A 115,343-nucleotide genomic window follows, 5' to 3' on the forward strand; every position below is an offset into this window, starting at 1 on the left:
AGAAGTACTAGCATTTTTTTCAAAAATGCAGTACTTCTTTAAACTTCTTTGACGTCGACGTCGATGTGTTCTACGCGGTTGTATGCGCCGTGATCAACTGGGCCTACAAAGTCATTCATTTTCCAACCATTTTTAATTGCTGATGCCACAAATGCTTTAGCGCTAATAACAGCTTCTTTAGGTGATTTACCATTTGCCAAGTAAGCTGTTGTAGCTGCTGCAAATGTACAACCTGCACCGTGGTTATAACTTTGTTGGAACATATCAGTTGTTAATTGATAATATGTTTGACCATCATAATATAAGTCATAAGATTTATCTTGATCTAATGCTTTACCACCTTTAATAATAATATGTTGAGCACCTTGATCATAAATGATTTTTGCAGCTTTTTTCATATCTTCAATTGACGTTAATTTACCTAATCCAGATAATTGACCAGCTTCAAATAAATTAGGTGTTACGACCGTTGCTTTAGGTAATAAATATTTAATCATTGCATCTGTATTTCCTGGGTTAAGTACTTCGTCTTCCCCTTTACATACCATAACTGGATCTACTACGAAATATTTTGCACCTGATTGTTCAAATGCTTCGCCAGCACGTTTAATGATTTCTTCAGTTCCAAGCATACCTGTTTTAACAGCATCTGGACCAATTGAAATGACTGTTTCTAATTGTTTTTCGAATACATCCATTGGAAGTGGTGTCACATCGTGAGACCAAGTTTCTTTGTCCATTGTTACAACAGCTGTTAAAGCCACCATACCGTAAGTGTTTAGTTCTTGAAATGTTTTAAGGTCGGCTTGCATACCTGCGCCAGCGCTTGTATCAGAGCCGGCAATTGTTAATACTTTTTTTAATGCCATGTATTATCACTCCTGTCAATTATTTACATCTTTATTTATCATATCATGTAACTCAACTATTGTTCTAGCATGAAGATAGTAAGGCGATTTATATCACGTTCCAAAGGGGTCATATGTTAAAATAGAAGTGAGGTGAAAACGATGGAATGGTCAGACATTTTTCATGACATTACAACAAAACATGATTTTAAAGCAATGCATGATTTTTTAGAAAAAGAATATACGACACAAATCGTCTATCCAGATAGAGAAAACATTTATCAAGCTTTTGATTTAACACCATTTGAAGATATTAAAGTTGTTATTTTGGGTCAAGATCCATATCATGGACCTAACCAAGCACATGGGTTAGCATTTTCAGTTCAACCCAATGCTAAATTCCCACCATCTTTAAGAAATATGTATCAAGAATTAGAAGATGATATCGGCTGTCATAGAACTTCTCCACATCTACAGGACTGGGCACGTGAAGGTGTTCTGTTATTAAATACTGTATTAACTGTACGTAAAGGTGAAGCACATTCCCATAAGGACATTGGATGGGAAATATTTACAGATGAAGTCATTAAAGCTATTTCAGATTATCGCGAAGATGTTGTCTTTATCTTATGGGGAAAACCTGCGCAGCAAAAGATAAAATTAATTGATACAGCAAAGCATCATATCATTAAATCTGTTCATCCAAGTCCATTATCTGCTTATCGAGGTTTCTTTGGGTCTAAACCTTATTCTCGTACAAATGATTATTTAGAATCTAAAGGTAAAACGCCAATACAATGGTGTGAAAGTGGGGAATCTTAATTGAACAAAGAACAATTAATTCAACTTATAGAACAAGAATTAGTGCAAGCAGATGAAGCTCAAGATGAACAACAGTTTGAAAAGCATATGTATGCGATTCATACTTTAACATCTCTTTATTCCGATGTTTCAAAACGACCTTCTAAAAAATCAAAACATGATTTTACTAATATTGTAACTTCTGAATCTTCGTTTTCAAATAAGCCTTCAAATCATTCAGCGATTACTGCTGCAGAAATTGAAGCGATGGGTGGTAAAGTTCCACAAACAATGAAGCATCAAACTAAATCGTCTAATATGATGGTGACGGATGATGAAATTGGAAATGGTGAATCAATATTTGATTTTTAATTAAAATTAAGTTAGGAGAACTAAAATATTATGATGAAAGTATTTATAATTTTAGGTGCATTGTGTACGATGATGTCTGTTGGTACGGGCGCATTTGGTGCACATGGACTTGAAGGAAAACTCTCTGATAAATATATGTCAGTATGGGAAAAAGCAGTGAATTATCAAATGTATCATGGTCTAGGATTAATTATGATTGGCATCATTAGTGGTACAACTTCTATTAATGTGAATTGGGCAGGATGGCTTCTGTTCTTTGGTATTGTTCTATTTAGTGGCTCATTATATATTCTTGCATTGACTCAAATTCGTATTTTAGGAGCTATTACACCAATAGGGGGCGTACTCTTTATTGTGGGATGGTTAATGTTAATTATTGCAACATTTAAATTTGCTGGATAATAATATTTTATATTTTGGTTAGTAAACTCACCTTTTTGGGTATGTTAAGTACCTGAGGTGAGTTTATTTTATGAATAATAAAAATCGAGAGATAGATAGAGGAGATTTAAAACAAAATCTCTCTGAAAAATTTGTTTGGGCGATTGCTTATGGCTCGTGTATCGGATGGGGAGCATTTATACTACCCGGTGATTGGATTAAACAATCAGGTCCGATTGCTTCATCTATTGGTATTGTCATTGGTGCTTTATTGATGATATTAATTGCTGTAAGTTATGGCGCATTAGTCGAACGTTTTCCTGTGTCAGGCGGTGCATTCGCGTTTAGTTATTTAAGTTTTGGAAGATATGTGAGTTTCTTTTCATCATGGTTCTTAACATTCGGTTATGTTTGTGTAGTAGCGTTAAATGCGACAGCATTTAGTTTATTAATTAAGTTTTTACTGCCAAACATTTTGAATAATGGAAGGTTATATACGATTGCTGGATGGGATGTTTACATAACAGAAATAGTTATTGCTACGGTATTATTATTAGTATTTATGTTTATTGCAATTCGTGGTGCAAGTGTTTCTGGTACACTCCAATATTATTTTTGTATAGCAATGGTCATTGTTGTTGTGCTTATGTTTGTAGGTTCATTTTTCGGAAATAACTTTTCGTTAAGTAACTTACAACCTTTAGCAAGTAAAGAACTTGGATGGTTTAATTCCATTATTATGATTGTAGCTATTGCACCATGGGCTTATGTGGGATTTGATAATATTCCACAAACAGCAGAAGAGTTTAATTTCTCGCCAAATAAAACGTTCAAACTGATTGTATACAGTTTATTAGCAGCAGCTTTAACTTATGTCATTATGATTTTATACACAGGGTGGTTGGGTACGAATAATGCGAATTTTAACGGAAATTTATGGTTAACAGGCGCTGAAACACAAACTGCTTTTGGTTATATTGGCTTAGGAGTATTAGCGATTGCTATTATTATGGGGATTTTTACTGGATTAAACGGATTCTTAATGAGTTCAAGTCGATTACTATTCTCAATGGGGCGTGCTGGTATCATGCCTAAAGCGTTTAGTAAATTACATCCAAAATATAAAACACCATATGTAGCTATTATCTTTTTAGTAGCTATTACTTTAATTGCGCCATGGTTAGGACGTACCGCATTAACATGGATTGTTGATATGTCTTCAACAGGTGTATCTATTGCTTATTTTATTACTTGTTTATCTGCTGCTAAGCTATTTAGTTACAATAAACAAAGTAACACGTATGGTCCTATTTATAAGACCTTTGCTATTTTGGGTTCTATTGTTTCATTTATCTTTTTACTTTTATTATTAGTTCCAGGATCACCAGCTTCACTTTCAATGCCTTCATATATTGCATTGGGTAGTTGGTTAGTGATTGGTCTTATTTTCTTTGTAGTTCGATACCCTAAATTAAAAAATATGAATAATGACGAATTAAGTCGTCTGATTTTAAATCAATCAGAACGAGAAGTTAAAGAAATGATACAAGATAAAAAATAATATACGTAAACGCGAGAGATGAGGGTTAATTAACAACAATCTCTCGCGTTTTATTGTTATATACGTTTACGTCGTCGAGCGAAACCAGAAACGATGATTTTTGAAATTTGGTCTGCAAATAATAATCCTAATGCAATCGCACCAGCGATAAGTGTGACTTCGAGCATTGTGTTGATTGCTTTACCAAATTGTAATAAGACTAGATTTTTAGTTGCATCAAAAGCAAGTCCACCAGGAACTAATGGAATAATACCAGTAACCATGAAAATGATTGCAGGTTCACGTTTTTTACGAGCCATGTAATGACTGATTAAACCCAATGTAAAGCTACCGAAAAAACTTGAATAAATCGTATGTATATTCAAACCTTGGTAGAATAAAATATATACCATCCATCCACAAGCTCCAACAAAACCACACGATAAATACAGCTTTCTAGGAGCGTCAAAGATTACACAGAAAAAGAGAGAAGCTGTATAACTAAATATAAAATTAAATAACCAAAACATTTATGCGTACTCCTAAACTAATATTAATATCGAACCTACACCGGCACCTATACCAAATGCGGTTACAAGTGCTTCTAAAGACTTAGTGGTAAACATCATCATATGACCACCAAATAAATCTTGTATAGCATTCGTAATCAGTACTCCAGGTACAATAGGCATGACTGCAGCAATAATAATAGTAGCTAAATCACCACTTGGCGCTAACCAATGACCGAATACTGCAATAATACCAATAACTAAGGATCCGACGAATTCTGGAATAAATTGTGCGTGTAATCGGCGATCTAGAATTTCAACAACCAGATATCCAATACTACCTGCAAGTAGAGCAGTAATAACATCGATAAATTGGCCACCTTGCAAATATAGGAAACTAATTGCAATAATGGCAGCAGCAATCCCTTTAAATGTTAAGCTACTATCTCGTTTTGCAATATATATTTTTTCTAATCGCTCTTTTGCATCTTCTAAAGAGATATCCCCTTTTGTGATTAATCGTGATATTTCATTTGCTTGTGAAATTTTAATGAGATTAGTATCACGGGAATTAATTCTAAATATTCGGGGGTAAGATTCATTATGTAAAGTAAATTGAATGACTGTATTTGTAACAAAGCTATTGCTTTCAGGATATCCTAGCTTTCGGGCAATACGGGTCATTGTATCTTCTACACGTGTTCCTTCCGCACCAGATTCAAGTAATATACGTCCAGCCATCATGACGACGTCTTTGATTAAAGTTTCATCTATATGTTCTTGTTTATTTGTATTTTCCATTTCATCACCATTCGTTAAGATGTAATCATTATTATAGTAGAAGTACATGAAAATAACTACCTTACATTATAAAACTTAACAATCATAATATGATGATTATTCATTTATATCTCAATAGTAGGTAAATATATTTTAATGAAAATAAAATTTAATGTTAAAAAACAATTGATTTATAACAATAATGTTTCAGAACATTACAATTCGGTTAAATAATAATGGTTAACAAATCAAAATTGTGCTGGGTAGCGACAGCACTTTTGTGATTTGTTAATGTTCAGAGTAGTAATGAAGTTCTCCCAAACCATACTACTTGAAGTACACTTTGTAAAAAGTGTACTTTATCTCGGAAACTAATTGTCTTATATAGATATATTAATTTATTGAAAAATGGAGCAAAGACTAGCGTTTATTATGCTAGTCTTTGCTCCATTTATATATTAAATTGCAAAAAATTGATCGAAATGATCAGTAGTTAAAATATGGCCGATATAGAAACTACCAAAGTCGCCATAGCGAGCAGTCGTTTCATCAAAACGCATTTCATAAACAATTTTCTTGAATTGTAGAACATCATCTGAGAATAATGTGACGCCCCATTCAAAATCATCAAAACCTACTGAACCAGTAATGAATTGTTTAATTTTACCAGCGAATTTGCGTCCAATCATGCCATGGTTATACATTAATTTTTTACGATCTTCCATTGGTAACATATACCAGTTATATGTTTCATTACGACGTTTATCCATTGGATAGAAACAAATATATTCTGTTCTAGGCAATTCTGGATATAATCTTGCTTTAATATGTGGATTTTCATAAGGATCTTCGTCTGATTTACCGGCTAAATAGTTACCTAACTCAATCACAGATACATATGAATAAGTTTGAATGAAGAAATCAGCAATTCTTAATTTATTTAATTCATTTTCAATTTCATTCAATTCTTTCATTTCTGGACGTAAATACCATAATAAAATATCTGCTTTTTGACCTGTAATATTATATAAAGCATAATCTCCAGCTTGTTTTTCTCTGGCAGTGGCTTTATTTTTGATAAATACTTTAAATTCATTAATCATTGCTTCGCGCTCATCTTCTGGCACCAATCTAAACGTTGCCCAATCGACAGCGTAAAATAAATGAAGGCTATACCAACCATCTAATGTTTCAGCTGCTTCACTCATATCTATCGCTCCTTTAACTATATTTTCTATCAATACAGATTAAATTTTATCATAAAGAGAATTGTCACACATACTTAAAAGATTACAAATTAATGAAATAGAAATATTAAAAGAAATAAAGTATAATTAAGGTGAAAATACTATTATTTAAAAAATTTGAGGAGGGCATTATGTCTAGTTTATTAGATGTATTACAAGAAAAACTTTCAGGAAAAAACGTTAGAATTGTATTACCGGAAGGTGAAGATGAACGAGTATTAACAGCGGCTACAAAGTTACAAGCAACTGACTATGTTACACCTTTAGTATTAGGTAATGAAGAAAAAGTAAATACTTTAGCTCAAGATAAAGGATTAGATATCTCTAATATTCAAATTATCGATCCTTCTAAAAGTGATTTGAAATCTGAATTAGTCAAATCTTTCGTAGAACGTCGTAAAGGTAAAGCTACTGAAGAACAAGCTCAAGAATTATTAAACAATGTTAACTATTTTGGAACAATGTTAGTATACGCTGGTCATGCTGATGGATTAGTAAGTGGTGCTGCACATTCAACTGGAGATACTGTCCGTCCTGCCTTACAAATTATTAAAACAAAACCTGGCGTATCTAGAACATCTGGTATCTTCTTTATGATTAAAGAAGATAAACAATATATATTTGGTGATTGTGCTATCAATCCAACATTAGAATCTTCTGATTTAGCAGAAATTGCCGTAGAAAGTGCAAAATCAGCAAAAAGTTTTGGTATGGATCCACGTGTTGCTATGTTAAGTTTCTCAACTAAAGGTTCAGCTAAATCAGATGATGTAGAAAAAGTCGCTAACGCAGTAAAATTAGCACAAGAAAAAGTGGAATCTGAAGGTTTAGATAATGTAGTGGTTGATGGAGAATTTCAATTTGATGCTGCGATTGTACCTGCAGTTGCAGAGAAAAAAGCACCTGGAGCAAAAATTCAAGGTGACGCAAATGTATTTGTATTCCCAAGTTTAGAAGCAGGTAATATTGGCTACAAAATTGCACAACGTTTAGGTGGATTTGAAGCGATTGGTCCAGTTTTACAAGGTCTTAATTCACCTGTAAATGATTTATCTCGTGGTTGTTCTACTGAAGACGTTTATAACTTATCAATTATTACTGCTGCTCAAACATTACAATAATGGATTTAGCGAGTAAGTATTTTAATGACATTCATTGGCGCTATATAGACCATTCTTCAGGTTTAGCGCCAATGCAGTCATTTGCATTTGATGACACGTTTTCAGAAAGTGTAGGAAAAGATATATCTTGTAACGTTGTAAGAACATGGATTCACCAACACACTGTCATTTTAGGTATACATGATTCACGTTTGCCATTTTTAAAAGACGGTATTCAATACTTAACTGACGAGATCGGTTATAATGCAATCGTTAGAAATTCTGGTGGTCTTGGGGTTGTATTAGACCAAGGTGTTTTAAATATTTCGCTTATTTTTAAAGGACAAACTGAGACAACCATTGATGAAGCATTCACAGTGATGTATTTACTTATTTGTAAAATGTTCGAAAATGAAAATGTAGATATAGATACTAAAGAAATAGAACATTCATATTGTCCTGGAAGATTTGATCTAAGTATTGATGGAAAAAAATTTGCTGGTATTTCACAACGACGGGTACGTGGAGGTATTGCAGTTCAAATTTATTTATGTGTTGAAGGCTCTGGTGAAGAAAGAGCTGAAATGATGCATGAATTTTATCAACGTGCCTTGAAAGGTGAAGTTACAAAATTTAAATATCCGGATATTAAACCAGAATGTATGGCATCTTTGGAGACATTACTTCATCGAGACATTAAAGTTCAAGATGTGATGTTCCAATTACTTTATGCGATTAAAGACTTAGGTGGTCAGCTAAATATGGATCCAATTACAGAGGATGAGTGGCAACGTTATGAAGGATATTTCGATAAAATGATTGAACGTAATGAGAAAATGAATCGTTCCTTAGATTAAAATAAGATAAAAGGGAGTAAGAAAAATTCTAAGTGAATTTTAGCTTACTCCCTTTTTAGCATGCAATCATACAACTAAAGTATATATTTACCTTCAAAAATATAAAAATTGCTACATTCTTATTATTTTTTATAGTAATATAGATGAGGTGGATTCATTTAAGAACGATAATTTAACCATAATTATGTTGATTATAACATTTTTTAGGATATAAATATTTCAAAGTTTTGAACTATTTTTGACAAAGTTTTATACTATTTATTGATGTATTAACACAAATGCAAGATTTGAAGTAAATGAGTATAAACATATGTGTGACATGACATGTACAAATGTATAAATATGTTCAATTTTAAAACAACATTAATGAATGTTGAAATCATTTTAGAAAGAATATTAAAGGTGAGAGATCATGGTACGACGTGGCTATGGAGAATCTAACGGAAAAATTATATTGATTGGTGAGCATGCTGTAACTTTTGGCCAGCCAGCAATCGCCATTCCATTTACTTCAGGAAAAGTAAAAGTGCTTATTGAAAGCTTAGAAAAAGGTAATTATTCAGCAATTCAGAGTGATGTTTATGATGGTCCTTTATACGATGCACCTGATCATTTGAAATCACTTATTACACACTTCGTAGAAAGCAAACATGTTGAAGAACCATTGTTGATTAAAATTCAAGCTAATTTACCACCTTCTCGAGGTTTAGGTTCGAGTGCAGCAGTAGCAGTAGCTTTTATAAGAGCAAGTTATGATTATTTAGAATTGCCGCTATCTGATAAAGAATTACTAGAAAATGCAGACTGGGCTGAACGCATTGCTCATGGTAAACCAAGTGGTATTGATACAAAAACGATTGTAACGAATCAACCCGTTTGGTATCAAAAAGGAGAAGTTGAAATTTTAAAGTCTCTTGATTTAGATGGCTATATGGTTGTTATTGATACAGGAGTTAAAGGCTCTACAAAACAAGCAGTTGAAGATGTACATCGTTTATGTGATAACGATGAGTCATATATGAATGTCATTGAACATATTGGCTCTCTTGTTTATTTAGCTAGTGATGCAATTAACCATCATAGCTTTGATCAACTTGCTAATATATTTAATCAATGTCAAGACGATTTAAGAACATTGACAGTCAGTCACGATAAAATCGAAACTTTACTCGAAATTGGAAGACAACATGGTGCAGTAGCTGGTAAATTAACTGGTGGTGGACGAGGTGGTAGCATGTTAATTCTAACTAAAGAAGAAGTGACTGCTAAAACTATTGTTGCAGCAGCCGAAAAAGCTGGAGCGCAACATACTTGGATTGAAAAGTTAGGAGGATAAATCTTTGAAAAAAAGTGGTAAAGCACGCGCCCATACGAATATTGCTCTAATAAAATATTGGGGAAAAGCAGATGAAAATCTAATTATTCCTATGAATAATAGTTTATCAGTGACATTAGAGCGTTTCTATACAGAAACACGTGTAACGTTTGATGATTCATTAACAGAAGATCAACTTATTTTAAATAAAGAAGCTGTTAATGCTAAAGAAAGTGCTAAAATTCAACGTTATATGGATATGATTCGAAAAGAAGCTGATATTTCAACGTATGCACTAATAGAAAGTGATAATTTTGTGCCTACTGCTGCTGGTTTAGCTTCTTCAGCTAGTGCATATGCAGCTTTAGCTGGTGCTTGCAATGAAGCGCTTGATTTAAACCTATCAGATAAAGATTTATCTCGCCTTGCTCGTCGTGGTTCTGGATCAGCATCAAGAAGTATTTATGGTGGTTTTGCTGAATGGGAAAAAGGTTATGATGATAAAACGTCTTACGCCCATCAAATTGAGTCAGATGGCTTCGAGAATGACTTAGCTATGATTTTTGTAGTTATTAACAATAAATCAAAGAAAGTATCAAGTCGTTCAGGTATGTCTTTAACTCGTGATACCTCACGTTTTTATCAATACTGGTTAGATCATGTAGAGGAAGATTTAAAAGTCACAAAACAAGCGATTGCCCAAAAAGATTTTAAACGAATGGGTGAAGTGATTGAGGCAAACGGTTTGAGAATGCACGCAACAAATTTAGGTGCACAGCCACCATTTACATATCTTGTGCCGGAAAGCTACGAAGCTATGAGAATTGTACATGAATGTAGAGAAGCAGGATTACCTTGTTATTTTACTATGGATGCAGGACCAAATGTAAAAGTTCTAATAGAAAAGAAACATCAACAAGCGATTGTGAATCAATTTTTAGAAGTATTTAATAAAGATCAAATTATAACAAGTGATATTACACACGCAGGAGTCGAAATAATTAAGTAGGGAAGAGATATAATGATTCAGGCAAAAGCGCCAGGAAAACTGTATATAGCGGGCGAATATGCTGTAACCGAGCCGGGATATAAATCAGTGTTAATTGCAGTAGATCGTTTTGTCACGGCTGCTATTGAAGCTTCAAATGAAATCACAGGTACGATTCATTCTAAAACATTACACTATAAACCTGTCACATTTAATCGTAATGAAGATAAAATAGAAATATCAGATGTACATGCAGCCAATCAACTCAAATATGTAGTTACTGCTATTGAAGTGTTTGAGCAGTATGCGAAAAGTTGTAATATAAAATTAAAACATTTTCATCTTACTATTGATAGTAATCTTGCAGATGCATCAGGACAAAAGTATGGTTTAGGTTCTAGTGCTGCAGTTTTAGTATCTGTGATTAAGGTTCTAAATGAATTTTATGAAATGGAGTTATCCAATCTTTATATTTATAAGCTTGCGGTTATTTCAAATATGAGATTACAAAGTTTAAGTTCATGCGGAGATATTGCTGTTAGTGTTTATAGTGGATGGCTTGCCTATAGTACGTTTGATCACGAATGGGTAAAACAACAAATGAAAGAAACCTCTGTAGATGAAGTATTAGAAAAAAACTGGCCAGGTCTTCATATAGAACCTTTACAAGCGCCTGAAAATATGGAAGTTCTCATAGGATGGACCGGTTCTCCTGCTTCGTCACCTCACTTAGTAAGCGAAGTCAAGCGTTTAAAATCTGACCCTATTTTTTATGGTAAGTTTCTTGATCAATCAAATACGTGTGTGGAAAATTTAATCTATGCTTTTAAAACGAATAATATAAAAGGTGTACAAAAAATGATTCGTCAAAATCGTAGTATTATTCAGCAAATGGATAAAGAGGCTACGGTTGATATTGAAACAAAAAAATTAAAATTATTATGTGATATTGGTGAACGTTTTGGTGGTGCAGCAAAAACTTCTGGAGCTGGTGGAGGAGATTGTGGCATTACAATTATCGATAATAGAGTTGATAAGCACTCTATTTATGAAGTATGGGAAAAAGAGGGAATTAAACCTTTGAAATTTAAAATATATCACGGACAATAAGACTACTATTATGATGAAGCGAGACATTTTATTAAGAAAATATATGTCTTGCTTTTTATTTATAGCAAATCTTTTTTAGTGCTTGAATTTTTAATTAAAAAGAGTAAAATAATTAGAGTTGTAATAAATGAATGGAAGTCAATATGAGAGAAAATAATGTAAAGGTGGGTAGCGAAGTGAAGAATAAATTTTTGATTTGTGACGAATGTCAGGCAGTTAACTTAAAATCATTAAAGAAAAAATTAGAAAAATTAGATCCTGATGCTGAAATTGAAATAGGCTGTCAGTCATACTGTGGTCCAGGTCGTCGTAAGACATTTGCTTTTGTTAATAATCGCCCACTTGCTGCATTGACTGAAGATGAACTTATGGAAAAAGTGACTGCACAATTAAAAAAACCACGTGATCCTGAAGAAGAAGAACGTTTGAGAAAACGTAATGAAGAACGTAAGCGTCGTAAAGAAGAACAAGATAGAAAATTAAAAGAAAAATTAGCAAAGCGTAAAGCAAATAAATAATAAATATCGATGATAAAGAAGCTCGTAAACTCATTTAAAAATGGGTTTACGAGCTTTTTTATTAAATATTAAATAAGTCATTAAATGATTCAGCTATTGTTGGATGAGTATAAATATTATCGCGTAATACTTGATAAGGAATATGTTGATCGATAGCAAGTTTAATTAAATTAATAATTTCTTCAGAACCTTTACCATATAAAGTAGCACCTAATATTTCATTATTATCTTTATTGATTACAACTTTGAAAAGACCGCGACCATCGTTATTAATTTTGTGTTTTGGTAAAGTATTAATAAATAAAGTGTTTTCAACGTAATTATAATTTAATTTTTGTGCTTCTAAAGCGGTCATACCAACACGAGAAAGCGGTGGATCGATAAATACTGTATAAGGGATAGTACCACGATTTTCAGTGTGTCGTGAACGGTCACCGAATAATTCAGATTTCAAAATTCTAAAGTCATCTAAAGAAATATAAGTGAATTGTAATCCACCTTTTACATCTCCAGCAGCATAAATATGTGATACAGAGGTTTGTAGATGGTTGTTTACTTTTATTTCTCCGTGAGTGCCTAACTCAATATCTGTATTGTCTAAAGCTAAATCTGTATTTGGTACACGTCCTGTAGCAAGTAAGATTGCATCACCAGTAAAGTTTCCTTGTGAGGTTTCAACTGTTGTCAAATCACCTTCATTTTTTAATGCTTTTGTTTCAACATTAGTAATTAAACGTACGCCTTTATCTTTAAAATCATTAATCATGTGTGTGACTATTTCTTGATCTTCTCTGGCCATAAATTGTTTATTATATTCTAGTACAGTTACGTTTGTACCAAAGCTTTGAAACATTGAGGCAAATTCTAATGCAATATATCCTCCACCAATAATCACTAATTCTTTAGGTTGATAAGAAATATTTAATAGTCCTTTTGAATCATATACATTTTGTGCTGAGTCTATACCTTCAATATTTGGAATATTAGATTTTGCACCTGTATTAATTAAAATTTTATCTGCTGTCAGTGTTTGAACTAACTTACCATTTTCATCAATTAATTCTACTTCTGTATTAGATTTAAATTGTGCTTTAAAGTTTAACAAGGTAATATTTTCATCATTTTCTAAGTTTAAATAGTTTTTTTGATTTAATGCTTTGACTACTTCTTTTTTTCTTGAAAAGGCAGTTGAAAAATCGACATGTTTAATACCATCATTAACAAGCACTTTAGATGGAATACAGCCATGGTTTATGCATGTACCGCCATAGCTTTCTGTAAACTGTTCAATTAAAGCAACCTGTTGTCCTTGTGATGATGCATATTTGGCAAGTGTTTTTCCGGCTTTACCAAAACCAATAACGATTAAATTATAATGTGTCATATGTTGTATCCTCCTGAAGTGTATCATTAATTACATCATTAATTGTGAGGGTATCATAAAAATTTAAAATAACACGATGTTCCTTTTGATTATAGTGTGACATGGTCTTTGCTATGTTTCTTGATATTTCACAATCGCTCTGCTCATGACCTGTGAAAATACGCTGTTGGCTATCTTTTTCAAGCACAAATATACGATATAGTACTGATAGTTTAATGCTAGCAGTTGAATGATTTGCACTATATCCACCATTTTTACCACGGGAAGTATTAATAAACTGGTATTGATTTAAAACAGTAGTCACTCTACGTAATTGAACTGGATTGAGGCAAGTTAATTTTGCTAAAGATTGACTACTGAATTGTTGGTTGTCGTGCTTTACTAAAAAACTAAGTACGTGAACGGCAATGTTAAATTCTAAATTCAAATGATGCACCTCCTAAATGTAACTTTATTAGTTACATTTAAATATAAAATAAAACATATGTCAAATTTAATGTTTTAAACACTACTGAATGAATTTATCATTACTAATCGGGTAAACTATAAATAGAAACTACATTTTTAAGGAGTGGTGAATATCATGGCAGAATTTGTACAATTAGGAAAATCTGATGTTCATGTATTTCCAGTTGCATTAGGTGCAAATGCAGTCGGAGGACATAATTTATATCCCAATTTAGATGAAGAGCAAGGAAAAGATGTCGTTAGAAAAGCTATTGATAATGGTATTACTTTAATTGATACTGCGTTTATTTATGGACCTAAACGCTCAGAAGAACTTGTAGGAGAAGTTGTAAAGGAATATCCTCGTGAAAAAGTTCAAATTGCAACTAAAGGATCACATGTTATTAAAGATAATGGCGATGTTGTTCAAAATAACCAACCTGATTATTTAAAACAACAAGTTGAAGAGAGCTTAGAACGCTTGCAAGTGGATTATATTGACTTGTATTACATTCATTTTCCTGATGAGTATACACCAAAAGATGAAGCTGTGGCAGCATTACAAGAACTTAAAAAAGAAGGAAAAATTAAAGCAATAGGTGTTTCAAACTTTACGTTAGATCAACTTAAAGAGGCGAATAAAGACGGATATGTGGATGTTGTTCAATTAGAATATAATTTACTACATCGTGAAAATGAAGAAGTAATGAAATACGCAGCTGAAAATGATATTACTTTTGTACCATATTTCCCATTAGCTTCTGGCATTTTAGCTGGTAAGTATGAAGAAAATCAAACTTTCGATGATCATCGTGCAACTCGTCGTGATTTCCAACCAGAAGTGTTCAATGATAACGTACGTCGAGTAAAAGAATTATCAAGTATTGCTGAAACTCATAATACAAGTATTGCTAATATTGTATTAGCATTCTACTTAACACGTCCATCACTTGATGTTGTTATTCCTGGTGCGAAACGTGCTGATCAAGTTGTAGAAAACATTGAAGCAGCAAATATTGAACTGACTGAAGAAGAAATTAAGAAAATAGATGATTTATTCCCAGTTGAATAAAGTACGTTAAATAAAAGTAATAATGGCTCCTACACCGTTTATATAGGTGTAGGAGTTTTTATTATAAATAAAAGTAAAAAGATGGGGTACATAATAAGTAAATAGAAAAAACACATTAATAATATAAATTAAAAAAGAGGTAAGATACATGATTACTGTATTATTTGGTGGAAGTCGTCCACAAGGAAATACTGCTCAATTAACACAATATGCTCTAGAAGGAAAACAATATAATTGGATTGATTTAACACAATATCATTTTAAACCTGTAAGAGATTATAGACATGAATCAAAGCAAATTGAGTCATACATAGATGATTATCAATTGATTATTGACCAAGTGCTTGAAAGTGATACAGTTATTTTTGCATCACCTGTGTATTGGTATAGTGTGTCAGCATCTGTAAAAGCATTTATCGATCATTGGTCAGAATCATTAATCGATCCTAAATATCAGGATTTTAAAACTAAAATGTCTAACATTGATTTTAGATTAATCTTAGTTGGGGGAGATTGTCCGAAAGTAAAAGCGAAACCTTGCATTAAACAGTTAGAATATAGTTTAGATTTTCTCGGAGCAAACCTAAATGGTTATATTATTGGTACAGCAGAAAGACCTGGAGATGTTATGAAAGATGTATATGCTCTAGAAAGAGCACAGGAATGGAATGCAGTACTGTCTTAATAAGATGCATCTTAAAGTTGAGTGAAAGCGTTTATTAATATACTATGATATAATTTTGTTATTAAATTACAATAAAATGTCAGGAGAATGAAGCATGTATACAGTTAGAAAAGCGACAACTAATGACGTTATAGCAATAAGAGATGTAGCTACAAAAGCTTGGTATAATACGTATTTAAATATTTATGCAGTATCAACAATTAATGAATTATTAGCAGCTTCGTATAATGAACACCATTTAAAAAAGCGATTAGAAGATCAACTTTTTTTAGTTGTTGAAGAAAATAATGAAATTGTAGGATTTGCTAACTTTATCTATGGTAAAGAATTATACTTAGCCGCACATTATGTTCACCCAGGTGTACAACATAAAGGTTATGGAACAAGTTTACTTGAAGAAGGATTACATGAATTTGAAAATGAATATGATACGGTCTTTTTAGAAGTTGATAATAAGAACAAAGAAGCTATTCATTATTATCAACATCATGGTTTTGAAATAGTTCGTTCATATCAACCAGAAATGTATGGTGAACAATTAGATTTAGCATTAATGAAGAAAGTATTATAAGAATTAATCAACTTAAATTCATATTACTACTGATGAAAGCAAGTATGAAAGAGGAGGATGAACTTGACACAATCATCTTATGTAACTAAAAAATTAGCTGAAGAAAAAGTATTTAAAGATCCAATTCATAAGTATGTTCATGTTAAAGATCAACTAATATGGGATTTAATTAAAACTAAAGAATTTCAGCGCTTGCGTCGTATTAAGCAATTAGGTACATTATACCTTGCCTTTCATACTGCAGAACACAGTCGTTTTGGACACTCTTTAGGAGTCTATGAAATTGTAAGACGTATGATTGATGAATCATTTGTTGGGCGTGAAGCATGGAATAATAAAGATCGCCCCCTTGCTTTATGTGCAGCTTTATTACATGATTTGGGTCATGGGCCGTTTTCACATAGTTTTGAGAAGATATTTAATACGGATCACGAAGCGTTTACCCAAGAAATTATTACTGGAAACACTGAGGTTAACGAAGTATTAAGTAGAGTGTCTGAGACCTTTCCTCAGGAAGTAGCCGATGTTATTAATAAAACGCATAAAAATAAATTAGTCATTTCCATGATTTCATCTCAAATTGATGCTGATCGTATGGACTATTTGCAACGTGATGCTTATTTCACCGGTGTATCATATGGTACATTTGATATGGAGCGTATACTTCGATTAATGAGACCATCAAAAGATGAAGTACTTATTAAAGAAAGTGGTATGCATGCTGTAGAAAATTTTATTATGAGTCGTTACCAAATGTATTGGCAAATCTATTTTCATCCCGTAAGTCGTGGTGGAGAAGTACTATTAAATAATTGTCTTAAGAGAGTCAAACAGCTTTATAAAGAAGATTATCAATTTAAAATGTATCCAAAAGAATTTATTCCATTTTTTGAAGGCACAATTACAATTGATCAGTATGTAGAATTAGATGAAGTAACTGTATTATTTTATTTGAAGAAATGGATACATGAAGAAGATGAGATCTTAAGTGATTTAGCGCGTCGATTTATTAATCGTGATCTCTTTAAGTATATTCCATTTGATGGTTCGATTATTACAATTACTGAATTACAGGATTTATTTATTGAAGGTGGCATTGATCCGGAATATTATTTTGTTAGTGAAGCTTTTTCGGATTTACCATATGATTATGATCGACCTGGTTCTAATCGACAACCTATCCATTTGTTAAGACGAAATGGTAGTATTAAAGAAATTAGTAGCCAATCGTTAGTCATTTCAAGTATTACTGGGATTAATCGAGAAGACTATAAATTATACTATCCTAAAGAAATGATTCTTAATATTAAAGATCCAGAAGTGAAAGGTTCAATTATTAATTTATTGAATGAATTAAATTAAATATTTGTTGATAATATACGCTATGATTTAATGGCAAGTGTGAAAAGGTAAAGAAGTATTGGAGGAATCATCGTGGCAGAAAATAAAGGGTTTAAATTTAATATTATAAAAAATGATCCTCTAGATGGTCATAAAGGTACAAATATAGGAGCAATTAGTTTAGATAATATTGCACCTGTATTTATCGATGTTGCAAATAAAGAAGCATTTGTTGATATCGGCGGTATGCATGCACGTGCGGAAGTAGAAAAAGGCGTAAAGTGGATTACTGATAAAGAATCAGTGGAAGGTCCAGAAGCTAAGGAATATTGGTTATGTTGGGTAACTACTGAACGTGGTGAAAATGGTCCTTATTACGCGGGCGTCACTGCATGTTATTTACTTGTAAATAAAAGTATTCGTCGAGGTTATAAGAGTATGCCAGAACATGTCAATATGATGGATAAGTCTATGAAACATCAATTTATTATTGAACAAATTGGTGAAGAAAATAAAAAAGTATTAAAAGATTTTTTAATATCCCATAATGAAACGATGTGGAATAACTCAAACGAAACGTTATTCAAGGCATTTGATTAGAAAAAACTCGAGACACTCAGCAGTGCATATTCAATGACTGAGTATCTCGAGTTTTTATTTTTTTAAAGTATCTCCAACATTATAAAACTGATAAACTGATTTCATTACATGATGATAAATCTGTTGAAAAGATTGTTCAGTTTGTTTACTAATAACTCTTAAATCTTCATATTCAGGTTTTATTTTAAAAATTTTTCCATTTTTTAAAGAAAGTTTAATTGAAACATTTCCATATGGCGTTTGAATATCACGAAATGTTCTATCTAAAATTCGACGATTCACTTTATAACTACGTACGCCAAGTGATGAGGTATGTTTTAATATCAACTCTTCAATACGTAATTTATCTTCAACTTTACAAATAATAGTTAACTGAGTAGCTGGTCGATTCTTTTTCATAATAATAGGAGAATAGTATATGTCTAATACATCGTTTTGTAATGCAGTATCCATAAAATGGCCTAACGTTTCTGGTGTCATATCATCCATTTGACATTCTAACACTTGTACTTGATCATAACTTGTCTCATTATTTGTAAATTGAATCGCTCTAATTACATTTGGAAAATCAAAATTTTTAGTCCCTGCGCCGTATCCGATATGATGTATTGTAGCAGCTGGAAAAGGGCCGAATTCTGTCACTAAACTTTTAGCAATTGCTGCACCTGTCGGTGTAGTCAGTTCGCTGTGAACGTCAAAGTTTGTTAATGGTATACCTTTTAAAATTTCTGCTGTGGCAGGTGCCGGTACTGGATATATACCATGAGCTATTTTAATTTTCCCATTTCCAGTAGGAATGGGTGAACAGTACAAATGATCGATATTAAGTAATTCTAAAGCGATACACCCTCCAACGATGTCAATGATAGAATCCATGGCACCGACTTCATGAAAATGAACGTCTTTAATAGACATGCCATGAATTTTTGCCTCTGCATGACCAATCATTTCAAAAATAGACTTACTTCTCATTTTTACTCTGTCATCTAAATCACTTTCATCAATCATTTTAAATATATCAGATGCTGTTCGATGGTGATGTGACTCATGAAAATCAATGGATAAAGTCATTGCATGAATACCTTGTTTCATTTCTTTTTTAAAATTTAACTTAAAATTATCAATAGGTAATTTTTTAAGTTCATGTTCTATTTCGTTTGGTGAAGCACCTAAGTCTACCAACGCAGATAGGAGCATGTCTCCAGCAATACCTGCATGACAATCTAAGTATAATGCATTACTCATATATTTCTCTCATCCTCATTTTTTTCTAACATATTCATAATCATTGCGGCATTGTACCCTGCGCCAAATCCATTATCAATATTTAAGACACTGGTACCTGGTGCACAGCTATTTACCATAGATAAAAGAGTAGTGACACCATTAAAGTTAGCGCCATAACCTACACTGGTAGGAACAGCGTAAACGGGATGGTCTACGAGTCCGCCTACCACGCTTGCAAGTGCACCTTCCATTCCAGCAATGACTATACTTACTTTACCTTGTCGAATTTCATGAATATGTTCAAACAAACGATGTATCCCCGAAACACCAACATCATAGTAACGTTTCACATTAATGCCCATAAGTTCCGCAGTAATAGCTGCTTCTTCAGAAACCGGTAAGTCTGAAGTTCCGGCACAAAGCACAGAAATATAATGTTTTGATTTTTGAACCGATGCAATCGGAGTACAAACAATGCGAGCTTCAGGATGATATTCTAAATGCGGATGTTTTTCTAATACATAATTTGCTTTTTCTTCATTAATTCGTGTAACAAGAATTACATGGTGATGACGAGATAAACTAGTTATAATAGTATCAATTTGTTCTTTTGTTTTACCTTGTCCAAAGATAACTTCTGGAAAACCTTGACGCTTTGCTCTATGTAAATCAATTTTAGCAAAGCCCAATTCGTCGTAATGACTAAGTTGGGCTTTAGCTTCATCAATTGATATTTGGTTTGATTTTACACCTTCGAGCAGATTTTCAATAAAATGTTGATTATTACTCATAAGTGTACGTCCTTATACTAATTTAGTATTTTTTGTATCAATGACTTCGTTCATACTACCTGTGCGGTAACCTTCTAAGTCTACAGTTACATAATCAAAACCTAATTCTTTTAAACGTAACGTAATATTATCTTTATTTTTAATTACTGTAGCTAAATCTTCTTCTGAAACTTCAATACGTGCAATATTTTGGTGATAACGTACACGAACATTGTTGACACCTAAGTTTAAGATATGTTTTTCAGCTTCGTTTACTTTATTTACTTTAGTGAAACTTAATGCTTCGCCATAAGGGATTCGAGAAGCTAAGCTACACAATGCTGGTTTATTCCAAACAGGTAAATCATATTTTTTACTAAGTTCACGAACTTCAGTTTTATATAATTTAGCTTCTTGAAGTACACTACGTACCTTGAATTCATCTCTTGCTTTTAAACCAGGACGGAAATCTTCTAAATCATCCATAATCATACCATCTAATACATAGTTGAAACCAAGTGTCTCTTTAATGTCTGTTAATTTGCTATACATTAATCGTTTACTATAGTACCAACTTTCAGGTGTATTTCTAACAATATTTTCATCTTGTAATTCCGCCATTTCAGTTTCTACAACGTCAATACCTAGTTCATGCCCCAATTCAATAGCTTTATTAAATTCTTCATTTCTGAAAAGTTCTGATTTTACAACGACGGGTTTAACATTTTCTTTACCTAATACATTGATGGCTTTTTTTAATACTAAACTACTATCTACGCCACCAGAAAATGCAATAACAACACTTTCCATTTCTTTTAATAATGTATCTAAAGTATTTTCTTTATTTAATAATTCAGTCATATTTATCAATCCTTTCAATTAGTCTTCATCTTCTACATAAGGAATTGTCAAGGGTCCTTGTGGCATTACACCAATACTCAATTTACGACCATACTGTTCTTCTAAATCAGCAATTGTTTTTTCAATATTTGAAGTAGGATTTAACATTGAATCTTTTAATTGTTGGTCAGTAAGTTCTGAGTAAACATACACATTTGCGAAGGTTTGAATGCTTGCCTGTTTTTGTACTTGCCATTGGTCAACCTCTGAAAAGTTTGGATCATGAATTAAATCTAAGATACCTTGCGGTGTATCAGCCATTTTGAAAATTTCAGCAAATTTACCATGGTCTGGAAAACCATCTGCACATTCTGAAACCATAATAATATTCCCATCTTTTTTAACAACTTTACTTGCCGCACTCATACCTTTAACGGTTTGATATAAATTTTGATCGAGTGGATAACCAGAATTTGAAGCAATGACAACATCAAAGCGATCATCACATTTAAACATGGCATGTTCTTTAACATATGCACACCCTTCTTTATGAGCTTCAAATACATCACCACCAAAAGCTGCAGTGATTTGTTTATCTTTATTTAAAGCGACATTTAACATAAAGTTTGGTTTACACATTTTATTAACTTCACGTGCCATATCTTGAACAGGATTATCTTCTAGGTTTCCCCAAGTCGATCTTGGATCACCAATCATTTTTGCATTATGAAATGTTTGAATGGTTTCAAGACCAGCGATGCCAGGCATGATTCCTTTAGGTCCACCAGAAAAACCTGCAAAGAAGTGAGGTTCGATAAAGCCAGTAACAATTTTAAAATCAGATGCTACATAGTCTTTATTTAAGTAAGCATTGCAACCATATTTACTGTGTCCAACTTTAGTAAGATTTTCTTTTTCATTGCAGTGATTCTGAACGATTTTAACAGAATCAACGATATCTTCTCCTAACATTTGAATTAATTCATCACGTGTTTGATCACGATGTGTTCCTGTGCCATTAATAATGACGAAATTTTCACGAGGAACGTGATTTAATTCTTCAATGAGTAGGGGGACCAGTATATGGTTAGGTGTTGGACGTGTAATATCGCTTATGACTATTGAAACAATATCATCCTTATTTACTAATTCTTTTAATGGCTTTGAGCCAGTAGGATGTCTTAAGACATTTTGAATTGCTGAAGTATAATCTTCAAGGGCCTCGATATTTTGTGGTTCTATGACTGTACTATCATCCGGCACTTCGACTTCAACTTCGGATTTCCCATATAAAACATGTGTTTTCACAGTTTTCCCCTCCAATAAGTCATGATGATAAATAGTAAATTATATGTTTATTACAATTAAAAGTATAGCATATTTAATGCTCGTTTTTTAATTAAAGGAAATTAATAGAAATATAAGTAATTAAATAATTAATCATAAAAAGTAAAATATTTCCATTTTTGTAAGCATTTACATATAATGAAGTTAGGTTGTAATTATATTGAATAAGGAGTGATTTGCCATGAAAGCAGCAGTAGTAACGCATAATCATAAAGTAAATGTGGAAAACAAAGAATTACGTAACTTAGAACCAGGTGAGGCTTTAGTTCAAACAGAGTATTGTGGTGTATGTCACACAGATTTACACATTAAAAATGCAGATTTCGGAGATGTAACAGGTCGAACTTTAGGACATGAGGGTATTGGACGTGTAATCAAAATAGCAGATGATGTGACATCTTTAAAAGTAGGTGATCGCGTTTCTATTGCTTGGTTATTTGAAAGCTGTGGTCATTGTGAATATTGCACAACAGGCCGTGAAACTTTATGTCGTAATGTGAAAAATGCAGGTTATACAGTTGATGGTGCGATGGCGGAACAAGTAATTGTTACAGCAGACTATGCAGTTAAAGTACCTGAAACTTTAGATCCAGCAGCAGCGTCTTCAATTACATGTGCAGGCGTAACCACATATAAAGCAGTTAAAGTAAGTCAAATTCAACCAGGTCAATGGATTGGGATATTCGGTATTGGTGGTTTAGGTAACTTAGCATTACAATATGCGAAAAATGTATTCAACGCTAAAGTGGTTGCTTTTGATATTAGTGACGATAAATTAAATTTTGCGAAAGAACTAGGTGCAGATGCAGTTGTTAACACAAAAAATCAAGATGCTGTTGAAGAAGTTAATAAATTAACTGATGAAAAAGGACTTGATGCAACAGTAATTACAGCTGTAGCTAAAACGCCATTTAATCAAGCAGTAGATGTTGTTAAAGCTGGCGCGCGTGTTGTAGCGGTTGGTTTACCTGTTGAAAAAATGGATTTAGAAATTCCTCGTTTAGTTCTCGATGGTATCGAAGTGGTAGGTTCTTTAGTGGGAACACGACAAGACTTAAAAGAAGCATTTCAATTTGCTGCTGAAGGTAAGGTTATACCTAAAGTTCAAACACGTGAATTAGAAGAAATAAATGATATTTTTGAAGAAATGGAAAAAGGAACTATTACAGGTCGAATGGTAATTAAATTCTAATATATTAATAAAAAATATATAAAGGTTTTATTTCATAGATGCGGAGAAGATAGTGAAGCAAAAGTATTTATTTCTGGGAAATAAGGTACAGTTAATCTAATTTAGTTATTAAGAAATGTTATTTAATGATATAATTATTTAAAAGATTATATCTAATTTATGGAGTAAAGAGGACAACAAATGAAAAATATCTTATTATTTGTATCATCAATCGGTTTCGGCATCATTTTCTTCTATAAATATAGAACACTTTTAGAAAAGTATCATTATGATATTGTTGAACTTGAATCAAAAGCAGACATATTAGAAAGAAAAAAGTAATACCATGATACTAATGGTGACATTCAAAACATAATAGCTTGGAAAAATAGAGTCTGAGACTTAAAAAATAAGCGTCTTAGACTCTTTTTCATTACATAGAAGTAGATAATTAAATTAAAAACACAGGATATCAAGATTTTTTAATTGTAGCAGGGCCCCAACACAAAGACTTTCAAAGAGAAAGTCAACGGGTAACGTAAGTTGGGGAAAGGACTTAAATGGGACAATGAACGCAAAATGACTTTTGTTTTACTGACGTTGTTATGATAACTATTTAACTAATGTTGATAGAATTTTGTTAACTTCAAGCACTATAGGATTTATGCTATAATGTGGTGTAATATTTTAAAGATTAAGGTGAGTCACACGTTGGATAAGAATATACACATTCAAACGAAACAAGTCTTAAAACAAAATGGAGAAAAACAAACATTTGAGTTTTCTTCTCAAGGATCATGGCAACAAAAACATGCCGATTATATTCGATATCAAGAACAAATTGAAAGTGCAATTGTTAATGTAACAATTAAAATTGAAGACAATGGCGTGAAGTTGATACGTAAAGGTGATATCAATATGAACTTACACTTCGTTGAAGGTAAGGACACTACAACACTTTACACTATACCAGCAGGACGCATTCCATTAATAGTAAGAACTAAGAATATTTTACATTTTGTAAATGAAAATGGTGGGAAATTAAAAATACAATACGAATTACATCAAAATGACGAAAAAATGGGCTCATATCAATATGAAATTAAGTATAAGGAGATAGGCGAATGAATATTATTGAAAAAGTAAAGAAAACTTTAATACAAGAAATTGAAGCAAGTATAAAAAAAGCAAATCTAGCAGAAGATATTCCTGAAATTAAAGTTGAAATCCCTAAAGATACTAAAAATGGAGACTATTCTACTAATATTGCAATGGTCTTAACTAAAATTGCTAAACGTAATCCACGCGATATTGCTCAAGCTATTGTAGACAATTTAGATACAAGTAAAGCAAATGTAAAACAAGTAGATATCGCTGGGCCAGGATTTATCAATTTTTATTTAGATAATCAATATTTAACAGCTGTCATCTCAGAAGCAATTCAAAAAGGTGATAAATTTGGTTATGCAGAAGAACCAAAAAACAAAAAAATATTATTAGAATATGTATCAGCAAATCCAACTGGTGACTTACATATTGGACATGCTCGAAATGCTGCTGTAGGTGATTCACTAGCAAATATTTTAATTGCAGCAGGTTACGATGTAACACGTGAATATTATATTAATGATGCTGGTAATCAAATTACAAATTTAGCACGTTCAATTGAAACACGCTTCTTTGAGGCATTAGGGGATACAAGTCATGAAATGCCAGCTGATGGGTATAATGGTAAAGACATAGTCGAAATTGGTAAAGACTTAGCCAAAAAACATCCAGAAATGAAAGATTACTCTGATGAAGAACGCTTAAAAACATTTAGACAACTGGGTGTTGATTATGAAATGGATAAATTGAAAAAAGATTTATCAGATTTTAATGTTCATTTTGATAATTGGTTTAGTGAAACATCACTATACGAAAATGGTGCGATTGATAATACATTAGAAAAAATGCATGAGTTAGGCTATACGTATGAAGCAGATGGTGCCACTTGGTTACGTACGTCAGACTTTAAGGATGATAAAGATAGAGTACTAATCAAAAAAGATGGTAACTATACGTACTTTACACCTGATACAGCGTATCACTACAATAAAATTAATCGTGGCAATGATATTTTAATTGATTTAATGGGTGCAGATCATCATGGTTATATTAATCGTTTAAAAGCAAGTTTAGAAACATTTGGTGTAGATAGCGATCGTTTAGAAATTCAAATTATGCAAATGGTTCGTTTAATGCAAAATGGCGAAGAAGTTAAAATGAGTAAACGTACAGGTAATGCAATTACGTTACGTGAAATTATGGATGAAGTAGGCATTGATGCGGCGCGCTATTTCTTAACAATGCGTAGTCCTGATTCGCACTTTGATTTTGATTTGGAACTTGCAAAAGAGCAATCGCAAGATAATCCAATTTATTATGCACAATATGCACATGCACGTATTTGTTCAATTTTAAAACAAGCTAAAGAAAAAGGTATTGAAATAGACAAAAACGCTGATTTTAGTACCATTACAAATGAAAAAGCGATTGATTTGTTGAAGAAAGTAGCAGAGTTTGAGCCTACAATTGAAAGTGCTGCTGAAAGTCGTGCACCACATCGATTAACTAATTATATTCAAGACCTAGCTTCAGCATTCCATAAATTCTATAATGCTGAAAAGGTATTATCTGATGATATTGAAAAAACAAAAGCACATGTTGCTCTTATTGAAGCTGTTAAAATTACATTACACAATGCATTAGCATTAGTGGGTGTATCAGCACCAGAATCAATGTAATATAGATACTTTTAAGTTAAAAAGCACCTTTACGAATACTTATTTGTGAAGGTGTTTATTTTCTATAGAAAGGTAAAAAGATGTCAATGATGACTACAGAACAACTTTACAAAGCATTATTAAAACATATGGGGCCTCAAGGATGGTGGCCAGCAGATACACGTGAAGAGATGATATTAGGTGCTATATTAGTTCAAAATACAAACTGGAATAATGCTGCACTTTCTCTTAGACGGCTGAAAGAAGCAACCCATTTTGAACCGCAAAACATATTAAATCTGCCGATAGAAGAACTAAAAATATTAATCCGCTCTAGTGGTTTCTATAACAATAAATCAAAAGCAATTTCTACATTATTCAACTGGTTAAATCAATATCAGTTTGATTATTGCAAGATTAATGAAGTATATGGAGAACATTTAAGAAATGAATTACTTAAGCTACACGGTATTGGAAGTGAAACAGCAGATGTATTGCTAGTTTATATTTTTGAGAGGGTCGAATTTATTCCTGATCATTATACACGTCGATTATATAAAAAACTCGGTTATGCCAATACTGAGAATTACGATAAATTAAAAAGATATGTAGAATTACCTTCAAACTTTACAAATCAAGATGCAAATGAATTTCATGCTTTACTAGATAACTTTGGAAAAAATTATTTTAATGGTTCCATTGAACAAAGATATCATTTCTTAGATCAATATTTTACAAAAATGGATTGACCTTGACGTGACGTCATAGCTTAGTCTCTTTTATAGAGAGATGAAAAGAGTAGTGAATCAAATAGATTAAGAAAAAGGCAGGATGTCAGAATGGAAAATCAGGCATATTTTACACCCAATGACGTGAGTCAAATTACCGAAGTAACTAAACGCACACTTCATTATTACCATGAAATCGAGTTGCTTGTGCCCACTTATATTGCATCTAATGGTTATCGTTATTATTCTTCTAAGGACATCTCTAAATTACAGACCATTCAATTTCTAAGGGAACTGAATTTATCATTAGCAGATATTCAACTTTATTTTAGTAACAGTATAGAAGAGAAAAATATAATATTAGAAAATAATTATCAGCGTATTGTTGCACAAAGAGATCAATTAAACAAAATGATTCATTTTCTTAATCATCATCTCGTTAATCATAGAAAAGAGGAGATTAATATGAGTAAATGGAATAATGATAATATACAGAATCAATATGAGAAAGAAGCTGAAATGAAATATAGTCATACTCCTTATTATCAAGCTTTTAAAGAGAATCAAAAACGATTGAATTCTACAGAAAAACAACAAAAAAATAAGAAAACAATGGAGAGGTTACATTCATTCTTTGATAAAATGAATGAATTATTTATTGCAAACTATAAAATAAATCATGTACAGGTTAAACAAGCAATTTCTGAACTAAAAGATATTCTTCGAACACAAGTACCTAACGTAGATGAACAATTTTTAGAATATATTGCCTCGATTTATGAGAATGATGAGCGATTTGCTAAAACAATTAATAACAAACGACACGATAATTTAAATCAGTATATTGCTGATGCGATTCGAAATGATATTTAATAAAAGATGTTTTTAAGTTCTATAATATGTGATGATATATATATATATAATATATCTGATGAATAAAAGGAGCTTAAACATGATAGAAGCGTTCAAATTATTTTGGCAAAATTATTTTAATATAAAAAGTCGAACTAGAAGACGCCATTATTGGTTTGCTATTTTAGCTAATTGTATTATTTTAGTGATTATGAGTTTACTTTTTAATATCATTACTTTGGGGTTAAATGGAGGGCATACATTTTTTGATATTGTGTATGAAATCATTGATATCATTATTTTTATAGGAACGTTTACGATGACGGTACGTCGTTTACATGATACAGGGCACACAATGGTTCTACCTCTTATTATTTTAATTTTTACATCAATCAGAAAAATTTCAAGTATTGTAGATAGAACATACGGTATTTCAATTGATGGTTTTTTCAACGGAATGATTGCGCTTGAATTAGGAATTATGGTGGCAGCGATGTCTTTAGTCTTACTTATTATTCTTGTGATTACTTTTGCATTTACAATAAAAGATAGTGATGAGGGGACAAATAAGTATGGCCCAAATCCTAAAATAGCTACTGTATAGTATGAAAACAGGAAGGATACAGAATGTATTTTGAAATCTGTTTCCTTCTTTTTTTATTTTGAAATAGAATTAAATCATTAAGTTTAACCAATAATATAAAATTACACAATAAAAATTTATAGAATTAAATTAATGATATAAATAATTTGGTATGATAAATATATGAAATAAACAAAATTGTGAAAGGAAGGTATTGTTTATAAATGAACAATAAGAAGCTGTGGATTATTTTATTTACATTAGTATTAGTTTTAGCAGCATGTGGACAAAATCAATCGAGTGAAAAAGGACATCATTCTACGCATTCAACTGAGCAAAAAACAACGGATCACAATAATAATACTCATACATATCATCGTATTATATCTTTGATTCCAAGTAATACTGAAATATTATATAGACTTGGTCTTGGAAAAAATATTATAGGTGTATCAACAGTTGATGATTATCCAAAAAACGTGAAAAAAGGCAAGCAACAATTTGATGCAATGAATTTAAATAAGGAAGCACTCTTAAAAGCTAAACCTGATTTGATTTTAGCTCATGAATCTCAAAAATCATCTGCTAAAAAAACACTTGATAGTTTAGCTGATAGTGGTGTGAAGGTAGTATATGTTAAAGACGCTCAGTCTTTAAATCAAGTCTACGATTCATTTGAGCAAGTAGGTAAAGTGACGCATCGTGAAAAAGAGGCGAAACAGTTAGTCAAAGAAACAAAAGATAATGTTCAAAAAGTAATTGAATCCATTCCAGCACATCATAAAAAACAGAGTGTTTTTATAGAAGTGTCTTCAAAACCCGAAATATATACAGCAGGAAAAGAAACCTTTTTCAATGATATGATAGAAAAACTAGATACAAAAAATGTATTTTCAAATGTTAGTGGATGGAAAGCAGTAGATAAAGAAAGTATTATTAGAAAAAATCCTGATATTTTAATTTCAACTGAAGGTATTTCAAAAGAAGAATATTATGAAGTGATTAAAGAACGTGATGGTTTCTCTGAAGTCAACGCAGTAAAAAATGAACGTGTGGAAACAGTCAATGGTGACGAAATTTCACGACCAGGACCTCGTATTGATGAGGGTATGAAAGAATTACGTGATGCAATTTATAAACGTTAAAACGTTAAGATGAGAGACTTTTCAAAAGCCTACAACGATATTGACAATGTTGTAGGCTTTTTATACAACATATATTCTTGTAAGTTTAGCAAAGCAGAGAAAGAATCATTTTGTAATCTTATTTTAATTAGTAGTAAGGATATATTCATTGTAATATAAGAAATAAATAATAATTGAAATGTGAGTGGAAATGAAACGACATCTATATTTAACATTTTCAGTTTGGACACTTTGCTTATGTATTATAATAGCTATAAGTCTTTTTTGGGGTTTAGGGTCATTACATCAAGCATTTAATCAAATGATTTTTTTTAAGGTTAGAGTTCCTAGAACATTTGAGGCACTTATGGTAGGAGCCATATTAACGTTGACGGGTCAATTATTTCAAACGGTATTAAATAATCCTTTAGCAGATAGCTTTACACTTGGTTTAGCGAGTGGAGCGACTTTTGGATCAAGTTTAGCTATATTTTTAGGTGTATCTTTTCTATTTATTCCAATTTTTTCTATCATTTTTAGTATCACGACACTTTTACTTGTTGTTATAATGACAATCGTATTGTCTAGAAATTTTCCAATTAGAGTACTCATCATATCTGGACTTATGGTAGGCGCTTTTTTTAATGCATTAATATATATACTTACACTCATTAAACCAGAACGTACGAATCGTATGTTAGCCTATTATTTCGGAGGATTTGCGAATGCCGAAATGAATGAGCTCGTTTATATTACAATGGTTTCTTTGCCAATCATTATTGTGATATATAGTTTAGTTACACCAATTAAGCTCTTGCAATTAGGAGAAGCTAAAAGTAAGTCTCTAGGGTTAAATGTGCAATGGATAACATTTATTGTACTTTTGTTAACATCTATTATGACAGCTATAGCAGTAGCGTTTATAGGTGTTATAGGTTTTATTGGCATCATTGTACCTCAATTAATTAGACGATATTATTTTCAATATAGTCTTGCTATACAAATGACATTAAACATATTGATAGGTGCATTAACGATGCTATTCGCTGATGTTGTAGGGAAGATTGTTATTAATCCAGTGCAAATTCCAGCAAGTATTATTTTGTCACTTGTTGGGATACCCATATTATTTTATATTTTAGTCACTCAATCTAATACAACACGTTAGTGAAGTGAACAAAAATTATTAAAATAAGAATAATTATAGTGATAAGAGGTAAATAAAAATGGACTTAAGCCAAATCAAAGCAGTTGTGTTCGATTTAGAAGGCACATTATTGGATAGAACTAAGTCTCGAGATAAATTTATAGAAGAACAATATGAACGTTTTCATGATTATTTTGTACATGTACAACTTGCTGACTTTAAACATAAATTTATAGAATTAGATGATGATGAAGATAACGATAAACCTTATGTATATAAGGAGATAATAAAACAATTTCACATCGATAGATTGAAATGGAAAGATTTATTTCATGATTTCGAAATGCATTTCTATCGATATGTATTTCCATACTACGATACATTATACACACTTGAAAAGTTGTCAGAGCATGATTATTTACTCGGTGTAATTGCAAACGGGAAATCAAAGATTAAACAATTTCGGATTTATTCATTAGGAATAGAACACGTGATTAATTATTTATCAACTTCTGAAACAGTAGGTTATCGCAAACCTCACCCACGTATTTTTGAAGATATGATTGATCAACTCGGCGTTTTACCAGAAGAAATTATGTATGTTGGAGATGATGCCTTAAATGATGTTGCTCCTGCACGTGCTATGGGAATGGTAAGCGTTTGGTATAAACAAGAAAATGCTGAATTAGAACCTTTAGAAGAAGAAGTAGATTATATCATTACAACAATAGAAGAGCTCTTAACGATTTTATCCATAAATAAACAAAAAAAAGGAGATAATTAAATGGAATTATTTACAAGAAAAGGTGGATTTACATTAAATTACAATACTATGGGACAAGGATACCCAGTAGTGCTTGTACATACTGCGTTTGAAAATGCTTCAATTTTTCAAAATTTAGCTCATGCACTTTCAAAAACATTTCAAGTCGTATTATTGGATTTACGTGGTCATGGATATTCAGATAAACCACGACATATTAAATTCAATGAATTTGCAGATGATATTATTTTATTATTAGATTATCTCTACATAGATCAAGCGGCTTTTATTGGCCATGAAATGGGTGCTACAATTATTGCGCATTTATCAAAGCAATATCCAGAGTATGTCTCTTCGTTAACAATGATCAATCCGACATCTATTGAAGGAGAGTTACCAGAAGAACGATTGTTTAGAAAATACGCACATAAAATCCGTAACTGGAATGAAGATAAACAAGAGAAGTTTTTAGATAAACATCGCTATTATAAACATCGTAAAGTGAATAAGTTCTTAAAAAATGTCGAAGATACTAATTCAATTTCTACTAAAGAAGAGACAGAAGCAGTAGATGAAGTATTTAAACAAAGAGGAATTGCAGAAGTATTTGAGTACATCACTAAACCCACATTTATAGTTGCAAGTGCGTATGGAGAAAGAATAACATCTCTTGAATCTAAAGAAGTAGCAGATTTAATAGGAAATGTACATTTTGAAGTGTATTCGAAGTCAAGCATGTATCCTTTTGAAGAAGAACAAGAGAAGTTTATCCATGATGTGACACCTTTTATAAAAAAACATATGCCTCAACACTAAATAATATTATTTACCAAAATGAATGGATTATAAAAAAGAAATATTTTGTAATGTTTTTGTAATATTTCTGTTATTTTTGTAATGGATAGGGTATACTGTAATTAAGCATAAAAGAAAAAGGAGTGAGTGCTTATGAAAAAGTTAGCAACAGCCCTATTAGTTTCAGGACTAGTAATGACAGGAGTAGGCTATAATCATGCTGAAGCAGCTAGTGGTAATTCGATTCAGACTGTACAACAATTAACTCAAGGTCAAAAAACATTAGAAAATGTGACAATAGGTGAATCAATTAAAAATGTTATTAATCACTATGGCACACCTATTTATTCATATAATCCAAATAATCAAGAAAAATATTATGAATTCCATACAAATAAAGGCGTATTAGTTGTTACTGCCATCGGTAAAAAAAATACTGGTTATGTGACTAGAGTATCAATGACTTATAATCAAGCCAATGGTCCAACTTATCAAAAAGTAGCACAAAGCGTAGGTAAAAGAGCCATTAAACGTGTTCAATATAATAGTGTAAGTGGCAATTTTGCTTATATTCAAAACGGTAAAACAAGCTATCAATTTGGTTCAAGCTCACCTAAAGACAAAGTATTAAAATTATATCGTATTGATATTAATAAATAATGTAATGAAGTAGTTAGTTAAAGTGACGTATAATCCATTTCATTTAAAAGGTAATGAAATATATAGAAGTAGGATAACGAATTCAATCTGGGATTCGTTATCCTACTTCTTTTTATGAAAAGAAATCAATTGAAATCTATGATAAAATGTTGAAATGAATAAATTGAATGTATTTTAAAACTTACATTTGATAAAGGAGCAACATATGCGATCAAACGATAAAGTATTACTTGAAAATGTGAATGATTATTTTACTCATAAAGGCATGCCCCCTAAACTTATCGATGACATTAAAGAAAATATACGTAATGACTTTAAAAAATCTGAAGAAAAAAAGCAAGATTATCTTGATTTTAGAGGGAAATCAACGGCTCAAATTATCCTAATTATTCAACGAAATTTATTTGGTTTACAATTGAATCCTATTATATTTTTTATTATCAATTTTATTTTAATTTCATATTTATATGATAAGCAATACGTTCCATTCCAAGCTGCAACTATATTATCTTTGTTTTATTGTATTGTTATTTTCCCGATTACTATTTTTATTCATATACAAATTGCTCGAAAAAAATATTTATATAGTAATCGCACAGAGATAATCATAGGCTATATGATTGCAATTATTGCTTTAATTCTTATTATTATGCGTGCATTTAATCTCACTATAGGCATTGTTCCTATTACTATGTATAGTCATCAATTTATTTTCTTTATGGGACTTATAATGAGTTTATGCGGGGTTATTTTTAAAAGATTAGAATATACAGCAGTAGGTTTATTATTCTCTCAAAAGACAATTGATGCTGTTATTGTAAATTCAAATGTCGCTCAAACTGTTTCACTTATCATTTGGATTATTATCGTCGTACTAATTGTTACATATACTATACGATTATCATCTAGAAGAAGTATTTAATAAAATATATGATTTTAACTCAACCTTGATTAATAGGGTTGAGTTTTTTTTATTTAAATTATATAAAAATTTTTAAATAAAAAAATAATTAATTGTATGCATGTTTATAGCGTTAAATATGTTTTAGTGGGTATAGTAAATACTAAGGGAGGTGCCGATATGAAAAAAATTGAAACGTCTAATCAAATAAAGATAGCTTATCAAGATGCAGGTACAGGCATTCCCGTTATTTTAATTCATGGTTTAGATGGTAATTTAGCTGGGTTTTACTCATTAAAAAAAGAGTTGAAAAAACACTATAGAGTCATTGTTTACGATGTGAGAGGTCATGGGAAATCTACACATCCTACGAGTTATAACTTAAATGATCACATTAAAGATTTAACTATGTTAATGCAACAATTAGGTATTAAAAGCGCACATTTATTAGGACATGATATGGGTGGAATTATTGCACAAGCTTTTACCGAAAAATATAAAGAGAAAGTGCGATCTTTAACAATTATATCTTCTAAATCTGAAGATATTGTCCATGGTTTTACAAAATTAATGATTGAGCACCAAGATAAAGTAGCGGGGTTTAATAAATCTGAAGCGTTACTTATATTATTTCCATATATTTACAAAAAAAGTGACGTTGCAATGAAGTGGTTTCAACGTCAACGTTTATATAGTAAACAAGACGATGAAGATAGTGCAGTAGCATCAAGAGCCTTATTAGATACAGAGAATCAATCAAATACAGTCACACATGAAATCAATGTTCCAACTATGATAGTAGAAGGACGTTATGACCCAATTATTATCAATAAAGAGAATCAACAATTTGAAAATCAATTTAAAAATATAAATTATGTTTTATTTAATGACTCAGGGCATGCACCTCATATAGAAGAAGAAGAGAAATTTTTAACATTATATTTAAATTTTGTAGAAAAAAATGATGCATCTCATACTACAAATTTATTGATATAAAATTATAAGCATAGAGTCAAAATGATCTACAATAGAATATCTAAGGAAACAGAACAACCTAAAGGGTGGGGTTCTAGATATAAAAAAATTATTAAACAATGTTTATAAATATTAGAATGAAGTTATTTTACAGAAAACAACATCATATAATATGAATTATGGCTATAAAAGAGGCCCGTAGACGAATGTTATCTACGGGCTATTATTCTAGGTTTTTTTAAGTTCTAGTCTCTTTAGGGTTTACTATTATAATTCTGTTTCTTTATTAGCTTCTTCGATTCGTTTGTTAACTCTATTAAGTAATTCATCAATTTTTGTACGTTGCGTTGCATTTACAAGAATCAATACTGTTCTTTCATCATGCTCATTACGTTTTTTATCGAAGTAATCTTCTTGAGATAAATTTTTCACTGCTTTTACTACTTGAGGTTGCTTGTAGTTTAAGTGATTAATAATATCTTTTAAATAATACTCTTCTTCTTTACTTTGACTAATATAAGTTAAAACAGCAAATTCTTCAAAGCTAATTGAAAATTCTTTTTTAATAATGCTTTTTAATTTATCTGCATAAGTAATCATTGCTAATAATTCAAAGCAGTCATTAATTTTTGAAATAGCCATTTTAAGACCTCCCCAACTAATATTCTTTCTATTTTTTATGCATCCGTTAAATTTATCTATATATAACGTCAACTATTAGTTTAAAAAAGCTATTAATAATTTAGATTAAATAAATTAATTTAATTCTATTTTATTTAGTTAATTATAACTAAATAAAATTAGAAAGTAAACGAAAATGCACTTAATAAAACAATATTTTGATTAATTAATACTTTGTTTATAAAAATAAGCAAATTTTATAAAAGATTTAATTAAGAACAATTATTATGATACTCCATATTATAAAATTAAAGTTTAATATACTAAAATAAAAGATTATTCGGTGCTTTCTAATAAAGATGTAGAAGGATGCGTAATAATTTTATCACCAATATTTAATCCATTGGATACCATAATATACCCACTTTTTTTACTTTTAATATATTTAATGTTTCTTTTTATAATTTTTTTATTATGTATAACTAGAACATAATTTTTATTGTAAATGACTTTATTGGGTAATTCATATTCTGTTGTTCCTAAGTGAAGATCAAAATGGTATCCAATAGGGTAGGAAGGATCTGTAGAAATATCTACGTTATAAAAAGAGAAAGATGACTCAGTTTTATAAGGAATAGAAGAAATAGATAAAATTTTTCCTTCAAATTGCCTAGTATCTTTAATAGAAACTTGAACAAGTTGATTATTTTTAAGCTGTTTGAGTTGAGATTCATTGATTTTAGCACGAATGATTCGTTCATCACTATTAATTTGCATAATTTCAGTATGAGATTTTGAAGGGAAAGGGTGAAGTACAGTGACTCGACCTTTAATAGGAGCATAAATACGTGTTTGAAGTTGTTGCTGTAAGTTGAGTATATCATTAGATAATTGAACTTGTTGGTTGAAGTTATCGGAGGATATTTTATTTGAGTGTTGTATTGAAGATAAAAGATTCTTTTTTGCAAGAATATGTTTTTCAATGTGTGGATTATAATATTTAAATATGGGGGTATCTTTAGATATAGTTTCATTATTTTTTACTAGAATATCTGAACTAATACCTAATGAGGGCTCATAATAAAGTGTATAACTTTGTTTAGCTTGCTGAACGCCTTGAAAAGAAAGAGAGTAATGTGGTTTTACAGTCATCGTTTCTATTTTGCTTAAATGAGTAGTTTTAGGAATCTTATAATAAATATAAAATCCAAACGAAATAATAAGGAGAAGGAGGAGGGTTACCATTATTGGTAAAGGGGATAAAAACTTTTTCAAATATAATCACCTCTAAACATTAATATGCATTTATTATACAAGTTTAGAGCTAAATACAACATAATTAAATGATGACATCAAAAAAGTCTTCTCAATTATTTCATTAAGAAGACGAAGATTTAGATAAAAGTTTAATTTTATTAGCCATTAAAATAAACGTAATAAAACAATACCAATTGCTATAGCGATTAATCCTATAAATTTACGGAAAGTCATTTCATTTTTAGGTACACCAATGCCAAAGTGATCAATAATGACGCCCATTATCATTTGACCAAGCATTGCGACAATAGTTGTAAGAGCAGCACCTAAATAGGGCATTAATATAATATTAGATGTAACGAATACGACACCTAAAATTCCACCAATAAAATAGAGCGGTTTAATACGACCGAAATGATGTTGTGATAGTTTCATTTTTAAACTTCTATTAAATATGATTGTTAGAATAAATAACGCAATAGTTCCAACAGTAAAAGAAACTAGTGCAGCGAATAAAGAAGAATGCATTTGATTTGAAAGTCCGCTATTGATTGTAGTTTGTAGTGGAGGCGCAAATCCGAAAATAAAGCCAATGAACAACCAAATATAAAGTGAGATATTTCTTTTATCTTTAAGTTTATTTTTAGGTATATGATTCATAAGAAGAATTCCGAATAATAAAACAATAATTCCCACACCTTTTAAAAAAGTAAAAGATGTTTGATTGGCTCCAAGTAATCCCAATGTATCAATAATAACACCCATTATGATTTGACCAGCAACTGTCATCACAACCGTAAGTGCTGCACCTAATCTTGGAAGAAGTAATAAGTTACCTGTTAAGAAACATACACCAAGCAAGCCACCAACCCACCAATGATAATCAATAGAGTGACCAGCATAAAATGAGCTTGAGAACATTTGGATATTAAAAATGATATTAAGTATTAATAAAAATAGAGTGCCTACAAAAAAAGAAATCGTAGAGGCATAAAAAGATGATTCTGTAAATCGACCTAATCTAGAATTAATCGATGTTTGAATAGGCACCATCATACCAGCAATAATTCCAAGTACAAATAGAAAAAGCAAACTTAATTCCTCCATTATTTTTACTATCAAATATGATTATTATACGTAAATTTATAAAAAAATTCTATACTAAAAAAGAGAACGGATAGAATTCTGTTAGAACTCTTCATCCATTCTCAATCTACTGTTTAGAAGACGTGAAGTAAAATTTGATATTGTAACTTACGTCTACTATGTCAATTAATTTAATTCAAATAAAACAGTTGTTGTTTTATCTACAATCTGAGCTGAAGCGACTTTACTTGGAGCGCCACTGGTAAATCTTAAAACATCTAACTTAATGATATTTTCCATTGCTGATTGTACATTAGCTTCTGTTATTGTTGCTGAAATTTGTGGTAATTGTAACTTAGCTGTTTTGTTTAGATTTGTCTTAAATATAAGTTCTAACGTTTTTGACATTGTTCATACCTCCTTTTTAATAAAATCATTCATTAAACTAATCCTTGAGTTTTTACAACTTCAACTTTATCGAAAGATTCTTCAATCAAATTTGAAATTGTTGTTACAAATGATTTGATGTCTGCTTCAGAAGCACGTGTATTAATGTTATTAAATCGACGTTTAATTTCTTTAGCTTTTCCATTTGTATCATGTGTAACGTGAGTACAAATAACAGATAACTGAGTAATTTCGTTCATCTTACTTTCACCTCCTTACACTTTATATATCGAAAATATTTTTAAAAAAAGTAACTTGAAGTCAAAAATAATTGAGCGAAATATTTTAATGTTACTAAAATATGATATATCATTAAATAAGAAACTTTTTTGAGGTGGATAAATGAATTATGTAGAACCTATTAAGAAAAAGAATGATATTAAGAAGATGTATCACGTGTTACAAATGAAATCAGACAGAGATTATCTTTTATTTAAACTGGCTATACATACAGGTATGCGACTTACTGACTTATTACATCTTAAAGTTGAAGATATAAAGAATAAAGAAAATAAAGAAATAAAGACAGCTTGGATTCAACAAAGTGCCCCATTTATCAAAATTATGCTTCCTTCTGATTTAAGAAATGAAATTGATACATATATCTATGAAAATCAGTTGAAAGATGATCATCTTTTATTTCAGTCTCTTCGTACACATAAAGAACTTTCACGTCAGCAAGCTTATCGAATTATTCACCACGCAGCTAAAGAATTAGGCCTTTTACATATTGGTTTAACTACTCTACGTAAAACTTTTGCATATCATGCTTATAAATCGGGTATTTCTATTGCGATTATTCAAAAATATTTAGGACACCAGACTACGCATGAAACTTTGAAATTTATTGGTTTGTCACCTAAAGAAGATCATCATACAATTATTGCTTTGAATTTATAAAAAGGAGGGTTTTGATGAGTTTAATTTATTTACTAGGGGCACTTTTACTAATCATAGGTATGGTTCTAATCACTTTATTTATTAGACCTCTAAGACGCTATGCGGGATATATTTCCCTATTTGCTCCAGTAATTGCTTCTGTTTATTTCTTATCTCAAATTCCTAGTGTACTTCATCAGAAAGTGATTTCTTTTAAACTAGCTTGGATGCCAGCTATCGATTTGAATTTAGATTTAAGACTAGATGGACTTGGATTAATGTTTGCTTTAATTATTTCTATTATAGGGATAGCTGTTTTCTTTTACGCTACTCAATATTTAACGCCTAATGGTGATAACTTACCTAGATTTTTCATATACTTACTTTTATTTATGTTTAGTATGTTAGGTATAGTAATATCTAATAATACCATTCTTATGTATATCTTCTGGGAACTCACAAGTGTTTCATCTTTCTTACTTATTTCGTATTGGTATAGTAATGCAAATAGTCAGCTAGGTGCAATACAGTCATTTATGATTACGGTATTTGGCGGCTTAGCATTATTAACAGGTTTTATTATGTTGTACATAATGACAGGTACGAATACAATTACTGAAATTTTATCGCAAAGTCATCATATTAGTGAGCAACCTTTATTTATTCCAATGATCATTATGATGCTTATTGGAGCTTTCACAAAATCAGCTCAATTTCCATTTCATATTTGGTTACCTAAAGCTATGGCTGCGCCAACCCCTGTAAGTGCCTATCTACATTCAGCAACAATGGTTAAAGCAGGTATATTTTTACTATTTAGATTCACACCTGTATTAGGCTTAAGTAATAGTTATATTTATATTGTTACTTTTGTAGGATTAATCACAATGATGTTTGGATCTCTTACAGCTTTAAGACAATATGATTTGAAAGGAATTCTTGCCTATTCTACAGTTAGTCAACTTGGGATGATTATGACAATGGTTGGTTTAGGTGGAGGTATTGCGCAGCATCCAAGTGGACCAATGGCTAAAATTTACACATTAGTTTTATTTGCAGGGTTGTTCCATGTCATGAATCATGCGTTATTTAAATGTACGTTATTTATGGGCGTAGGTATTATTGATCATGAAGCGGGCACAAGAGATATTAAAAAATTAAATGGTATGAGAAAATTCTTTCCTAAAATGCACGTGAGTATGACGCTTGCAGCATTATCAATGGCGGGAGTACCATTTTTAAATGGTTTTTTAAGTAAAGAAATGTTTTTTGATTCTTTAGTTAAATCTATTGAATTAGAGCAATTTAGTTTAACTTTAACCATCATAATTGTGGCATTAGGCGTGATTGCAAGTATATTCACGTTTGTCTATGCAGTTTACATGCTAAAAGAAACATATTGGGGAGAATTTAATGAAAAAGAAGTTCCTAAAAAGCATATTCATGAGCCGTGGTTGTTCAGTTTACCAGCAATGATCTTTGCTGTGATGCTACCTGTTATCTTCTTTATCCCAAATACCTTTACGCATCCGATTGTTTTACCTGCATTAAGAAATGTCACAAACTTAGGTATCCAAGTTGATAAGATGGCACCACATGTATCCCAGTGGCATGGTATTAATTTACCGCTTATTTTTAGTATCATTGTTATTATTTTAGGAATTATTTTAGCAACAAAAGTAAATTGGAAAGTGTTAACGCACCGCTTAATCAAAACAGCATCGATTACAAATTCCTATCGTAAAGCTTATAGCATATTTGAACATTATGCTGGTTGTAGTATTCGTGGTGTAATGACGAACCGATTAAATTACTACAATGTGATTACGCTTTTAGTGTTTTCACTATTTGTAGCGTATGGCTTTTTAAGAGTAGGGTTTCCTAAACTACATCTAATGCATGTTACTGACTTTGGGCCTTTAGAAGTGCTGCTTGCGATTTCAATCAGTGTTGTTGGTATAGCACTTGTCTTTATAAGACAACGTTTAACGATGGTAATATTAAATGGAATTATTGGCTATTCAGTTGCATTATTTTATTTAATCATGAGGGCACCTGATTTAGCTTTAACCCAACTTGTAGTAGAGACGATGACTACAATATTATTCATTGTTAGTTTTTCACGCTTACCAAATATTTCTCGTAAGAAAGCAGATAAGAAAAAAGAAATGATGAAAATTGTTGTAGCATTCATTTTTGCAGGCGCAGTGGTAACACTTGTATTTATGGCACAACAAGGTGATGGTTTAGAAACTATTTCTAAATATTATATGAATGCAAAAGAACTCACAGGTGGTAAAAATATTGTGAATGCCATTTTAGGTGATTTTAGAGCACTTGATACTATGTTTGAAGGCTTGGTATTAATTATTGCTGGTTTAGGTATTTATACATTATTAAATTACAAAGATCGGAGGGGTCAAGATGAAAGAAAATGACGTAGTCTTAAAAACAGTAACTAAAATTGTTGTATTCATTTTACTTACTTTTGGTTTCTACATTTATTTAGCGGGTCATAATAATCCAGGAGGAGGATTTATTGGTGGTCTCGTCTTTAGCTCAGCTTTTATCTTGATGTTTTTAGCTTTCGACGTAAAAAAAGTATTGGATAGTTTACCTATCGACTTTAGAAAATTAATGATTATTGGAGCGCTTATTTCTTTAATCACAGCTATTGCGCCTACCTTTTTTGGCAAATCATTTTTATATCAAAGTGAATTTACACTTCATTTACCAATATTTAATGAAATGCATATTACTACAGTGACGATTTTCGAATTAGGCATAGTACTTTCAGTAGTGGGTGTGATTGTCACAATTATGTTGGCATTGAGTGGAGGTAAATCATGAATCTTATTTTATTACTAATTATAGGATTTCTCGTATTCTTAGCGACATACATGATATTATCTTTAAATTTAATTCGTATTATTGTAGGGATTTCGATTTATACGCATGCGGGTAATTTGATTATTATGAGTATGGGTCACTATAGTGACCACGTAACAGAACCGCTTATTCGTGGTTCAAATACCAACTATGTCGATCCATTATTGCAAGCACTTGTTTTAACTGCAATTGTTATTGGATTTGGTATGACAGCTTTCTTACTTGTATTAGTTTATCGAACATATCGTGTTACAAAAGAATCAGAAATTGATGTGCTTAGGGAGGATGAAGATGATGAACAGTAACTTATTAATCCTTCCGATTCTCTTACCACTTCTTTGTGCATTATTACTTGTATTTACGAAGAATAAAAATAGAGTTTCGAAGATTTTATATATTGGAACAATGACGGTTAATACGCTTATTTCGCTAGCTTTATTGATTTATGTGATGAATCATAAACCAATCACTTTAGATTTTGGTGGTTGGAAAGCACCTTTTGGTATTCAATTTTTAGGTGATACTTTAAGTTTACTCATGGTAACAGTCGCTTCTTTTGTAGTGACTTTAATTATGGCGTATGGATTTGGATCTGCTGAAAAACGTGTGAATCGCTATTATTTACCAACATTTATTTTATTTTTAACTACCGGTGTGATTGGTGCTTTTTTAACTTCTGATTTATTTAACCTCTATGTGATGTTCGAAATTATGTTACTTGCATCATTTGTGCTTGTAACATTAGGACAATCAATAGAACAATTAAGAGCAGCCATTGTCTATGTTGTTTTAAATATTATTGGGTCTTGGTTATTTTTATTAGGTATTGGCTTACTTTACAAATTAGTAGGAACATTAAACTTTTCTCAAGTTGCCTTACGCTTAGATGATATTCACAATAATGAAATGGTGGTTGTCATTGCAATTGTATTTATGATTGCATTTGGTTCAAAAGCATCGTTAGTGTTATTTATGTGGTTACCTAAAGCTTATGCAGTATTAAATACTGAGCTCGCAGCTTTATTTGCAGCTTTAATGACGAAAGTGGGAGCATATGCTTTAATTCGTTTCTTCACTTTATTATTTGATCAACATCCAAATATTACACACCCAATACTTGTATTTATGTCTTGTATTACAATGATTATTGGTGCTTTTGGAGTCATTGCATTTAAAGACATAAAGAAAATTGCAGCATATCAAGTTATTTTATCAATTGGTTTTATTATTTTAGGCTTAGGATCAAATACATTTGCTGGAATTCATGGTGCTATTTTTTATCTAACAAACGATATTGTAGTAAAAACATTATTATTCTTTATTATTGGTAGTTTAGTTTATATGTCTGGTTATAGAGAATATAAGTATTTATATGGTTTGGCAAAGAGAGAGCCTTTCTTTGGCGTAGCATTTATCGTTATGATTTTCGCGATTGGCGGGGTTCCTCCATTTAGTGGATTCCCTGGTAAAGTGCTTATTTTCCAAGGTGCGGTTCAAAATGGTAATTATATCGGATTAGCACTCATGATTTTAACAAGTCTTTTAGCAATGTATAGTCTATTTAGAATACTATTTATCATGTACTTTGGAGATGCAGATGGCGAGCAAGTTGATTACAACCCATTACCTGCTCATCGAAAAGGTATGATTGGCATACTAACTGTAGTTGTACTAGTTATGGGTCTTGCGGCACCAATTGTTATGAATGTTACTAAAAATGCAACAGAGTTAAATACAAATGATGCTTACTTCCATCACTTAGTTAATCCGCATTTAAAGGAGGAGAATAAATGAGACAAATTGTATTGAATATCTTAATTGCTTTTCTATGGGTACTCTTTCAAGACCAAGGTTCTTTTTTATTCTCTACCTTTGTATCTGGCTATCTTATAGGATTAATTATCATTTATATACTGCATCGATTCTTTGGTCAAGAATATTATTTAGTAAAAATATGGATAGCTATTAAGTTTTTAGGTATATATTTGTATCAGTTAATTACTTCAAGTCTTAGTATCATTAAATATATTTTATTTAAAACAAAAGATATGAATCCTGGTCTTCTCACATATGAAACAGAGTTAAAAAGTGATTGGGCCATTACATTTTTAACCATTTTAATTATTATTACGCCTGGATCGACAGTGATTAGAATTTCAAAATTAACCAATAAATTTTTTATTCATAGTATAGACATTTCTGAAAATGAAAAAGCTAATTTGTTAAAAAGTATTAAACAATATGAACGTTTAATTATGGAGGTGTCACGATGATCCAAGCGATGACTAACTTTTTTAGTACAGGAGCTTTAATATTATTTGGTATTGCATTTATTATTGGATTGTTTCGTTTGATTAAAGGTCCTACAACAGCAGACAGAGTTGTAGCATTTGATGCAGCCAGTGCCGTCATTATGTGCATTGTTGGGGTGGTTAGCGTGATTTATGATACTGATGCGTACTTAGATTCAATTATGTTGATTGCGATCATTTCATTTGTAAGCTCTGTATCTATTTCTAGATTTATTGGAGGAGGTCGGGTATTCAATGGAACTCATAAAAAGCGTCACTGAGTTGATTGCGTCTATCCTTATTTTTCTAGGAAGTATTATTGCAGTGATTAGTGCAATAGGCATTGTAAAATTTCAAGATGTTTTTTTACGTAGTCATGCTTCCACGAAAAGTTCAACGCTTTCTGTATTACTTACTTTAATCGGGGCATTAATATACTTTACAACGGTGCAAGGTTTCTTTAGTGTTCGTTTGTTATTATCCATTGTCTTTATTAATTTAACATCTCCTGTTGGTATGCACCTTGTTGCTAGAGCAGCTTATCGAACTGGAGCATACATGTATAGAAAAGATGATGCACCAAGACAATCTTCCATTTTATTAAGTTCAAAAGAATTTAATACAACAGATGAGTTAAAAAGTCGTGCTAAAAAAAGAGAAGAACAACGAGAAAAACTGTATTATGATATTAAAAAACATAGAGCTGAAGAAAGAAAACAACATGGTGATAAAAATATTGAAGATTTAGAAGAATAATTGCATATCTTAATAATTTTTAAGTGAATTATTTTGAAAGTGCAAGTTAGTTAATCTGAATATAGTTTAATGATAAAATTGATATTAAATTGAGAGCATAAGAACGGTAGATAATAACTACATACGTTTAGAATAAATAAGATGATAATGTATCTTATATCTCAAATTAAATATGAAATAATGGGGTGAAAGTTTGGAAATATTTGAAACGATTCTCATATTTCTAGCTGTTGTTATTGTAAGCTCCTTTGTTCATACTTTTATTCCTAAAGTACCTCTTGCATTTATTCAAATCATATTAGGAATGATCCTCTTTATATTGCCTGTACCAGTTGAATTCAATTTTGATTCTGAACTCTTTATGCTAGCTACCATTGCACCTTTATTATTTGTTGAAGGTGTTAATGTATCTAGGGTACATTTACGAAGATATATTAAACCTGTCATGTTAATGGCATTAGGCTTAGTAATTACTACCGTCATAGGTGTAGGGTTATTTATTCACTTAGTATGGCCAGATTTACCAATTGGTGCAGCGTTTGCGATTGCCGCAATTCTCTGTCCTACCGATGCTCCGGCAGTGCAAGCTATTACTCAAGGTAAAGTATTACCAAAAGGTGCAATGACGATTTTAGAAGGTGAGTCTTTATTAAATGATGCTGCAGGTATCATTTCATTTAAAATAGCAGTAGGGGTACTTGTTACTGGCGCTTTCTCATTATTTGAAGCGATTCAACAATTCTTAATTGCTTCAATAGGAGGGGCCATTGTAGGATTGTTAATCGGTATATTACTTGTTCGATTCCGTCTAACATTAACACGACGTGGTATTGAAAATATTAATATGTTTGTATTTCTTCAATTATTAACACCTTTTGTAACCTATCTTGTGGCAGAACTATTCCATGCTTCAGGTATTATTGCTGCTGTAGTAGCCGGACTTGTTCATGGTTTTGAACGTGACCGTATTGCTCAAACACGTACACGCCTTCAACTAAGTTATAACCATACGTGGAATATTTTAGGCTATGCGTTAAATGGTTTTGTATTCTCAATACTTGGCTTCTTAGTGCCGGAAGTCATTGTAAAAATTATTAAAAGTGAACCACATAACTTACTTTTCTTAATAGGAATTACTTTATTAGTAGCATTGGCTGTATATGTATTTAGATTTATTTGGGTTTATGTACTATATCCTTTATTTTATCTATCAGTCAGTCCATTCCAAAAATTAATGAATGATGATGGAACAAATACGAAAGAGAAACCCCCTAAACGAAGTATGTATGCGTTAATTATGACTTTTTGTGGTGTTCATGGAACAATTTCACTCGCAATCGCATTAACGTTACCTTACTATTTAGAAAATCATGAGTCATTTAAGTATCGTAATGACTTACTCTTTATTTCTTCAGGTATGGTTATTTTAAGCTTAGTGATTGCACAAATCATTTTACCTTTTGTTACGAAAAATGCGCCTCCACCTAAAATAGGAAGTATGAATTTTAAAGAAGCAAGAATTTATATTTTAGAACACGTGATTGATTATTTAAACAAACGTTCCTCATTTGAAACAAGCTATCGATATGGAAATGTTATTAAAGAATATCATGATAAATTAACTTTCCTAAAATCAGTAGAAAAAGATGACGAGAATTCAAAAGAGCTGGAACGTTTACAACGAATTGCTTTTAACGTAGAAACAAAAACGCTTGAAAAATTAGCAGACGAAGGGGAAATTACGGAAAGCATGTTAGAAAACTATATGCGATTTGCTGAACGTACACAAGTTTATAGACAAGCTTCACTCATTCGTCGTATTATTGTTGGAATTAGAGGATTACTTTTGAAACGTCATATTCGTACACGTACAAATGCAGCTTCATCATTAAGTGTTACTGAAAACTTAATGGAACTTTCTAAAATCAATAAAAGAGTTCATTATAATGTTGTAAGCCGACTTGTTAAAGAGGCAAATGAAGATAATAAATTAGAAGTGGGTATGATATGTGATGGATATTTAATGAGAATAGACAACTTATCACCATCTAACTTCTTTAACACACGTTCTGAAGATTCAATTACTAAAATTAAGTTGAATGCTTTAAGAGAGCAACGTCGTATTTTAACTGAACTTATTAGTGATGAAGAGATTACAGAAGCAACAGCTTTAAAATTACGTGAGGCAATTAACTATGATGAAATGGTTATTGTAGACAGTTTAACTGATTAATTCAATAATGATTAATACTAAACCTAAGACAACTCGCTATGTCTTAGGTTTTTTAAGTATAAATGGAAGGTTTAACATTGAAATTTAAGATGTATTCCCCATATTGTAAGATAATAGAAGACAATCACATTACTCAACCATTCGTGATACAATAAGATGAAACTGTTTATGAGGTGAAATCATGTTAACTGAAGAAAAAGAGGATTATCTCAAAGCAATTCTAACTAATGGTGGTGATAGCTCTTTTGTTTCAAATAAAATACTATCTCAATATTTAGATATAAAACCACCTTCTGTAAGTGAAATGGTAAGTCGTTTAGAAAAAGCTGGATTTGTTGAAACTAAACATTATAAAGGGGTAAAACTCTCTGAAGAAGGTCTCTCTCATACACTCGATATTATAAAAAGACATCGTTTATTAGAACAATTTTTAATTGAAGTGTTAAATTATAATTGGGAAGAAGTACATCAAGAAGCGGAAATTTTAGAGCATAAAATTTCTGACTTATTTTTAGAAAGGATAGATAAACTGTTAAATTATCCTGAAACTTGTCCGCATGGGGGAGTTATTCCAAGGAATCATGTTTATAAAGAAAAGTATAATGATTCATTACTTGAATATGATGAAGGAGACATGGTAAACATTAAACGTGTTCGCGATAAAACAGATTTACTTGTTTATCTATCAAGTAAGCATATTTCAATTGGAGATAACATTGAAATAGTATCCAAAGATAAAACCAACAAAGTCATTATTATAAACAATGATACAACTATGACGATTCTAAGTTATGATAATGCAATGAATATATTTGTAGAGAAAAATTAAAAAAACGGTCATCTATTCATTTTGAATATGATGAGCCGTTTTTAAACCATAAATTTGTATATTAAATATAAAGAGAAACCGTTAATCATAATCCAAAATAGACTATAAAATAATGTTGGTAAATGTGTCAATTCAGCTAAAGTATTACCATCCCAATGTGTTTTTACTCTTCGGAAAGTCAATAATATAATTGTCCAACTAGATTGCAAAACTTCTCCTAATAGGACACCTAAGATAAGATGACATAGGAAGACTACGATATAAAAAATCATAAATTGATTATTGGCTTGCAATAAAAAGTACAATAATGAAATTAAAATGATTAAAACGATAATGGGAGACAATTTTCGAGATGTTAAAATAAGGTAATACATAAATATCAAACTATATAAGATTAAAAATAAGCTTGGATAGTTAAAATGAATGGTCCAAAAACCTATCATTAACATGATTGGTGGCATGACATATCCACCTAATGTCGTAATACATTGTCCAGTAACTGATTTAGATTGTGTTATTGCATAGCCTTGTTGTAACGTTTCTTTACGTTCACTAGGGCGTACAACAATGACAAGATCTTTAGCATGCCCCCCACTTAACTTATTAAATAGAATGTGACCCATTTCATGAGTCAGTACTGGAATATAATTTAAGTAAATATCTAAATATTGACTAAAAGAACAATGTCGATTTTGATGAATAATTATATAAAATATTGCTATAATAATGACTAAATAAATATTTAAGATAACAGTCGTAGTTAAAAATTGTTGCAAATAATCCATAATCAACCTCACGTTAATAGTGTGACTTCTATTATAAATCATTAAGATAAACTGGTCCTTTAGACTTTAGACGTATTTTTGAATACAATGGCAAAAATAATATATGATGAATAAGTTGAGGTTATTATAAATTCATTACAACATATAAAGAGAGTAAGAAAGCAGGGAGTTAACGTAAATGTATAGTTCAAAAAAGAAAAAAAACGATAAAGTAGATATATTAGGCGTACAATTCGATAATGTGACAATGTTGGATATGGTTGAAAATATTAAACATTTTTTTGAAAATAATACAAATGATAACTTGTTTATTGTAACTGCTAATCCTGAAATCGTAGTGTATGCTTCTGAACATGTAACCTATCGAAAGCTTATAAATAGTGCAAGTTATATCATTGCGGATGGTACAGGTGTAGTTAAAGCTTCTAATAGATTAAAACAACCATTAAAGCGACGTGTACCAGGTATTGAACTTATGGAAGAATGTATTAAAGTTGCACACGAGCAAAGTCAAAAGGTATATTTGTTAGGATCAAAAAATGAAATTGTTGCGCAAGCACAACACAAATTACAACAGAAATATCCTAATGTTACTTTTGAGTATCATCATGGGTATATTGACCTGTCAGATGAAACTGTAGTGAAAAGAATTCAACGTTTCAATCCTGACTATTTGTTTGTTGGAATGGGTGTTCCAAAACAAGAAGAATGGATTCAAAAAAATGAAAGTAATTTTAAGCATACAGTAATGATGGGCGTAGGTGGCTCATTAGAAGTGTTTAGTGGTACTAAAAAAAGAGCGCCTCGTCTTTTTAGAAATTTAAATATGGAATGGGTCTACCGATTACTTATTGATTGGAAGCGAATAGGTCGTATAAAAAGTATTCCTAAATTTATGTTTAAAGTTTGGAAATTGCAGAATAAGAAGAAAAAATAAAAGAGGATGAGACTTAAGCCTATGAATCACTTAGGTCTCTACCTCTTTTACTTTACAACAAAACGTTTTTCATCAAGTTGTTGTCTAAATGCTTTTTGATCTTTTTTAGATTTTTTCTTAAAATCTTTTAAAAATTGCTCATATTTAGGTAACACTGTATCTAATTCACCAAATTCTTTTAGCTTTCCACCTTCAATCCAAGCGATTTTAGTACAGAATTCACGCACTTGTCTGATATTATGACTTACAAAGAAAATCGTTTTATTTGCTTCTTTAAACTCATATATTTTATCTAAACATTTTTGAGTAAATGTTTGATCGCCAACAGATAGTGCTTCATCGATAACTAAAATGTCAGGATTAATCGTTACATTGATAGAGAAACCGAGTTTCGCACGCATACCGCTTGAATAGTTTTTAACAGGTTGATAAATGAATTCGCCAAGCTCACTAAATTCAATAACTTGAGGCATAAGTCTTTTAATTTCTTTCTTTTTAAACCCCATACAAAGCATTTTAAATTCAATATTTTCAATGCCCGTCAGTCTCCCATTTAAACCGGCATTAATGGCGATGACACTTACTTCACCATGACGATCTATATTTCCAGAACTTGGAGATAATGAACCACCAATCATATTGCTTAACGTGGATTTTCCTGAACCATTTATACCTACTAAACCAATCACATCACCTTCATAAGCAGTAATAGACACATCATTTAAAGCAAAGAAGGTTTTGTTTTTATTTTTAGGAATTAACGCATCTTTGATACGTTCTTTATTATTGCGATATATTCGATATTCTTTTGTCACATGATTTATGTTAACAGATACGCTCATGATTTTTCCTTTCTTATGATTTATTATATAGATTATAATACATCACTCAATAGTTGTTAAATTTATTAACCTAGTGTAAAGTGTATATGAGATTTTGTATCTTTTTTGTAAACAATATATTAATTTTACTTTCTTTTCTGAATTAAGTCTATCCTAATAAAATTTTCGACGAATAAGTTGCGTAAATATATAATGGATTTATATGAATCATTTTAAACGTTGATTTAGAAATTTTATAATAAAACGATTTTAATCAGTAGTTAAAGAAATTAAAAGCCATTATGAATTTACAATTGAAAGTGTGGTTTATTTCAATGTCGGCAGTAGGAACTGTTTTTAAAGAACATATAAAAAACTTTTATTTAGTGCAACGACTTGCACAATTTCAAATTAAAATAACAAATACAAATAATTACTTAGGTATGGCTTGGGAATTACTTAACCCAGCACTTCAAATTATGGTGTATTGGTTTGTCTTCGGTATGGGAATTCGTAGTAATCAACCGATACATGGCATTCCATTTATTTTATGGTTACTAGTAGGAATTAGCATGTGGTTCTTTGTTAACCAAGGTATTCTTGAAGGTACGAAATCAGTATCTATGAAGTTTAACCAAGTAGCGAAAATGAATTTTCCTTTATCAATTATTCCAACTTATATCGTAACAAGTAAATTTTATGGCCATATTGGCTTATTAGCACTTATTATTGCAATTTGTATGGGAAATGGTATTATGCCGTCTATCCATATTGTACAATTGTTAATTTACGTACCACTAACATTTTTCTTTGTGGCTTCTGTAGCACTTTTTACTTCAACACTTGGAATCATTGTTCGTGACACACAGATGATTATGCAAGCATTACTAAGAATTTTATTCTATATGTCTCCTATTTTATGGATACCAAAAGATACTGGAATTAGTAGCGTAATTAATGACATTATGAAATTTAACCCTGTATACTTTTTAGCTGAGTCTTACCGTGCAGCAATTTTATTCCATCAATGGTACTTTATTGAACATTGGAGATTACTTCTTTATAATATTATTATTATTTTAGTATTCTTTGTATTAGGGTCTATATTACATCGTAGATATCGAGATCATTTTGCAGATTTCTTATAAAATGTGTGCTAGATAAATCAATACTTACATTTATTAGTAGAGAGCCTGAAATGTATTAGATTGCATTTCAAGCTCTTTAGTATATATATCATGAATAAATATAAAATATCGACGATGTCGATAGAGATGTATGTGAAAAGGATAAGGAGTAGAGACAAAATCAATGTATTTCTGTCCTACTCTTTCTTTATAAATTATTTTATTAACGAGTAAGGGGATTAAATGATGACAAGAGTAGTGATAAAAAATATTTATATGACACTTATTACTATCGTAAACCAAATTTTTAGATTTAAACGACTAAAATCGAATCATATTGCGATTTTAATGACATTTCCCGAAGACGTTATGCCAATAATTGAGCAATTAAATCAGAAAGGTTATGAATTAACAGTCATTGCTAAAGAAAAAGAATGGGCTAAGCTAAAGCAATTTAAAAATGTATCTTTTGTTCCTGCAGGAAATAATCATATAGTGAGACATATCAAGACGATAAGTACAGCAAAAGTGATTGTGATTGATACATATTATCTTATGCTCGGAGGGTATCATAAGAAAAAAGGACAGACCATCATCCAAACATGGCATGCTTCAGGTGCTTTAAAAAATTTTGGTTTAACGGATCATCAAGTAGATTTAAATAATAAAAAAATGGTTCAACAATATAAAAGCGTTTATAAGGCTACTGATTATTATTTAGTCGGTGGAGAAGAGATGAGTAAATGTTTTGAAAGTGCTTTTGACGCTAAGCGCACTCAAATGCTTAAGTTGGGTCTACCTCGATTAACCAAATATTTTAAACTAGACCTTAAGACGGAGCAAAAAAAGTTAAAAAAATATTATAATATTCCTAATAAATTAGCATTATATGTGCCTACTTATCGTGAAAATCAAATGGATAATCGTCAAATTGATAAAGTATATTTTGAAAAGCAATTACCCAACTATACTCTCATTAATCAACTTCATCCATCAATCCCTAATAGTGAGCATATTGCGCCAACATCAGAACTAATAATGATGGCTGATATTATTATTAGTGATTATAGCTCTCTACCAATAGAAGCTAGTTTACTCAATAAGCCTACATTATTTTATGTATTTGACGAAGAAGAGTATGAAGAGGTACGTGGATTGAATCAATTTTATCGCGATATTCCAACATTTTATAAAGTGAAACATATAGATGAATTAGTGACTAAGATTAAATATAATGAAAAAGAAATAAAACCATTATTTAAAAATTGGCATAAATATAATAGTGAAAAAAGCTTAGAAAACGTATTGAAATTTATTGAAAAGTTGGTGAAAGAATGAAATTAGCGGTTATTATTCCAGTATACAATGCTGAAAATACAATTCGAAAAGCAGTTAAATCGATTGATACAACACATGACGTAGAAATTATTTGTATTAACGATGGATCAACAGATCGTACAAAACAAGTGTTAACTGAATTGCAAAAAGAAGTTAAACATCTCATTGTTTATCATCAAGACAATCAAGGAGCGGCAAAAAGTAGAAATATGGGTCTTTCTGCAATGTCAGATGATATCGATGCGTTTATGTTCTTAGATGCAGATGATCAATTTTTACCTGGAAAAATGGATCAAATGATTCAATATTATGAAAAAAATGAGCATCTAGATATTGTGATTGGGCAAATCGGTAGAGGATTGAATGGCGACTGGAAAGTTATTCCAACACACGAAGACATTCATCGTGAAGCAATAGTTTCTTTAGCAGAAGCGCCAGAAATACTTCAATCTATTGGACCAGGTGGCAAGTTATTCAAAGCTAAATTTAATACACTAAGATTCGATGAAGATGTAGTATTTTGTGAAGAACATACATTTGTCACTCGTGCTTATTTAATGGCAAGGGATATCCAACTAGTTCCTTTTATAGTATATGGATACAATGAGCGAGAAGGTTCTATTACAGATCAACGTGCAGATACGTTTATATCTTACTTAGAAGATGCTAGAAAAGTTCGATGTGAAGTCATGGATATGTTATTACTTGTCAACGAAAAAGCATATTATAGTTATCGAATGGATGACTTAATTGTCAGCTATCTCATTCAAGCATATTTAATAAAATACAGTAAAGTGACACTTCAAATTATAGACAAAATCACTCAATATATCAGAGATATGCAACATACAAATTATTCTGGAGAAGCGTTGTTTAGAATAGTACAAGCCGTAGAGCAAAGTGCGACTCATTGGACACGTGAGACATATGAGTTATGGAGACATACACTTATTGATGTAGGAATTGGGAGACCTGGTTTTTTACGTTTTCAAGCACAGGTAATGCCTAAAAAATTAGCATTCAGTGGAAAGCAATCATTGAAACGTATAATGAATAAGTAAATGAGAAAGGGTCTGGTCAATATAAAATTAATGGTATGTTAAATATATTTATGCTAAATTAAGATTATTAATTAATGTTAAATATTTGTAAAGGAGAAAGGAAATATGAGAAGAGTCATTACATATGGTACATATGATTTATTACATTATGGTCATATAGAATTACTAAGAAGAGCTCGTGAAATGGGTGATTATTTAATTGTAGCTTTATCTACAGATGAATTTAACCAAATTAAAAATAAAAAATCTTATTATGATTTTGAACAACGTAAAATGATGTTAGAATCTATTCGTTACGTTGATTTAGTGATTCCAGAAGATGGATGGGGTCAAAAAGAAACAGACGTTGATCGTTATGATGTTGATGTGTTTGTTATGGGCCATGACTGGGAAGGTCAATTTGACTTCCTAAAAGACAAATGTGAAGTTGTATACCTAAAACGCACGGAGGGTATTTCAACAACTAAAATTAAACAAGAGCTATACGGAAAAGATGCAAAATAATAATGTATTGAAGGCATATATAAACGCCTTAGAAGTTTAGCTATGTCTCAATCTTTGATTAAATCAAGTAGATAACAATAATTTGTTTGATTTGACTCATCCTTTTGGGAGTGAACAGTGAATTCAAAACGAATTCTAGGGCACTCCTATTTTTATGTAATAAAACATTTTAAATAAAATGCTATACTAAGAACAATCAATCAAATTACCAGTTAAAATACATTTTAATGTACATTTAAATTAGGATAAACACTAAATATAATATCAAAAATACAAATACAAATTGATGATTAAAGAGGTTTATTTATGAAACAACACAATCCATTATTTTTTCTATTTAAACGATTGTCTTGGCCTTATGGTTTAATAATAACTGCTGTTATCATTTCTTCGTTAGGAAGTCTTAGCGGATTATTGATTCCACTGTTTACAGGTCGCTTAGTAGATAAATTTTCTACTAATAATATTAATTGGAATATTGTCGTTCTATTTGCAAGTATATTTATCATTAATGCATTACTTAGCGGTTTAGGTATTTACCTCTTAAGTAAAATTGGAGAAAAAATGATTTATGGTATTCGTTCATTATTGTGGGAGCACATGATTAAACTGAAAATGCCATTTTTTGACAAAAATGAAAGTGGTCAGTTGATGAGTCGTTTAACTGATGATACTAAGGTCATTAACGATTTTATCTCTCAAAAATTACCACAATTACTACCAGCTATTATCACATTGATTGGTTCTATTATTATGCTGTTTATTATGGACTGGCAAATGACTTTACTGACTTTCATAGCTATTCCAATATTTATGGGTATTATGATTCCACTTGGAAGACGTATGCAAAAAATTTCAAAACATACCCAAGCAGAAATTGCCAATTTTAGTGGGTTATTAGGTCGTGTATTGACAGAAATGCGTTTAGTAAAAATTTCTAATACTGAACAAAAAGAATTAAATAATGCACATTATAACTTAAATGAAATATATAAATTAGGTTTAAGACAAGCAAAAATAGTAGCGATTATTCAACCTATTTCAAGTGTAATTATGTTATTAATGATAGCCATTATTTTAGGATTTGGTGCCATTAGAATTGCTACAGGTGCTATTACAGCAGGTGCTTTAATAGCTATGATTTTTTATGTGATGCAGTTATCTATGCCGCTTATGAACTTATCTACACTCGTTACTGATTACAAAAAAGCTGTAGGTGCAAGTCAACGTATTTATGAAATTATGCAAGAACCCGTTGAACCGATGGAACAGTTAAAACCCATTGCTAATATCAACATTGAGAATGGAGCACTTGAATTTAATAACGTAGAATTTAAATATGATGTAAAAACGATTCTTGATCATGTATCATTTCGTATACCTCAGGGTGACATTAGTGCTTTTGTTGGTCCTTCAGGTTCTGGGAAAAGTACTATTTTTAATTTAATTGAACGTATGTATGATATCGATAATGGTGATATTACATATGGCAATGAAAGTATTTATGATATTCCAATTACAAATTGGCGTAGCAAAATTGGATATGTCATGCAGTCAAACTCTATGATGACAGGAACAATTCGAGATAATATCTTATATGGTATTAACCGTAATGTCTCTGATGAAGAACTAATTAAATATGCAAAACTAGCAAACTGTCATGACTTTATTATGCAATTTGATGAAGGATACGATACATTAGTGGGCGAACGTGGATTAAAACTGTCCGGGGGGCAACGACAACGTATTGATATCGCTAGAAGTTTTGTGAAAAATCCAGACATATTGTTACTTGATGAAGCTACTGCAAATCTTGATAGTGAAAGTGAACAAAAAATTCAAGAAGCTTTAGAAGTATTGATGAAAGGTAGAACAACAATAGTGATTGCACACCGTCTGTCTACGATTAAAAAGGCAGGTCAAATTATTTTTATTGATCAAGGACGTGTGACAGGTGAAGGTACACATGACGAATTAATGAAATATCATGAGAAATATCATCAATTTGTGACTACACAAAATTTAAATAAATAATGGATGTCGAACATCCAAATATCACGATGATAAAGTAATCTATAATTTTACAGTGTAGATGAAAAAATCTTAGACTGATAAGATATAGTTAGTACACAAACACATTGCTTAAAAATTAATTGAATAAACATAAATAAAATTGGAGAGAATGATATTGAATAAACTATCAATAATTATTACATATTTTAATAGTGAAGAATATATTGAAGATTGTATTAATAGCTTAAAAACTCAAAGGAATCAAGATTTTGAGATCATTATTGTAGATGATGGTTCTACGGATCATTCAACACAAATCTTAAATAAAACGTTAGCATCTTATGATAAAGATGTGACGTTTATTCAACTTGAAACAAATACTGGTCATGCACATGCTAGAAATATCGCTTTAGACTTAGCAAAAGGTCAATACGTGATGTTTTTAGATGCGGATGATCAATTAGCCTCATATGCTATTGAATATTATTTAAATCATATTAATGGTTTAGATACATTAATTGCACCGGTACACAAATTTACAATGCAACGTCCTCAATATGTAGATAAAGATAAGATACGTTTGCAGTATCGATCACATCATTCATATCCTAATTCAATTTTACGAAAAGAAACTGCATGTAATATTTTATTTAGAAATGCAATTATTAAAGCACATGACATTAAATTTAATGAAGATTTAAGCATTTTTATTGATAATTCATTTGTATTAGATTATCTGAAATATGCTGAACATTTTGTTAGAATTGTTAATTTTCCGTTTTATTATCGTGGTGAAGTATATGATCCATTTAATGGTAATACATTAAGTGATCAAGATTTTATTGATAAATTTGAAGACTATACAAATAGTTTCTTTGATGCTATACAAAGAACTACAAATAAAGAAGTTAAGAAATTTTTAGTCCAAAGAATGAAAAATGAAATTAAAAAAGGTTTTGATCCTTCGCTTAGAGATATTAAAGCAAGATATATTGCTTTAGAACACACTCTAGTTAAAGTAGTAAAAGCACTAAAATGGAATATCATTAAAGATGGTAAGTTGTTATATAATCTTGAAATCATGTTTTTATCTATGGACGACATTGAGAATGCAAGATATGTGAATGAATTACGTAAAAAAACACGTTTATTTAAAAGTATTCTTACAAACAGTAAGATGAAAGAACGTGCTAAATATCAACTTACTGATAATGAAAATATGGTAGATCCACATACGATTGTATTTGAGTCATTTGGTGGTAAAAATTACAGTGATAGTCCAAAGTATATATATGAATATATGCAACAACACTATCCACAATATAAATATATTTGGGTCTTTTCTAAGCCTAATAACAATATTATTCCTGGAAATGCAACTAAAGTGAAAAAAGGATCCAAAGAATATTATGAGGCTTATGCTAAAGCGAAATACTGGATTTCGAATGCTCGATTACCATTGTATTTAAATAAAAAAGAGAATCAAATGTATATTCAAACTTGGCACGGTACACCGTTAAAACGTTTAGCAAATGATATGAAAGTGGTAAGAATGCCAGGAACAACAACAGCAAATTATAAAAAGAATTTTTATACAGAAGCATCTCGTTGGAATTATTTAGTATCTCCAAACCGTTATTCTACGGATATCTTTAAGTCTGCTTTTTGGATGAATGAAGAAAGAATTTGGGAAATTGGCTATCCAAGAAATGATGTATTAGTTACAAGACAAAATGATACTGAGTATATAGAACAAATTAAAAAAGATTTAAATTTACCAAAAGATAAAAAAGTCATTATGTATGCGCCAACTTGGAGAGATGATGAATTCGTTAAAAAAGGTCAATATTTATTTGATTTGAAAATAAATTTAGCTAATTTAAAAGAGCAAATTGGAGATGACTATGTCATTTTACTAAGAATGCATTATCTTATTGCAAATGCATTAGATCTAACTGGATACGATGACTTTGCTATTGATGTTTCAAATTATAATGATATTTCAGAATTATATTTAATATCTGATGCGCTTATTACTGACTACTCGTCAGTGATGTTTGATTATGGTATTTTAAAACGTCCTCAATTTTTCTTTGCTTATGATATCGAAAAATACGATAAAGGTCTTCGTGGCTTCTATATGAATTATATGGAAGATTTACCAGGAGAAATTATTACAGATGAATTTAAACTTGCTGAAGAATTAAAACATTTAGATACACATAAAGAAAAATATAAAGATAAAATTGAAGCGTTCTATAATGATTTTTGTTCAATTGAAAAAGGTCAATCTTCTAAATTTATAGCAGACTATATTCATAATGATATTCATGAAAATGAATCATAAAATCAAATGACATAAAGAATGGGAAAAATTTACTTTGAATTCGTTTTCCCATTCTTTTTCTATATAACCGTATTAAGTTTAAATGGTATTTATGATAAATAACATCAAAAAAGAAAAATAGACAATTATTTTATTAAATATGTTATTTTAACGAACATTTTCTCGTGGTATAATGTTAAATGTATTTTTTACAGAACATTAGTTGTTATTTTATGAAAATAGTACGGTTCTATTTAAGGGTAATGTGATACATATTAATTTTAAAATGTGGGTAGGTGTCTTATGTTTTTACTAATAAATATCATTGGATTACTTGTGTTTTTAGGAATAGCAGTTTTATTTTCTAGAGATCGCAAACATATTCAATGGAAGTCTATATTAATCTTAGTTCTTTTAAATGTATTCTTAGCATGGTTCTTTGTATATTTCCAAATTGGAAGATCGATTGTTGAAGGTTTAGCAGCTGCCATTGCTTGGATTATTCAATCAGCTCATACTGGAACAGGTTTTGCATTCAGTAGTTTTACAAGTGGTAAACAAATGGATATGGCAGTGAGTGCATTATTTCCAATTTTATTAGTTGTTCCACTATTTGATATTCTTATGTATTTTAATATTCTTCCTAAAATTATTGGAGGAATTGGTTTTGTACTTGCGAAAATTACACGTCAACCTAAATTTGAATCATTCTTTGGTATCGAAATGATGTTTTTAGGAAATACAGAGGCGCTTGCAGTCTCTAATGAACAACTTAAGCGTATGAACGAAATGCGTGTATTAACAGTTGCAATGATGTCAATGAGTTCTATTTCTGGAGCTATTGTAGGTGCCTATGTTCAAATGATTCCTGGTGAATTAGTGTTAACGGCGATTCCTTTAAATATTATTAATGCAATTATTGTCGCTTCTATTTTAAATCCTGTTACTGTTGAAGAAAAAGAAGATATTATCTATAGCATTAATAATGATGAAAAAATTGAACGTCAACCTTTCTTCTCATTTTTAGGAGATTCAGTATTAAATGCAGGTAAATTAGTATTAATTATTATCGCTTTTGTTATTAGTTTTGTCGCGTTGGCTGATTTTTTAGATCGTTTTATTAATTTGATTACTGGATTAGTAGGCAGTTGGATGGGTATGAAAGGTAGTTTTGGTTTAAACCAAATCTTAGGCGTCTTTATGTATCCATTTGCTTTATTGCTTGGCTTACCATGGGGTGAGGCATGGATAGTGGCACAACAGATGTCCAAAAAAATCGTTACAAACGAATTTGTAGTTATGGGTGAAATTACAAAAGTAATTGACACATATAGCGCACATCGTCGTGCAGTGATATCAACATTCTTAGTTTCATTTGCAAACTTCTCTACAATTGGGATGATTGTTGGTACATTAAAGGGTATAGTTGATAAGAAAACATCAGATTTTGTTTCAAAATATGTACCGATGATGTTATTATCAGGTATTTTAGTTTCACTACTTACTGCAGCATTTGTTGGTTTATTTGCATGGTAAGGTATTAAAATTTAAATCATTTTATAGTCAACCATTAGGAGTGAACATTGAATTCGAAAAGAATTCTATGTCACTCCTATTTTTATTATTCATTTTATTGCATGATAAAAACCAAGCATGCAAAGTGAGGAGACACTTTATATACTTGGTTTTTATGGGAAATGAATATTAATGTACTTGTAACGGTAAGGACTAGGTACTGTCACAGTACTTCGAGCAAAATTTGTTTTGTTACTATAAACAACACAAAGGAGATAACTTCTTGTAATTAAGAAGTTATACATAGTATAGCAAACTAATATTTATAAGTAAACGAAAAATTCAGAAAATTTCCACGTATTTTTTATTAGTACATTAGATTTAAAGATGAATATGTATCTTATTTAAATTAAATCTTTATATTTTAAGATATTTAAAATTTATTAATACATTTATTTTTAAAAAGCATATTGTAGGGAATGATGAGACTATGCTAACATTTTAATCGTTATAGTCGTAAAAGGAGTGAGTGTTTTTGAACAAAAATATAAAAAATATACTTTTAGTTATACTAGGCTCTTTTATCTTTTCAGCAGGAGTCAATGCATTTATTATATCAGGTAATTTAGGTGAAGGTGGCGTCACAGGTATTGCTATTGTATTATATTACGCTTTTCATATTTCACCAGCGCTCACTAACTTCGTTGCTAATGCAATATTGATTGTTATTGGGTATAAATTTTTAAGTAAAAAAAGTACGATATTAACAATTATTGCTACTGTACTTATTTCTGTTTTCTTAAGTCTTACAGAATCATGGCACGTAGAAACAGGTAATGTCATCATCAATGCAGTATTTGGCGGCACAAGTGTTGGACTAGGTATTGGAATAATCGTTTTAGCAGGTGGCACTACAGCTGGAACAACAATATTAGCAAGAATAGCTAATAAATACTTAGATGTTAGTACAGCATACGCATTATTATTTTTTGATTTAATCGTAGTAGCCATTTCTTTAACAGTACTACCGTTAAGTAAAGCATTGGTAACTGTGATTTCACTTTATATAGGCACGAAAGTAATGGATTATGTTATAGAAGGACTTAATACAAAAAAAGCAATGACAATTATTTCTAGCAAACCTGAAGAGGTAGCTAAGGCTATTGATGAACAAGTTGGTAGAGGCCTTACTATATTGAATGGACATGGTTATTATAGTAGAGAAGAAAAAGACGTTTTGTATGTTGTTGTAGCTAAAACTCAAGTAACTCGTGCCAAACGAATTATAAAAAAAATAGATAAGAATGCTTTCTTGGTTATTCATGACGTGCGTGATGTTTATGGAAATGGTTTTTTAATCGATGAATAAAAAAGGGCCCTAAAAATTTGAGGCGTTTTATGTATATCTCAGATTTTTAGGGTTATTTTTTATAATCGTCTCATAGTAAAAAGAATAGTCAAAAATGTGTATAAATGGTATAATAGCAATAATTAATTGAGAACGATTATCAATAGATGTCGTAAATATTTTTTGTACAAAGGTAGGGCCTATATATGAATCGTTTAAATGCATCTCAAGTAGATATAGGATATAGAAATACGACAATTATAAAAGAATTAGATGTTCAAATACGTGATGGTAAAGTCACATCAATTATTGGACCGAATGGTTGTGGGAAATCTACATTATTGAAAGCACTCTCAAGACTGATTGAAGTGAAAAAAGGAGAAGTATTACTTGATAATCAAAACATTCAACATCAATCTACAAAAGAAGTAGCTAAAAAAATTGCAATTTTACCTCAAACTCCAACAGTGACTGACAGTATAACAGTTGAAGAACTCGTTTCATATGGACGTTTTCCTCATCAAAAAGGATTTGGACGATTATCTAAAAAAGATAAAGATGAAATTGAATGGTCATTAAACGTAACAGGCATTACAGAATTTCGTCATCAATCGATTAATGATTTAAGTGGGGGACAAAGACAACGTGTATGGATAGCAATGGCTTTAGCACAAAAAACAGATATTATTTTTCTTGATGAACCTACAACGTACTTAGATATTTCTCATCAGTTAGAAATTTTAGAATTGGTGCAACATTTGAATAAAGAATTAGGGTGTACGATCGTTATGGTCTTACATGATATCAATCAGGCAATTCGATTTTCGGATTATTTGTTAATCATGAAAGAAGGACACATTATAGATAATGGACCTACTGACCAAGTATTATCTAAAGAGATATTAGAAAGTGTGTTTAATATAGATGCAGTATTAGGAAAAGATCCTAGAACAGGGAAACCACTTTTAGTCACTTACAATTTACTTGAAAAAAGATAAGATTGATTATAACTTCAGCAATATAGCTACAATTATTATGATGTTGGATACCTATCTCAGTCATTTTTAATGTATAGGCAGTCAATGACTAATATTTTGTCTAATACACAAATATTCGCGCTTTCAGATAAGTTATTTTATAATGAAAACACACGTTGATTAAGGTTCACTTTAATAAAAAATCAAATTCGTTATTTAATTGATTGACTGGAGTTGAAATGATGACAACTATAGTTATTATTAGTCATAGTGAAGAAATAGCTAAGGGAACTAAAAATTTATTAAATAAAATGACAAATGACATAAATGTGATTGCTTATGGTGGAGTAAATGGTGAAATTGGAACTTCATATGATGATATTGAACAATTGATTAATCAGTTAGATGATGATGCATTATGTTTTTATGATTTAGGATCATCAGAAATGAATATCGATTTAGCAATTGATATGTATAAAGGTAAGTATCATATTTACAAAGTAAATGCACCCATTGTAGAAGGAAGTTTTACAGCAGCAATGTCTTTAAGTGTTGGTAAAACTGCTAATGAAGCGATTCAAGAAGTGAATCGTTCTTCATTTAAGTCTACAGCATTTAAATAAGTAATGATAAATTTTGATGTTTTTTTTATATAAAAAAAAGGTTATAAAATGATTATCCAAAATGAATATGGTAAAATAAATAGCATGATATTGATGATGAAAGTAGGTGGACATTATGCTACAAGAAGATATTAAATTTTACGTTCTGAACGGTAAATTTGAAGAAATTAAAAATATAATGTCCAATATTGATTTTATGGAATTCGAAGAAGTATATATATCCTGTGCTCATGAACAAGAAAACATTATGTTTTATACTTGTATATTAGATATGATGAAGGCTAATGAAACAGCAGAATTACATGATTTAGCATTTTTATTATTAGTCTATCCTTTGAGTGAAGTGGAAGGTGCTTTAGAAGCGGCATATTATCATGCAGATGCTTCTATTCAGTTAACAAATGGTAAAGAAATAAAAAGTTTGCTTCAAATGCTATTATTATATGCTATACCTGATCCAATTATTTCAGATTCTGAAGCGTTTAAAGTAGCTAAACAAATTTTAAAATTAGATCCTAATAATCATGTAGCAAGAAATGTGTTAAAAGATTCAGCTAAACGCATGGATAATGTTATAGTAAATTTTGATGAATTAAAGAAATTTGGAAGTTCAAAATAATATAGTGAAATAAGAGAGTTAGATAATGAATAACCATAGTTATTCATTTTATCTAACTCTTTTTTAATAATATTTTACTTAGTAACTCAAATATAATTTTTTGTGACAAATTATTAAAAATATTAAATTTTTTAAATTGTTTGTAAGGGTATTAACACTAGTATTTAGAAGCGATAAGCGTTGTCTCGCAACGTTTATGCACTGTTGCATAATATTATTAGTACGTTATAATTTTGAATGTGTCAAAAATAAGGAGGTTAATTAATACATGGGGTTGAATAAAGAATCTATAAAAATAGGTTTTGCTTATGTGGGGATTGTAGTAGGCGCAGGATTCTCTACAGGGCAAGAAGTAATGCAATTCTTCACGCCTTATGGTTTATGGTCATATATTGGCGTGTTAATATCAGGATTAATTTTAGGATTTATAGGACGACAAGTCGCTAAAATTGGAACGGCTTTTGAAGCAACAAACCATGAATCAACATTACAATATTTATTTGGTGAAAAATTCAGTAAAATTTTTGATTATATTCTAGTCTTTTTCTTATTTGGGATTGCTGTAACAATGATTGCAGGTTCAGGCGCAACGTTCGAAGAGAGCTTTGGTATACCTACATGGCTTGGCGCGTTAATTATGACGGTCGTTATTTATTTAACACTATTATTAGACTTTAATAAGATCGTAAGAGCGTTAGGTTTCGTTACACCATTCTTGATTGTCATGGTAGTTCTTATTGCTATATATTATCTATTCGCTGGAAGTATCCCTATCAGTAAAGTTAATAGTACAGTAGATCATCCAAGTTTATTCTTAGGTATTATTAGAGGGTTAATGTACGGTGGATTAGCTTTTGCTGTAGGATTTAGTACGGTTGTGGCGATTGGTGGAGATGCATCTAAACGTCAAGTATCTGGTGCCGGTGCTTTATTTGGTGGTGTAGTGTATACTGTTTTACTTGCACTGATTAACTTTGCACTACAATCAGAATATCCACAAATTAAAAATGAACAAATTCCAACTTTAAAATTGGCGAACGAAATTCATCCATGGCTTGGATTAGTTTTAACAGTGATTATGTTAGCAGTAATGTATAATACTATTTTAGGATTGACTTATTCGTTTGCTGCACGTTTCACTGAGCCATACAGTAAAAAATATCATATATTTATTGTTATTATGATGATTGCAGCCTTTATTTTAAGTTTCGTTGGTTTTGCAGATTTAATCAACTTCTTATATAACATTATGGGCGTAGTTGGATTATTTATTGTGGTAGCAGTGCTTATTAAATATTATTTACGTAAAAGTGATAACAAAGACCACATTGCTTAAAATTAATAAAATAAATAATCCATAAAAAAACTGCCTACAAAGTTAAATAACTCATAGACAGTCTAAAGCAATTCGTGTAATTAACACGAATTGCTTTTTTGCATTTTGAACGTAGCGTATAATACATATTGTAATTAAAGTAGTAATTTAGCCATAATATATTTATTAAAATATTGATTGTTGATCAGTAATTTATTTTTAAGTTCGCCTTCAATATTAAATCCAGCGCCTTTAAGTAGCATGAGTGCGTGTGTATTTTCAGGAACGACTGAAGCTTGAAGACGTTTAATATTATGGTTAAGAGCCCAAGCTTCAACAGCATTAATTAAAGCAAGTCCAATACCTTTTTTTTGATAAAATTTAGTAACACCAAGTGTAATGATTGCTTCGTGTTGTGTACGTTCGTATTTTTCAGTAGTGACGAATATACATCCAACGAGTTGATCATCTTCTTCAGCTACATATATGGTATTTCTCGGAGAAGTGATAACACGCTCTAGAAGATTACTAATAGAAGAAACACTAGGGTTAAATTCTCCAGGATTATAAAGTGTATAATCAGATTCATCATATATTTTAGTTAATAATGTTGTCAAAGCTTCAGTATCTTTTATACTAATTTCACGAATAATATGAGCCATTCGGCTTCCTCCTGAGATAGTAATATAACATATATTATACCAATTATTTAAAAAATATACATATTTAGAATTTTAAAAAGGAGTAACAGAATAATGAAACCTAATGTATTATTAGCGGGTGGTAGTGGTTATATAGGTAAGAATATTAGCAGTGCGATAGAAAATGATGCAAATTTGTTTGCTTTATCTAAATATCCAAATACAAAAAAAGAGTTTAATCATAATATAAAATGGCTAAAAAAAGATATTTATAATTATGAAGATGTTAAATCAGCAATGTCAGGTATGAATATTGCAGTATTTTATTTAGATCCTAATAAAAATTCTGCCAAGCTTACTCAAGCAACTGCACGTGATTTAAATCTCATTGCAGCCGATAATTTTGCAAGGGCAGCAGCACAACAAGGAATAAATAAAATTTTGTACGTAAGCGGTAGTCGCTTTGATAGTGAGACAATACAGTGTTTAAAAAACTATGGTGTTCCTGTTGAAACGACTGAGACCTATATCAAGCGCTCTCATATTAATGTTGAGTTACAAGCGTCTAAGTATAATGATATACGGTCAGCATTAAGAATGATATTACCTAGGAAATGGTCTTTAGAACAATTAGTCGCTTATTTTTTTAAATGGCTGAATGATACACATGGTACATTTTTACACACGAAATATATAGAAAATCGATATATAATATATGCTCGTAACGAATGTAAGCCTCTATTAGTAATGAAAAAAGAAGTAAATGATAATCGTTTAATTACATTTAATTTAGTAGGCGGTTCAATTATAAAAAAACGTTCTAAAAAACAAGGGAAATTGGAATTTCGTCAAATTAAAGGAACGCGTTTAGTAATTGTTCAACTATATGATTATATTCCTAAATTGTTATGGCCACTCTATTATTTTTTTCAAGCTCCCGTACAAAGTTTAATTATGAGAGGGTTTGAAATTGATTGTCGTATTAGGCATTTCAATGGACGTGTGCAATCAGGAGAAAAAATGAAATATACAAAGTGATAGGATGAAAACATATGCAAATATTATTAGTAGAAGATGATCAGACGCTTTTTCAACAACTAAAGAAAGAATTAGAAAATTGGGATTTTTTTGTTTATGGTGTCAATGATTTTAGTAACGTAATGGAAACATATCATAATGTTCAGCCAGAAATCGTTATAATGGATGTGCAATTACCTAAATATGACGGATTCTATTGGTGTCGTCAAATTAGACAAGTGTCTAATGTGCCTATTTTATTTTTATCGTCACGTGATAATCCTATGGATCAAGTGATGAGTATGGAATTAGGTGCAGATGATTATATGCAAAAGCCTTTTCATACCAACGTACTAATTGCGAAGTTACAAGCAATTTATCGACGCGTATATCAATTTGGCGTAGAAGAAAGACGTACATTAAATTGGCAAGATGCACTAGTCGATCTTTCAAAAGATAGTATTCAAAAAGGCGATAAAATCATTTATTTATCTAAAACTGAAATGATTATTTTAGAAATGTTAATTCAAAAACAAAATCAAATTGTGACTAGAGATACATTAATTACAGCGTTATGGGATGACGAAGCGTTTGTTAGTGATAACACATTAACAGTCAATGTAAATCGATTACGAAAAAAATTATCTGAGATCGGTATGGAAACAGAAATTGAAACAAAAGTAGGTAAAGGATATATGGCACATGAGTAATGTGAAATGGTTTTGGCTATTTCTTAAAACACGAAGTAATTGGATATTTTGGATTATATTTTTACAGTTTGTATTTTTAGGGATGGCATATATAGACTATGATATGGCAATTGAAAGTGTAGCGTACATTGTCCTATTAAATATAGGTTTAACTTGTATATTTCTTGTTTTTACTTTTTTAAGAGAAGTAAAATTATATCAACATTTTTATAATAATAAGGAAATCGAAGAAATTAAACACAAAGAATTAGCTGAGAATCCGTTTCAACAGGAAATGGTGGACTATTTATATCGTAAATTATTGTTTCACAAAGAAAGAGCTACTGAACAACAAATTCATATACAAGCGTCGGAACAATCGTTAACTGAATTTGTTCACGATATTAAAACACCTGTTACAGCAATGAAATTATTAATTGATCAAGCTGAAGATATGGAACGTAAGAAAGCCTTACTTTATGAATGGTCAAGAGTGAATGAATTATTAGATAAGCAACTTTATTTAACACGTCTTGAATCTAAAAATAGAGATATGTATTTCGAAAAAGTACCATTAAAACGTTTAGTGATAGAAGAAATTCAACTTACTCGTCATATCAGTCAAGTTAAAGGTATTGGCTATGAATTAGAATTTGATACGAATCCAGAAGTATTTACAGATGTAAAATGGTGTCGCATGATGATTAGACAGATTTTATCTAATTCTTTGAAATATTCTCAAGGAAAAGATATTGTTATTCGATCGTTAGCTAAAAAAGACCATATCGCTTTAGAAATTACTGATTATGGACGTGGGATTAGCGCTAAAGATTTACCACGTATCTTTGAAAGAGGCTATACTTCTACCGCAAATCGTAATGAAACAACTTCTTCTGGAATTGGTTTATACTTAGTAGAAAGTGTAAGACATCCATTAGGTATTGAAGTAGAGGTCGAGTCGACGGTGGGAGAAGGAACAACATTTATTTTAACGTTCCCTATTCAAAACGAAGTCATAGAAAGAATGTCACAAGAGAAATTAAGTCTATCATAATGGTGTTGTTAAAATAGAGTATAAGTATAATTGTTCGCTTTATAGAAAGAAGATATTGGACTTTACTATAAAAAGTTTGAACTAAAACTTATATAATATTTAAAGTAAATACATAAATTAAGCGTATGGAAATATCATTTTAGTGTCATAAGTGAGTAGAACATTGGGTGAAGCCTGAGACTTTATAATGACGTCTCAGGTTCATCTATAGCACTCAATAGTTAAAATATATGATAGTGAGGGACATTCTAAATTGACAATATTACAAGCAAAGCAAATTGTTAAAACATATGGGATAAAACAAACGATACAAGAAGTGTTAAGAGGTATTGATTTAAACATTGAAACAGGAGAGTTTGTTTCAATTATGGGACCTTCTGGCTCTGGTAAAACAACATTACTTAATGTTTTAAGTTCAATAGATTATTTATCACAAGGATCTGTCATACTAAATGGAAAACAATTGGAAAAGTTATCAAATAGGGAACTATCAGAAATTAGAAAAAAAGATATTGGATTTATTTTTCAAGAATATAATTTATTACACACACTTACTGTAAAAGAAAATATTATGTTGCCTTTATCAGTACTTAAATTAAATAAGGAAGAAATGAATAAACGTTATAGACAAATTACTGAAGCGCTTAATATATATGATATTAGTGATAAATATCCGTCTGAAATCTCAGGAGGACAACGTCAACGAACATCTGCAGCGCGTGCATTTATTACATATCCTAAAATTATTTTTGCGGATGAACCAACAGGGGCTTTAGACTCTAAGAACACTAGAGATTTACTCATACGTTTTGAAAAAATAAATAAAATCTATGATGTAACTATTATTATGGTTACACACGATCCACTTGCAGCAAGTTTTTCTAATCGTGTTGTAATGTTGAAAGATGGCTTAATATTTACTGAAATTTATCAAGGACAAGATAATAAACAATTATTTTATGAAGAAATATTAAGAGCCCAAAGTATATTAGGTGGCAAGGTTTATGAGTTTTAGCTATATTATTTGGAGAAATTTCCTAAGAAATATTAAGCACTATGCTATTTATATGTTTTCATTAGTCATTAGTACTGTTTTATATTTTAGTTTTATTAAGATTAAATATGTTCATCATCTCCATATACATGAGTCTTTATCTATTATTAGAGAGGGTTCTAAAATAGGAAGTTATTTTCTATTTATAATCATCGTTGTCTTTATTATGTATACCAATATTCTTTTTATTAAAAGACGAAGTTACGAATTGGGACTATTACAGATTATGGGGTTAAATAAAGTAAGTATTATTTATATGTTTATGTTAGAACAATTGTTTATTTTCTTGATCACTGCAGTTTTAGGTATGATTATAGGGATTGTTGGGTCTAAAATTTTACTTATGATTATATTGAAATTATTAGGTATACATACTTCGGTATCGCTTATTTTTAGTGTAGACGCTATAATTCAAACCTTATTTATTTTAATCGTTGCATATATTTTAATTATTCTTCAAGCTATCATTTTCTTAAATAAATATTCTATTACACAATTAATGGAGTCTGAAGAATATATAGATGAAACAGGTAAACATATTACATTTGGAGAAATTATTCTAGGAATTTTAGGTATTGTTTTCATTTTGGCAGGATATTATTTATCCACACGATTTGTTGAATTATTAGATGATATCGTATTACCTTTTATTATTTTATTTTTAACTGTGATCGGAGCCTATTTCTTTTTTAGAAGTTCAGTGTCTCTAATATTAAAAATAATTAAATCATTTAAAAGTGGAAATGTAACTGTAAATGATGTTATTTTCACTTCTGCATTAATGTTTAGGATTAGAAAGAATGCTTTTTCTTTAACAATCATTTCTATTATTTCTGCTATTACTGTATCTGTCCTATGTTTTGCAGCAATTAGTCGAGGATCTTTAAGTAAAGAAATTTTATTAGAATCACCGTATGAAGTAACAACGAACAACGACACCTTGTCCGAAAAGTTAAAATATCAATTAGAGCAACAGCATATTGCATATAACTATAATTATAAGCAAGTAGTGTACACGCATTTATATAAAGATCATCTATTTGATGTAAATGCAGCTAGACCTTATTCGGTGACTATAACAAGTGAAGATTACTTTTCAAATATTTCTTTGAAAAAAGGACAAGCAGATTTAATTATCCCAGAAGATGTTATTCCTGAATTAACTAAACATCGGCCACACGGAACAACACTGATTGGTACGAAGCGACATCATACTAAAGTTCAACTTCAAAAAGTGATTCATAAAGTTTATTTTAAAGAGAGTATAGATTTAGGTGGACCGACACTCGTGCTTAATAACGGGGATTATCAATTTATAAAACAACATGTTAAAAATAAGGACATCATTTCTCAACATGGTTTTGATTTAAAACATACAAAAGATATACCTAAATTAGAAAAGACTATCAATCACATGAATCAGAATTTAAAAACTAGAAGTCAGATAGCAAGCGAAATTTCAAGTTTAACAGGAATTTTATTATTTGTAAGTTCTTTTTTAGGTATTGCATTTCTTATAGCAACTGGATGTATTATCTATATTAAACAAATTGATGAAACTGAAGATGAATTAGAAAATTATTCAATATTACGTAAATTAGGTTTTACTCAAAAAGACATGGCTAGAGGTCTAAAATTGAAAGTGGCGTTTAACTTTGGACTACCTTTGGCTATTGCTTTACTTCATGCATATTTTGCAGCACTTGTATTTATGAAATTTATAGGATTTACAAATCAAATGTCCATTTTTATAGTTATGATTATTTATACAATAGTATATAGTATGTTTGCATTTATTGCTTATAATCATTCTAAGCGAACGATCAATCACTCAATTTAAGAGAGAATATTTCGAGTTTGTAAAGAATTTGTAAATTTATTGTAGAGATGAAAAAATTATGATATTTTCAATTAGAGACAAATTAGGTGTTAAGTAGAAGTGTATCGTAATTGGTATAACATTATATTTACATAAACTTTACAAAAGCTTTCTAAATAATGTTTTAAAATAAGCTATTGTAAATGTAGCTCATTTTTAAATTGTCTTAAATTAAATAATAAACGTGTGATTGATAGCAATCGCTAAAATGGAGGCATTATAATGTTCACTAAGAAAAAGGATAAGTTTATGGTTCAATTAGAAGAAATGGTATTTAATCTGGACCGTGCAGCTGTAGAATTCGGGAAAATGGATTTTAATACCCATTTAGATTTAAAAGCTTATTCTGATAACATTAAAACGTACGAGTCACATGGTGACGAACTTATGCACAAGGTCATTAGCGACTTAAATCAAACATTTATCACTCCTATTGAACGAGAAGACATTCTATCATTGTGTAATGCAATCGATGATGTACTTGATGCAATGGAAGAAACATCTGGAATGTTTGAAATGTATTCAATTGAATATACTGATGAATATATGGCTGAATTTGTTGACAATATTCAAAAAGCTGTCGCTGAAATGAAATTAGCAGTTGGTTTACTTGTTGATAAAAAATTATCTCACATGAGAATTCACTCAATTAATATTAAAGAATTTGAAACAAATTGTGATGGTATATTAAGACAATCAATTAAACATATCTTTAATAGTGAAACAGATCCAATCACTCTAATTAAAATTAAAGATATTTACGAAAGCTTAGAAAATATCGCTGATAAATGTCAAGCTGTTGCTAACAACTTTGAAACAATTATCATGAAAAATAGCTAAGGGAGTTTTAAATTATGGAATATGTATTAGTCATCACTATAGCTATCGTTGTATTTTCTCTAATCTTTGACTTTATCAATGGCTTTCATGATACAGCAAATGCAATTGCTACTGCGGTTTCTACGCGTGCATTGACACCAAGAACAGCTATTTTTCTAGCTGCAGTTATGAACTTTATAGGTGCACTTACTTTTACAGGGGTAGCTGGAACAATTACTAAAGATATCGTAGATCCATTTAAATTACAAAATGGTCTAGTAGTAGTATTAGCGGCTATTATCGCTGCTATTGTTTGGAATTTGGTTACTTGGTTATATGGTATACCAAGTTCTTCATCGCATGCCTTAATCGGTGCTATTGCTGGAGCTGCAATAGCTGCACAGGGATTTACAGTATTACATTATCAAGGTTTTACTAAGATTATCATTGTATTAATTATTTCACCAATTATTGCATTTTGTGTTGGTTTTATCATGTATACAATTGTTAAAATTGTTTTTAAAAATGCGAATCTTACGAGAGCAAATCGTAATTTCCGCTTTTTCCAAATGTTTACTGCAGCGCTTCAATCGTTTTCACATGGTACAAATGATGCTCAAAAATCAATGGGTATTATTACTCTTGCCTTGATTGTAGCGAATTTACAAGATCCAACGAATGTGGAACCGGCATTATGGGTTAAAATTGCTTGTGCCACAGCAATGGGTCTAGGAACTGCAATTGGTGGTTGGAAAATTATTAAAACAGTAGGCGGAAATATAATGAAAATACGACCTGCTAATGGAGCAGCTGCTGATTTATCTTCAGCATTAACGATTTTCGTTGCTTCATCATTACACTTCCCATTATCTACAACACACGTTGTATCGTCATCAATTTTAGGTGTAGGTGCATCAAATCGTGCAAAAGGTGTAAAGTGGAATACAGCTCAACGTATGATTATTACATGGATTATTACGTTGCCAATTTCTGCTATTTTAGCAGCAATTATATTTTGGATTTTAAATATTTTTCTTTAAGGTAAATTAACCACAAAATAAGCTTGAGACATAAACATGTCTCAAGCTTATTTTGTGGTTTGAATCATATTAATGAATATAGTTATAGCTAGAAACTAATGAAGCAGGAATCACACGAGTATCTGTATTATAAGGCCCATATGTATAATTCATTTCTGAAATTAGAATACTACCATCTGGATTCACACGCTCCACATATGCTACATGGCCATAATACCCAGCAGTCGATTGCATAATTGATCCAACAGTAGGGGTATGATTAACAATATAACCATCTGAAGCAGCATTATAAGTCCAATACTTAGCATCAGACCAATATGTACTAATGGGTGATCCAGCTTGAGCGCGACGATTAAATACATACCACGTACATTGACCAGCAGTGTATAAATTTTGATGGTTAAAGGTTGGTGAAGAATAACCAGTGCTTTGGGAAGCAGTAGTAGACGATGAGTTTGTAGTACTCGAACTACTTGGAATTTTTAATACTTGACCAGGGTAAATTAAATAATTTGAAAAATTATTTGCATTCATTAAGTCAGTAACTGAAGTTCCATATTTATTAGCGATACGAGAAAGTGAATCACCAGATTGAACAGTATAAGTAGTAGAAGCCTTACTTGATAAACTACTTGATGTAGTAGTAGATGATCCATTAATAGTTAGTACTTGTCCTGGAAAAATTAAATTATCATTTAAGTGATTATTTCGTTTAAGCTCATCAACAGGCATATTATATTTGTTTGCAATACTCCATAAGGAATCTCCAGGTTGAACAGTATATTGTGTTGATGCTTCAGCATGATGAGAGAAAAATGCTACAGCGCCTGACACAATAGACAACGTAAAAGCTAACTTTTTCAAACTACGTATCCTCCTTGAATTTTAAAATTTATTTTTAGAATTTAATATTGTTAAATTTGTATAATTCATCTTTTTATATCACACGCATATACTATCAAAAAAATATAAGAATATGTGGGTTGTTATTATCTTGTAATATTATTAAAAGTAATACTATTTTTTGTAAATAGATAAAAACCTTGATACAGTAGTCTTTAACAGTTTTATTTAGATAAAATTAAATTTTTTTAAAAAGAAATTTGTAATATTTCTTATAGTAAAATTGAAGCAAGTACGTATCATGTAAGAAGTAGGTTGAATTGTGTTTAGTGATTTAAACTTGTAATAATTTTTATATTTTCTTGATAGGATGCTTACTTAAAAGTAAATAAATTATACTATTTTTGTATTCCCAACAAATATTGTACAATATTTGTAAGACACTATTTAAAAGAGGAGTATAAGATGTCAAGTTCTTCAAATTTAGTAAATCATCAACATCAGAATGTACGTTCAAAAGATAATACTCAACAAAATCATGCATATCGTAAAGTTTGGCTATTTTTTACATATTATTGGCTTATTTTTGGAATTGGCTGTTATTTAGGTCAATATTTGCCAGTAGAATGGCGACGTCCTTTATCAATTACATTATTTGTCATTGTATTAGCGACGTTATTTATTAAAAGAGCACGTAAATATGGTCTTATTATTTCGCATATCTATGCTATTATTATTGGTTTATTATCGTATGCAACATTTTCAATGTATATGCAAAATTTAGGAGCAGAGGTTTTTTATAAAAATATATTGTTAGCCATTATAGCATTCATTGTATTTGGAATATTGGGGTATTTTGTTATTCATGATGCTTCTAGCTTAGGTAAATATTTATTTGTAACGTTAATTGCCCTTATTATTGCTAGTCTAGTTGGCTTATTTATTCATAATTCAATATTCCATATCGTTATTACAATGGTTAGTTTAGTCTTGTTTTTACTATATACATTATTTGATTTTAATCGCATGAAACATGGTAGATTTACGCCAAGAGAAATGGGGTTTAATTTATTTCTTAATTTATTAAACATCATTAAAGATATATTGAATTTAGCAAACCGTTTTAAAAACTAGACATTCATATTTATAATAAGTTGAATATTTAGAAAAGATGTTCTCACATTGTTTTCAAAACATTTTAAATAAAGAGTAGTCTAAAGCTGTTTATTTTATTAAAGTAAGAAGGCAATTATAGAGCATCTTTTTTAGATAATTATGAAATGTATTTAATATAAAATCAAACTTAATTTAATTTTATACGTATTTTTGATTTAGTATTAATGTTGTGATAGATTTACATTTAAACACTTATAAATTAGCATTTTTATATAAACACATTAAAAGAAGGACTACCAAGATTAGAAAGAGGTTAGTATATGTCTAATGGGTATTTTCACGTACTTACTAAGCATGAATATCAAATGACACGTTGTCAAGATGGTATCATATTGCTGTTCCCAATAGAAGGTTCATTAGAAATTCAACATTTTGCCAAAAAAGTGACGATTAATAATGATCTCTACGTTATAAACAATAAAGATATTTTTTCAATTAATAAGAATGAGAAAACATTAATGATTTATATTGCAAGTGATTGGTTTAAAGAAGAAGGATTTAATTTCTTTGATTATAAATATTCAATTAATTTAGTTAAATCTATTAATGCAATAAAAAAAGCATTATTACAGATAACAATGAATCATATTAATCATAAATCTGTTTCAGAAGATAACAAATACATAGTTGACATTGTTCAAATTATTGGAAGACAAGGTAGTGTTGAAATAGATATTGCTAATGATCAATATAATTATGCTTATTATGGGGAGTTAAGTGAAGTATTAGACTATATTAACGAAAATATTGAAAAGAAATTAACATTAAAAGATGTTTCATCTAATCTATTTACATCTAAATCTAATTTATCATCACAATTTACACAGTTGTTAAATATTAGTTTTAAAACTTATGTAGACACTTTGAAGATTGCAAATTCATTTGAATTATTATTGAAAACAGACGATACGATTAGTTTAATTAGTGAAAAAGTAGGGTTTAGTAATGCTTCAAGTTATTCTAAAACGTTCAAAAGTTATATGGGAATGACACCAAATGAATATAGATCATGTAATAAATATGAAAAAATGATTTTTATGGATTATGAAACTCATATTGATGATAGTCTACAAAATATAAGAGATATGATTCTGTCACAACAATATTATTATCAAAAGAAAACAGAACATAAAATATATATCGATTCAAAATTAGATACGTTTATTAAACCTTATCAATGTGTAGTACAAATCAATACGATTGAAGAAATAAAACTGTTATTTTTAGAGAAATATATCGATTATCTTGACGAGAATCCATCATTAATGATTTATGTAAGAGTAGATATGAAGGAAATAAAAGAACACTTCACTGTTAAAGAACTTCAGCGAATATTTGAATATATTATTAGAAAAAATCTAAATATAAGTTTTAAACTTGAAGATTTAAATCTAATTAATTTTCTTGAAATAACATATGAAAATGTATTAGATTATCTTGAAATACACCAAGTTGAAGTAAATGTAAATCACGAATTAGGTATTGTTTTTGATTTAGAAAAGATTGATTTAAAAGCCATTTATCGTATGATATTAAAAATACAACATAAAACAAATCGGTTTTCTTTTGGATTAGAAATTAGCAATTTGCTAAATAATCCAGTTTTATTTAAAACTTTAGAATCGCAAATTAAAAGAGTGAATTTCCAATTTCTGTTTATTGATAATTCAAAACTAAATCAACCCTATTTAATAGAAGGTAATAATCGTTTATTAGTAAAGAATATATTACATTATCAAAATATACGTGAAATTTTAAATCACATCGATTTAGAAAATCAAAGAATCATATTTTTAAACGTTGAAAATCATGTGTTTTTAAATAGTGAATATAATGACTTAAATAGTAGTGCTCCGTTAATTGTAGAAACAAATATTAAATCAGCTCAACACTTTGACGGTATTGGTTTCAATTTTAGACAGGATAGTCATCAATTTAATGCTTTACATCTTTTTGATGAAAAAGGTTTTAAAACAATATTAGGAACAATGATGACCCATATCATGACGCTTAGTCAGGAACCAAAATACATTAAAGATCATTATATAGTGATTGAAAAAGAAAATAAATTCATACTATTTATATATGATTGGCGTGTTCTAGAAAGTGAATCACGAAATGCTAATTATGAAAAAACGGATATATATGTAGATTTTAAACATAAGACAAATAAAAATCATCTTATAAAAATTCAAAAGATTGATGATTATAATGGCAATATTAATCATATTATTACTGAAGACATACGTAATCGTTATCAATGGTCTAAAACATTCTTGAAGAAAGTAAATCATTTATTACATCCTTCTTTTAAAATTAGAGAACACAACTTTAATAAAGAGGCATTACAAATTAAACTTGATTATAACGGACTTTATATAATTGAGATATATAAATAATAAATTTCATCTCAAAAAAGTTTTGCACAACAATATTTGAGTTTGTTGGTAAATTTAACAAAAAATTCAAAACAAATGCAAAAGACAGAACTCCAAAATTAAAGGATAATATATGTTGAATTGTTCGCTTTTATTGGAGGTGCAAATGCTTGAGTAACGATGAATTAAATCGCTTGCTGAAAATCTATAAACAATATAAAGCGTTGTCTGAATATATAGAGAAAGAATACAAACTAACCTTAAATGATTTAGCTTTATTAAAATTAGCTTATGAATACACAGCAGACGATCAAATTTTAATGCAAACATTCTTAAAAGTTGCAATTGAAGAACTAGAATTAAGTAGAACAAAATTACTTGTTTCTATACGCAGATTAATAGAAAAAGAGAAATTAAGTAAAGTTCGATCAACAGAAGATGAACGTAAAATTTTTATCTATATGAACAAATCTAATATTGATCAATTTAATGCTTTATTTAATGATGTAGAAAGATTTTTAGATAATTAACTAAATGAATTGGGAGAGTACTGACAAGGGGATGCTTTGTCAGTATTTTATTTTTTATAAGGAAGTAACGTTTTTTTCAATTTAGACAATAAATTATTAATACTATATAATAAGTATTATTGAGTAAGAAAGCGAGATGACAATATGGGACGTAAATGGAATAATATTAAAGAAAAAAAAGCCCAAAAAGATAAAAATACTAGTAGAATATATGCAAAATTTGGTAAAGAAATTTATGTAGCAGCTAAATCAGGAGAGCCAGATCCTGAATCAAATCAAGCATTAAGACTTGTGCTAGAAAGAGCAAAAACATATTCTGTTCCAAATCATATTATAGATAGAGCCATTGATAAGGCTAAAGGCGGTGGAGATGAAAATTATGACCATCTACGTTATGAAGGATTTGGTCCAAGTGGCTCCATGCTTATTGTAGATGCCTTAACTAATAATGTGAATCGTACAGCATCAGATGTTAGAGCAGCATTTGGAAAAAATGGTGGTAATATGGGTGTATCTGGTTCAGTGGCTTATATGTTTGACCATACTGCAACGTTTGGTGTTGAAGGAAAATCTGCTGATGACGTCCTAGAAACATTGATGGAACAAGATGTAGATGTAAGAGACATGATTGAAGAAGATGGCTTGACGATTGTGTATGCAGAACCTGATCAATTTGCACAAGTACAAGAGGCACTACGTCAATCAGGTGTAGAAGACTTTAAAATTGCAGAGTTTGAAATGTTACCTCAGACTGATATTGAACTTTCAGCAGATGATCAAGCAACACTTGAAAAACTTATTGATGCACTTGAAGATTTAGAAGATGTTCAAAATGTTTTCCATAATGTGGACTTAAAATAGTGAAACACACGGCTTCGTTTTGGATACAATCGTTAGACTTGGAATCTCATCCAGAAGGTGGATATTATAAAGAAACTATTCGACCAGAGGGTATAAAGAAAGAAGAAAGGGCATCTTTTAGTAGTATACTTTTCTTATTAAAAGCAGATGATATTTCGCATTTTCATCGTATAGATGCTGATGAAGTATGGTATTATCATGCTGGTGTATCACTAGAGATACATATGTTAACTGAAGATGGCCAATATCGTAGTGTCTTGTTAGGTCCAAATGTAGACCATGGAGAAGTACTACAATATGTTGTTCCCAAAGGAACCATTTTTGCTTCGAGTGTACCTCATTCAGAAGGTTATAGTTTAGTAGGCTGTATGTGTCAACCTGCATTTGAATTTAAGTATTTTGAATTATTCACACAAGATGAGTTGACAGAAGCATATCCACAATATCGCAGAATGATTCAAAAATATGCATTGAAAAACATTGAGTATTAATAATTAGACACTTCATTAATCGAGTTAAGTATAACTACATTAATGAAGTGTCTTTTTTAAAAAGATTTATTTTAAAAAGAGATAGAGGACAACATTTCTGACCATTTTCTATTCAGCAGTGCCAAAAAGTTCATTAGCTAATTCTACAACATAGGCTAATTTGTTCCATTGTTCTTGTTCAGTTAGAGCGTTGCCTTCTTCTGTAGAAGCAAAACCACATTGTGGACTAATACAGATATGGTCAATATTTACATATTGTTCTGCTTCTTTAATTCTTTTTTTAATTGTTTCTTTATTTTCCAATTCACCTGTTTTAGAGGTTATAAGTCCTAGAACTGCATAAGCATTGTCATTAAAGAAACGAAGCGGTTCGAAATCACCTGAACGTTCATCATCATACTCTAAAAAGAAACCATTTAAATTTTCCTTAAATAGGTAAGGGGCGATGGCTTCATATCCTCCAGAAATTGCCCAAGTTGATTTATAGTTACCACGACAAATATGAGTAGTCAGAATTAAATCATTTGGTAGTCCTTCGATCGCTTTATTAATCACTTTATAGGCTAAATCACGTGCTTTTAGTTTTTCATCTTCAGAGCGTTGACGACCTCTTACTTTTTGAGTACCGTCAGTTAAACCAGCCCAGTATACGTCATCTAATTGAATATAGCGTGCTCCTAAGTCATAAAATGCTTGTAACGTCTCATGATAAACTTTTGCAATATCATTTGCAAAATCTTCTATATTAGGGTAAATCGTTTCATTTAAAATATTAGGGTGGAATAATTGATTTGGACTAGGTATTGATACTTTAGCAGTTGCGCGACCAGCCACTTTTTTATATAAAAACTTAAAGTGTTCAAAGTGTGGATGATTTGAATTAAATGATACTTTGTCCACAATTCTCACATTATGTGCACGTGTTTCTACACCTTCAAATTCTAATCCGTGGTCAGGAGTATATCCTTATACGCCATTAATATTCTCTAGAAAATCAAAGTGCCACCAACTTCTACGAAATTCTCCATCTGTAATGCTATGTAAACCAATCTCAATTTGTTTTTCAATAATACGTTCGATTTCTTCATCTTCAATACGTGTTAATTCTTCTAAAGATAATTCGTTATTATTAAACTTAAATCTCGCTTCTTTTAGGCGTTTAGGACGTAATAAACTTCCCACGTGATCTGCTCGAAAAGGTCTAACTGTCATATATAAAACGCTCCTTTTATTTAGAATTTTCAGATAATATAGAATAAAACTATCAAATCTTAGTGTTTTTGTCAATTTTACCTAAAAATTTAATAGTTGTAGTAAAATGAAATTGAAAAATTAATAAATTTATATGCTAAAAGTAATAAAGCATGGCATAAGATGACATGGTTTACTTAGTTTAATATAATAATGACAAGGAGTTGGTGGCTTTATGAAAATTAAATACATAGATAAACGTCACTGGCGTCGCCTAATTGAACGTGATTACATAGAAGTTAAGGTAAATAATAATAGGTTTAAAGGTATTATTGGCTTGGTCACGATGAAAAAGGTGCGTGAGCCTTTAGAGGTGACGGTGGTCGATCAAAATGTAGTTGTAGTAGATAATAACTATAAATGGCTACAAATTTTGCCAGAAAAAAAACGCTATAGTATTACTGCAATGTTTGATGATAAGGGGAATCCATTAGAGTACTATTTTGATATTAACATTAAAAATATTACTCAAAAAGGGAACGCGAGAACATTAGATTTATTTTTAGATGTGTTGGTTTTACCATCCACTGGTGAATATGAGTTAGTAGATGAACATGATTTAGAACTAGCTTTGAAAAATGGACAAATTACGAAGAAACAATACCATGAAGCCTATATTATCGCTCATCAATTGATGATTGAGATTGAGGACAATTTTGCAGAGATACATCATCGAATTATGCATTGTTATAAAAAGATGATAGGTAAATTAAATAAGCATAAGAAAGCGTAATTATATTTCTTTAATACTAAAACAATAATGAAATAGTATCAATTTTATTTACCATCATAGCCGTATTCGTGGATAAACATAAGGGGGAAGCTATGAAAATTGAAGATTATCAATTACTAATTACATTAGATGAGACGAAAACGTTAAGAAAAGCTGCTGAAATTTTATATATATCACAACCAGCAGTCACGCAACGCTTAAAAGCAATTGAACATGCGTTTGGAGTAGAAATATTTATTCGTACTAAAAAACAATTAATTACTACTACAGAAGGTGCAATGATTATCGAACATGCACGTGATATGTTGAATCGAGAAAAAATGTTTTTCGATAAAATACAAGCACATATAGGGGAAGTAAATGGAACCATATCTATAGGATGTTCATCTTTAATTGGACAAACAATATTGCCCCGTGTATTGAGTTTGTATAATACACAATTTCCTAATGTAGAAATACAAGTTCAAGTGGGTTCAACAGAGCAAATTAGATCTAATCATAGAGATTATCACCTTTTAATTACCAGAGGGAATAAAGTAATGAATTTAAAAAATATCCATTTATTTGATGATGAACATTATTTTATTTATCCAAAAGAACGTCATGAAGATGTGTCAAAGTTACCATTTATTGAATTTCAAGCAGATCCAATATATATCAATCAAATTAATCATTGGTATAGTGAAAAATTTGGACAAGATTATCATGCTACCATTACAGTAGATCAAGTGGCAACATGTAAAGAAATGCTAATAAGTGGTGTAGGAGTAACTATTCTTCCAGAAATAATGATGAAGAATATTGATCATCACGTATTTGAATTTGAAAAAGTCAACATTGATGGTCTTCCGTTAATCCGCTCAACGTATATGAGTTATGATAGTAGTATATTGCAACTACCACAAGTTGATGCTTTTGTTTCTTTAATGCTTAATTTTACTAAATAATAGTTAATCAATATTGCAATTTAAAAGAAGAATAGAGGTATAATATATGTTTTCAGCACTATTGCATATTAAAAACTATAAATTATTTCTTATTAATATGATGCTCTTAGGAATGGGTATTGCCATTACAGTGCCATACTTTGTTTTATTCGCAACAAATGAACTAGGAATGTCGACAAATCAGTTTGGTGTTCTTTTAGCTTTGGCTGCAGTCAGTCAATTTACTGTAAATGCGATTGTTGCTAGATTTTCAGATACACATCATCTTAATCGGAAAATACTTATTATTTGTGCACTATTTATGGGAGCACTTAGTTTTTCTATATATTTTTACATCCATCATATATGGCTATTTATTATAGTATATGCGATATTTCAAGGATTATTCGCACCTGCAATGCCCCAATTATATGCATCCGCTAGAGAATCTATTAATGCGTCTTCATCCAGAAATAATGCAAAATTTGCTAATACTGTCTTAAGATCAATGTTCTCTTTTGGCTTTTTATTTGGTCCACTCATTGGTGCATATCTCATTCAATTTATGGGCTACGCAGGGCTATTTGGCGGCACAGTTATCATTTTATTATTTACACTGTTGTTACAAATATTCTTTTATAAAGATTTAAATCTGACTATAAACGAACAAGTTAAAGATACTGCTAGTATTGAAATAACTGCACCTAATATGTTAAAAGATAAAGCTTTATTTATTCCATTTATTGCTTTTATACTTCTACATATTGGTCAGTGGATGTATACAATGAATATGCCATTATTCGTTACAGAATATTTGAAAGAACGAGAAGGTTATGTAGGTACTTTAGCAAGTTTATGTGCTGGCTTAGAGGTGCCTTTTATGGTTATATTAGGGATTTTAGCATCCAAATTATCTACACGCACTTTGCTTATACTAGGAGCCATAAGTGGTGGTCTATTTTATTTTAGTATTGGTATATTTGAAAATATATATATGATGATGATAGGACAAGTATTTTTAGCATTTTATTTAGCGATTTTATTAGGACTGGGTATTAGTTATTTCCAAGATATACTACCTGACTTTCCTGGTTATGCGTCGACTTTATTTGCTAATGCAATGGTAATAGGACAATTATGTGGAAATTTATTAGGTGGCGTAATGAGTCATTGGGTTGGATTAGAAAACGTTTTTTATGTTTCTGCCTTATCTATTTTTATTGGTATGATTTTAATATTGTTCACTAAAGATCAAAAGTTTACATCCTCAACTATGAATATACAATAATTAAAAGAAATGATTATGTATGAAAATAAAAGTCTGGGACTTTAAATCCTTCGACAAATGAAAAAGACCACTTTTTCTATTGAAATAATAGAAAAAGGGTCTTTTTTATAATTATTTAATTTATATGTAGCTCAAAGAGTTGTTATGTTTTTGAGAATAATGTTCTAGGCTCTTATTTCATATTTTTATAACACAGTATTTGAATCTTCATCAACAAAATGATGTTCTATATAGAAAGCAATAGGTGTAATAATTATAGAAATGATAATAAATGCCCAATTATTAATTTGAATACTAGGTCCATATGCTAAAAATGACTGTGGAATAAAAAATACATAAAATAGTGCTACTACTAGTAATGCAATAATACAGTAATTAAACCACCAAATCCAATGCGAATTATTAAAACACTGTAATTGAACAGTTTTAAAAACGACTAAAATAAAGAGAAATATAATAGTTAAACCAATGATGAGCGTAATAGGAAAGGTATATAAATATACTTCATTATGATTATCAGGAACAAAAAAACCGATAAACCCCTTAAAGAAAAAGAATATACCCATTAAAAAGATAAAATTTCTAAAAATAGATTTAACAATATTTTTAAATGTTTCATTTGGTAGGGATTTAAGTTGTTTTTTAGCGTGTGCTTTTGGGTCATGATCGAAAAATTCAAGAGCTAAAGTTCCATCATTTTCTGCGGCAAGTAACTCCTTCAAAATACGATTGAGCATGAGTTCACTATCATGCGGATTTACACGTAAATCTGATCTAATATAAGTCATATAGTTTTCAAAGATTTCTCGATCCGTATTATTTAAACGCATGGATTTCACGTTGTTTTCGCGGGCTAATGTTGCAGTCGATTTCATTTATTATCCCCTTAAAAATAAAAATGTTTAAAAGTTTTAAAAGTTGATTATTATATATTAAATATGAATAATCATATCATAGTTATGTAAAGAATATAATGTATAAATAGGGAGAATATAAAATGAGAAGTCTTTCAATTACTGATGATCAATTAATTGAGAATATTGCAAGTATTCATGAATATTACTTAGAAAAAAGTGGATTAAATTATCATGCTACAACGCTCTCTATAGCTTTAAGACAAGAAATGATTGAGAGAAGATTAAACATGAACCAAGATATTATTTATGTTATTGAGTCAAAACATGATTTTAGAGAACCTTCTGCTTTCATTTGGGGTCATTTTGAAACGAGTACGAAAGTGGTAACGATTGAAATGTTATATACACACCCTCATTGTCGAAACAGTGGGATAGCTACTAATTTAAAATTGGCATTAGAACAATGGGCGATAGAAAAAGATGCACATTCTATCGAAAGCACAGTGGATGCGAATAATGAACAAATGATTCATATCAATCGTGAACAAGGATATGATATAACTCATGTTAAAATGCGAAAAGACTTAAAATAATAAAATGAATCATGCCACATTTCATGTTAAAATAAGTGTTATTGATATATATTTAAAGGAGAAATATATGAAGAAGTGGATTGTACTTTTACTATTAGCGACTTTAATATTGTCAGCATGTGGTAAAAGTGAAGAAAAAGTATCTTTAGAAAATGATATTAAACAGCTAGAAAAAGAAAATAAAGATTTAAAAAATGAAAAAAATAATCTAGAGAAACAAAAAGAAAAGCTCAATGCGCAACGAGAAAAGTTACAAAAAGAAGTAGATAGTTCTGTTGCCAAAGAATCAGTTAAACAAGAAACTGAAAAATCCAAAAAGGATAACTCAAGTCAAACGAATTTATCAAATGAAAGTTCTAGTAGTACTGAAGAACAAAGTAGTGACTCAAATAGTGAACAATCAAGTAATAATACAAGCTCTAGTTCGTCTACAGAGAACAACTAATATCGGTTTTAAAAGGCTGCAGGTTTGGCGATAGAATAAGAAGGGTAATAGTATTTAAATACATTTTGAATATAATATCCATATATTTGAAAATAAAGTTTAAAAATATAATAATAAAATTCAGCACATAATTTATAGTATTGGAGAGATAACTATGCATGAACATGATTTTCAAATTCTAGAGGGACGTGACATTACACTTCCAGAATTAGGTAAAGAGATTGAAAATATTACTGGACGTACAGTAACTCATTCAACTGGAGACATTAAACGTGTTGTAGCACACTTGCCAAATTTTGAATCAGAAAGTGATACTTTTGTAGCTACTTTTAAACTTAATCATCGTAATGATTATATCGATGCAACATTTGTAGCACCTAAAAATCAACGTGATAAGTTAAAAGAAATTCCAGTACATATCGAATTAATAAGTTATATTTCAAAAAATTAATAATTTTTTAATCAAAATGAACGAAACGAAGTGTGTTATGGTTATATACTCCATGTCACACTTTTTTCATAATTGTATTTGGGTAATGGAGTGTGGATAAATGGTTGTTTATATAGAAACAGAAAGATTGAGATTGCGTGATTGGGAAGAAAAAGATTTATTATCTTTTCAAAAAATGAATGCAAATCCTCAGGTAAGACGCTATTTTCCAAGTCTATTAAGTTATAGACGTTCAGAATTAGATATGCAACGAATGGATGATATTTTAAAAGAAAAAGGAATTGGGCTGTTTGCTGTTGAGCTTAAAGAGACAGGAGCATGGCTAGGATATATAGGGTTAAACTACTTACCAAAAGATAGTAAATATCCTTTTGAAAATTTACCTATATATGAAATTGGATGGCGACTTATCCCTGAAGTATGGGGGAATGGTATTGCTACTGAAGGTGCTATGGCTGTTTTAGAGTATGCAAAAGAAAAAGGCATAGAAGAAGTATTTAGTCTTACTGCTGAGGGGAATTTGGCCTCTCGAAAAGTAATGGAAAAAATTGGGATGTCATTATTTGATTATTTTGAACTACCTGACCTAAGTAAATATCATCCACTTAAAAGACATGTAAGATATCAAAAAAAGTTAAACATATAAATATTAATAAATAAATACTAGAAGATAAATAGAAACCCTAGAGGCTTTTAGCATATTAAAAGTTATGGACTACATTAAAAATGTGACGATAAAAAACAAATTTATTTCTAGTCCTAGACGCAAATATAGAAACACTTAACACGAAAGTCTCTATATTTGATGCCGAAACTAGGATGGGCCAACAAATTCAGAAAGAATTCGTTGGCCCATCTTTTTTATAATATTAATCAATCATAGGTTCTAACACCAAGAGGTTTATAATTAAGTAATCCATCAATTAGAGCCTCTTTAGTGTCATATAAAGGTGCTAACTCTTTATATTTTTTATCGATAAAACCTTCTTCAATCATATGATCAATCAAAATTTGAAGCGGATTAAAGAATCCATTTAAATTAAAGATGCCGATTGGTTTTTGATGTATACCAATTTGTGCCCAGCTATACATTTCGAAAAATTCTTCAAGAGAACCAGCTCCTCCTGGTGCCATAACAAAAGCATCTGCTAATTCAGTCATTTTTTCTTTGCGTTCGTGCATTGAGTCTACAAGAATGAGCTCACTTACTTTTTGACTTGTAATTTCACGTTCATCTAACATTTTAGGCATCACTCCAATTGCACGGCCTCCGTAATCTAGTACGCCATCTTGAATAGCGCCCATGATACCTACTGAACCCGCTCCAAAAATGAGTTCATAACCTTGTTCAGCCATATATTTTCCTAATTGATATGCTTCTTTAACATAAATAGGATTATTCCCTTTACTTGCTCCACAATATACTGCTATACGTTTCATTTTGTATCCTCCATTAATTGATTAAGTAAGGTTTGAAAAACATCACAAAAATGCTGTCGGTCTGCTTTTGAAAAAGGGGAGGGTCCTTTATGACGTCCACCTTGTTTTCTAATTTGTGCATTATTATAACGCTGTTGAAGTAATATATCTATATTATTTTCGTTATAGATAAATCCTTTATGATGCATTATAATTCTAGCTTTCTTTAGTAACAAACTAGCTAATCCATAATCTTGAGTAATCACAATATCGCTAGTTGTTACAAGTTGTATAATTTTGTAATCCACTGCATCTGGTCCATCATCAACGTATAATATATTTACATGACTTGGATAATGAGAATGAGAAAAATGACTAAAGCTCCGTAAAATCGTAACAAAAAAGCCTGTCTCAGCTGTTAAATCAATAATTTCATTAACGACTGGACAAGCATCACCATCAACAAATATGGTTGTCATTATTTATTTGTAGCCTTTTCTGAATGTAAAACTTTATCTTGAGTGATAATACTGTCGGCATTATAGTTATCATATTTCTTCATTTCTTTAATTCGCTGTTTTTCATTATGTTTTTGAATTTTTTCTTCTTCTTTATGACGTTTATCAATATTTTTTTGAAGTTTTTTCTCTAATTTAGAAGATTGTTTATGGTTCTTTTTAGCTAATTTTGATCCTTTTTTCTTAATATATTTAGGATCATTTTCTTTAGCAATTTTTTTGAGTTCACGCTTATTATCGAACTCTTGTTTTTTATCACCAAAGTAATCTTTAACACTAGATGCCTTATTTGCTACCGTATGTGTAGCATGTGAAGTTGCATGCGAAGCTTTTTGAACATCTGGATGAGACTTAATTTTTTTACGTTCTACAACTAGTGGTACGATAAATATCGGTAACACGTTAATTGCTGTTTTAATAACTTGTTTTTTGTCCATACTCGTTGCCCCCATAAAATTTTCTTTCTCTTTCATTACCCTATGATACAGGAATTCAAACGATTGCACTAGATTAAAATAGTTATCTAAAATTTTTATAAAAAAACACTAAAATTCAAAAAGAATTTTAGTGTGATATCATTAAATACCTTTACCAATACCGAATCCGAAATAAAGAATAGCAATGAAAATAACTAGTACGATTCGATAAATCGCAAATGGTACTAACTTCACTTTATTAATTAAATGTAAGAACGTTTTAATTGCAATTAAACCGACAATAAATGCTGCTAAGAATCCAATAATATAAAATGGGACATGTGCAAGATCAATATATTGATAATTTTTAAGTAATGATAATGCACTTGCAGCTAACATAATTGGGACTGCCATAATAAACGTGAAATCAGAAGCAGATTTATGATTGAGTTTCATTAATACCCCAGTAGAAATTGTTGATCCAGATCTACTGAAACCAGGCCACATTGCAACTGCTTGAGAAATACCAATGACAAATGCTTGGAAATAATTAATTTGATCGACTGTTTGCGGGTGCTTTACTTTAGTACTGTATTTATCAGCAATAATCATATAAATAGCACCAATGAATAAACCAATCATTACAGTGGGTACACTAAATAAATGCGCTTCAATAAAGTCATCAAAAAGAACACCTAAAATTCCAGCTGGAATCATACCTACTAATACATGGAGTAAGTTCAATCGGTGAGGTTTAGAACGCATTCCCTCACTATGAGCAACATGTTTGTATTTTCCGATATGTAACATTTCGAAGTAACGTTCACGGAACACCCATGCAGCAGCAAACACAGAACCGAGTTGAATGACAATTTTAAAAGTAAAAGCTGAATGAGAACCTAAAAATTGAGACGATTGTAACCACATATCATCTACAAGAATCATATGTCCTGTAGATGAAACAGGAGCAAATTCAGTAAGACCTTCTACAATACCTAAAATTAACGCCTTAATAAATTCAATAATTATCATAAGTAACCTCTTTCTTTTATGTAAAAAATGAACTTTCATTTATGCTAAATGTTTTATTTTAAAAAATTCACTTTATTATCATAGCATATTGAAATAATAATTTACTAATAATTACCGGTGGATATGATAATAATGTCATGTTGTTTTGAAATAAAAAAACTATTTTGTTGTATTGTGTGAAAGATGATGAATTCAAAGAAATGACATAATATTGTCACTTAACTTTGAAATCAATTAAATGATTATTTGTGATCAAGCTTCTATAATAAAGCATTAGGTGAAGAAAGTTGAAAAATTTAATGAGTTTAGTCTTTAAATATAAATTATTTCCAATTTTTATGGGAATGACTAGTGTATTGTTAGCCATATGTGTAGTGATTCAAAATATTGGAATTGCTAGGTTTTTGAATCAAGTCTTGTACCACAAGGTTTCAGCTATTTATCCATTGTTATTTACTATTTTAATCGTATTAATTTTGAGAGTAACGTTTAATATGTTGAATCAACGATTAGGGGATATTTTAGCTTACAAAGTTAAACATGACCTTCGTCAAAAAATAATAACAAGTAAGTCTAAAGCTTCAATTGGCGTACAAACAAACATTTTAACTGAAGTTATAGATGGAATTACACCCTTTTTTAATAATTACTTGCCGCAAGTGTTTAAATCTATGTTCATACCACTCGTCATTATTAGTGTAATGTGTTTTATACATCTTAATACTGCTATTATTATGGCGGTTACTGCACCATTTATTCCATTGTTTTATATTATTTTTGGCTTGAAAACACGAGACGAATCTAAAGAACAAATGATGTATTTAAATCAATTCAGCCAACGCTTTTTAAATATAGCTAAAGGTTTGATTACTTTAAGACTATTTAGACGAACAACGGAGACGGAAAATCGTATTTATAGAGAGAGCACACACTTTAGGGATTTAACGATGAAAATTTTGAAAAGTGCATTTCTATCTGGTCTTATGCTTGAGTTTATAAGTATGTTAGGTATTGGTTTAATTGCACTAGAAGCGACGTTAAGTTTAGTCGTGTTTCACCATATCAATTTTAAAATTGCTGTAATTGCGATTATTTTAGCACCAGAATTTTACAATGCAATTAAAGATTTAGGTCAAGCCTTCCATACTGGTAAACAAAGTGAAGGAGCAAGTGATATTATTTTTGATTTTTTAAATAATATTGAAGAATCAAATATTAACACGCCTACCATAAATCAGAATCAGCAAAATCAAATTTACTTCGATAAAGTAAGTTATCAATACCCTAATACGACCCTATATGCATTAAAAGATATAACTTTTTCAATCAATCAAGGAGAAAACATTGCAATTGTTGGTCCCAGTGGTGCTGGAAAATCCACACTAGCGAATCTGATTAAGCAAATGATAACACCTACAAAAGGTCGTATTATATTTAATTCTGAAGTTACAGATATAGGTATGTTAAACCAACATCCATATATTTTTTCGGCGTCTGTTAAAGATAATATTACAATGTTTAATGAGGTTTCAGATGAAAAAATTTTACAAACTTTAGAAACAGTAGGACTTAAAGAAAAGATTTTAAGCTTAAATAAAGGAATTCACACTGTAATTGGTGAAGGTGGGGAAATGTTATCTGGAGGTCAAATGAGAAGAATAGAACTTTGTAGAGTACTATTACTACGTCCAAGTATTCTAATATTTGACGAGCCTACTACAGGTTTAGATATTGAAACTGAACGTATTGTTCAACAAACATTAGAGCATAACTTTAAGCATGCTACTACAATTACAATCGCGCATCGTAATTCGACTATACGTCGTGCAACACGACGTTTATATGTAAAAGAAGGTCATCTTATTAAAGATGATAATCAAATTTCTACGCAATTAAATAAGGTGGTGAATAAAGATGAAACCACATATTAAATTTCATTTAGATAAAGATTTATTTTTAGCTATATTAGTCAGCATTACTGGAAGCCTAATAGCACTTACAATGTTCTTCCTAAGTGGATATATGGTAACTCAAAGTGCACTAGGCATGCCTATTTACGCATTGATGATACTTGTCGTTTCTGTAAAATTATTTGGATTTTTACGTGCTATTACGCGATATGTTGAAAGATTATTATCCCATCGAACTACATTTACAATGTTAAGGAATATAAGAGTACAGTTTGTAAAGCAACTTTTTCCAAGAGTGCCTAATATTTATCGTAAATTTAGATCGAGCGATTTAATCTCAAGAATGGTTAATAAGGTGGAGTCACTGCAAAATATATATTTACGTGTATATTATCCCCCTTTTGTAATAGGTTTAACTGCGCTAATTGCTGCTGTTGCATTAATTTATTTTAGTATTGCTCATGCTATATTAATTGTCATAAGTATGCTATTTTATTTATGGATTATACCATGGTTAAGTGCTAAGCGTGTACGTATACTTAAACAACAAGTTACTACTCATGAACAAAAAATGTTGGCTGAGTTTTATGATTATAAAGCGGGTTATCAAGAGTTAATTACTTTTAATCAACAAGATGCATATAAAAAGAAAGTCGTTAAATCATTAGAATATTATGATAGGTTACAAGCTAAAGAAAATCGATTTTTAACATTTTATGATTATATATTGAATCTCATTTCTATTGTAACGATTTTTTTAAGTTTAGCTTTAGTCGTGATACAAATTGAACATGGATATTTAGATGTTATATATGTAACGAGTATGATATTAATGATTTTAACTTTGTTCGAACAGGCTATTCCAATGAGTAATTTTGCTTATTATAAGGCAGATACAGATCAAGCATTAACGGATATTAATGAGGTGTTTAATTCTTCGATAACTACACCTAAGTTAAATGTACAGACAAAACAAGAACCTGTATTTAGTATTTCTAATCTAAACTTTAAATATTTTAATCAAGAAACATTAGTATTAAACGATATTAATTTAACCATCCATAAAGGTGAAAAAGTAGCTATCATTGGACCTTCTGGTTCAGGAAAAAGTACGTTAATGCAACTGCTATGTGGTTTATATGAAACAGAAGAAGGTAGTGTTGAGTTGTATGGTCAACCTATTACTCAAATTAATGAAAACGATAGATATAATGAAATCAATGCGTTATTACAATCTCAACAAATATTTGATGGTACTGTCAGAGAAAATTTATTATCTAATCAAAAAGATGAAAACTTAATCGATGTCTTAAATATGTTGAATTTAAGTTACTTAAATTTGAACACTCAATTGACTTTAGATGGAACTTCTTTATCTGGCGGTGAAATTCAACGTTTATCTTTAGCACGTTTATTTTTAAAATCGTCTAACATTTGGCTATTAGATGAGCCAACTACAGCGCTTGATGAAGATAATACGAACAATGTAATGAAAGAAATTAACAAGCGAGCAGAAACATTAGTTGTTGCTACACATGATTTAGACTTACTTCCATATTTCGATACCATTATCGTAATGGTTGAAGGTGAGGTTGTTGAGTACGGAGATTATGTATCATTAAGTCAAAATAAGGGGTATTTAAATCGCATGATTCATATTAATACATTATAAAATAAAAAACCTGAGATAGCTTTAAAGAATGATCTCAGGTTTTTCACTATTGATAAATATATAAATTACATTTTGAAATGAATAACTTTAATTAGTTTAGTACTAGCATGTCACATTATTTGTTTTCGGTAAAAGCAGTAATAATTTTACCTAATAGACGATTAAGTTCATGGACTTCATCGTTACTCAAAGAAGAAGCAATGGCAACTTTTTGAGATGCATCACTTAGTTCAGGTTTAATATTTTCACTTTTTTCAGTAAGATGAATAAATACTTCACGTTGGTCAATTTCAGAACGTTCCCGTTTAATTAAATCAACGTTTTCCATTCTTTTTAGTAAGGGTGATACTGTACCTGTATCTAAAGCTAATTCAGTGACTACTTTCTTAACATTTACAGGCGATTCTTCCCATAAAATGCTTAAAACTAAGAATTGTGGGTAGGTAAGATTGTACTTTTTAAAGACTTTGTTTGAATAGTAGCGATTTACTTGTCTTTGTGCATTGTACAAACTAAAACAAAGTTGCTCTTTTAAATTGTGTTGTTCAGACATTAAAGTTCTCCTCCAGACATTTATCCGTTTCTCTTTATTTCGGATTAAAGTTCGTCTATGTTGTGTAAAATATAAATTATCACACACTTCATTTCAATGCCATGCTAAAATTAAAGTATGCTTAAATTTTAGAAGAAAACGATATTTTAATCAAGTGTAATCTAACGTACATTTTTATAATATTAATTTCAAATACATTTTATATAGAAATGAGTTTTTAAAATGATAAATAATAAAAATAAAAAAATATCTATTACAATTATTAATGGCTTTTTAGGAAGTGGTAAAACTACATTTTTGAATAATTATATACACCAATTATTAAAAAAAGATAAGAAAATAACAATTATTATGAATGAATTCGGTTCTTTTGACGTTGATAGTTTACTTATCGAAGAAGATATTACTGTAAAATCATTAATCAATGGATGCGTATGTTGTGACTTAAATAATGATTTAGTATTACAGTTACAATCACTGATTAAAGAAGGTGTAAGTCAACACATTCTTATTGAATCGACTGGAATTGCACATCCTTTAGAAGTCTTTGCAGCGTGTCAAGATCCAACAATAGTTAATGACGTGGAAATTCCTAAAATAATAGGCCTTGTTGATGCGTTAAGATTTAATAATAGAATGAAATATACGGCAGAAACGAATGAGTTAATGGAAGAACAAATTAAATATAGTGATGTAATTATTCTTAATAAAATGGATTTAGTGACACAAGTAGAATTAGAAAATATAAAAAAACAATTGGCTTCTATTAATAATAAAGCAACGATTTACGTGACTACATATAGTAAATTAGATGACGTAGTAGTGAAAAATAAATCTACTGATATTAATAGGCATGTTCATGTCCACCATCATAATGTACAATCTATGAAATATACGTTTAGCGCTCCTATTGATCGACAATTATTTTACCAATTTATAATGCGTTTGCCAGATGAAGTATTCAGATTAAAAGGATTTGTAAAATTTAAAGATCAATTGGATGCAATATACGAATTCCAATTTTCAATGGGATTACCTACTTATGGAATAACTGATAGAGAAGTGCCATTAACGATTGTTATTATTGGTGAAATGCTTGATACAACACGTTTGAAAAACCAATTAGAAATGATTCAATTTACTTAAAATGACTCCTTAATTTTTATGTGAGTGGTTATGAGTATTCTAAATTTCTAATAAATATGTCACAGTCTTGTCATGAGAATAAAAAAATAAATCATTTATAATAGAATAAGGAGGATATATTAATGAATCATAATGAAGATAAACGTACTAAACAAATTCGCTTTGAGTTTAAGTGGATTACAATCCCATATTTAATTTTTGCAATTATTATTCTATTGTTAAATATCTTTTTTACAAATATAAAAATCACAATGACACTATTTGGATTGTTCTTTGCTTATAATTTAGGAATATTATTTATCGCATTTATTAATAAGTACAAACGTACACTCATATTAACGCTAATTTTAACTATTTTAAGTGCAGCAACTTTCTTTACTTTATTATACGTTTTTGGACTTAATCGAGAAATATTTGGTTAATAAAAGTATGAATCACCTCATATAAATCAAGTAAAAGGAGTCACTTTAGAATTTGTATTGAATTCTGTAGTCACTCCTTTTAATTTTAAGATAAATAGGGTAGTTAAATTATTAACAAATCCTCAGGCTAGGAGTGAAAGTATGAATATTGGCGTCATTCTCAATAGAGTATTTAGAATAAATAATAATCCATTATTCGAATATATTAATCAACAAAAAGATGACATTGATAAATGTTATCTTATAATTCCTAAGGAAACATTTGAAGAGGAAGGTACAGATAAAAAAGCAAACTATTATTATGGCACTTTAGAAAAATTTTTATATCAGTTGAAAGAACATCATATAGAGCCATATGTCATCAATTACAGTGAACTAGGTATGTTTTGTACTGAACATGATATTAAAGAAATAGTTATGGCGGGCGATATCATGAGTTATCATCAAGAAAGATATGATATTCGACACTTAAAACAAGCGTTTAAAAAGCACGATATATCCGTAATAACTATTAACGTTAATCATTATTTTAAGCCAAGTAACACGATGAATCAGCAAGGACAACCATATAAAGTATTTACAAGTTTTTATAAAGCACACCGTTCAAAACTTAGACAGCATTCTTCGTATCAATATCATTTAAGTGATATCGCTAATAAATGTAGCCAATCACAACAAACTATAACTAATGATTATCATCATGATGGACAATCAGAAGATCAAGCGTTAAACAATTGGCAGGATTATTTAAATCATAGTATTCAAAACTATAAAAAGGATAGAGAGTATCTTCCAGAAGTACTCACTAGTCAATTGAGTATTGCTCTAGCATATGGTCTGATAGATATTAAACAAATTATTACAGATTTATTAGAACGATATGAGGAAAATGAAAATAATTACGAAAGTTTTATTAGAGAAGTAATGTTTCGTGAGTTTTATTATGTTCTTATGGCTCAATATCCTCATAGTGCACATGAAGCATTTAATGAAAAATACCGTACTATACAATGGTCTTATAACAAAGAAGAGTTTAATCGCTGGTGTGAAGGTAAAACTGGTTTTCCTATTATTGATGCTGCTATGAATGAATTAAATGAGACAGGATTTATGCATAATCGCATGCGGATGGTAGTCTCTCAATTTTTAACTAAAGATTTGTTTATTGATTGGGCTTGGGGCGAAGATTATTTTAGAAAAAAATTAATCGATTATGATGCAGCTTCAAATGTACATGGTTGGCAATGGTCAGCTTCAACTGGGACAGATGCTGTGCCGTATTTTAGGATGTTTAATCCTACTAGACAAAGTGAACGTTTTGATAAAGACGCTTTATATATCAAAAAATATATTCCTATATTCGATAATGTGCCCGCAAAATTCTTACATCACCCATTTCAATATCAAACACAATTAGTAAAAAAAGGAATACAATTAGGTGAAGATTATCCTAAACCAATTGTAGATCATAAAGTTGCGCGCGAATATGTGATGACAATATTTAAAAATATATAAAAAAAGAGCTAGGGGAAGGAAACAGAGTTCACATTGAGTTCATGTTTCAACCCCTAGCTTTTTTAAATACATAACTAAACGTCTTATAAAATTTTTCTACATGAATAAACTGTATTAAATAGAAATATATCAATGTGCCATTCTTATCCCTTTAATGAATAATAAAATGACAAATTGAAGTAGCATCATTAATGAAATAAATATTAAACTACTACCATTTAAGGCACGAATGACTTCTGTGATAATAGTAAAGGGACGGGTAATTAAATGAACAGTATGAAATCTCAAAAATCTACCCATAAATATTCCTAAACCATTTAAAAACATAAGTGTTATTAATAAACATCGATTTAACCATAGCTTTGAAGTGAAATGAGATAAATGAACAAATATGAGAGCCATGCAATAAATCGCAAAAAATACACTTAACAGTAAGAAAGTAAAGTATAACCATTCTGTTAAATTAAGTTGAACGTAAAAATCAAATGTAAACTGATTAAGATGAATAAGATCAGTAACCATATAAAATGTATTGGGTACTAATAAAATAAAAATAAGAGCAAAAATAATAAATATAGGCCATTCAAATTTTTTTCTAGGTTTAAATAAATCTAATAAGAAACATAATTCAAGTGGAATGTAAGCTAAAAATAAATTCAAGCTTACAAAGTTAAATACACGTGTTTCAAATAAAGATATTACAAAAAGAATAATAAAATAGATTCTTGCAATATAACGTGAAGTCATAATATGCACTACTTTCTAACGATTTAGTTGAATTATTATAGTAAAGGTTAAAGGCGAAGTAATCAAGAAAAAAGAAGGTAGAATAATTAAAGTTAGAGAAGCATTAATAATTGTAAAATGGATGTGTAATCTGTAAGAAAAGAATCTCAATAATTTTAAATACGTGATGTCATATGTATCATTAAGATAATTTGATTATACATAACATAAATGTAAAATACTTTGAATAACTATTAAGTAAGTAAGATGGTATATTTTAAAATAAAAAATAATATATAATAGTATCTAAATGAAAAATTTAGAATTTTTAACTTTTCTCAGAATATGAATTAGATGAATTTCATTAAGAGTATTTAATTATAGATAAAAGAGAGGTGGTCTTATATGAAAAAGCAATTATTTACATTATATTTTAATATATTTTTAATATTCGTTGGAATTGGCCTTGTTATTCCTGTTCTTCCAGTATATTTGAAAGATTTAGGATTAAAAGGAAGCGATTTAGGAATTTTAGTAGCCATTTTCTCATTGTCCCAAATGATTATTTCTCCTTTTGGAGGAAGTTTAGCTGATAAATTGGGTAAAAAATTAATTATTTGTTTAGGATTAGTATTTTTTACGATCTCTGAGTTCTTATTTGCTATGAGTCATTCTTTTATACTTCTAATAGTATCAAGAATACTTGGAGGTTTTAGTGCAGGGATGGTAATGCCTGGTGTAACAGGAATGATTGCAGATATTTCTAAAGCTAAAGATAAAGCAAAAAATTTTGGTTATATGTCTGCAATTATTAACTCTGGTTTTATTTTAGGACCAGGAATTGGTGGTTTTTTAGCAGAAGTATCACATCGTCTTCCATTTTATTTTGCAGGTGCACTAGGTGTTATGGCGTTTGTTATATCTGTAATATTGATTCGACAACCACAAAATACAGTGGAAAGTCATCATATTCACTTTGAAACAAAAGAACTTTCTAAAATTCAATGGGGTGTTTTTATTACTCCAATTATCTTAACGTTTGTACTTGCTTTTGGTTTGTCTTCTTTTGAGACGTTATTTTCTCTATATACTTCAGCGAAAGCAAACTACGCACCTGGCGATATTTCAATTGCTATTGTAGGTGGTGGTGTTGCAGGAGCAGTATTCCAAATTTTCTTTTTTGATAAATTTATGAGATATACCACTGAACTTACATTTATTACTTGGGCATTATTATATTCTGTCATTGTTATATTTAGTCTTATAATCGCTCATAGTTACTGGTCAATTATGTTAATTAGTTTTATTGTCTTTATTGGATTTGATTTAATTCGACCAGCGCTAACTAATTATTATTCAAATATAGCGGGTAATCGACAAGGTTTTGCTGGAGGACTTAATTCTACATTTACAAGTATGGGTAATTTTGTAGGCCCATTGGTAGCAGGTTCATTATTTGATGTTAATATTGAATTTCCTTTATATATGTCTATTATTGTAATGTTATTTGGGATAGTAATTATTTTCATAGAGAAAAATTTAAAGTTAAATCGTAGCGGATGTGATTAAATAAGTTTTATATATTTTATATAATAGAAATGTAACAATAAAAAGTCGTTAGGTAATATAACTGTTACAAAGATTACAATTATTTTAAATTGCCTTCTACTGAATTATTTTATCTATATTTGTATGTTAAGATATAAAAAAATTCAAAGAGAAGTGTGGGTAAGGAGATGAATTTAAAAAATATATTGTTAAGTGTGGTAGCTATCATTTTATCAATTTGTTTGGCATTTCTATTATTTATCGCAACGAATCAAAATGCCTTAGCTAAGGTACATCGAACAATTTCTACTTTTTCAAAAGTCGGAAGTATTGTCGAAACTAAAAATATATTAAATATAAACAGCAATCACACTGCCGAAGCTTCTGAGAAAAATCAAACGCAACACAAAGCAGATATTCGTCAAAATCAAAACGTTAATTATAGGTTAAATGAGAAAGCTCAAGAAAAATATTTATACTCAACAGAGGAATGTAAAATGATAATTGAAAATTATATGCAACAAAATTATAAACAGCCTGTAAAGTTAGAGCGTTTGAATGAAACTAATCAAGCCATCACTTTTGAAGCGTACCCAGAAAACAAAAAAGCAGAAGATATAACAATTAATAAAGTGGGTAAAGTTGAGATAATTTCTGCAAATTAAGTTAAATAAACATGTAATATAAAATCAGAGTAAGAAAGTGAAATCTAAAGATTTCTATCTTACTCTATTTTTTATTAGTCAAAAAGAGTAGTAAAATGGGATATATAAAGAAGATAAATGAGGTGTTACATTGAAACATAAGAAAACTAATGCAATGAGAATGCTTGATAGAGCCAAGATTAATTATTCAGTAAATACATTTGAAATAGGTGAAGAACATTTAGATGGAGAAACAATTGCGGAATTAGTGCATGCGAATGTGAAAGACGTTTATAAAACATTAGTATTAGAAAATGCTAATCATGATCATTTTGTATGTGTTATACCAGTCAGTGAAACATTAGACTTAAAAGAAGCGGCACATGTCATAGGTGAAAAGAAACTTAATTTGATGCCGATGGATGATTTAAAAAAAGTTACTGGTTATATAAGAGGAGGGTGTTCTCCAATAGGAATGAAACATTCGTTTCCAACGATTATTGATGAGTCAGCTTTATCACGAGACAAAATCAATGTGAGTGGTGGTCAACGAGGCATGCAAATTATACTTGAACCTAATGATTTAATTGCAGTTACACAGGCACAAACAGCGCGTATTACTCAACATTAAATGTATTAGCAGAGTGAGCAATGATATACATTGTGAACACTCTGTTAATTTTTCGATTTTTTGAACGTTTTTGAACGTTTTTGATAATTTTTGATTGAAATATGTAAGCGCGAACACTATAATAAAAGTTGTAAAGGAGTGTTAAAGATGATCTCTGAAAAACGACAAAGTTTAATTTTACAAGAACTTAAGAAAAAAGATTTTTTATCACTCCAAGAGTTAATTGAACGAACAGGTTGTAGTGCTTCAACTATAAGAAGAGATTTATCAAAGTTACAACAACTTGGACGTCTTCAACGTGTTCATGGTGGTGCGACACTTAATAGTCATAGAAATCAAGAACCCATTTTATCTGAAAAACTGTCTACAAATCTAAAAGAAAAAAAAGAAATTGGAAGAAAGGCAGCTTTGCTCATTGAAGATAATGATTGTATTTTTATGGATGCAGGTTCTTCTACAATTGAGATGATTCCATTTATAAAAGCACAAGATATCGTAGTGGTTACAAACGGATTGTCTCACGTTGAAAGATTACTTCAGCGAGGTATTAAAACTTTGATGATTGGTGGAGAAGTAAAAGCTACCACTTTTGCTACTGTAGGAGCAAGTGCCCTTGAAGTTTTAAGACGTTATTGTTTTGATAAAGCTTTCATAGGTATGAATGGCTTAGATTTGAATCATGGATTAACCACACCGGATGAAAAAGAAGCATTAATTAAAGAAAGAGCAATACATCAAGCAACCACATCTTATGTTTTATTAGACCATTCAAAATTAGATGAAATATATTTTGCGCATGTCTCAACCAAATCTTGCCATGTTGAGTACATCGTATCTGAGCAATTACGTCATCATAATCGCTACAACGAATACAAAGAGAAATACCATTTTTAGGAGGTTAATTATGATATATACAGTGACATTTAATCCCTCTATTGATTACATCATGTTTACTGATGGATTTGAGCTAAAAGGACTTAATAGAGCTAGAGAAACATACAAATTTGCTGGAGGAAAAGGTATTAATGTTTCTCGCGTGTTGAAAACCTTAGATGTTTCGTCTACGGCATTAGGATTTGCTGGAGGTTTTCCTGGGGAATTTATTTCTAGTATCTTGGAACAAAGCGATATTAATACGGAGTTTATTAAAGTAAATGAAGATACTCGTATTAATGTTAAATTAAAATCTGGCGATGAAACTGAAATTAATGCACCTGGTCCGAATGTGACTTCTGATCAGTTTGAAGCATTATTAAATCAGATTAGACATACTTCTAAAGAGGACACTGTCATTGTAGCAGGAAGTGTTCCAAAAAGTATTCCGAGTGATGCTTATGCTCAAATTGCAAAAATCACTCAAGAAACAGGTGCAAAATTAGTAGTGGATGCTGAAAGAGATTTAGTTAATACAGTGTTAGAATATCATCCTTTATTTATTAAACCGAATAAAGATGAATTAGAAGAAATGTTTGATGTCACAATTAAATCTGATCAAGATGTCGTTAAGTATGGTAGAGAAATAGTAAAAAATGGATCTCAATCTGTCATTATTTCTTTAGGTGGAGATGGTGCCATATATGTTGATGAGACAAGAAGTATTAAAGCCCAAAATCCTAAAGGTGAAGTTGTAAATACAGTAGGATCTGGTGACAGTACAGTTGCAGGTATGGTAGCGGGTCTTGAGTCGGGACTCTCACTTGAAGAAGCATTTCGCCAAGCAGTAGCTTCAGGTACGGCTACAGCATTTAATGATGACTTAGCATTAAAAGAAGATATAGAAAAAATCAAGTCACAAGTTACAATTTCTGTACTTGATGGGGAGTGATAGAGATGAGAATAACAGAATTACTTACTAAAGAAACAATTGCTATGGATTTATCAGCTAGTGATAAAAATGGCGTCATTGATGAATTAGTTAATCAATTAGATTCAGCTGGTAAATTAAGTGATATAGCTCAATTTAAGGAAGCGATTCATAATCGTGAGTCACAAAGCACAACGGGAATTGGTGAAGGAATAGCCATTCCACATGCTAAAGTAGCAGCAGTGAAATCACCTGCGATTGCTTTTGGTAAATCAAAAGAAGGTGTGGACTATCAAAGTTTAGATGGCCAACCTGCACATTTATTCTTTATGATTGCAGCGCCAGAGGGTGGTGCACAAACACATTTAGATGCATTAGCTAAATTGTCAGGTATTTTAATGGACGATAAAGTAAGAGAAAATTTATTACAGGCTAATTCAGAAGAAGAAATACTTCGTATTATTGATAATGCTGATGACGAAGCGACTAAAGAAGAAGAAAAAGAAGCTCAAGAGCAAGAGGCTGAAGCACAAGCAACAACTGGTGCATCAGCGAATGATAATGCTAACGAATCTTACGTTTTAGCTGTAACAGCGTGTCCAACAGGTATTGCACATACGTATATGGCCCGTGATGCTTTGAAAAAACAAGCAGAAAAAATGGGAGTTAAAATAAAAGTTGAAACAAATGGTTCAAGTGGTATTAAAAACCATTTAACTCAACAAGATATTGAACGTGCAACTGGGATTATTGTAGCTGCCGATGTTCATGTAGAAACAGATCGTTTCGATGGTAAAAATGTAGTTGAGGTTCCAGTAGCAGACGGGATTAAACGTCCTGAAGAGTTAATCAATACAGCACTTGATACAAGTAGAAAACCATTTAAAGCACATGGTGGACAAAGAAATACAGATAAAGATAGTAATGATGAAAAATTAAGTCCAGGTAAAGCATTTTATAAACACTTAATGAATGGTGTTTCTAATATGTTACCACTTGTTATTGCTGGTGGTATCTTAATGGCGATTGTATTCTTATTTGGTGCCAACTCATTTGATCCAAAAAGCCCTGAACATAATGCGTTTGCAGAACAATTGTGGAATATTGGTAATAAGAGTGCCTTTGCATTAATTATTCCAATCTTAGCTGGTTTCATTTCTCGTAGTATTGCAGATAAACCAGGTTTTGCAGCTGGCCTAGTTGGCGGTATGTTAGCAATTTCTGGTGGCTCTGGATTTATCGGTGGTATTATTGCTGGTTTCTTAGCGGGTTATTTAACACAAGGTATCAAATATATTACTCGTAATTTACCTCAAGCAGTTGAAGGTTTAAAACCAACATTAATTTATCCACTATTAAGTGTGACGATTACTGGATTATTAATGATTTATGTATTTAATCCACCTGCAGCATGGTTAAACAACCTATTATTAAATGGTTTAAATAGTTTATCTGGTTCTAACATTATGCTATTAGGACTAGTTATTGGAGCTATGATGGCAATTGATATGGGAGGTCCATTCAATAAAGCGGCCTATGTATTTGCGACAGCAGCTTTAACTGAAGGTAATGCTGCACCAATAACAGCAGCAATGGTTGGTGGTATGATTCCACCATTGGCAATTGCCACAGCAATGTTTATCTTTAAACGTAAATTTACAAAAGAGCAACGTGGCTCAATCGTACCTAACTATGTTATGGGTCTATCATTTATTACAGAAGGTGCTATACCTTTTGCAGCTGCTGACCCATTACGTGTGATTCCATCAATGATGGTCGGTTCAGGTGTTGCTGGAGCGATTGCATTAGGACTTGGTTCAAGAATTAATGCACCACATGGTGGTATCATCGTTATAGCAGCAACAGACTTTAGTCATATCATCCAAACTATCATTGCTTTAATTATAGGTACACTTGTTTCAGCAGTACTTTATGGTTTACTGAAACCAAAATTAACAGAACAAGAAATTAAAGCTTCAGAATCTATGGATGAATAATCAACATTGGTTTAATGAGCCTGAGACATAATGAGTTGTCTCAGGCATTTTTTATATATTAATATTTGTTAATTGAATCGAAAACGTGTTGCCTCAAAGCTATTTTAAGGAATACTAGCATCGAGATCTTTGTAAAAAAGGCAATATTCAAAGAAATTTGGATTGGAGCCTCAGCAAAAAGGGTTTCCTGAGAAACCCAACGTTCAACGAAAGCTGGGGTTACATTATCGAGGAGATTAACGAATTCTGTCCAATCTTTTATTATATAGTTAATATGTAATTAAAAAGATATAGCGATATATATACTTGACTATTACTATAGATTAGTTTTAAATGGGAATTTGAGTTTAAGAAACAAATAACCATCTTGGACTATTATTGCACTTTTATAGTGCTTAATTAAAAAATCCCTCATATATCGTTTTTCTGATTTTCTTAAAAATTTATTACAAGGACCATTGAAGTATATATGAAATAGTAGGAAGAAAATCAGTATATAATGCTTTTTAAATGATTTTAAATGTTAAAAGCTTTCTTATTCTTATTTAACCATTTAGTATAGAAATATGGTAAAATTAAAGTAATACATTTTTTTGGGGGTGTCTTGATGGGAAGGTCTTAACATGCTTTTATAACGGTGATAAGTATGACGTATTAAATTCGTGTTACTCATTAGAGACACATAATATTTGGAGGTGAATCCCTAGAAATAGGGAACTAATTGGAAACAGTGACCATAATTAATTTAGTAATATTTTTTCTATTAATCGCTTTAACAACTGTATTCGTTGGATCTGAATTTGCATTAGTAAAAGTACGTTCAACACGAATTGAACAACTTGCTGATGAAGGTAATGGAAGCGCAAAAATTGTTAAAAAGATGATTGCTAATCTTGATTATTATTTATCAGCTTGTCAACTTGGTATTACAGTTACATCTTTAGGTTTAGGTTGGTTAGGTGAACCGACATTCGAAAAACTATTACATCCACTTTTTAATATATTACATTTGCCAAGTGCAGTAACTACAACCATTTCATTTGTGATTTCGTTTATTGTTGTAACTTATTTACATGTAGTGTTAGGTGAGTTAGCACCTAAATCAATAGCAATACAACATACTGAAAAATTAGCATTAACTTATGCTAGACCATTATATTATTTTGGTAATGTCATGAAACCATTAATATGGTTAATGAATGGTTCGGCACGAGTAATTATTAGAATGCTTGGTGTTAATCCTGATGCGCAAGCAGATGCAATGTCTGAGGAAGAAATTAAAATTATTATTAATAATAGTTATAATGGTGGAGAAATTAATCAAACAGAACTGAATTACATGCAAAATATCTTTTCATTTGACGAAAGACATGCGAAAGATATCATGGTTCCACGTACACAAATGGTAACGTTAAACGAACCATTTAATGTTGACGAATTACTTGAAACGATTAAAGAACATCAATTTACACGTTATCCAATTACTGAAGATGGGGATAAAGACCATATAAAAGGTTTTATTAATGTAAAAGAATTTTTAACAGAATATGCTTCAGGTAAAACAATTAAAATCTCTAATTATATTCATGAATTACCTATGATTTCAGAAACAACTCGTATTAGCGATGCATTAGTTTCAATGCAACGTGAACATGTTCATATTAGTCTTATTATTGACGAATATGGTGGTACTGCTGGTATTCTAACAATGGAAGATATTCTTGAAGAGATTGTCGGTGAAATCAGAGATGAATTTGATGACGATGAAATAAATGATATTGTTAAATTAGAGGAAGATATGTATCAAATTAACGGACGTGTCTTACTTGATGATTTACATGAAAAATTTGATATCACTTTTGAAGATTCTGAAGATATCGATACAATTGGTGGATGGTTACAAGCACACAATACTAATCTTCAAGTTGAAGATTATATAGATACAAAATACGATCGATGGATTGTTTCTGAAATGGATAATCATCAATTGGTATGGGTTGTACTTAAATACCAATTTAATGAAACAAGACCTGTGATTAGTGATGAAGAGGAAGAAGAAAATCACGATCACAAACATGAATCGGATGAATAAAAATAAAGGCACTTGGGTATGTAAACCTAAGTGTCTTTATTTGTATGCGTAAAAGAAATTAAGTTATGCTATTTTTTAGTTGAGAAATTATATTGAATAGGATGTGGCACAAATGATAAATGATACACAAGTGTTAAATAATGGTTACCCAATGCCTAAAGTAGGACTAGGTGTTTATAAAATGGAAGATGATGAGATGGAAACCGCAGTACAAACAGCATTAGAAGCGGGATATCGTGCATTTGATACTGCTTATTTTTACGGTAATGAACAAGCACTAGGTAAAGCTTTAAACAACAGTGATATTGCAAGAGAAGACGTATTTATTACTTCTAAATTATGGAATGATTATCAAGGATATGATAATACATTAGAATATTTTAATAAATCTTTAGAAAACTTAGGATTGGATTACTTAGATTTATATTTAATTCATTGGCCATGTGAAAAAGATGGCTTATATATTGAATCTTATAAAGCATTAGAAAAATTATATAATGAAGGTAAAATTAAAGCGATTGGTGTATGTAACTTTAAACCCCATCACTTAGAAACTTTGATGAAAGAGACAACTATTGTACCTCAAATTAATCAAATAGAAGTTCATCCTTATTTTAATCAACAAGATGTACAAGATTATTGTGATAAACATGATATTACTGTTACAGCTTGGATGCCACTTATGAGAAATCGAGGATTATTAGATGATCCAGTAATTACAAAATTAGCAGAACAATATGACAAAACACCAGCACAAATTGTATTACGTTGGCATCTAGCCCATGACAGAATTATTATTCCTAAATCAAAAACGCCATCTCGTATTCGTGAAAATTATGATATTTTTGACTTTAATTTAGAACTTACTGAGATTGCGGAAATTGATAGTTTAAATAGAAATGCACGTCAAGGTAAAGATCCAGATGATGTAGCAATAGGTGATTTAAAATAATATAGTTTAAATTATTACAAAAGCTGGAATTAATGTTAATTATTTGTTAATTACATGGTTATTAGTAGAATGTTTATTGATTTTATTGATACAATATTGGAAAGAATGTAGAAAAGGATGTAATTAGATGAAAATCAGAGTCATTATACCTTGCTTCAATGAAGGTAAAGTCGTAAAAAAAACTTACGATAGATTGACTGAAATTTTGACGGAGAATAGTAAAACTCGTCGTTATTATTATGACTTGTTATTTATTGATGACGGTAGTAAAGATAATACGATTGAGCATATACAACATTTAGCGGAATACGATGAACATGTTAAATATATTTCTTTCAGTCGAAATTTTGGTAAAGAAGCAGCAATGATTGCTGGTTTTCAACACAGTGTGAATTTTGATGCAGTCGTAATGATTGATGGAGATTTACAACATCCTCCGGAATTTATACCTAAAATGGTTGAAATGTATCAACAAGGGTTTGATCAAGTTGTCGCTAAACGAGATCGTAGTGGTGAAAATGTTGCACGTAAAACAATGTCAAAGTTGTACTATAAGCTCATTAATAGCTTTGTCGAAGATATTAAATTTAGTGATGGTGTAGGAGATTTTCGATTATTAAGTCAACGTGCAGTTAAATCGATTGTTTCATTAAATGAATATAATCGATTTTCTAAAGGGTTATTTGAATGGATAGGATATAATACAAAGATTTTTACTTATAAAAATGTAGAACGAGAAGCTGGAGAATCTAAATGGACTTTTACCAAGTTATTAAATTATGGGATTGATGGATTAATATCATTTAATAATAAACCACTGAGAGCAATGATATATCTTGGAATGTTTATCTTTGGATTAAGCATCATTTATATTATTTATTTGTTAATAGGCATTTTAATGAATGGAATTAATCATCCGGGTTACTTTACAACAATAGCAGCTGTATTGTTATTAGGTGGCATTCAGTTAATGTCTATTGGTGTAGTTGGCGAATATATTGGGCGAATTTATTACGAAGTAAAACAAAGACCAAAATATATTGTAGAAGCTTCCAATTTAAAAGCACCTATTGAAAAAGTAGTTGCAGAAAAAGAAAAAATTTATCAATAAAAAATAAACATGTAAAAGCTCTTACATCATAGCTTCTTACATGTTTATTTTTTTAAGTCATTTTCAATATAATTATGTTTGAGTTGCCACAATAAATATATATCAAATAAAGCATAAATAATTATGAAGATATACCAAAATGACGTTAATAAGGTCAAAAGTATAATTGAAATAATAATAATTGTATGACCAATCATAATAGGATGTTGTAGCTTACTCAAAAATTTAAGATGATTCATTTCATTTTTTGAAAAAGTACTTATGAAATCAATGCTTAAGCCTATGATAAATATAGCTGGAGCTAAATAAGGAATAGACATATAGACTGATTGGTCGCTAGATTCAAAAGTGATAAATAATGAGCAACTAATCATAATTGCAAAAATGAATGCAAGAGATTTATACTCTGAAATCATTAAGTATATATGTTTACGATTTAAATAATATTGTAAGATTGTCCAACTTAAGAAAAATATAATTGAAGCAAATGTTATAAAATTGAACTTTTCAATCACAACACTATTAATAATAGCATTGATAACAATGGATAATAGAACGGAGTTAAACGTTAGTTGTTTGAAATGATGCCGATATAAATCAAAGCCCAGAACACATATGGTAATGGCTATATTAATAAATACATATATAATCATGTTGTACTCCTATCACGTGTGTGTAGTTCATTAAAATATTATAGCAATTAAAATAAACTTAATCATTTCAAAACACTTAATAAATATTATCCTATTATAATTTACTAATTATACACCTTTCTTATTACTCCATAACAATGTATGTAACTGAGGTAAAACATACACATGATTCATATCACTGCTATTCATTACTGTGTCTACAAGAGTTTCATAGCGACCAAGTAACTTTTCGGTATGATATTCAACATCATCATCTAAATAGGGATTTCCTACTTGCAAATAAAATGGAATATTAGGATAACGATGATGAATCATTTTAGCAAATTGATAATCTTCTTTATCAAAAACAACTACTTTCAAGTTCAATGTTGATGGTATACATTGTTCTATGACACTATCTAATATTTCTAAATTAGGCACCATATTAGAGCTTGGCGGTTTAGGACTAATTGTTAAATCGTTAATTTGTCGCATCCAAGGTTGAAATTTACTGCCTTGGGTTTCTAATGCCGTAAAAATATTTTTTTCTTCAAATAAATCTACTAAATCTTGAATCCCTTTGATTAATGCAGGGTTACCTCCAGAAATAGTGACATGATCAAATTGATTACCGCCAATTTCTTTTAAACGATCATAAATGTCTTGAGCAGTTAATAACTCTATATCATCTTTAGCGCTACCATCCCACGTAAAGGCGGAATCGCACCAACTACAACGATAATCGCATCCTGCTGTGCGGACAAACATTGTTTTTCGTCCTATAACTCGTCCTTCTCCTTGAATAGTAGGTCCGAAAATTTCTAAAACTGGTATTTTTGAAGGCATTATTTAATCTCCTTTGGACGATAGACAACATAACTTGATGGTGTTTCACGTAAATAAACTTGTACGCATTTAGGTTTATTGTCATACTCGTTAAGATGAGCTTGTACGATTTCAAAAATTGTCTGTGCCACAATTTCAGTAGAAGGACTTTTATCTTTAAATTGAGGTAACTCATTTAATAAATAGTGATCAAATTGGTCATGGACCAATCGTTTTAATTCACTAAAATTAATTAAAAATCCATTATGGTCGAGTGCATCTCCAACAATAGTTAAGTTAACAAAATAAGTATGTCCATGTGTTCTCATGCATTTTCCAGCATCTTCACTAGGAATAAAATGTGCTGCTGAAAAATTGAAATCTTTATTTAATTCAAATGTATAAGGGTGATTCACTGTAGGATAAACTTGTTGTATCATAATGACGCATCTCCTTTTTGTTCTAAATATTGATGAAGTCCACGTTGCCTTAATTTACAAGCTGGACATTTTCCGCATCCATCTCCAATAATACCGTTGTAGCATGTAAGCGTATTGTGACGCACATAATTGAGAACACCTAATTCATCACTGAGTTCCCAAGTTTGCGCTTTATCTAACCACATTAAGGGTGTATGAATAACAAAATCTCTATCCATAGATAAACTAAGTGTGACATTCATAGATTTAATAAAACTATCTCGGCAATCTGGGTAACCAGAGAAGTCTGTTTCACATACACCAGTAATGATGTGTTTCGCATTCACTTGATAGGCAAGAGCCCCAGCAAATGACAAGAATAATAAATTACGAGCAGGTACAAAAGTATTTGGTATACCATCTTCTCCTGTCTCAATTTTCATGTCATGTTTTGTTAATGCATTTGGAGTAAGTTGAGATAGTAAAGACATGTCTAAAATATGGTGTTTCAACCCTTGATCTTTTGCTATTTTAGAAGCTACTTCGATTTCTGTATTATGTCTTTGCCCATAATTGAATGTGACAAGTTCAACCTCTTTAAAATGTCTTTTGGCGTAGAAAAGACAGGTTGTACTATCTTGACCACCACTAAACACAACAATTGCTTTTTCAGAATTCAAAACACTGTTTGGCATAACGTTTCTCCTTTAAAAGTTAATATTTTTAATTTATGATGAAATAGAATGAAAACATTGGATATAAAATATAAAAAAAGCCTATCTCTATAAAAAGATAGACTTAAAAGATGTAGAACATATGTACATTAAAAAGCTTATATAAATATTTCTACAAAGGTCTAGTTTTTTATAGAGGGTTTCAGCTAGGAACCTCTTTATATTCGAATTATACGATAGATAGCTTAATATATTCATATCTTAAAATCAAGTGCTAGTTTATAGAATATTAAAAAAAGCGCTTATATAAAAATTGTATTTTAATATATTATTTTGAAGGTTGGAAATAATTATGATTATAGTCATAGATAATAATGATTCATTTACATATAACTTGATTGATTACATAAAAACAAAAACTTCTCATTGTGTAAAGGTAATAAAGGTAACAGAAGTGACTGTAGCATTACTTGAAGAATTAACAATTGAAGCTATTGTCATATCTCCAGGTCCGGGAAAACCAAGTGACTATCCAATTTTGAAAAGCGTTTTAGATAGATACGCCTCATCGGTGCCTATATTAGGTATCTGTTTAGGGTTTCAACTCATCTATGAATATTATGGAGGGGAAATTATGCATGGGCCAAAGCCCGTTCATGGTCATACAACACCTATAATGCATACAGGTAAAGGACTTTTCAAACAGTTACCTCAAAATTTTAATGTCATGCGTTATCATTCTTTAATTGCTAATAGGCAACAATTACCTTCTCAATTAAATATTACAGCTACAAATAATGAAGGTATTATGATGGCATTTGAACATGATACACTACCTATTTTTGCAGTACAGTATCATCCTGAATCTATATTAAGTGAATATGGTCATCAGCAGATTCAATACTTTATAGAGAGAGTAGGAAAAACACATGAATATTACGTTTAATTACCGTTATTATACTAATGAAGATGACTACATCAATTATCAATTGCGATTTGATCAATATATTTCAAAATCAATTGCCTATTCTTTAGAAGAAGTAGGTGAAGTTATTCAATTTGCTGAAGAACAACAGAAAAAGGGGCATTATGTAGCGTTATATTTAACTTATGAATCAGCGCCATTTTTTAATAATCAATTAGAAACGTATCACTTAATAGAAAAAGAAGTATACGCTGCTGCATACGCTTTTAATCAACCCTTAAACTCTGATAATAATAAGGATAATATACAATATCATTCAGTACATCATTTTCAATTTCAAGAAAGTGAAGAACAAATGAGAAGAAAAATTATTAAAATACAAGAAGCTATTACAGAAGGAGATACTTATCAAGTTAATTATACTACTCGTTTATCCAGTAAAGTACATTATCCTATTTCAACGTTATATACCTATTTAACTCACAACAATAACGGTGGCTATACAGCTTTATTAGATACCGAAGAAGTAAAAGTTGCGTCAATTTCTCCAGAGTTATTTTTTCAAAAAGGTACGTTTAACAATAAAGCAAACATTATTGTTAGTAAGCCGATGAAAGGAACAATGCCACGTGGGAAAAATAGTGTAGAAGATCAGTTGAATTATGAAGCATTAATGTATTCTCATAAAGATAGAGCAGAAAATGTAATGATTGTTGATTTATTACGTAATGATATGTCAAGAATTTCAAAAACTGGAACCATCGAGGTTTATAAATTGTTTTTTATTGAAACGTATCAAACCGTATACCAAATGACAAGTATGATAACAGGGCAACTCGAAGATGCTATATCGCTTCATTCAATTTTAACAGCAATGTTTCCATGTGGATCTATCACTGGTGCGCCTAAACAAAGTACAATGACTTATATCAAACATTTAGAAACCAGTCCAAGACATATTTATTGCGGCACAATAGGTTTATTGTTACCAGATGATAAAATGATTTTTAACATTCCAATTAGAACAATAGAATATCGAAATAATCTGGCTCTTTACGGGGTAGGTGCGGGAATTACCATTGATTCTGTTCCATTAAATGAAATTCAAGAATTTCGAGACAAAACCAAAATATTGGAGGAGTTATGATTGAAATTATTTGAAACAATGCGACTTAATCATGGTCATATACCAAGGTTAAACTATCATACGCGTCGTCTACGTCAATCTTGTTCACAATTAGGTTTTCAGTTTTCAGAGATTGCTTGGTATAGTTATATTGAAAATTTAAAACAAAATTATAATGACCACTTATATCGTTTGAAAATAGAAATTGATAAAGACGGACAATTTACCCACGTTATTCAGCCATTATCTTCTAAAGACATTTTTACTGCACGTTTTAAAAAGTCTAACAATGATTATCCACAAAAATTTATTATAAATAAAACAACAGAAAGAACATATTTAACGCATAATCATGAAACAGATTTGATACTACTGTATGATGATAGTGGTAAAATTTTAGAATTTGATATTGGAAATATTATGATTAAAGAAAATGGAAACTATTATACGCCACGATATAATAAAGATTTTTTACGAGGATGTATGAGAGAAAGTTTATTAGAAAATCATAAACTTAAGCTGAAAGATTATACTAAAGATGAATTAATGATAAAACTGGAAAATGAAGAAGTAGAAGTTTATTTGCTGAATAGTCTACGTGAAGTTGCTCGGGTATCTATTTATATATAAAATACATTTGATAAATATTGTGAAATTTAATTTAGTTAATAATGGAGAAGATTATGGCATTATTATGGTTAATACTTATCGTACTACTCAATAGTTTAAGTAAATATATAATCAATCGATATTTGAAGGATAATCTAATCATGCTACCGCGTATTGTAGGCACAATGACTGTGTTGTTTCAATTTGTACTAGTATATCTTTTAATTCAGTCCATCATGCCATATGCTACGCATTTATTAAATTTATTTTATCATCAATAAAATAGATTCAAATAATTTAGAATGTAATAAGAGGTGCAATAATGAAAATTTATAGTCAAGGAGACCAAGCGATTATTATAGATATTGAACAAGAAGTCGCTGAAGATGTAACAAAAAATTTAATTGCTGTACGTACACATTTATTAAATAAAGACTTACCTTTCATCACTGATATTGTACCTACAGAGTCTAGTATGATGATTTGTTATGATGCTCGAGATATGATTAAACATTATAATATTTCATCGCCATTTCAATATATGAAGGCACTTGTAAATTCAATTCAGACTGAATTAGAACATATCGAAAATAAACAAACAGCGTGTCATTTTCATAATATTCCTGTGGTTTATGGTGATCAATTTGGACCTGATTTAGAGGCTCTATTAAAATACTATCGTCTATCCAAAGAGGAATTTATTCAACTTCATTCAAAATCACATTACTTTGTCTCTATGATGGGATATTCCCCAGGCTTTCCTTATTTAACAGGAATGAATGAAAAATTATATGTTAATCATACCAGTCACAAGAAAAAAAGAGTACCTGCAGGTTCTGTCATTATTGAAGGGAAAAAATGTGGCATTGTAACGACAGATACTTATAACGATTGGTTAGTCATTGGCTATACCCCAATTAAATTATTTTCACCAGAGCGCGATAACTTTAATTTATTAAAATTAGGAGATAATGTCTTATTTCATCCTAAAAATCCAAATGATACTGAATTAGGAGATTTTAAATAATGTCAATCATAATAGAAAAACCTGGACTTTTTAGCACGTTCCAAGACTTTGGACGCCAAGGGTATGAATATGAGGGAGTCATCCCTGGCGGTGCATTAGATACATTAGGACATGAAATTGCGAATCGTCTTGTAGCAAATGATAAAAACGAAGCAACTTTAGAAATGACACATATTATGGCGAAAATTAGATTCACAGAGCCTACTTTAATTGCCTTAACAGGTCATCACTTTGAAGCGTGTACAGAAAATATGAAAATTAAACCTTATAA

119 protein-coding genes and 3 pseudogenes (1 of these 122 running past the window's edge) are annotated in these 115,343 nt (G+C 30.3%); 91 read left to right on the top strand and 31 right to left on the bottom strand.

The features are described from left to right. Positions 1-38: 38 nt before the first annotated feature. The gene (thiD, locus tag HMPREF2629_RS00005) at positions 39-869 is read right to left on the bottom strand and encodes a bifunctional hydroxymethylpyrimidine kinase/phosphomethylpyrimidine kinase (RefSeq protein ID WP_002455702.1); all 831 of its coding nucleotides are present in this window, start codon (positions 867-869) and stop codon (positions 39-41) included. Between the two features lie 141 nt (positions 870-1,010). On the opposite strand from thiD, the gene HMPREF2629_RS00010 reads away from it, so the two are divergent. The 4 genes from HMPREF2629_RS00010 to HMPREF2629_RS00025 all read left to right on the top strand — a co-directional run bounded on the left by HMPREF2629_RS00010 (position 1,011) and on the right by HMPREF2629_RS00025 (position 3,963). Continuing rightward, entirely contained in the window at positions 1,011-1,670 is a 660-nt protein-coding gene (locus HMPREF2629_RS00010; RefSeq protein ID WP_002488583.1) for a uracil-DNA glycosylase, read from the top strand. Beyond that, positions 1,671-2,021 carry a DUF5327 family protein gene (locus HMPREF2629_RS00015; protein ID WP_002488584.1) on the top strand — a complete coding sequence of 117 codons (351 nt, stop codon included), beginning with the start codon at positions 1,671-1,673 and terminating at the stop codon, positions 2,019-2,021. A 33-nt stretch (positions 2,022-2,054) separates the two neighbouring features. Continuing rightward, positions 2,055-2,423 carry a DUF423 domain-containing protein gene (locus tag HMPREF2629_RS00020; RefSeq protein WP_095324338.1) on the top strand — a complete coding sequence of 123 codons (369 nt, stop codon included), beginning with the start codon at positions 2,055-2,057 and terminating at the stop codon, positions 2,421-2,423. A gap of 70 nt (positions 2,424-2,493) precedes the next feature. Further along, a complete protein-coding gene (locus HMPREF2629_RS00025; protein WP_002488598.1) occupies positions 2,494-3,963 on the top strand; it encodes an APC family permease in 1,470 nt (489 codons plus the stop codon). Between the two features lie 56 nt (positions 3,964-4,019). Here HMPREF2629_RS00025 and HMPREF2629_RS00030 read toward each other — a convergent pair whose 3' ends face one another. From HMPREF2629_RS00030 to hemQ, 3 genes are all read right to left on the bottom strand, one after another. Beyond that, a complete protein-coding gene (locus tag HMPREF2629_RS00030; protein ID WP_002448879.1) occupies positions 4,020-4,472 on the bottom strand; it encodes a threonine/serine exporter family protein in 453 nt (150 codons plus the stop codon). A gap of 12 nt (positions 4,473-4,484) precedes the next feature. Continuing rightward, positions 4,485-5,252, bottom strand: a complete 768-nt coding sequence (locus HMPREF2629_RS00035; RefSeq protein ID WP_029376813.1) for a threonine/serine exporter family protein — start codon at positions 5,250-5,252, stop codon at positions 4,485-4,487. A gap of 437 nt (positions 5,253-5,689) precedes the next feature. Then, positions 5,690-6,439 (bottom strand): hydrogen peroxide-dependent heme synthase, encoded by a 750-nt coding sequence (gene hemQ, locus HMPREF2629_RS00040; RefSeq protein WP_002488567.1) that lies wholly within the window; start codon positions 6,437-6,439, stop codon positions 5,690-5,692. Positions 6,440-6,609: 170 nt separating this feature from the next. Here hemQ and pta point away from each other — a divergent pair, with 170 nt between their 5' ends. The 6 genes from pta to HMPREF2629_RS00070 all read left to right on the top strand — a co-directional run bounded on the left by pta (position 6,610) and on the right by HMPREF2629_RS00070 (position 12,366). Beyond that, complete coding sequence (gene pta, locus HMPREF2629_RS00045; RefSeq protein ID WP_070813007.1) at positions 6,610-7,599, top strand: phosphate acetyltransferase; 990 nt, start codon at positions 6,610-6,612, stop codon at positions 7,597-7,599. After that, positions 7,599-8,435, top strand: coding sequence for a lipoate--protein ligase family protein (locus tag HMPREF2629_RS00050; RefSeq protein WP_029376812.1), 837 nt, complete (start codon positions 7,599-7,601; stop codon positions 8,433-8,435). Before pta ends, HMPREF2629_RS00050 begins: the two co-directional genes overlap by 1 nt. 412 nt (positions 8,436-8,847) lie before the next feature. Continuing rightward, the gene (mvk, locus tag HMPREF2629_RS00055; protein WP_002488601.1) at positions 8,848-9,771 is read left to right on the top strand and encodes a mevalonate kinase; all 924 of its coding nucleotides are present in this window, start codon (positions 8,848-8,850) and stop codon (positions 9,769-9,771) included. A gap of 4 nt (positions 9,772-9,775) precedes the next feature. Next, positions 9,776-10,759, top strand: coding sequence for a diphosphomevalonate decarboxylase (gene mvaD, locus HMPREF2629_RS00060; protein ID WP_070813008.1), 984 nt, complete (start codon positions 9,776-9,778; stop codon positions 10,757-10,759). 12 nt (positions 10,760-10,771) lie between these two features. Further along, positions 10,772-11,848 carry a phosphomevalonate kinase gene (locus HMPREF2629_RS00065; RefSeq protein ID WP_017176049.1) on the top strand — a complete coding sequence of 359 codons (1,077 nt, stop codon included), beginning with the start codon at positions 10,772-10,774 and terminating at the stop codon, positions 11,846-11,848. A 176-nt stretch (positions 11,849-12,024) separates the two neighbouring features. Continuing rightward, entirely contained in the window at positions 12,025-12,366 is a 342-nt protein-coding gene (locus HMPREF2629_RS00070; protein ID WP_017176048.1) for a YuzB family protein, read from the top strand. 61 nt (positions 12,367-12,427) lie between these two features. Here HMPREF2629_RS00070 and merA read toward each other — a convergent pair whose 3' ends face one another. Together merA and hypR are read right to left on the bottom strand one after the other, a co-directional pair. Further along, positions 12,428-13,750 (bottom strand): hypothiocyanous acid reductase MerA, encoded by a 1,323-nt coding sequence (gene merA / locus HMPREF2629_RS00075; protein WP_002488570.1) that lies wholly within the window; start codon positions 13,748-13,750, stop codon positions 12,428-12,430. Then, positions 13,737-14,177, bottom strand: coding sequence for a redox-sensitive transcriptional regulator HypR (gene hypR, locus HMPREF2629_RS00080; RefSeq protein ID WP_002488600.1), 441 nt, complete (start codon positions 14,175-14,177; stop codon positions 13,737-13,739). Before hypR ends, merA begins: the two co-directional genes overlap by 14 nt. A 156-nt stretch (positions 14,178-14,333) precedes the next feature. Between hypR and HMPREF2629_RS00085 the strand changes: the two genes are divergently transcribed. The 5 genes from HMPREF2629_RS00085 (at position 14,334) to HMPREF2629_RS00105 (ending at position 18,466) form a co-directional block, all read left to right on the top strand. Continuing rightward, positions 14,334-15,269, top strand: coding sequence for an aldo/keto reductase (locus HMPREF2629_RS00085; protein WP_002488560.1), 936 nt, complete (start codon positions 14,334-14,336; stop codon positions 15,267-15,269). A gap of 148 nt (positions 15,270-15,417) precedes the next feature. After that, positions 15,418-15,954, top strand: coding sequence for a flavodoxin family protein (locus HMPREF2629_RS00090; RefSeq protein WP_002488563.1), 537 nt, complete (start codon positions 15,418-15,420; stop codon positions 15,952-15,954). Positions 15,955-16,048: 94 nt separating this feature from the next. Continuing rightward, the gene (locus HMPREF2629_RS00095; protein ID WP_002488589.1) at positions 16,049-16,525 is read left to right on the top strand and encodes a GNAT family N-acetyltransferase; all 477 of its coding nucleotides are present in this window, start codon (positions 16,049-16,051) and stop codon (positions 16,523-16,525) included. 57 nt (positions 16,526-16,582) lie between these two features. Further along, on the top strand, positions 16,583-17,887 hold the full coding sequence (locus tag HMPREF2629_RS00100) for an HD domain-containing protein (protein WP_170999975.1): 1,305 nt from the start codon (positions 16,583-16,585) through the stop codon (positions 17,885-17,887). Between the two features lie 72 nt (positions 17,888-17,959). Next, positions 17,960-18,466 (top strand): YwhD family protein, encoded by a 507-nt coding sequence (locus HMPREF2629_RS00105; protein WP_048682982.1) that lies wholly within the window; start codon positions 17,960-17,962, stop codon positions 18,464-18,466. A 54-nt stretch (positions 18,467-18,520) separates the two neighbouring features. On the opposite strand, the gene larC is transcribed toward HMPREF2629_RS00105, so the two are convergent. From larC to larA, 4 genes are read right to left on the bottom strand one after another with little or no spacing between them, the layout of a single operon-like run. Then, entirely contained in the window at positions 18,521-19,711 is a 1,191-nt protein-coding gene (gene larC, locus HMPREF2629_RS00110; RefSeq protein WP_048682979.1) for a nickel pincer cofactor biosynthesis protein LarC, read from the bottom strand. Beyond that, positions 19,708-20,484, bottom strand: a complete 777-nt coding sequence (larB, locus tag HMPREF2629_RS00115) for a nickel pincer cofactor biosynthesis protein LarB (RefSeq protein ID WP_002488579.1) — start codon at positions 20,482-20,484, stop codon at positions 19,708-19,710. Before larB ends, larC begins: the two co-directional genes overlap by 4 nt. A 12-nt stretch (positions 20,485-20,496) precedes the next feature. After that, positions 20,497-21,324 (bottom strand): ATP-dependent sacrificial sulfur transferase LarE, encoded by an 828-nt coding sequence (larE, locus tag HMPREF2629_RS00120; protein ID WP_002488593.1) that lies wholly within the window; start codon positions 21,322-21,324, stop codon positions 20,497-20,499. An 18-nt stretch (positions 21,325-21,342) separates the two neighbouring features. After that, positions 21,343-22,611, bottom strand: a complete 1,269-nt coding sequence (larA, locus tag HMPREF2629_RS00125; protein ID WP_070813009.1) for a nickel-dependent lactate racemase — start codon at positions 22,609-22,611, stop codon at positions 21,343-21,345. Between the two features lie 220 nt (positions 22,612-22,831). Here larA and adhP point away from each other — a divergent pair, with 220 nt between their 5' ends. From adhP to HMPREF2629_RS00190, 14 genes are all read left to right on the top strand, one after another. Further along, a complete protein-coding gene (gene adhP / locus HMPREF2629_RS00130; RefSeq protein WP_002488591.1) occupies positions 22,832-23,842 on the top strand; it encodes an alcohol dehydrogenase AdhP in 1,011 nt (336 codons plus the stop codon). Between the two features lie 180 nt (positions 23,843-24,022). Beyond that, positions 24,023-24,163, top strand: a complete 141-nt coding sequence (locus HMPREF2629_RS11100; protein ID WP_002448878.1) for a hypothetical protein — start codon at positions 24,023-24,025, stop codon at positions 24,161-24,163. Between the two features lie 369 nt (positions 24,164-24,532). Beyond that, the gene (locus HMPREF2629_RS00135) at positions 24,533-24,949 is read left to right on the top strand and encodes a YwiB family protein (protein WP_049413741.1); all 417 of its coding nucleotides are present in this window, start codon (positions 24,533-24,535) and stop codon (positions 24,947-24,949) included. After that, positions 24,946-26,607, top strand: a complete 1,662-nt coding sequence (gene argS / locus HMPREF2629_RS00140; RefSeq protein WP_002448884.1) for an arginine--tRNA ligase — start codon at positions 24,946-24,948, stop codon at positions 26,605-26,607. The genes HMPREF2629_RS00135 and argS overlap by 4 nt, the downstream gene beginning before the upstream one ends. 80 nt (positions 26,608-26,687) lie before the next feature. After that, positions 26,688-27,335 (top strand): endonuclease III domain-containing protein, encoded by a 648-nt coding sequence (locus HMPREF2629_RS00145; RefSeq protein ID WP_017176039.1) that lies wholly within the window; start codon positions 26,688-26,690, stop codon positions 27,333-27,335. Positions 27,336-27,425: 90 nt separating this feature from the next. Beyond that, a complete protein-coding gene (locus HMPREF2629_RS00150; RefSeq protein ID WP_069723783.1) occupies positions 27,426-28,187 on the top strand; it encodes a MerR family transcriptional regulator in 762 nt (253 codons plus the stop codon). Positions 28,188-28,266: 79 nt separating this feature from the next. Further along, positions 28,267-28,770, top strand: coding sequence for a DUF805 domain-containing protein (locus HMPREF2629_RS00155; RefSeq protein ID WP_017176037.1), 504 nt, complete (start codon positions 28,267-28,269; stop codon positions 28,768-28,770). A gap of 203 nt (positions 28,771-28,973) precedes the next feature. Next, positions 28,974-29,894 (top strand): ABC transporter substrate-binding protein, encoded by a 921-nt coding sequence (locus tag HMPREF2629_RS00160; protein ID WP_048682710.1) that lies wholly within the window; start codon positions 28,974-28,976, stop codon positions 29,892-29,894. Between the two features lie 190 nt (positions 29,895-30,084). Next, positions 30,085-31,041 carry a FecCD family ABC transporter permease gene (locus tag HMPREF2629_RS00165; RefSeq protein ID WP_017176035.1) on the top strand — a complete coding sequence of 319 codons (957 nt, stop codon included), beginning with the start codon at positions 30,085-30,087 and terminating at the stop codon, positions 31,039-31,041. A 58-nt stretch (positions 31,042-31,099) separates the two neighbouring features. Next, positions 31,100-31,804, top strand: a complete 705-nt coding sequence (locus tag HMPREF2629_RS00170; protein WP_017176034.1) for an HAD family hydrolase — start codon at positions 31,100-31,102, stop codon at positions 31,802-31,804. Beyond that, positions 31,805-32,599, top strand: coding sequence for an alpha/beta fold hydrolase (locus HMPREF2629_RS00175; RefSeq protein WP_017176033.1), 795 nt, complete (start codon positions 31,805-31,807; stop codon positions 32,597-32,599). Between the two features lie 132 nt (positions 32,600-32,731). Next, complete coding sequence (locus HMPREF2629_RS00180; RefSeq protein WP_017176032.1) at positions 32,732-33,238, top strand: SA0570 family protein; 507 nt, start codon at positions 32,732-32,734, stop codon at positions 33,236-33,238. 205 nt (positions 33,239-33,443) lie between these two features. Continuing rightward, a complete protein-coding gene (locus HMPREF2629_RS00185; RefSeq protein ID WP_019834891.1) occupies positions 33,444-34,160 on the top strand; it encodes a hypothetical protein in 717 nt (238 codons plus the stop codon). Between the two features lie 159 nt (positions 34,161-34,319). Continuing rightward, positions 34,320-35,135 (top strand): alpha/beta fold hydrolase, encoded by an 816-nt coding sequence (locus tag HMPREF2629_RS00190; RefSeq protein WP_048761254.1) that lies wholly within the window; start codon positions 34,320-34,322, stop codon positions 35,133-35,135. Between the two features lie 246 nt (positions 35,136-35,381). Here HMPREF2629_RS00190 and sarA read toward each other — a convergent pair whose 3' ends face one another. From sarA to HMPREF2629_RS00215, 5 genes are all read right to left on the bottom strand, one after another. Next, a complete protein-coding gene (sarA, locus tag HMPREF2629_RS00195) occupies positions 35,382-35,756 on the bottom strand; it encodes a global transcriptional regulator SarA (protein WP_002448898.1) in 375 nt (124 codons plus the stop codon). 315 nt (positions 35,757-36,071) lie between these two features. Beyond that, positions 36,072-37,010: an efflux RND transporter periplasmic adaptor subunit gene (locus HMPREF2629_RS00200; RefSeq protein WP_070813010.1), complete on the bottom strand. Its 939-nt coding sequence runs from the start codon at positions 37,008-37,010 to the stop codon at positions 36,072-36,074. A gap of 147 nt (positions 37,011-37,157) precedes the next feature. Beyond that, entirely contained in the window at positions 37,158-38,084 is a 927-nt protein-coding gene (locus tag HMPREF2629_RS00205) for a DMT family transporter (RefSeq protein WP_049434576.1), read from the bottom strand. Between the two features lie 180 nt (positions 38,085-38,264). Beyond that, entirely contained in the window at positions 38,265-38,486 is a 222-nt protein-coding gene (locus HMPREF2629_RS00210; RefSeq protein WP_017176027.1) for a DUF2922 domain-containing protein, read from the bottom strand. A gap of 32 nt (positions 38,487-38,518) precedes the next feature. Next, the gene (locus tag HMPREF2629_RS00215) at positions 38,519-38,725 is read right to left on the bottom strand and encodes a sigS mRNA-stabilizing protein SroA (RefSeq protein WP_002448893.1); all 207 of its coding nucleotides are present in this window, start codon (positions 38,723-38,725) and stop codon (positions 38,519-38,521) included. 142 nt (positions 38,726-38,867) lie between these two features. Between HMPREF2629_RS00215 and HMPREF2629_RS00220 the strand changes: the two genes are divergently transcribed. From HMPREF2629_RS00220 to HMPREF2629_RS00265, 10 genes are all read left to right on the top strand, one after another. Continuing rightward, positions 38,868-39,425 carry a tyrosine-type recombinase/integrase gene (locus HMPREF2629_RS00220; RefSeq protein ID WP_048683106.1) on the top strand — a complete coding sequence of 186 codons (558 nt, stop codon included), beginning with the start codon at positions 38,868-38,870 and terminating at the stop codon, positions 39,423-39,425. 14 nt (positions 39,426-39,439) lie between these two features. Then, positions 39,440-41,842, top strand: coding sequence for a DUF4040 family protein (locus tag HMPREF2629_RS00225; RefSeq protein WP_049379659.1), 2,403 nt, complete (start codon positions 39,440-39,442; stop codon positions 41,840-41,842). After that, the gene (mnhB2, locus tag HMPREF2629_RS00230) at positions 41,829-42,254 is read left to right on the top strand and encodes a Na+/H+ antiporter Mnh2 subunit B (RefSeq protein WP_002455676.1); all 426 of its coding nucleotides are present in this window, start codon (positions 41,829-41,831) and stop codon (positions 42,252-42,254) included. The genes HMPREF2629_RS00225 and mnhB2 overlap by 14 nt, the downstream gene beginning before the upstream one ends. Beyond that, positions 42,251-42,598, top strand: coding sequence for a Na+/H+ antiporter Mnh2 subunit C (gene mnhC2 / locus HMPREF2629_RS00235; RefSeq protein WP_002448875.1), 348 nt, complete (start codon positions 42,251-42,253; stop codon positions 42,596-42,598). Before mnhB2 ends, mnhC2 begins: the two co-directional genes overlap by 4 nt. After that, positions 42,588-44,087, top strand: a complete 1,500-nt coding sequence (gene mnhD2 / locus HMPREF2629_RS00240) for a Na+/H+ antiporter Mnh2 subunit D (RefSeq protein WP_049434595.1) — start codon at positions 42,588-42,590, stop codon at positions 44,085-44,087. Before mnhC2 ends, mnhD2 begins: the two co-directional genes overlap by 11 nt. Further along, positions 44,084-44,566, top strand: coding sequence for a Na+/H+ antiporter Mnh2 subunit E (mnhE2, locus tag HMPREF2629_RS00245; RefSeq protein WP_019834898.1), 483 nt, complete (start codon positions 44,084-44,086; stop codon positions 44,564-44,566). The genes mnhD2 and mnhE2 overlap by 4 nt, the downstream gene beginning before the upstream one ends. Next, a complete protein-coding gene (gene mnhF2, locus HMPREF2629_RS00250; protein WP_017176022.1) occupies positions 44,563-44,865 on the top strand; it encodes a Na+/H+ antiporter Mnh2 subunit F in 303 nt (100 codons plus the stop codon). The genes mnhE2 and mnhF2 overlap by 4 nt, the downstream gene beginning before the upstream one ends. Beyond that, positions 44,840-45,340: a Na+/H+ antiporter subunit G gene (locus HMPREF2629_RS00255; RefSeq protein WP_019834899.1), complete on the top strand. Its 501-nt coding sequence runs from the start codon at positions 44,840-44,842 to the stop codon at positions 45,338-45,340. The genes mnhF2 and HMPREF2629_RS00255 overlap by 26 nt, the downstream gene beginning before the upstream one ends. A gap of 193 nt (positions 45,341-45,533) precedes the next feature. After that, a complete protein-coding gene (locus HMPREF2629_RS00260; RefSeq protein ID WP_019834900.1) occupies positions 45,534-47,573 on the top strand; it encodes a cation:proton antiporter in 2,040 nt (679 codons plus the stop codon). Between the two features lie 181 nt (positions 47,574-47,754). Then, the gene (locus tag HMPREF2629_RS00265) at positions 47,755-48,402 is read left to right on the top strand and encodes a metal-dependent transcriptional regulator (protein ID WP_070813011.1); all 648 of its coding nucleotides are present in this window, start codon (positions 47,755-47,757) and stop codon (positions 48,400-48,402) included. A 41-nt stretch (positions 48,403-48,443) separates the two neighbouring features. On the opposite strand, the gene HMPREF2629_RS00270 is transcribed toward HMPREF2629_RS00265, so the two are convergent. Next, the gene (locus tag HMPREF2629_RS00270) at positions 48,444-49,187 is read right to left on the bottom strand and encodes a M50 family metallopeptidase (protein ID WP_070813012.1); all 744 of its coding nucleotides are present in this window, start codon (positions 49,185-49,187) and stop codon (positions 48,444-48,446) included. Positions 49,188-49,365: 178 nt separating this feature from the next. Between HMPREF2629_RS00270 and tarA the strand changes: the two genes are divergently transcribed. After that, entirely contained in the window at positions 49,366-50,124 is a 759-nt protein-coding gene (gene tarA, locus HMPREF2629_RS00275; protein WP_002455672.1) for an N-acetylglucosaminyldiphosphoundecaprenol N-acetyl-beta-D-mannosaminyltransferase TarA, read from the top strand. Between the two features lie 47 nt (positions 50,125-50,171). Here the strand turns inward: tarA and tagH are convergent, their stop codons facing one another. Further along, positions 50,172-50,966, bottom strand: a complete 795-nt coding sequence (gene tagH / locus HMPREF2629_RS00280; protein WP_017176016.1) for a teichoic acids export ABC transporter ATP-binding subunit TagH — start codon at positions 50,964-50,966, stop codon at positions 50,172-50,174. A 314-nt stretch (positions 50,967-51,280) separates the two neighbouring features. Between tagH and HMPREF2629_RS00285 the strand changes: the two genes are divergently transcribed. From HMPREF2629_RS00285 to HMPREF2629_RS00340, 12 genes are all read left to right on the top strand, one after another. Next, entirely contained in the window at positions 51,281-52,093 is an 813-nt protein-coding gene (locus HMPREF2629_RS00285) for an ABC transporter permease (protein ID WP_017176015.1), read from the top strand. Positions 52,094-52,315: 222 nt separating this feature from the next. After that, positions 52,316-53,410, top strand: coding sequence for a teichoic acid glycerol-phosphate primase TarB (gene tarB, locus HMPREF2629_RS00290; protein ID WP_025987151.1), 1,095 nt, complete (start codon positions 52,316-52,318; stop codon positions 53,408-53,410). After that, the gene (locus HMPREF2629_RS00295; RefSeq protein ID WP_017176013.1) at positions 53,407-54,471 is read left to right on the top strand and encodes a glycosyltransferase family 2 protein; all 1,065 of its coding nucleotides are present in this window, start codon (positions 53,407-53,409) and stop codon (positions 54,469-54,471) included. Before tarB ends, HMPREF2629_RS00295 begins: the two co-directional genes overlap by 4 nt. A gap of 105 nt (positions 54,472-54,576) precedes the next feature. Then, positions 54,577-54,975, top strand: coding sequence for a glycerol-3-phosphate cytidylyltransferase (gene tagD / locus HMPREF2629_RS00300; RefSeq protein ID WP_017176012.1), 399 nt, complete (start codon positions 54,577-54,579; stop codon positions 54,973-54,975). Positions 54,976-55,281: 306 nt separating this feature from the next. Further along, positions 55,282-57,009 carry an ABC transporter ATP-binding protein gene (locus HMPREF2629_RS00305; protein ID WP_019834902.1) on the top strand — a complete coding sequence of 576 codons (1,728 nt, stop codon included), beginning with the start codon at positions 55,282-55,284 and terminating at the stop codon, positions 57,007-57,009. 154 nt (positions 57,010-57,163) lie between these two features. Beyond that, complete coding sequence (locus HMPREF2629_RS10815) at positions 57,164-59,335, top strand: bifunctional glycosyltransferase/CDP-glycerol:glycerophosphate glycerophosphotransferase (protein WP_019834903.1); 2,172 nt, start codon at positions 57,164-57,166, stop codon at positions 59,333-59,335. Between the two features lie 282 nt (positions 59,336-59,617). Further along, positions 59,618-60,850 carry a NupC/NupG family nucleoside CNT transporter gene (locus tag HMPREF2629_RS00315; protein WP_048761273.1) on the top strand — a complete coding sequence of 411 codons (1,233 nt, stop codon included), beginning with the start codon at positions 59,618-59,620 and terminating at the stop codon, positions 60,848-60,850. Positions 60,851-61,364: 514 nt separating this feature from the next. After that, the gene (locus tag HMPREF2629_RS00320; protein WP_017176008.1) at positions 61,365-62,198 is read left to right on the top strand and encodes a YitT family protein; all 834 of its coding nucleotides are present in this window, start codon (positions 61,365-61,367) and stop codon (positions 62,196-62,198) included. Positions 62,199-62,383: 185 nt separating this feature from the next. Then, entirely contained in the window at positions 62,384-63,175 is a 792-nt protein-coding gene (locus tag HMPREF2629_RS00325; RefSeq protein WP_017176007.1) for an ABC transporter ATP-binding protein, read from the top strand. A 221-nt stretch (positions 63,176-63,396) separates the two neighbouring features. Next, a complete protein-coding gene (gene dhaM / locus HMPREF2629_RS00330) occupies positions 63,397-63,777 on the top strand; it encodes a dihydroxyacetone kinase phosphoryl donor subunit DhaM (RefSeq protein ID WP_017176006.1) in 381 nt (126 codons plus the stop codon). A 115-nt stretch (positions 63,778-63,892) separates the two neighbouring features. Next, a complete protein-coding gene (locus HMPREF2629_RS00335; RefSeq protein WP_017176005.1) occupies positions 63,893-64,396 on the top strand; it encodes a hypothetical protein in 504 nt (167 codons plus the stop codon). A 268-nt stretch (positions 64,397-64,664) separates the two neighbouring features. Beyond that, positions 64,665-65,732 (top strand): YkvI family membrane protein, encoded by a 1,068-nt coding sequence (locus HMPREF2629_RS00340; RefSeq protein ID WP_049379654.1) that lies wholly within the window; start codon positions 64,665-64,667, stop codon positions 65,730-65,732. Positions 65,733-65,866: 134 nt separating this feature from the next. On the opposite strand, the gene HMPREF2629_RS00345 is transcribed toward HMPREF2629_RS00340, so the two are convergent. Further along, entirely contained in the window at positions 65,867-66,373 is a 507-nt protein-coding gene (locus tag HMPREF2629_RS00345) for a GNAT family N-acetyltransferase (RefSeq protein WP_017176003.1), read from the bottom strand. Positions 66,374-66,466: 93 nt separating this feature from the next. Between HMPREF2629_RS00345 and HMPREF2629_RS00350 the strand changes: the two genes are divergently transcribed. The 7 genes from HMPREF2629_RS00350 to HMPREF2629_RS00380 all read left to right on the top strand — a co-directional run bounded on the left by HMPREF2629_RS00350 (position 66,467) and on the right by HMPREF2629_RS00380 (position 73,904). Then, positions 66,467-67,390: an NAD(P)H-binding protein gene (locus HMPREF2629_RS00350; RefSeq protein ID WP_070813013.1), complete on the top strand. Its 924-nt coding sequence runs from the start codon at positions 66,467-66,469 to the stop codon at positions 67,388-67,390. A gap of 14 nt (positions 67,391-67,404) precedes the next feature. Then, positions 67,405-68,079 carry a response regulator transcription factor GraR/ApsR gene (gene graR / locus HMPREF2629_RS00355; protein WP_002455663.1) on the top strand — a complete coding sequence of 225 codons (675 nt, stop codon included), beginning with the start codon at positions 67,405-67,407 and terminating at the stop codon, positions 68,077-68,079. Next, complete coding sequence (locus HMPREF2629_RS00360) at positions 68,072-69,112, top strand: sensor histidine kinase (protein ID WP_002449136.1); 1,041 nt, start codon at positions 68,072-68,074, stop codon at positions 69,110-69,112. The genes graR and HMPREF2629_RS00360 overlap by 8 nt, the downstream gene beginning before the upstream one ends. 253 nt (positions 69,113-69,365) lie before the next feature. Beyond that, entirely contained in the window at positions 69,366-70,127 is a 762-nt protein-coding gene (locus tag HMPREF2629_RS00365; RefSeq protein ID WP_070813014.1) for an ABC transporter ATP-binding protein, read from the top strand. Next, positions 70,117-72,006 (top strand): FtsX-like permease family protein, encoded by a 1,890-nt coding sequence (locus HMPREF2629_RS00370; protein ID WP_070813015.1) that lies wholly within the window; start codon positions 70,117-70,119, stop codon positions 72,004-72,006. Before HMPREF2629_RS00365 ends, HMPREF2629_RS00370 begins: the two co-directional genes overlap by 11 nt. Positions 72,007-72,267: 261 nt before the next feature. Then, the gene (locus tag HMPREF2629_RS00375) at positions 72,268-72,885 is read left to right on the top strand and encodes a DUF47 domain-containing protein (RefSeq protein ID WP_002449132.1); all 618 of its coding nucleotides are present in this window, start codon (positions 72,268-72,270) and stop codon (positions 72,883-72,885) included. Positions 72,886-72,899: 14 nt separating this feature from the next. Then, positions 72,900-73,904, top strand: a complete 1,005-nt coding sequence (locus HMPREF2629_RS00380) for an inorganic phosphate transporter (protein WP_070813016.1) — start codon at positions 72,900-72,902, stop codon at positions 73,902-73,904. A 69-nt stretch (positions 73,905-73,973) separates the two neighbouring features. On the opposite strand, the gene HMPREF2629_RS00385 is transcribed toward HMPREF2629_RS00380, so the two are convergent. Further along, positions 73,974-74,768, bottom strand: a complete 795-nt coding sequence (locus tag HMPREF2629_RS00385; RefSeq protein WP_070813017.1) for a LysM peptidoglycan-binding domain-containing protein — start codon at positions 74,766-74,768, stop codon at positions 73,974-73,976. Positions 74,769-75,212: 444 nt separating this feature from the next. Between HMPREF2629_RS00385 and HMPREF2629_RS00390 the strand changes: the two genes are divergently transcribed. The 5 genes from HMPREF2629_RS00390 (at position 75,213) to HMPREF2629_RS00410 (ending at position 80,183) form a co-directional block, all read left to right on the top strand. Beyond that, positions 75,213-75,881 carry a Bax inhibitor-1/YccA family protein gene (locus tag HMPREF2629_RS00390; RefSeq protein ID WP_070813018.1) on the top strand — a complete coding sequence of 223 codons (669 nt, stop codon included), beginning with the start codon at positions 75,213-75,215 and terminating at the stop codon, positions 75,879-75,881. A 302-nt stretch (positions 75,882-76,183) separates the two neighbouring features. Then, entirely contained in the window at positions 76,184-78,322 is a 2,139-nt protein-coding gene (locus HMPREF2629_RS00395; protein ID WP_070813019.1) for a helix-turn-helix transcriptional regulator, read from the top strand. A gap of 149 nt (positions 78,323-78,471) precedes the next feature. Then, entirely contained in the window at positions 78,472-78,831 is a 360-nt protein-coding gene (locus HMPREF2629_RS00400) for a transcriptional regulator, SarA/Rot family (protein WP_002449574.1), read from the top strand. 144 nt (positions 78,832-78,975) lie between these two features. Continuing rightward, positions 78,976-79,692, top strand: a complete 717-nt coding sequence (locus HMPREF2629_RS00405; protein WP_070813020.1) for a YebC/PmpR family DNA-binding transcriptional regulator — start codon at positions 78,976-78,978, stop codon at positions 79,690-79,692. Then, positions 79,692-80,183: a cupin domain-containing protein gene (locus HMPREF2629_RS00410; protein WP_070813021.1), complete on the top strand. Its 492-nt coding sequence runs from the start codon at positions 79,692-79,694 to the stop codon at positions 80,181-80,183. The genes HMPREF2629_RS00405 and HMPREF2629_RS00410 overlap by 1 nt, the downstream gene beginning before the upstream one ends. 108 nt (positions 80,184-80,291) lie before the next feature. Here the strand turns inward: HMPREF2629_RS00410 and HMPREF2629_RS00415 are convergent. Further along, positions 80,292-81,395 (bottom strand): annotated as a pseudogene (locus HMPREF2629_RS00415) (5-methyltetrahydropteroyltriglutamate--homocysteine S-methyltransferase). Between the two features lie 214 nt (positions 81,396-81,609). Here HMPREF2629_RS00415 and HMPREF2629_RS00420 point away from each other — a divergent pair. From HMPREF2629_RS00420 to HMPREF2629_RS00430, 3 genes are all read left to right on the top strand, one after another. Continuing rightward, entirely contained in the window at positions 81,610-82,167 is a 558-nt protein-coding gene (locus HMPREF2629_RS00420; RefSeq protein WP_017175988.1) for a ribonuclease FAU-1 family protein, read from the top strand. A gap of 92 nt (positions 82,168-82,259) precedes the next feature. Continuing rightward, on the top strand, positions 82,260-83,114 hold the full coding sequence (locus HMPREF2629_RS00425; RefSeq protein WP_017175987.1) for a LysR family transcriptional regulator: 855 nt from the start codon (positions 82,260-82,262) through the stop codon (positions 83,112-83,114). Between the two features lie 46 nt (positions 83,115-83,160). Then, positions 83,161-84,381 carry a sugar efflux transporter gene (locus HMPREF2629_RS00430; protein WP_017175986.1) on the top strand — a complete coding sequence of 407 codons (1,221 nt, stop codon included), beginning with the start codon at positions 83,161-83,163 and terminating at the stop codon, positions 84,379-84,381. Positions 84,382-84,566: 185 nt separating this feature from the next. Here the strand turns inward: HMPREF2629_RS00430 and HMPREF2629_RS00435 are convergent, their stop codons facing one another. Next, positions 84,567-85,256 (bottom strand): DUF1129 family protein, encoded by a 690-nt coding sequence (locus HMPREF2629_RS00435; RefSeq protein WP_017175985.1) that lies wholly within the window; start codon positions 85,254-85,256, stop codon positions 84,567-84,569. A gap of 122 nt (positions 85,257-85,378) precedes the next feature. Between HMPREF2629_RS00435 and HMPREF2629_RS00440 the strand changes: the two genes are divergently transcribed. The 4 genes from HMPREF2629_RS00440 (at position 85,379) to HMPREF2629_RS00455 (ending at position 87,373) form a co-directional block, all read left to right on the top strand. Next, on the top strand, positions 85,379-85,831 hold the full coding sequence (locus tag HMPREF2629_RS00440) for a GNAT family N-acetyltransferase (RefSeq protein WP_019834911.1): 453 nt from the start codon (positions 85,379-85,381) through the stop codon (positions 85,829-85,831). A 67-nt stretch (positions 85,832-85,898) separates the two neighbouring features. After that, positions 85,899-86,276: an SA0632 family lipoprotein gene (locus tag HMPREF2629_RS00445; protein WP_017175983.1), complete on the top strand. Its 378-nt coding sequence runs from the start codon at positions 85,899-85,901 to the stop codon at positions 86,274-86,276. Between the two features lie 154 nt (positions 86,277-86,430). Then, a complete protein-coding gene (locus HMPREF2629_RS00450; protein WP_070813022.1) occupies positions 86,431-86,727 on the top strand; it encodes a hypothetical protein in 297 nt (98 codons plus the stop codon). A 100-nt stretch (positions 86,728-86,827) separates the two neighbouring features. Beyond that, positions 86,828-87,373 carry a GNAT family N-acetyltransferase gene (locus tag HMPREF2629_RS00455; protein ID WP_017175981.1) on the top strand — a complete coding sequence of 182 codons (546 nt, stop codon included), beginning with the start codon at positions 86,828-86,830 and terminating at the stop codon, positions 87,371-87,373. Positions 87,374-87,600: 227 nt separating this feature from the next. On the opposite strand, the gene HMPREF2629_RS00460 is transcribed toward HMPREF2629_RS00455, so the two are convergent. The 4 genes and pseudogenes from HMPREF2629_RS00460 to HMPREF2629_RS00475 form a co-directional block, all read right to left on the bottom strand. Continuing rightward, entirely contained in the window at positions 87,601-88,167 is a 567-nt protein-coding gene (locus HMPREF2629_RS00460) for an LOG family protein (RefSeq protein ID WP_017175980.1), read from the bottom strand. Beyond that, the gene (locus HMPREF2629_RS00465; protein WP_017175979.1) at positions 88,164-88,625 is read right to left on the bottom strand and encodes a YaiI/YqxD family protein; all 462 of its coding nucleotides are present in this window, start codon (positions 88,623-88,625) and stop codon (positions 88,164-88,166) included. Before HMPREF2629_RS00465 ends, HMPREF2629_RS00460 begins: the two co-directional genes overlap by 4 nt. Positions 88,626-88,648: 23 nt before the next feature. Then, positions 88,649-89,101 (bottom strand): annotated as a pseudogene (locus HMPREF2629_RS00470) (hypothetical protein); the annotation flags it as partial. A gap of 141 nt (positions 89,102-89,242) precedes the next feature. After that, on the bottom strand, positions 89,243-90,112 hold the full coding sequence (locus HMPREF2629_RS00475) for an undecaprenyl-diphosphate phosphatase (RefSeq protein WP_017175977.1): 870 nt from the start codon (positions 90,110-90,112) through the stop codon (positions 89,243-89,245). A 287-nt stretch (positions 90,113-90,399) separates the two neighbouring features. Between HMPREF2629_RS00475 and HMPREF2629_RS00480 the strand changes: the two genes are divergently transcribed. Both HMPREF2629_RS00480 and HMPREF2629_RS00485 read left to right on the top strand, forming a co-directional pair. Continuing rightward, positions 90,400-92,043 carry an ABC transporter ATP-binding protein/permease gene (locus HMPREF2629_RS00480; protein ID WP_070813023.1) on the top strand — a complete coding sequence of 548 codons (1,644 nt, stop codon included), beginning with the start codon at positions 90,400-90,402 and terminating at the stop codon, positions 92,041-92,043. After that, the gene (locus HMPREF2629_RS00485; protein ID WP_019834915.1) at positions 92,027-93,694 is read left to right on the top strand and encodes an amino acid ABC transporter ATP-binding/permease protein; all 1,668 of its coding nucleotides are present in this window, start codon (positions 92,027-92,029) and stop codon (positions 93,692-93,694) included. Before HMPREF2629_RS00480 ends, HMPREF2629_RS00485 begins: the two co-directional genes overlap by 17 nt. Before the next feature lie 115 nt (positions 93,695-93,809). Here HMPREF2629_RS00485 and HMPREF2629_RS00490 read toward each other — a convergent pair whose 3' ends face one another. After that, positions 93,810-94,247 (bottom strand): global transcriptional regulator MgrA, encoded by a 438-nt coding sequence (locus HMPREF2629_RS00490; RefSeq protein WP_002449577.1) that lies wholly within the window; start codon positions 94,245-94,247, stop codon positions 93,810-93,812. A 222-nt stretch (positions 94,248-94,469) separates the two neighbouring features. Here HMPREF2629_RS00490 and HMPREF2629_RS00495 point away from each other — a divergent pair, with 222 nt between their 5' ends. The 3 genes from HMPREF2629_RS00495 (at position 94,470) to HMPREF2629_RS00505 (ending at position 97,330) form a co-directional block, all read left to right on the top strand. After that, the gene (locus tag HMPREF2629_RS00495) at positions 94,470-95,393 is read left to right on the top strand and encodes a CobW family GTP-binding protein (protein ID WP_019834916.1); all 924 of its coding nucleotides are present in this window, start codon (positions 94,470-94,472) and stop codon (positions 95,391-95,393) included. 122 nt (positions 95,394-95,515) lie between these two features. Beyond that, complete coding sequence (locus HMPREF2629_RS00500) at positions 95,516-95,815, top strand: hypothetical protein (protein ID WP_019834917.1); 300 nt, start codon at positions 95,516-95,518, stop codon at positions 95,813-95,815. A gap of 141 nt (positions 95,816-95,956) precedes the next feature. Further along, positions 95,957-97,330, top strand: a complete 1,374-nt coding sequence (locus HMPREF2629_RS00505) for a cryptochrome/photolyase family protein (protein WP_049379643.1) — start codon at positions 95,957-95,959, stop codon at positions 97,328-97,330. Between the two features lie 129 nt (positions 97,331-97,459). Here the strand turns inward: HMPREF2629_RS00505 and HMPREF2629_RS00510 are convergent, their stop codons facing one another. Continuing rightward, the gene (locus tag HMPREF2629_RS00510) at positions 97,460-98,077 is read right to left on the bottom strand and encodes a DUF1361 domain-containing protein (RefSeq protein ID WP_019834919.1); all 618 of its coding nucleotides are present in this window, start codon (positions 98,075-98,077) and stop codon (positions 97,460-97,462) included. A 384-nt stretch (positions 98,078-98,461) separates the two neighbouring features. Between HMPREF2629_RS00510 and norA the strand changes: the two genes are divergently transcribed. The 9 genes and pseudogenes from norA to HMPREF2629_RS00555 form a co-directional block, all read left to right on the top strand. Then, positions 98,462-99,625: a multidrug efflux MFS transporter NorA gene (gene norA, locus HMPREF2629_RS00515; protein WP_061544168.1), complete on the top strand. Its 1,164-nt coding sequence runs from the start codon at positions 98,462-98,464 to the stop codon at positions 99,623-99,625. Between the two features lie 167 nt (positions 99,626-99,792). Next, positions 99,793-100,269 (top strand): hypothetical protein, encoded by a 477-nt coding sequence (locus HMPREF2629_RS00520; protein WP_017175971.1) that lies wholly within the window; start codon positions 99,793-99,795, stop codon positions 100,267-100,269. A gap of 154 nt (positions 100,270-100,423) precedes the next feature. After that, positions 100,424-100,879 (top strand): Cys-tRNA(Pro) deacylase, encoded by a 456-nt coding sequence (gene ybaK / locus HMPREF2629_RS00525; protein WP_172457931.1) that lies wholly within the window; start codon positions 100,424-100,426, stop codon positions 100,877-100,879. Positions 100,880-101,026: 147 nt separating this feature from the next. Beyond that, positions 101,027-101,773, top strand: coding sequence for a DeoR/GlpR family DNA-binding transcription regulator (locus tag HMPREF2629_RS00530; RefSeq protein WP_048682600.1), 747 nt, complete (start codon positions 101,027-101,029; stop codon positions 101,771-101,773). A 10-nt stretch (positions 101,774-101,783) separates the two neighbouring features. Further along, on the top strand, positions 101,784-102,704 hold the full coding sequence (gene pfkB, locus HMPREF2629_RS00535; RefSeq protein ID WP_019834923.1) for a 1-phosphofructokinase: 921 nt from the start codon (positions 101,784-101,786) through the stop codon (positions 102,702-102,704). Between the two features lie 5 nt (positions 102,705-102,709). Continuing rightward, positions 102,710-104,680 (top strand): PTS fructose transporter subunit IIABC, encoded by a 1,971-nt coding sequence (locus HMPREF2629_RS00540; RefSeq protein WP_049434563.1) that lies wholly within the window; start codon positions 102,710-102,712, stop codon positions 104,678-104,680. 721 nt (positions 104,681-105,401) lie between these two features. Next, positions 105,402-106,772, top strand: a complete 1,371-nt coding sequence (locus tag HMPREF2629_RS00545; RefSeq protein ID WP_048680802.1) for a hemolysin family protein — start codon at positions 105,402-105,404, stop codon at positions 106,770-106,772. A gap of 112 nt (positions 106,773-106,884) precedes the next feature. Continuing rightward, positions 106,885-107,724: an aldo/keto reductase gene (locus HMPREF2629_RS00550; RefSeq protein ID WP_017175966.1), complete on the top strand. Its 840-nt coding sequence runs from the start codon at positions 106,885-106,887 to the stop codon at positions 107,722-107,724. Between the two features lie 127 nt (positions 107,725-107,851). Continuing rightward, positions 107,852-108,787 (top strand): annotated as a pseudogene (locus tag HMPREF2629_RS00555) (glycosyltransferase family 2 protein); the annotation flags it as partial. Positions 108,788-108,879: 92 nt separating this feature from the next. Here the strand turns inward: HMPREF2629_RS00555 and HMPREF2629_RS00560 are convergent. The 4 genes from HMPREF2629_RS00560 to queC all read right to left on the bottom strand — a co-directional run bounded on the left by HMPREF2629_RS00560 (position 108,880) and on the right by queC (position 111,406). Beyond that, a complete protein-coding gene (locus tag HMPREF2629_RS00560; protein WP_070813024.1) occupies positions 108,880-109,488 on the bottom strand; it encodes a hypothetical protein in 609 nt (202 codons plus the stop codon). A 108-nt stretch (positions 109,489-109,596) separates the two neighbouring features. After that, positions 109,597-110,313: a 7-carboxy-7-deazaguanine synthase QueE gene (queE, locus tag HMPREF2629_RS00565; protein WP_049335036.1), complete on the bottom strand. Its 717-nt coding sequence runs from the start codon at positions 110,311-110,313 to the stop codon at positions 109,597-109,599. After that, positions 110,313-110,732 carry a 6-carboxytetrahydropterin synthase QueD gene (gene queD, locus HMPREF2629_RS00570; protein ID WP_002449084.1) on the bottom strand — a complete coding sequence of 140 codons (420 nt, stop codon included), beginning with the start codon at positions 110,730-110,732 and terminating at the stop codon, positions 110,313-110,315. Before queD ends, queE begins: the two co-directional genes overlap by 1 nt. Further along, on the bottom strand, positions 110,729-111,406 hold the full coding sequence (gene queC / locus HMPREF2629_RS00575) for a 7-cyano-7-deazaguanine synthase QueC (protein ID WP_049335037.1): 678 nt from the start codon (positions 111,404-111,406) through the stop codon (positions 110,729-110,731). The genes queD and queC overlap by 4 nt, the downstream gene beginning before the upstream one ends. Before the next feature lie 331 nt (positions 111,407-111,737). Here queC and HMPREF2629_RS00580 point away from each other — a divergent pair, with 331 nt between their 5' ends. The 6 genes in view from HMPREF2629_RS00580 to HMPREF2629_RS00600 are tightly spaced (at most 53 nt apart) and all read left to right on the top strand, a layout consistent with a single transcriptional unit that may run on beyond the window. Continuing rightward, a complete protein-coding gene (locus HMPREF2629_RS00580) occupies positions 111,738-112,331 on the top strand; it encodes an anthranilate synthase component II (protein ID WP_017175960.1) in 594 nt (197 codons plus the stop codon). Continuing rightward, positions 112,315-113,457 carry a chorismate-binding protein gene (locus tag HMPREF2629_RS00585; RefSeq protein ID WP_070813025.1) on the top strand — a complete coding sequence of 381 codons (1,143 nt, stop codon included), beginning with the start codon at positions 112,315-112,317 and terminating at the stop codon, positions 113,455-113,457. Before HMPREF2629_RS00580 ends, HMPREF2629_RS00585 begins: the two co-directional genes overlap by 17 nt. Then, the gene (locus HMPREF2629_RS00590; RefSeq protein WP_019834928.1) at positions 113,458-114,066 is read left to right on the top strand and encodes an aminotransferase class IV; all 609 of its coding nucleotides are present in this window, start codon (positions 113,458-113,460) and stop codon (positions 114,064-114,066) included. 53 nt (positions 114,067-114,119) lie between these two features. Beyond that, positions 114,120-114,326: a hypothetical protein gene (locus tag HMPREF2629_RS10820; RefSeq protein ID WP_049379636.1), complete on the top strand. Its 207-nt coding sequence runs from the start codon at positions 114,120-114,122 to the stop codon at positions 114,324-114,326. Positions 114,327-114,367: 41 nt separating this feature from the next. Then, positions 114,368-115,072 (top strand): 5-oxoprolinase subunit B family protein, encoded by a 705-nt coding sequence (locus HMPREF2629_RS00595; protein ID WP_019834929.1) that lies wholly within the window; start codon positions 114,368-114,370, stop codon positions 115,070-115,072. Beyond that, positions 115,072-115,343 carry the beginning of a 5-oxoprolinase subunit C family protein gene (locus tag HMPREF2629_RS00600; RefSeq protein WP_070813026.1) on the top strand. The gene runs 733 nt beyond the window's last position, so the window shows 272 of its 1,005 coding nt (coding positions 1-272); its start codon is at positions 115,072-115,074; its stop codon lies off the right edge, out of view. Before HMPREF2629_RS00595 ends, HMPREF2629_RS00600 begins: the two co-directional genes overlap by 1 nt.

The organism is Staphylococcus sp. HMSC034C12, assembly GCF_001835895.1.
Taxonomy (GTDB): domain Bacteria; phylum Bacillota; class Bacilli; order Staphylococcales; family Staphylococcaceae; genus Staphylococcus; species Staphylococcus hominis.

What these genes read in the sequence shown, in the direction of transcription:
- thiD (WP_002455702.1), bottom strand. Translation starts at nt 869, where the DNA reads ATGGCATTAAAAAAAGTATTAACAATTGCCGGCTCTGATACAAGCGCT.
- HMPREF2629_RS00010 (WP_002488583.1), top strand. Translation starts at nt 1,011, where the DNA reads ATGGAATGGTCAGACATTTTTCATGACATTACAACAAAACATGATTTT.
- HMPREF2629_RS00020 (WP_095324338.1), top strand. Translation starts at nt 2,055, where the DNA reads ATGAAAGTATTTATAATTTTAGGTGCATTGTGTACGATGATGTCTGTT.
- HMPREF2629_RS00025 (WP_002488598.1), top strand. Translation starts at nt 2,494, where the DNA reads ATGAATAATAAAAATCGAGAGATAGATAGAGGAGATTTAAAACAAAAT.
- HMPREF2629_RS00030 (WP_002448879.1), bottom strand. Translation starts at nt 4,472, where the DNA reads ATGTTTTGGTTATTTAATTTTATATTTAGTTATACAGCTTCTCTCTTT.
- HMPREF2629_RS00035 (WP_029376813.1), bottom strand. Translation starts at nt 5,252, where the DNA reads ATGGAAAATACAAATAAACAAGAACATATAGATGAAACTTTAATCAAA.
- hemQ (WP_002488567.1), bottom strand. Translation starts at nt 6,439, where the DNA reads ATGAGTGAAGCAGCTGAAACATTAGATGGTTGGTATAGCCTTCATTTA.
- pta (WP_070813007.1), top strand. Translation starts at nt 6,610, where the DNA reads ATGTCTAGTTTATTAGATGTATTACAAGAAAAACTTTCAGGAAAAAAC.
- HMPREF2629_RS00050 (WP_029376812.1), top strand. Translation starts at nt 7,599, where the DNA reads ATGGATTTAGCGAGTAAGTATTTTAATGACATTCATTGGCGCTATATA.
- mvk (WP_002488601.1), top strand. Translation starts at nt 8,848, where the DNA reads ATGGTACGACGTGGCTATGGAGAATCTAACGGAAAAATTATATTGATT.
- HMPREF2629_RS00065 (WP_017176049.1), top strand. Translation starts at nt 10,772, where the DNA reads ATGATTCAGGCAAAAGCGCCAGGAAAACTGTATATAGCGGGCGAATAT.
- merA (WP_002488570.1), bottom strand. Translation starts at nt 13,750, where the DNA reads ATGACACATTATAATTTAATCGTTATTGGTTTTGGTAAAGCCGGAAAA.
- HMPREF2629_RS00085 (WP_002488560.1), top strand. Translation starts at nt 14,334, where the DNA reads ATGGCAGAATTTGTACAATTAGGAAAATCTGATGTTCATGTATTTCCA.
- HMPREF2629_RS00090 (WP_002488563.1), top strand. Translation starts at nt 15,418, where the DNA reads ATGATTACTGTATTATTTGGTGGAAGTCGTCCACAAGGAAATACTGCT.
- HMPREF2629_RS00095 (WP_002488589.1), top strand. Translation starts at nt 16,049, where the DNA reads ATGTATACAGTTAGAAAAGCGACAACTAATGACGTTATAGCAATAAGA.
- HMPREF2629_RS00100 (WP_170999975.1), top strand. Translation starts at nt 16,583, where the DNA reads ATGAACTTGACACAATCATCTTATGTAACTAAAAAATTAGCTGAAGAA.
- larC (WP_048682979.1), bottom strand. Translation starts at nt 19,711, where the DNA reads ATGAGTAATGCATTATACTTAGATTGTCATGCAGGTATTGCTGGAGAC.
- larB (WP_002488579.1), bottom strand. Translation starts at nt 20,484, where the DNA reads ATGAGTAATAATCAACATTTTATTGAAAATCTGCTCGAAGGTGTAAAA.
- larE (WP_002488593.1), bottom strand. Translation starts at nt 21,324, where the DNA reads ATGACTGAATTATTAAATAAAGAAAATACTTTAGATACATTATTAAAA.
- adhP (WP_002488591.1), top strand. Translation starts at nt 22,832, where the DNA reads ATGAAAGCAGCAGTAGTAACGCATAATCATAAAGTAAATGTGGAAAAC.
- HMPREF2629_RS11100 (WP_002448878.1), top strand. Translation starts at nt 24,023, where the DNA reads ATGAAAAATATCTTATTATTTGTATCATCAATCGGTTTCGGCATCATT.
- argS (WP_002448884.1), top strand. Translation starts at nt 24,946, where the DNA reads ATGAATATTATTGAAAAAGTAAAGAAAACTTTAATACAAGAAATTGAA.
- HMPREF2629_RS00145 (WP_017176039.1), top strand. Translation starts at nt 26,688, where the DNA reads ATGTCAATGATGACTACAGAACAACTTTACAAAGCATTATTAAAACAT.
- HMPREF2629_RS00150 (WP_069723783.1), top strand. Translation starts at nt 27,426, where the DNA reads ATGGAAAATCAGGCATATTTTACACCCAATGACGTGAGTCAAATTACC.
- HMPREF2629_RS00155 (WP_017176037.1), top strand. Translation starts at nt 28,267, where the DNA reads ATGATAGAAGCGTTCAAATTATTTTGGCAAAATTATTTTAATATAAAA.
- HMPREF2629_RS00160 (WP_048682710.1), top strand. Translation starts at nt 28,974, where the DNA reads ATGAACAATAAGAAGCTGTGGATTATTTTATTTACATTAGTATTAGTT.
- HMPREF2629_RS00165 (WP_017176035.1), top strand. Translation starts at nt 30,085, where the DNA reads ATGAAACGACATCTATATTTAACATTTTCAGTTTGGACACTTTGCTTA.
- HMPREF2629_RS00170 (WP_017176034.1), top strand. Translation starts at nt 31,100, where the DNA reads ATGGACTTAAGCCAAATCAAAGCAGTTGTGTTCGATTTAGAAGGCACA.
- HMPREF2629_RS00175 (WP_017176033.1), top strand. Translation starts at nt 31,805, where the DNA reads ATGGAATTATTTACAAGAAAAGGTGGATTTACATTAAATTACAATACT.
- HMPREF2629_RS00180 (WP_017176032.1), top strand. Translation starts at nt 32,732, where the DNA reads ATGAAAAAGTTAGCAACAGCCCTATTAGTTTCAGGACTAGTAATGACA.
- HMPREF2629_RS00185 (WP_019834891.1), top strand. Translation starts at nt 33,444, where the DNA reads ATGCGATCAAACGATAAAGTATTACTTGAAAATGTGAATGATTATTTT.
- HMPREF2629_RS00190 (WP_048761254.1), top strand. Translation starts at nt 34,320, where the DNA reads ATGAAAAAAATTGAAACGTCTAATCAAATAAAGATAGCTTATCAAGAT.
- sarA (WP_002448898.1), bottom strand. Translation starts at nt 35,756, where the DNA reads ATGGCTATTTCAAAAATTAATGACTGCTTTGAATTATTAGCAATGATT.
- HMPREF2629_RS00210 (WP_017176027.1), bottom strand. Translation starts at nt 38,486, where the DNA reads ATGTCAAAAACGTTAGAACTTATATTTAAGACAAATCTAAACAAAACA.
- HMPREF2629_RS00215 (WP_002448893.1), bottom strand. Translation starts at nt 38,725, where the DNA reads ATGAACGAAATTACTCAGTTATCTGTTATTTGTACTCACGTTACACAT.
- HMPREF2629_RS00220 (WP_048683106.1), top strand. Translation starts at nt 38,868, where the DNA reads ATGAATTATGTAGAACCTATTAAGAAAAAGAATGATATTAAGAAGATG.
- HMPREF2629_RS00225 (WP_049379659.1), top strand. Translation starts at nt 39,440, where the DNA reads ATGAGTTTAATTTATTTACTAGGGGCACTTTTACTAATCATAGGTATG.
- mnhB2 (WP_002455676.1), top strand. Translation starts at nt 41,829, where the DNA reads ATGAAAGAAAATGACGTAGTCTTAAAAACAGTAACTAAAATTGTTGTA.
- mnhC2 (WP_002448875.1), top strand. Translation starts at nt 42,251, where the DNA reads ATGAATCTTATTTTATTACTAATTATAGGATTTCTCGTATTCTTAGCG.
- mnhD2 (WP_049434595.1), top strand. Translation starts at nt 42,588, where the DNA reads ATGAACAGTAACTTATTAATCCTTCCGATTCTCTTACCACTTCTTTGT.
- mnhE2 (WP_019834898.1), top strand. Translation starts at nt 44,084, where the DNA reads ATGAGACAAATTGTATTGAATATCTTAATTGCTTTTCTATGGGTACTC.
- mnhF2 (WP_017176022.1), top strand. Translation starts at nt 44,563, where the DNA reads ATGATCCAAGCGATGACTAACTTTTTTAGTACAGGAGCTTTAATATTA.
- HMPREF2629_RS00255 (WP_019834899.1), top strand. Translation starts at nt 44,840, where the DNA reads ATGGAACTCATAAAAAGCGTCACTGAGTTGATTGCGTCTATCCTTATT.
- HMPREF2629_RS00265 (WP_070813011.1), top strand. Translation starts at nt 47,755, where the DNA reads ATGTTAACTGAAGAAAAAGAGGATTATCTCAAAGCAATTCTAACTAAT.
- HMPREF2629_RS00270 (WP_070813012.1), bottom strand. Translation starts at nt 49,187, where the DNA reads ATGGATTATTTGCAACAATTTTTAACTACGACTGTTATCTTAAATATT.
- tarA (WP_002455672.1), top strand. Translation starts at nt 49,366, where the DNA reads ATGTATAGTTCAAAAAAGAAAAAAAACGATAAAGTAGATATATTAGGC.
- tagH (WP_017176016.1), bottom strand. Translation starts at nt 50,966, where the DNA reads ATGAGCGTATCTGTTAACATAAATCATGTGACAAAAGAATATCGAATA.
- HMPREF2629_RS00285 (WP_017176015.1), top strand. Translation starts at nt 51,281, where the DNA reads ATGTCGGCAGTAGGAACTGTTTTTAAAGAACATATAAAAAACTTTTAT.
- tarB (WP_025987151.1), top strand. Translation starts at nt 52,316, where the DNA reads ATGATGACAAGAGTAGTGATAAAAAATATTTATATGACACTTATTACT.
- HMPREF2629_RS00295 (WP_017176013.1), top strand. Translation starts at nt 53,407, where the DNA reads ATGAAATTAGCGGTTATTATTCCAGTATACAATGCTGAAAATACAATT.
- tagD (WP_017176012.1), top strand. Translation starts at nt 54,577, where the DNA reads ATGAGAAGAGTCATTACATATGGTACATATGATTTATTACATTATGGT.
- HMPREF2629_RS00305 (WP_019834902.1), top strand. Translation starts at nt 55,282, where the DNA reads ATGAAACAACACAATCCATTATTTTTTCTATTTAAACGATTGTCTTGG.
- HMPREF2629_RS00315 (WP_048761273.1), top strand. Translation starts at nt 59,618, where the DNA reads ATGTTTTTACTAATAAATATCATTGGATTACTTGTGTTTTTAGGAATA.
- HMPREF2629_RS00325 (WP_017176007.1), top strand. Translation starts at nt 62,384, where the DNA reads ATGAATCGTTTAAATGCATCTCAAGTAGATATAGGATATAGAAATACG.
- dhaM (WP_017176006.1), top strand. Translation starts at nt 63,397, where the DNA reads ATGACAACTATAGTTATTATTAGTCATAGTGAAGAAATAGCTAAGGGA.
- HMPREF2629_RS00335 (WP_017176005.1), top strand. Translation starts at nt 63,893, where the DNA reads ATGCTACAAGAAGATATTAAATTTTACGTTCTGAACGGTAAATTTGAA.
- HMPREF2629_RS00340 (WP_049379654.1), top strand. Translation starts at nt 64,665, where the DNA reads ATGGGGTTGAATAAAGAATCTATAAAAATAGGTTTTGCTTATGTGGGG.
- HMPREF2629_RS00345 (WP_017176003.1), bottom strand. Translation starts at nt 66,373, where the DNA reads ATGGCTCATATTATTCGTGAAATTAGTATAAAAGATACTGAAGCTTTG.
- HMPREF2629_RS00350 (WP_070813013.1), top strand. Translation starts at nt 66,467, where the DNA reads ATGAAACCTAATGTATTATTAGCGGGTGGTAGTGGTTATATAGGTAAG.
- graR (WP_002455663.1), top strand. Translation starts at nt 67,405, where the DNA reads ATGCAAATATTATTAGTAGAAGATGATCAGACGCTTTTTCAACAACTA.
- HMPREF2629_RS00360 (WP_002449136.1), top strand. Translation starts at nt 68,072, where the DNA reads ATGAGTAATGTGAAATGGTTTTGGCTATTTCTTAAAACACGAAGTAAT.
- HMPREF2629_RS00370 (WP_070813015.1), top strand. Translation starts at nt 70,117, where the DNA reads ATGAGTTTTAGCTATATTATTTGGAGAAATTTCCTAAGAAATATTAAG.
- HMPREF2629_RS00375 (WP_002449132.1), top strand. Translation starts at nt 72,268, where the DNA reads ATGTTCACTAAGAAAAAGGATAAGTTTATGGTTCAATTAGAAGAAATG.
- HMPREF2629_RS00380 (WP_070813016.1), top strand. Translation starts at nt 72,900, where the DNA reads ATGGAATATGTATTAGTCATCACTATAGCTATCGTTGTATTTTCTCTA.
- HMPREF2629_RS00390 (WP_070813018.1), top strand. Translation starts at nt 75,213, where the DNA reads ATGTCAAGTTCTTCAAATTTAGTAAATCATCAACATCAGAATGTACGT.
- HMPREF2629_RS00395 (WP_070813019.1), top strand. Translation starts at nt 76,184, where the DNA reads ATGTCTAATGGGTATTTTCACGTACTTACTAAGCATGAATATCAAATG.
- HMPREF2629_RS00405 (WP_070813020.1), top strand. Translation starts at nt 78,976, where the DNA reads ATGGGACGTAAATGGAATAATATTAAAGAAAAAAAAGCCCAAAAAGAT.
- HMPREF2629_RS00420 (WP_017175988.1), top strand. Translation starts at nt 81,610, where the DNA reads ATGAAAATTAAATACATAGATAAACGTCACTGGCGTCGCCTAATTGAA.
- HMPREF2629_RS00425 (WP_017175987.1), top strand. Translation starts at nt 82,260, where the DNA reads ATGAAAATTGAAGATTATCAATTACTAATTACATTAGATGAGACGAAA.
- HMPREF2629_RS00430 (WP_017175986.1), top strand. Translation starts at nt 83,161, where the DNA reads ATGTTTTCAGCACTATTGCATATTAAAAACTATAAATTATTTCTTATT.
- HMPREF2629_RS00435 (WP_017175985.1), bottom strand. Translation starts at nt 85,256, where the DNA reads ATGAAATCGACTGCAACATTAGCCCGCGAAAACAACGTGAAATCCATG.
- HMPREF2629_RS00440 (WP_019834911.1), top strand. Translation starts at nt 85,379, where the DNA reads ATGAGAAGTCTTTCAATTACTGATGATCAATTAATTGAGAATATTGCA.
- HMPREF2629_RS00445 (WP_017175983.1), top strand. Translation starts at nt 85,899, where the DNA reads ATGAAGAAGTGGATTGTACTTTTACTATTAGCGACTTTAATATTGTCA.
- HMPREF2629_RS00450 (WP_070813022.1), top strand. Translation starts at nt 86,431, where the DNA reads ATGCATGAACATGATTTTCAAATTCTAGAGGGACGTGACATTACACTT.
- HMPREF2629_RS00455 (WP_017175981.1), top strand. Translation starts at nt 86,828, where the DNA reads ATGGTTGTTTATATAGAAACAGAAAGATTGAGATTGCGTGATTGGGAA.
- HMPREF2629_RS00460 (WP_017175980.1), bottom strand. Translation starts at nt 88,167, where the DNA reads ATGAAACGTATAGCAGTATATTGTGGAGCAAGTAAAGGGAATAATCCT.
- HMPREF2629_RS00465 (WP_017175979.1), bottom strand. Translation starts at nt 88,625, where the DNA reads ATGACAACCATATTTGTTGATGGTGATGCTTGTCCAGTCGTTAATGAA.
- HMPREF2629_RS00475 (WP_017175977.1), bottom strand. Translation starts at nt 90,112, where the DNA reads ATGATAATTATTGAATTTATTAAGGCGTTAATTTTAGGTATTGTAGAA.
- HMPREF2629_RS00485 (WP_019834915.1), top strand. Translation starts at nt 92,027, where the DNA reads ATGAAACCACATATTAAATTTCATTTAGATAAAGATTTATTTTTAGCT.
- HMPREF2629_RS00490 (WP_002449577.1), bottom strand. Translation starts at nt 94,247, where the DNA reads ATGTCTGAACAACACAATTTAAAAGAGCAACTTTGTTTTAGTTTGTAC.
- HMPREF2629_RS00495 (WP_019834916.1), top strand. Translation starts at nt 94,470, where the DNA reads ATGATAAATAATAAAAATAAAAAAATATCTATTACAATTATTAATGGC.
- HMPREF2629_RS00500 (WP_019834917.1), top strand. Translation starts at nt 95,516, where the DNA reads ATGAATCATAATGAAGATAAACGTACTAAACAAATTCGCTTTGAGTTT.
- HMPREF2629_RS00505 (WP_049379643.1), top strand. Translation starts at nt 95,957, where the DNA reads ATGAATATTGGCGTCATTCTCAATAGAGTATTTAGAATAAATAATAAT.
- HMPREF2629_RS00510 (WP_019834919.1), bottom strand. Translation starts at nt 98,077, where the DNA reads ATGACTTCACGTTATATTGCAAGAATCTATTTTATTATTCTTTTTGTA.
- norA (WP_061544168.1), top strand. Translation starts at nt 98,462, where the DNA reads ATGAAAAAGCAATTATTTACATTATATTTTAATATATTTTTAATATTC.
- HMPREF2629_RS00520 (WP_017175971.1), top strand. Translation starts at nt 99,793, where the DNA reads ATGAATTTAAAAAATATATTGTTAAGTGTGGTAGCTATCATTTTATCA.
- ybaK (WP_172457931.1), top strand. Translation starts at nt 100,424, where the DNA reads ATGAGAATGCTTGATAGAGCCAAGATTAATTATTCAGTAAATACATTT.
- HMPREF2629_RS00530 (WP_048682600.1), top strand. Translation starts at nt 101,027, where the DNA reads ATGATCTCTGAAAAACGACAAAGTTTAATTTTACAAGAACTTAAGAAA.
- pfkB (WP_019834923.1), top strand. Translation starts at nt 101,784, where the DNA reads ATGATATATACAGTGACATTTAATCCCTCTATTGATTACATCATGTTT.
- HMPREF2629_RS00540 (WP_049434563.1), top strand. Translation starts at nt 102,710, where the DNA reads ATGAGAATAACAGAATTACTTACTAAAGAAACAATTGCTATGGATTTA.
- HMPREF2629_RS00550 (WP_017175966.1), top strand. Translation starts at nt 106,885, where the DNA reads ATGATAAATGATACACAAGTGTTAAATAATGGTTACCCAATGCCTAAA.
- HMPREF2629_RS00560 (WP_070813024.1), bottom strand. Translation starts at nt 109,488, where the DNA reads ATGATTATATATGTATTTATTAATATAGCCATTACCATATGTGTTCTG.
- queE (WP_049335036.1), bottom strand. Translation starts at nt 110,313, where the DNA reads ATGCCTTCAAAAATACCAGTTTTAGAAATTTTCGGACCTACTATTCAA.
- queD (WP_002449084.1), bottom strand. Translation starts at nt 110,732, where the DNA reads ATGATACAACAAGTTTATCCTACAGTGAATCACCCTTATACATTTGAA.
- queC (WP_049335037.1), bottom strand. Translation starts at nt 111,406, where the DNA reads ATGCCAAACAGTGTTTTGAATTCTGAAAAAGCAATTGTTGTGTTTAGT.
- HMPREF2629_RS00580 (WP_017175960.1), top strand. Translation starts at nt 111,738, where the DNA reads ATGATTATAGTCATAGATAATAATGATTCATTTACATATAACTTGATT.
- HMPREF2629_RS00585 (WP_070813025.1), top strand. Translation starts at nt 112,315, where the DNA reads ATGAATATTACGTTTAATTACCGTTATTATACTAATGAAGATGACTAC.
- HMPREF2629_RS10820 (WP_049379636.1), top strand. Translation starts at nt 114,120, where the DNA reads ATGGCATTATTATGGTTAATACTTATCGTACTACTCAATAGTTTAAGT.
- HMPREF2629_RS00595 (WP_019834929.1), top strand. Translation starts at nt 114,368, where the DNA reads ATGAAAATTTATAGTCAAGGAGACCAAGCGATTATTATAGATATTGAA.